We start from the raw sequence: 115,343 nt of genomic DNA, 5'->3' as shown, positions 1-115,343 counted from the left end.
ACAATCAAGTTTACATAATCTCGACTCCGTAAACAATGATCGGCAATAGAGAGTAAGCAATTGGCATCTGGTGGAAGATAGATGCGGGCTACACTTCCTTTCTTCGAGAGGACTGTATCAATAAGTCCAGGCCCCTGATGGCTAAAGCCATTATGGTCATTGCGCCAGCAAGTCGAAGTCAAAAGAAGGTTCAATGAAGAGACAGGCACACGCCATGGCAACTTAATCCCTTCCTGAAGCCACTTTGCATGTTGTACTGTCATCGAATCAGAAACCATCGCAAAGGCTTCATAGGTTGCAAAGAGACCATGGCGTCCTGTAAGGAGGAAACCTTCTAGCCAACCCTGGCAAAGATGTTCGCTTAGTACTTCCATGACGCGACCATCAGGAGAAACATGATCATCAATAGGAAGAATCTTCTCAACTAAACAGCGGTTTTCAACCTCAAAGACATCGCCCAGACGATTTGAGTTTGTTTCATCAGGGCAAAAAAGTCGAAAATTGTGCTCCTTCGAGTTGAGAGCATAGATGTCACGCAACATCTTACCGAGAGGGCGGGTAGATTCCTGACTCTGGGTAGCTGGTTTTTTAACTTCATATGCGTAATTATTATAAGAAGGTATATTCAGATCAACGCGTAGCTTTCCACCGTTAGCGTGTGGATTCGCACCCATGCGGCGGTCACCCCGAGGGGCTAACGCTGCCAATTCTTCGACTAAACGACCTGTACTATCAAAGCACTCCTCAGGTTTATAACTACGCATCCAATTTTCAAGAATTTGAAGGTGAGATGGATTGTTCTTCACATCAGCAACGGGAACCTGGTGAGATCGAAACGTACCTTCGACAGGAACGCCATCCACTTCCTTTGGGCCGGTCCAGCCTTTAGGTGTACGTAAAACGATGGCAGGCCAGGCGGGACGTTGAGCGAAACCATTTTTTCGAGCATCCGACTGAAATGCTCGGATTTTTGCATAGCAGGTATCTAACGTATCGGCAAAGGCTTGATGGATGCTCATTGGTTCACTACCTTCAACGAAGAATACCTCATAGCCATGGCCAAGAAGAAGTTTTTGAATTTCTGTATTCTCATCTCTGCCCAGCACCGTTGGCCCGGATATCTTATAGCCATTAAGGTGTAGAATTGGAAGGACTGCGCCATCACGTGCAGGATTTAAAAATTTGACACCTTTCCATGCGCCTTCTAGTGGAGCTGTTTCTGCTTCACCATCACCAACGACGGCAGCAACGATCAAATCAGGGTTATCAAAGGCAGCTCCGAAAGCGTGCGAAAGTACATAGCCTAACTCACCGCCTTCATGAATGGAACCTGGAGTTGTAACGCTCACATGGCTAGGAACGCCACCAGGTGAAGAGAACTGACGAAAGAGATGTTCCATACCAAAAATATCTTGAGTGATCTCTGGATATATTTCAGTATAAGTACCCTCAAGGTATACTTGAGCAATTATCGCAGGTCCGCCATGTCCAGGTCCGGTCAGATAAATCATATCAACATCATTATCTTGAATGAGCCGATTCAGGTGCGTATAGATAAAGCTCAATCCTGGCGAAGTTCCCCAATGACCAAGGAGCCGTGGTTTAATGTGTTCAGGTTTCAGTGGCTCTTTAAGAAGAGGATTTGCCTGTAAATAAATCTGGCCAATGGTAAGATAATTAGCGGCATTCCAGTATCTATGCATCTTCATTAAGCGATCTTGATCAATGCCTGGCTTATTTATTACACGATTCTGAGCAACTTTTGGCATGATATCCTCCGCTAGTAGGGATATAAAGCAGCGATGTACGTAAGATCTGATAAAACGTACTAATTACAGCAATTGTTGGAGGTAACGCAGCGAATAAATCTTTTTTTACAGTAGTAGCATAGCGGAGGAATAGAGCGTATAGTGTCCCCCAAATGGTGGATTGTAAAGATTGATTAAGACGGCAAGATATTTATGTTTTGCCAAGTCCACGGAGTGTAAATGTGAAAAATAAATGAGCCTTTTTCTTGCGAGAGATATGCTAAGGATTGCTGGGAGTGTGTGGGAAGCAAAGGAAGGAGAGAAGGGAGAAGAAGCGTTTGTGGAGGAAGAGGAGCATGTGTTGGGAAGAAGCAGAAAGTGCTCAAAAGAGTGAGAAAAGGATCGTCTCAGAGAAAGATGGAATGGACTGCATCTGCATCCTTGTGTACATGTTTGATCAGTACATGAGATGAAACGGTATTGCTGTTCCGGTTTGAGAGACGCCTCAAAGTGCAAAGCTAACTGTTTGCTAGTGCAAACTGAACTGGACTGAGATAGCCCAGAGCAGAATGCTTGCGTACCCGATGGTAATAGGTCTCGATGGACTCAAAGAGAGCGGTGCGTGCCGTTTCATGGGTAGCAACGTGTGCTCGCGAGGTACATGGACTTCCCCCGTTTTTGTAGAGTCGAGGAAGAAAAGTGTGATAGACTTCGACTCAGGAGGATCCAATGGCCAAAAAGCAGCGTGTGTACACCACAGAGTTCAAACAAGAAGCGGTTCGGCTGATGGAAACCAGTGGGAAAAGCATTGCCCAGCTGGCGCGTGATCTGGGAGTTTCAGATAGTGCACTGCACAGCTGGAGAAAAAGCATTGCTCATCACGGGAATCAAGCATTTCCAGGAAAAGGTCATCAAACAGAGCTGGAAGAAAAACTGCGTCATCTCGAACGAGAGAATGAAATCCTGCGTCAAGAGCGTGACATTCTAAAAAAACAGTGCATATCTTCGCGCAACAGCCATGATGAAGTACCAATGCATGTTTGAACATCATCAGGACTATCCGGTGAAACGGATGTGTGCTGCTTTTTCCGTCTCGGAAAGCGGCTATTATGCCTGGCTCAAACGTGAAAAAAGTCAGCGAGCTAAGGCCAATGAGCAGTTGCTGCACGAGATTGAACAGATTTTTCACGAGCATCGGTCCGTCTATGGAAGTCCACGCATTCACGTTGCTTTACGAGACCAAGGCATGCAGTGTGGAAGAAAGCGTGTGGCTCGCTTGATGCATCTGCATGGAATCAGCGCCAGGCGACGGCGATCCCGCGTGCAAACAACGAACAGCGAGCATCAGCTTCCCATTGCGCCCAATCTTCTCAACAGAAATTTTACTGCTGAGGCACCAGATAGCGTCTGGGTCAGTGATTTTACGTACGTCGGCACACGAGAAGGATGGTTGTATCTTGCCACGGTGCTTGATGTGTATTCGCGCCGCGTGGTAGGCTGGTCCATGAGCCATGAGCGCACTGACGCATTGGTCCCGGCAGCTCTGCAGATGGCCGGGACCTGGCGCAAACCAGCTCCTGGTCTCATTCATCATTCCGATCGCGGATCGCAATATGCCAGTCTCTGCTATCAGTCACAATTGCAGCAGTACGGAATCGTGGCCAGTATGAGTCGCAAAAGGGATTGTTATGATAACGCCTTAGCCGAATCCTTTTTTGCCACGCTCAAAGCCGAGTGTGTCGATCCTCAGTCCTACACCACCCGCCTTGAGGATCGAAAAGACATTTTTCTCTATATTGAACAATTTTACAATAGAAAACGGCTTCATTCAGCGTTAGGCTACGTGAGTCCACTTACCTTTGAAGAAGGAGGCAAACGAGAGAAAAGAGAATAAATTGACAAAGAGATACCTATGCTATCTTTCTCTGTGAAGAGGAAATACCTACGTTACGTATACGTAATATATTTCTCTTTACCATCTACTTCTCTGTATTTCATCTACGTTTTTACGTAATTCCTCACGCCCAGCTCTCATCTTTGGGCACTTTACGAAAGCGGGTCAAGTCCACTGTAGACTGTTGCGGACCGCAGGGTCAGGCTTAGATCAATATGTTGCTCGTTGCTCATTGCTCTTGCAACTCATGTTGCTTCAAGAGAGAGTTGGTAGGCTCTTGCCTATATAACATTGTATGGGAAGATGTTTCTACCTGACATGGTTCTTGACAAAACGTACACCACCCCTCTATATATCCATCCTCTTGCTTTATGTTTGAGAGAAGGTGTGCGCACTTGCAAACATAGCCATGCAAACGGGCGGGATTACCAAAGACAAGGGTATAGGGTGCCACGTCCTTCGTGACCACTGAACCTGCACCAACCAATGCGAAAGCGCCAATGGTTATCCCACATACAATGACAGCACCAGCACCAATAGAAGCTCCATATTTGACGTACGTTGGCGAAATCTTCCAGTCCTTCGCTTCTTTCAATTTGCCCGTAGGAGTAATCGCACGCGGAAATAGATCATTGGTAAAACACACATGGGGCCCGATAAAAACACCATCTTCCACCGTCACACCCTCGAAGAGAGAAACATAGTTTTGAATCTTCACACGTGACCCGATGCGCACATGCGCATCAATATACACTCCTTTTCCCACATTACACTGTTCACCTATAGATGCTTGAGTTCTCACTTGCACTTGTTGCCATATCCGCGTCTCTGCTCCAATCTGTACCCCTGTCTCTACATCAGCTGTTGGATGAATATACCATGATACATCCGTCATCTCTTTCCCTCTTTACTGGCTCAATGCGTCAATCCATCTTTGCTCACGATATCGTGAAGTCACTCCCTATTCGACAAATCGAGGTATGAACCCCATGTCGAGAAGCACTGCTGAACTTTCGTTCTTTCCTTACCCATCCTATACCGCTTACATCACAAAAATGGGAGCTGTAACGCTAACACCCGTTGCTTCATCGATGTACACGATATTGTACCTTCGACCATCAACCGCTATTGCTGGTACCTGGAAGGATGTGGAAATCAGACCCGTGCTCGATGCTGTTAGTGTACTAACTGGTATGCCCACAGAAGATGCACTCGTATCGGGATCTGCGAAAAGTATTTCCACGGTACCATTTGGAGAAAACTGACTGCCCCTTGTGGAAACCCATTGATTGGGACGGGCAAAAGGAGGATCGAGAAAGACAGACGGTTGTACCTGAAATGACGCCGTGGCGACTGCTCCACTGCTCATCCCCACTGCACGCACATCATCCGTAGATGGAGTAAGTGTTGCCCCATTGGGTATCTGCAAAGCAGGGCTCAAGCTGGCAAACCCACTGGCCTGCCTCTCATCCGTAGGGGAAGTCAGGGTTGCTGCATGGGGTACCTGGAAAGCAGTGCTAAATTTGCCAACCCTATTGGTATAAGCCCAGGCTACAAAGATGCCTTGAAACGAGATTCTGACCTCTTCATGTCTTTGGAAGCCGGTTCCCCTGATATGAACTCGGGTGCCGACTGGCCCGGAGGTAGGCCGAATGTGAATTTGAGGGGTCAACCAGATTGGAATTGTCCAAGCCGGTTGGTGCAACGTATCTCTGACGGTTAAACTGGCGTTCCCCTGATAGGGGGTATCCGCCGTACTGAGTGGAAGCGTAAATGTTCCATTGCCATCTGTCGTGAGTTTTCCTGTTTGTATTGCTGTGGCCTCGTTGCGAAATTCAAAGGTGACCGGCTCATTCGTGAGAAAGCCTGTCCCTCGAACAAGGACAGAAGATTGCAGATCCGGATTTGTTTGTTGAGATGCCTTGACCGCCGCATATGTCACAGAGGGTCTGGCAAAATGGAGCGGTGCCCTGGTGGTCGTCGAGTCACTGACAGCATAAACATACGATAGCCCATCTACATAGTGCCGGGGAAGTTGTAACGCAACATTAAAGAACCCTCCCCCAGTGGTTACCGTGCTCACGACACCGTTTGCCCGATTTTGGAAATATACCTCCACTTTTTTCGCGGCTGCGTATTGAAAACCGGTAACCATCACCGTTGTACCCGGACTTGCAGGATTTGGCCCAACAGACAGTGTTGCACCTGGCGCTGAATAGTGACTACGGCTGGCATAACCGAACAAAAGTAGCACCACAACGACTATCACAACGCCGATGAGGCCTACCCAGAGAGATCGATGATGCGTGTTCTTCATCACTTTTATCCTTTCTCCCTTGCTACATGTTCCCTGATTTTATGTGTTATTCCTGCTAATGACAAAAAAATCACTCAAGTATATACTATCTTTTTTGCCATATTTATATTATAACAAGCTACAACGTATTAAATATTCATATCGTTTAACAATATCTTAAGCATGAAATATTTTGCGAAGCATTTATCATATAATTAACACCAAATTCTTGAAAGTTGTAAAAAAAATCAAATTTCAAAATAAGGTGTTTATACATGAAAAAATATGAGTAGATACAATTTTCGTTTTTCCATCACAGGGGAAGAAATCCATGATTCCTATCGCTTTTCCATTACTCGGTAATGAGGAAAAAGATGCCGTTCTTCAGGTACTTGCATCTGGTCACCTTGCGCAAGGTGACCAGGTTGCAAGGTTTGAACACGACTTTGCACAGATGTGTGCTGTTCGGGAGGCTGTTGCTGTCTCTTCAGGTACGGCCGCGCTTCATCTGGCACTACTTGCCCATGGTGTTGGACCCGGCGATGAGGTAATTACAACCGCTTTTAGCTTTTCCGCCACGGCTAATGCGATTCTGCTCGTTGGTGCAACTCCCGTATTCGTCGATATAGAACCGGATACCTACAATATAGATCCTACCCTCGTCGAGAAGGCAATTACGTCCCGTACGAAGGCACTGCTGCCGGTCCACCTGTTTGGTCATCCCTGTGCTATTGATCGCTTATCACAACTTGCTCAAACATACCACCTGACACTTATTGAAGATGCTTGCCAGGCACATGCGGCGACAATACATGGTAAACCGGTCGGTGGATTTGGGACAGGCTGTTTCTCATTTTATGCAACAAAAAATATGACAACCGGTGAAGGAGGAATGGTCACAACCAACGACGCTGACATCGCCAAGCGTTTACGCCTCTTGCGTAACCATGGGCAGAAAGAACGTTATCAGCATATAGATCTAGGATACAATTTGCGTATGACAGATATACAAGCGGCTCTTGGAATCGTCCAACTTCAAAGATTAGAACAGATGACGATGCAACGTATTGCCAACGCGACTTTTTTAACCGAACAAATCGCCGGTGTCGTACAAACACCCACTGTTCGTCCTGGATATCAACATGTATACCATCAGTACACTATTCAAGTTCCACACAATCGTGACCAATGGGTACTTCATCTACGAGAACGCGGCATTGGGACCGCTATTCACTATCCTGTACCCATTCATCAGCAACCATTCTATCTGGCAAAAAAACAGATGTTTCGGTGTGTCCATGCTCATAGTACAACAACAGATAACTGCACACAGACGGATATGCAGTTACCACTCACAGAGCATGCAGCACATCATGTCCTCTCACTTCCTGTGCATCCAGCTCTCAGGAAAGCAGATTTAACGACGATCGCAAAGGAGGTCCTGGTTTTATGTCATTAAAGGTTGGAGTCGTGGGCGCAGGCTCGATGGGGATGAACCATCTGCGCGTGCTCTCCGATTTTAGTGCAGAACAAATCTGTCTTGTTGGTGTTGCGGAAACATCGGATTCCGTTTTACAGCATGCGATGAGCCGTTTTCATGTGGCAGGCTATCACGACTATCGTCAGATGATAGATGATACACATCCTGATCTGGTTGCAGTCGTTGTGCCTACCAATTTACATTTTGAGGTTGCGTCGTATCTGCTAGATCGAGGCATCAATGTGCTTATCGAAAAACCAATGACCAGTACTATTGAGGAGGCATCACTCCTGCTCCAACTGGCGCAAAGGAGCGGCGCTCACATTGCCGTGGGTCACATCGAACGCTTCAATCCTGCGATCATCGCACTGAAACAACATATGATGGCTGGAGACATTGGCAACATCTTCCACCTTCATGCACGCCGAGTGGGTCCGTTTCCGCCTCGCATTCGCGATGTTGGCGTCATTCTTGACCTGGCAACACATGACATTGATATTATGCATTACCTCACCAGATCGGAAGTGGCACATGTTTATGCGGAAACACAACGACGTGTTCATACAACCTGTGAAGACTTACTTCTCGGCGTCATTCGCTTTACGAACGATGTGATTGGTATCCTTGACATCAATTGGCTCACGCCAACCAAGATACGCGAACTTACTGTGACTGGCGAGAAAGGTATGTTCCTTGTGAACTATCTTACGCAAGATATCTATTTTTATGAAAATGACTATACGTCAACGTCGTGGGATGCGTTACGCTCCTTAACAGGTGTGAGCGAAGGAACCATGACGCGCCTCAAAGTACAGAAAGCTGAACCTCTACATTTAGAGTATCAAGATGTCATTCAAGCTTTACAAAATAATACATCCCCAACGGTAACAGGAGAGGAGGGTCTGGCAACGTTAAAGATTGTCCATCAACTTCTTGCGTCAATATCAGAAAAAGCGGCTGCACGAATTCAGGAGGTGGCTTATGCCAGCAAGTATGTCTGATTCCTCAGTGCAGCTATCAACTGTTGCAGTTGTTGGTCTGGGGAAGATCGGCTTACCTCTTGCCGTACAGTATGCCCGAAAGGGATATCAGGTCATCGGCTGTGATGTCAATGAACAGGTGGTCCAGAATCTGAATCAGGGGAAAACGCATATTCAGGAGGAAGGTGAACTCGCACTGGAGATTCCTTGTCTGGTACAACAAGGATATCTCAGTGCCACGACACAGACAACCGATGCAGTGCGCAGAGCAAATGTCGTTGTTGTGATTGTACCGGTGCTCATCGATGCCGCGCATACGGTAGATTTCCAGCACATTGATGCCGCAACAATGGCTATTGGGGCGGGGTTGCAATCTGGTACATTGGTTATTTACGAAACAACGCTACCAGTAGGAACAACGTCTTCTCGCCTGCGCTCGTTGCTTGAACGCACCTCAGGTTTATACGCCGATCAGGACTTTTATCTCGCATACAGTCCTGAACGTGTTTCCTCAGGCACAGTTTTCCGCGACTTATCTCAGTATCCCAAGGTGATCAGCGGCATTGGTCGGTGCAGTACAGCACGTGCTGCTGCCTTTTATCGTTCAGTACTTGAGGCCGAAATCATTACAATGGCCTCAACTGATGAGGCGGAGTTTGTGAAATTGATCGAGACGACGTATCGCGATGTTAATATTGCTCTGGCTAACGAATTTGCACGCTATGCTGATAGCCATGGACTCAATGTCAGGAGCGCGATTGCCGCCGCGAATACACAACCCTATTCTCATATCCATACACCGGGGGTCGGTGTTGGTGGACACTGTATTCCGGTCTATCCCTACTTCCTTTTCGCAAACCCGTTTGATGAGCAGGAGGACATACAAGAGGACGACATGCTCACGTTACCACGCAAAGCGCGGCGCATTAATGATTCTATGGCCGAGTATGCAGTCCAACGCATTGAAAGGGTTGTCGGTTCTTTATCTTGCCAATCTGTACTGATTCTGGGCGTGGCGTATCGAGGTGATGTACGCGAAACAGCTTTTACAAGCGCACGATTACTACAACAGGCACTTTTGCGCCATGGTGCAAGCGTTTATGTCGATGATCCCTATTTTAGTATCGGAGAACTGCAAGCCCAGGGATACACACCACTTCCATCAGGGTACGAGCATATGATCGATGTGATCATTCTCCAATGTAATCATCGCGCATTTCAGAATTTTGATTTTTGTTGCGCCTCGGCTTGCAAGGTAATACTGGATGGCCGTCAAGCGCTGTGCCGTAAGAGCATTGAAGCGTTAGGAATACATTACATTACGATTGGTGATGGCGAGTACAAATGTAGCGGGCGTATCCATGCTTGATACATTTTATCAGCAAAACAGGCGCATGCATCGTGGTGGAGAAGGGAGAAGAAAGAAGTTGCGCTTTGCTTCTATTGTGGGAGCACGACCACAATTTATAAAAATCGCGCCTGTAAGTGCGCTCTTACGACAACATCATGAAGAGGTAGTAATCCACACAGGACAACATTATGATTATATGCTCTCAGCGCACTTCTTCAAGGAGCTGTCAATTCCTGAACCAGACTATTTTCTGGAATGTGGCTCAGGTACTCATGGAGCACAAACGGCTAGAATGCTGGCTGCTATTGAGCAGGTGCTTATGAAAGAGCAGGTTGATTGGGTCCTTGTCTATGGTGACACCAATTCTACATTGGCTGCTGCGCTCGCTGCTACCAAATTACATATTCCAATCGCACATGTGGAGGCAGGTCTGCGTAGTTTTAATCGCACTATGCCTGAGGAGGTCAATCGCATTGTCACCGATCATATCTCGGATCGATTGTTCTGTCCTACAGAGACAGCACACAAGCAACTATTGGCGGAGGGCATTACACAGGGAGTAAGCGTTGTAGGCGATGTGATGTACGATACCCTTTTGCATGTCCAGCCCAGATTGGCTGATCAGGCACATATGCTTTTAGCGACATTGGGCCTTACTCCACACAACTATATCTTAACAACCGTCCATCGTGCTGCCAATACCGATGATGCCGCAACTATGCAGGCCATTGCATATGCACTCAATAAGTTAGAGATGCCTGTGCTTTTCCCAGTGCATCCGCGCACGAAAGCATGCCTGCACCGCTATCATATCCAGTGGGAACCCTTTGTGCAATTGATTGAACCCGTGGGGTACTTAGATATGCTCGCCCTGCAATACGCGGCATATCGCATTCTTACGGATTCTGGCGGTATACAAAAGGAGGCTTTTTTACTGGGTGTACCATGCGTTACGCTGCGTGAAGAAACGGAATGGATTGAAACGGTCCAGAGTGGTTGGAATATACTGGCTGGCTCCAATTGGCAGAATATTCTCAATGCAGTTGCCAGACCAAAACCACAACCACCACAGTCTAATCCGTTTGGACGAGGCGATGCGGCAAGACGCATCGTGCAAAGCTGGCAAAGAAGAGGAGAATAACCATGACACATATCCTCTTTGTCACTCCATATTATCCACCAGAAATAACGCCACCTGCGATACGTATCCGTGAGATGGCGATGCAACTTGTGAAGTTAGAATATCAGGTGACTGTGCTCACGACGTTTCCCAATTTCCCATCCGGCATTGTCTCACCAGACTATCGTGGTCATAGGATCTTACAGGAGCAAAGGGATGGTCTACGTATTATTCGTGTGTGGAGTTATATACGCCCGAACAAAGGTTTCTTGCGCCGCATCCTGTCTCAATTCTCTTTCGGTTGTCTGGCCCCATTCTTTGGTATGAAGGCCGTCGGACAACCAGATGTGATTATTGTTGAGTCTCCACCGTTATTCAATGCAATTGCGGGACGTATTTTAGCCTGGCGCAAGCAGTGTCCTTTCATTTTCACAGTTGCCGATCTCTGGCCTGAGGTTGCGGTGCAAATGGGCATGCTACGTAATCGTTTCTTGATCCGTCTTGCTGAATGGCTGGAATGGTCAACCTATCGACGTGCAGCTCTTGTCTGGGTTGTCACGCAGGGACTGCGTAATATCCTCATTGAACGAGGATTGCCTGCAAACCATATCTTTGTTTTGACAAATGGAGTGGACTGTACAAAGTTTCATCCTCTACCACAAGCACAGGCCCAGACGGAACTCGGTTGGGACGATCGTTTCACAGTGTTATATGCTGGAAGTCACGGACCATCACATGGCCTGAGCGTTGTGCTTGATACTGCAGAGCACTTGCTTGAGCACAAGGATATTCGTTTTGTGCTCGCGGGTAATGGTGCGGAAAAGGAAGAACTGGTAACTGAAGCACAAAGACGAGGGCTCCACAATATTGTGTTTCTCGAGCCTCAACCACATGATCGTATACCACTTCTTTTAGCAGCCTCTGATGCATGTCTGGCACTTGCCCACAAGGCAATTTTATTTCAAGGTGTGCTTCCCGCGAAGATGTATGAAGCCATGGCCTGTGCCCGCCCCATTGTTCTTGCCGTTGACGGCGAAGCATGCAAGATCGCTGTACACGACGCGGGTTCCGCTATTTATGCGAAACCAGAGAATCCTGTTTCTTTTGCCTCAGCCATTCTCTTCCTACGTGACCATCCGGAGGAGGCTGCACGCTTAGGAGAGCAGGGACGCACATTTGTCGAAAAACGTTTTGATCATAGACTCCTGGCAGCAACTCTTGATCACTATATCAAGGCTCTGCTGCATAAAGATAAGACAAACGCAATACCATCCGTTCCAGATAAGGACGATGATACGCCTGTAACTCTGGAAGAGAGCCCGCAACCATTGGCAGACAAGAAAAATTTGTAGCAAGGAGAACTCTACACTATGAAGCCCAGGATGCAACAGATTGTATCAGTAGACGATCCTGTAGACGTTGGAAATGCCCGGTATGAAACGCCAGAGATGCATCAATGCGAGAAAACTTTTTTTTCTTCTTGCTATCCATGTTGGTCCCTTGCCCTGAACTTGACCTTTGGATTCTCTGTTTCGATCATACTCCTCCTGGTTTTGCCTGTCCTGGCCTTGTTGATCTTTCTCGATTCCCGAGGCCCCATTTTTTATACGCAGGAACGATTGGGATATCGGGGATCGACGTTCCATATGTATAAGTTCCGTACAATGCATATTGAGACAGGACAGACAAAACAGCTTACATGGACCACACCAAATGACCCAAGAATTACACGTGTCGGACGATTGCTACGCGCAACTCACCTGGATGAGTTACCCCAGGCATTCAATATTCTCCTGGGCAATATGAGTCTGATAGGACCGCGACCCGAGGTACCAGCATTCGCAACGAAGCTTGAGCAAACGCTCCCAGAGTATCGTTCTCGCTTAAATGTGAAACCCGGGCTCACCGGATGGGCACAGATCATGTATCACTACGGTGATACACTCCAGGATGAGCAGATCAAGTTGCACTATGATCTTTACTATATCGCCCATCAATCATGCCGACTAGATGTTCAAATTCTTTTCAAAACGGTAGGAGAGGTGTTATCTGGACATGGAAGATAAAAACGTTTTACAAACACTTCTGGGCCGCAAGCGTAAAACCTTCCTTCCGTTCGCTGTCCCCCACATCACTCAAGCAGAAATCGATGAGGTTGTGGATACCTTGCATTCAGGATGGTTAACAACTGGAGCCAAAACCAAGCGTTTTGAAAGTGAGTTTGCCCGCTTCGTGAACGCTCCCTACGCAGTTGCGGTAAACTCTGCTACAGCTGCCATGCACCTGGCCCTCGATGCATTGGGAGTGGGTGAACATGATGAAGTTATCGTCCCGGTCTATACCTTTACTGCAACGGCTGAAGTGGTCGTGTATTGTCGCGCACGGCCAGTCTTTGTAGATGTTGATCCTGTTACTTGTAACCTTGATCCAGCTCAACTTGAACAACATATTACACCACGAACCCGGGCGATTATCGTCGTCCATATTGCGGGACTACCCGCTGAGATGGATGAAATTCTTACCATTGCACAGGCACATGCTTTGCCCGTGATCGAAGATGCAGCACATGCTTTCCCCGCTACTTATCGAGGACAGATGGTTGGCTCGATCAGTGATATGACGGCATTTAGCTTCTATGCAACGAAAACGCTCTCAACAGGAGAAGGAGGTATGCTCACTACAGCCAATTCTGATTATGCACAACGTGCCTCGATGATGGCGCTTCATGGCATTAGCCGTGATGCCTGGAAGCGCTACAAGTCCGAGGGGTCCTGGTACTATGAGGTGTTACAGGCCGGGTATAAATATAATATGACAGACATTGCCGCATCGCTAGGACTGCACCAACTGGCACGCAGCCAATGGCTCCTGCAACGACGACGGGCAATTGCGCAGCGCTATACAGAAGCTTTTTCACAGTGGCCCGAGCTCGAAACACCCCCCAATCCTGCACATGTTGAGCACGCCTGGCATCTCTACATTCTACGACTACAATTAGAACGTCTTGCGATCACACGTGACGCTTTTATTCAGGCACTTACGGAAGCCAGGATCGGCGCCAGTGTCCACTTTATCCCGCTTCATCTCCATCCTTTCTACCGCGATTCCTATCATCTGGCTCCGCATGACTTTCCGGTAGCCTTTCAGACGTATCAACGCGCGATATCCCTACCTTTGTATCCTGGTATGACAGATGAGGATGTCGACGATGTGATCTTTGCAATAGAACAGATTGTTACAACATACAAAAAGTGAGTACGATTGCAATGAAAAACGCTTTTACCTGTGCACATGACGGTACGCTATACGCAGGTCAAGGGCATGCACACATGATTGACCTGGCCGCATTGCTCGATAGGGAGATACATTCCTTCCAAACTCAAACTTCTTTTCCCTTTCTCAAGGATCGCATCATCCTTGTGACAGGTGCCGCAGGGTCAATTGGCTCCGAATTATGCCGCCAATTGCTCGATCATCAACCTGCTCTTGTTGTTGGCCTGGACATCAACGAAACAGGGTTATTTGACCTCGCGGAAAGTTTGCATACGCATCCATATGGACACCATTTCCTGCCAAACATAGGCGATATTATGGATAAACCGAGTATGGAGCACCTCTTCTCAAGTATACATCCTCAAATTGTGTTTCATGTCGCGGCTTATAAACATGTCCCCCTTCTCGAACAACATCCCAAACAGGCGATTCGTACTAATGCACTTGGAACATACTATCTATGCCTCCTGGCTCAGAAATATAAAATCGTCAATTTTATTTTTGTCTCAACGGATAAAGCTGTCAGGCCCGCCTGCGTTATGGGCGCGTCTAAACGTTTCGGAGAACTGGTTATCCGTTCATCAGCAGATCTGGAAGTGTCCGAGACCTGTTTCTGCTCAGTACGCTTTGGCAATGTCCTTGGCACTCGCGGGAGTGTTGTCCCGACGTTTATCCGACAGATTGCACAGGGAGGTCCTGTTACCATAACAGATCCCCAGGCAACCCGCTACTTTATGACCTGTACCGAGGCCTGTGGCATGGTTATCCTTACGGCAGCATTGGCCGAACCTGGCAATATCTACCTGCTCGATATGGGAAAACCTATACGCATTGTAGATCTTGCCTGGAAAATGATCCATTCACAAGGATTGAAGGTGGATATGGATATTCCTATCGTCTATACCGGCCTGCGACCCGGCGAACGCCTTCACGAATTGCTGGTTGCTCCCGATGAGGAACTTATAAGTACGCGATACGATAAAATCTTCTGCATTACCTGCAGAGATCCTGCTCCTTCCTTTACAGCGATCGCTCAATGGGTACAGATACTAGAAAAGGGCTTGCTCGATGAAAGCGATGAACAACTACGTCACCATCTCTTCTCATGTATTTATCAGTATAATGAGATAGGAGTGCGCAGATGATTATCTGGCATAATTCATATGATTACTATAAATGATGTGCAATATTTTTTAGGAGAAGGAAAGGTAAAATATGACGCTTGAGCGTTCCTTGGTCATACTGACCAAGCAATGGAAACTTATCATCGCCTGTATGGTGTGTGTAGGACTGGGAGCCTATATCACAAGTCATCTAGCCACACCAATTTATCAATCAAGTGTACTCATACGAGTTGTTATTCAGTCAACAAGCACTTCATCTGATTATAATAATCTGCTTGCCAGTGATCAGCTCGTGCAAACGGAATCTCAGCTCGCAACAAGTGATCCGGTATTGCGCAAGACTGCCTCACACTATCCAGGCCTGAGCGTCGAACAACTCGCTAGAGCAACTACGGCTATACCCAGGCTTAATACACAACTGTTTGATATTACGGTAAAAAATATGAATCCATACAGGGCGGCAGAACTGGCAAATACTATTGCAGAGAGCCTGATAGAACAACAGGTACAAGAGAACCAGCAAGATCATCATCACTCTCAGCAGCAAATTCAAAAAGAAGTTGATACGACCAGTGCAACTATTGACAAGACATCAAGAAAATTGCTACACCTCCAGCAACAACTTGCCACTCTGGGAAACAATTCACCATCTCAAGCAATGAGCTTGCAAATGCAAATTACCAGCTTGCAAGATCAGCTGAACAGGTTACAGGAGCACTATAGTCAATGGCAAACGATGTTATTGCAACTTAATATGAACCAGGCACAAAATAGCGATTTCCTTCGCATTGCTCAACCCGCCCAGCCTGCGAGCCATCCTGTGCAACCTCAGATTCTGCTGAATACACTCGCGGGTATTGCAGCAGGCCTGTCACTCGGACTCTTGTTTGCAGTGCTCATTGAACAGTTTGATACTCGTGTCCGCACGACTGAAGATATCGCGAGCATACTCGAATACCCGGCTCTAGGAACAATCTGGCGCGTCGATACCACAAAGGGTAAACAAGAGTCTGTGGTGAATCCAAAGATAAACAGTGCCAGCGCTGAGGCATATCGCATGCTGCGAACAAATATCGGTTTTTCAGCAGTCAACAAGCCATTACATTCATTGGTCGTAACGAGTGCTATGCCAAATGATGGGAAAAGCACTATTGCCGCCAACCTTGCTATTTTTATGGCCAGGGTGGGAAAGAAAACACTCCTCGTTGACGCAGACTTACATCATCCCACACAACATGATAAGTTTTTAATAGCCGCCAGGACAAAAGGACTCAGTGATGCTATTGTGGCATGCTCTCACTATCAGCTCCCAGCATTACCATCATCTTCCCCATCTGAACATTCCAGCCTCTCATTGGAGACATATGTGTATTCCGTAGATATTCCTAATCTTCACATAATGCCCGCAGGGACACTCCCCCCCAACCCCTCAGAATTACTCGATTCGAAAGCTATGAATCATTTTCTAACGATACTCACTCATAGCGGCTTTGAAATGGTTATCTTTGACACACCACCTCTGTTGGGTCTGGTAGATGCAAATATTCTGACAGCAAAAGTTGACGGTACCCTGATCGTCGCGGATATCACACGCGTTAAAAAGAAATATCTCCAACGCGCAAAAACACAACTTATGCAATCAGGTGCCCGCATCCTTGGTTATGTAGTCAATAAGCAACAGTATAATCACCACGACGCACCCTACGCCTACTACTATAATCACGATGCTGATGAGGATCAGGAGGCAATACAACTTCAAAATGAGCACAGCTCTACCACTTCTGCTTCATCGCCACCCTTAACGCAGATTGGACAAAAAATCACACAAAATAACGCATCTCCAAATGGAAAGTGAAAGAGGGAAGAAGATGGAACAGGCAAAAATGGGAGATGCGCAACCAGTTCAATTGCAACTACCCCCTCGGAATCGCACGCCATTTCGCACAAAAACTCTGCTGCTTGGCTTTCTGCTCTTCGTCATGTGCAGTACTATATTATTAGGTCTGGTATACAGAATAGGTACGACTCGCTATCACTACGATCTGCTTTTAGCAAAAGAAGGTATGCAGCATCTCTTACAGGGTAAAGAACACTTACTCACGTTAGCGCAACACTCTCCGGATGCTCACACTGTGGCCGAGGCCCAACAAGAATTCGCCCAGGCATTGGAAACATTTACCCGGCTAGAAATGGACCTGAAATTTGTACCAGGCGTTATGAGCTATCTGCCGTGGTATGGGCAGCGTCTCCATACCGCTCTCCATCTTGTTCCTCTTGCACTCGCGCTTTCCCAGGCCGGCATGGCAAGCTGTGATATTTTGAATGTGCTCATAGCTCGTTTGCATGATCCCTTTGATGATCAATCACACGGACTCATGGCGACCGATATACCTATTTTTATGCAAAATGCTCATATTATACAGACATCACTTTCAAAAGCTGTCGATGAGGTCGATCAACTGCAATTATCTGATATACAAGATTCACATGTGCAGAACCTGATACATATGGCTCACAGCGATCTTCCAAAGCTCCAAAAATGGCTGAGTGGTTTGTCGAACATAGTGTCGATTTCACCCGTACTCCTTGGTATTGGTACACCAACCAATTATCTTATCGAGGTCCTCGATTCAACAGAATTACGGCCTGGCGGTGGTTTCATCGGCAACTATGGGACTATGACCCTATCGGAAGGACGGCTAGCCTCTGCCTATATTACCGATACTGATTTGCTCGATCGTCCATTTTATACTTCTGGAAGAGGCATACCATTTCCACCGGCTTATCGCTGGTTTGATATAGCACGCGGCAATTGGGGACTCCGCGACTCCAATCTCGATGCCGATTTCCCAACAAATGCTCGGTATGCTGAGTCAATCTATGTGCGTGAAGGCGGTAATGTTCCCCTCCAGGGTGTTATCGCCCTCACTCCTTCGTTCATCCAACGTGCACTTGTTATCACCGGACCAATTACTCTTCCCGAGTACCATGAGAAGGTGAGTGCCCAGAACTTGGTTGAACGTATTCATTATCATCAGCTCGGTCGGGGTGGTGAAGGACCAGACTATATTGCCTCACCAGACGGCTATTCCTCACTGCGCAAACACTTTATTGCGCTGCTGGCAAAACATTTTCTTGCTCGCGTTCACCAGGTAGCAGCATCTCACGCTTTTCAGTTTTTACAACTCCTGGCCGATGCTCTACAGACAAAGGACATGCAGCTCTACTTCAACAATCCAGACGCTGAAATACAACTCCATAACAAGTATCTTGACGCAGCAATTCAAACTCCACCAGGTGATGATCTCTTCGTTGTGGACGCCAATATTGCCTCCAATAAAGCAAATAATGCGATCAAAAGTACGTTAACTGATAACGTGACTATTGATACGGATGGCAATGCTACTCACCATGCTACGCTTCACTACGCCTGGCTGGGATCAAATCAAAATTATGGCTTCCCACTTTATCGAGATTATGTACGTGTATATGTGCCCAAAGAAAGTATCCTTCAGACACTTACTGGTTGGCAACAACGTGGTCATAGTCAAGCCTTTGGGCATGAGGTATGGGCAGGCTTTTTCACACTCGCCAACGACCAGACCCACACGATTACTCTTATCTGGCATGTGCCTCACGCAGCTACACACAATGAACATGGTTGGCAATATCACACCTTGATCCAAAAACAGGCGGGAGTAGTATGGATGACCCATGTACAGGTAAGGCTGCCATCCTGTGCAACGCTGAGGGATGTGTCAGGAGGAAGCAAAACTCCCCATAGACAAACTGTCATTCTCAATCGTCCTCTGACGGAAAATATTTCTTTAGACATAAACTATATATGCTCCTGAAATACAGTCATTATATGAATTTAATACAATTAAGTTCATATATAACAAAATCTACACGGCTACCTATCTATAACATTATTTACACGAAAGGACCACAGAATGCTCAGTAGGAATTCACGAGAGATCATGGACGACAGATATAAAGTAGACAGAAAATGGTTCCCCATCTTCCTCATTATTGTAGGGTCTACGAGTGTCACACTGCTAGGAATACTATTAGGCATATCAGGTTCTTATGCTTCTGCAATTGTCATCGGAATATGCGCAATGGCCATCATCTTTCTACTACGACAAGATGAACTGGCTGCTGTGTACATCCTCGCAATTCACCTGTATGTTGATTGGTACCTGGGCCTGGGAGTTATCGCTCTCCCACTGGCTTGTGCCTTGCTCGTAAGTATCTTCCTGAGGCGGTCTCCAGAACATTGCTGGCAAGCACCACGTCACTTATGGCTCTGGGGACTATTTCTACTGCTTTCCATTTTTCCTGCGCTGCATGGCATATCTCTAGGAGATACACTTTTTTATTATTTCAATATTATTGCGGGCGCTCTTTTAATGTTCTGGTTAGGCATTGTTATCGTCTGGAATACAGCAAACTTGAAACGCGTTATAGATTTCCTGTCAGCTTTAGGCACACTCGTCGCTATCCATGCAATCATTCAAGCAACTACAGGTTACACGCTATTCGCTACAGATCGCTTTGATAGTTATTTTGCGACAATATCAGACTATATAATCGCAGATACCCTTCATCGTACAGGATCTTTTTTGATCAATCCTGATTCGAGTGGCAGTTTTTTCGCTATGATGCTCCTGCTCCCTCTGGGCTTATTTAGTAGAAATGCTTCCATGATGAAAAAAATCTTCTATTCTACGCAAATTGTGATTATAACCATAGCATTACTCTTCAGCTATAGCACAGGTGGGTGGGCCGCTGCGGGCGTAGGTCTCTTTGTCTTCATCGTTTTGATCAAACAGACGCGTTATCGCTTGCACATCATTATGTTCTCCATCATCATTGGACTCATTATCCTCTGTTTATTTCCACAGCAGTTGTCTGTTCAGATTCAACATGCAAGTACTCCAAGTGAATTGTTACTACGTCAAGGAGCCTGGAAAACAGGCATACAAGTAATTCGAGCCTTTCCTCTCACTGGCGTGGGATTGGGCCGCTATGTCTATATAATTCGTGCTGAACCGTATCGCGTAATTGAGCAATATAGGCCATTAACACATCCGCACAACTCCTATCTTGAATTGGCTGCATTGGCTGGTATCCCTTTACTGGTGATATTTGTTGCTCTACTGGTCATTCCTCTATGGTCGGCTCTATACAATTGGATACATACTGATATAAAACAATGTCCCCAACTTAGTGGCGGTATAGCCGCTATTGTCGCATTGAGCTTTAATAGCTTCGTCATAAGTGGTTGGACCCTTGCTCCTCTGGCCGCGATTGGTTGGTTTCTCCTCGGCTGCATTTCATCTCCACTACTCTTGAAGGCTCAATCCCACGAAGCAGCAAACGAACAAACTCAATGGGCACATTCTGAACAAGGAGGCACGACTATTTCAGATACAGAAGAAAACAACTGGAAAAGAATATTCAAGGAAGGCGACAATGGATTTGTTAAAAAGTAAGCTGAATAGAAAAAATAATACGCAATTGCTCACTAAAAAGTTGCACTATGTAGGTGCTTCTATCGATAGGCAGTTTCCCTCTCTCAGCAAACTGATCCAAAATTCAGGCGCCTACGCTCTGTCTTCTATTATAACGCCTTTTATTTCTCTTGCGCTTGCACCATTTTTAACACATAACCTTTCTTCTTCCGAGTATGGCATTCTTACACTTCTGAATACCATCCTTAGCTTAGGAGCGAGTGTCACACAACTAGGTTTAAGTACGGCCTTTTTTCGCGCCTATAACTATGATTACTCACATCATGATGATAAGCGTGATGTTGTTGCAACATTAACTTTACTTCTCTTTATCGTCTCTCTCTTAGCGACGTTAGGAACCCTCAGTACATCTTCCTTCCTGGCTCGCTTCTTACTGGGTCATTCATCACTCAGTGGGCTGATTGCTATAGGTGGTGGTATCATGTTCGTCCAAAACTTGACCGTACCCGGCTTCTCCTGGTTGCGGGCCGAAAACCGCACACTTTTTTACTCTCTCCTCTCGATTGGCAATCTGTTGATCGCATTACTTGCCAATATCATCCTGGTCGGTTTGCTGCACTGGGGAATCGCCGGCTCTCTCATCGCAACGGCTGGAGGCTATCTTAGTGTCGTCATCTGCACAATCCCTCTCATTCTGTTGCGGGTAGGTATAAAGATTCGTATGGATATCGCACGTAATTTGTTGATGTTCGGCGCACCGCTTATCCTCAATGTTGTTTCATATTGGACACTACAGCTATCGGACCGTTATTTGCTGAGCCGGTACAGTTCGCTCGTAGAGACGGCAAAGTACGGTGTATCCTACAACTTGGGTTCGGCCTTAGCTATCGTCGTTATTACTCCCTTCACGCTGGCCTGGCCGTATACGATGTATGCAACCGCAAAAACAAAAAATGCATCTTATACATTTAAAATTATATTTAGATGGTTTAGTATATTTGTGCTACTCGTATCATTCGCATTCTCATTTATTGGCATATTCCTCCTGAACTGCTTGTTCCCTGTCGTTTATCACTCGGTGGCATATGTCATTCCTATTGTGTCCACTTCCATCGTTTTTTTCGGCATATACAACGTTTTTATGATCGGAGTTAATATAAAGAGAAAAACATGGCTGGGAGGCATATTTACTATGATAGCCGCTATTGTGAATTTCCTCCTGAACATGGTTCTGATTCCACACTATGGAGCACTGGGGGCTGCAATATCAACGCTCGTTGCTTATGTTGTACTTGCTCTGGTTGCTTATATTGTTAATCAACGAATATATCCTATTGCATTTGAGGTCGGACGCTTTGTTGTTGCGTTATTGATTGGTTCTGCTCTTTATGTTGGAAGTGGCTTGATTACTCAACATCAAGGAATGTTTATAACATTGGGAGTCTATGTTAGTGCCCTCTTGTTCTATGCAGGCTTGCTTATCGTTCTGGGGAAAAAACAGTATTCTCAGTAGCAGAGTTTCTTCCTCGAGAGAAGATGCGAGCATAAGGAGATAACATGCGTATTCTTTACATTCACAATATCAATCAGGTTGCAAAAACATTTGCACATGAACTTTCACAGCGAGGCCATACCACCGATGTATATGAACCCGATCTGCGGGGAGCTGGTTCATCACTCCCTATAAAACTCTTGTTGTTGCCCCTGCGCATACTCAATATGAGGCATGCTCTTAGCAATCTTCACATGGCACATTTCGACCTTGTGCATATTCATTGGGCTAGTTATGGAGTGTTTGCTTTATTGAGCAAGATTCCAGTAGTGCTACATTGTCACGGCTCTGATGTGCGGAAACGTTTGTGTCATCCCTTCTTTCGCCCACTGCTGACAACAATTCTACGCCAGGCGACAGCGGTGCTCTGTATCACACCGGATCTGCTCCCGATTGTACGTACAGTGCGTCCAGATGCCTATTTCTCACCGGCACCCGTTGATACGGTGCATTTTGCCCCAGACGACAGGCAAACGGAGCCCGAATCTCACGCATGGACAATCCTCCTTTTTGCTCGTCTCGATGCTGAGAAAGGTTCCTTCATTGCTATTGAAGGGATTACCAGATTTACACAGCGCCATGCAGGTATTCGTGTGCTGCTCCTCGACTGGGGCCCCTTGAGGAAAAAATACAAAGAGCTTTATGCACAACAGTTCGAGTTCGTTCCTCTTGTGCCTCCAAATCAGGTACCACAACTTATTTTGTCTGCACACGCCATCGTTGGTCAGTTCGTGCTGGGCTCTTTAGGCTTATCAGAGCTCCAGGCAATGAGCTGTGCAAAACCAGTGATTTGCTCATTCCTCTATAATGAAGCTTATCCCTCTCCCCCACCTCTCTGCCAGGCCAGTACCGCCGAAGCAATCGATGATCATCTCGAACGCCTCTTCCAACATCCAGAAATAGGGACAGAGTTAGGAAAACAGGCGCGCGAATGGGTGATCTCTTATCATAGCAACAAGGTTCTCTCGGATACTCTTGAAACACTTTATTGCTCCATTTTGCAACATGCAGACACAAAGAAAGACTAAAAATCGAGGAGACTGAAAACGAGAAGAAATGAGAAAACAAACAACACTAGCAATAGAGCTTGCGCGACTGGAAGCTGAGTATACTCAACGTGACGCTACCAATCTCTATGCTCAACGCTACAGCTACTTTAATGAGGCAGCACTCCTTCACATTCATAGTTTAGAGCGCAATCTATTAGCATTACTTCGACGATATACATTTACTTGCCTGACCACGAAAAAGATTCTTGATGTGGGATGTGGGAATGGAAATCATCTACGACGCTTTCTGGACTATGGAGCATTGCCGACAAATCTTTCTGGAATAGATCTGATGAAATCTCGAATCGAGCAGGCAAGGCGCCTTCAGCCAGAGATTGATTGGCGTGTGGGCAGCGCTCACCAATTGCCTTATGCTGATAAGACTTTTGATTTGGTCACAGGATTTGTCGTTTTCAGCTCCATTTTAGATGAATCCCTTCGTCAGCAAATAGCTGATGAGATGTGGAGGGTACGTAAGCCAGATGGCATGATCGTTGTCTATGATTTTACGTACGCGAATCCGCATAATGCGGCAGTACAGCAGGTAAGCCGACACACGATTAAACAACTTTTTGATAAGCCTGGAGCTTGCTTCGATTTCTATAGTGTCACACTAGCACCCCCAGTTTCACGTATCCTGGCACCACGCGTGTATTGGCTCGCCACCATACTCGAGCAGTGTAGACTATTGAACACACATGTGTTATGCGCCATTAGTAGCGATGCGTTACGAAAACAGGAAGGTCAGGGAGAGAAAGTTAAAGGTGTTGATGAATATGTCTCTATGGCAAAATAAAAGCGCATCTACACAGAAAAATGGAGAAGATATACCAACTATCGTCGATGATGTGCAAGATGAACAGTTTGCATCGCATCTTGCTGCTCTGTCATCTTTGCTCACACAATACAATACAATGCTTGATAGAAAGAGCCCTCTGTTCGAGGCGCTGGCTTGCTGGAAATACTATTGGGAAACGGGCGACGAACAGCAATGCGAGCTATTCCTTCATCATGCTCACCAGTTGCTGCCCTATGAGGTATGCATTGGCAATGATGCAGGTGGATGGCCCGTAAGCGTACCACATCCAATATTTCACATCACTGGTTCATGGCTATCTGCACTTATACAGGGTGCTAGCCTCCTGGTACTGATGAGGGCTTATCTACTAACACGCAAGGAACATTTTCTTCAGGTTGCAGAGCGGGTTGTACGAACTTTCGAATACGATATTCTTGATGGAGGTGTCAGCGCACCCATCGGAGGAGACGGGGTATGCTTTGAGGAAGTTGCCGTCTATCCAGCCGCTCATATCCTCGGTGGCTTCCTCTGCGGACTCAGTGCCCTTCATGATTATGTGATATTGACAGGGAATTGTCATATTGAGCAACTCGTCCAGCGTGCTCATACGACCTTGCATCGCTTATACAACGAATTTGATACTGGCTACTGGACTCGTGCCAATCTCCTTCAGTATGATCTGGCTTCTATGGAGCAACATATATTACAGGAAAAATTACTACACTGTTTTGCCGCCTGTGTAGAGTGTAAAGAATGTGCGATGCGCGCTGAACGTTGGGCTGGCTATATCTCGCATCCACTGTCCCGCTTGCGGGTCACACTAATGAACCGATGGATGCACGTCCAACGTGCACTTCTGATGTGTGTGCGTACAATGTTGTTCCCTCACCCCATACGTACTCATGGTTTCCGTGTGGGGATACCGATCACCGCATTTCCTCTCTCTGGCGGTATGCGCACAATAATCACTGATGTCGCTCATGTTATGCAGAAAGACTGGCAGATAGAATATGTGACGAACATTGTTGGATCACACACCGGCGAATATGTAATTTATCGTTTTGGTACGCCATGGACTCACCCATGGCAATTCCCTGCTATCTGGCTTTATTGTCTGGCCGGTGGAAAGAAGTTACTTTCGTTATTGCACCATGATGCAGGTTATCAGCTTTTGTTACCGCAAGATGGCGTATTCTCATCTGCCTTCACTGCACTGGTTGGTAAGTTGGCCGGTGTTCGCGTTGTCGCGATGGATCATGGCAATCTAACCTGGTTGGAAAACGAGGTTTTTCGCGCTGAACGCCTTCGGCAACCAGCAAAGAAATCCTGGTTACGTCCTCGACAATGGCTCGCTCATCTACAATTCACATTCTACTGGTTTTCTCTCAGGCTGCTCGCCAGCATTTCCGCTCGCTATGTTGACCACTTTCTGATACCAGGAGTAGATGGGGATGAGGAAACAGATGCGTGTACGCGCCTGAGCATTGAGTCCAGCCGGATTACACGGTATGCTCCAATGATTGAGCTCAGCTATTACCCCGTACTCGATGATAATGAAAAAGCTCAGAAGAGAAAACAATATGGCATAGCGCCAGACGCTATCATCATTGCACAGGTCTGTCGACTCGCTCCCGAAAAGGGCATAGAGGTTGCATTGGAGGCATTTGACTATATGTTTGCAGATCTTACCCCTGACCACAAAGCACGGGTACAGGTCATCCTGGGTGGCGATGGTCCGTTACGCCAGTATCTGGAAACACAGGTACACAAGCGTGGTTTGAGCCAATCTGTAGCGTTTTGGGGTGATCTTTCGCGGCAGAAAGTCATTGATCTACTGAGTTTAAGTGACATTTCTCTGTATAGTAGCTTACGAGGCGTCGGTATGCCTTTATCCATTCTTGAGGCTATGGCTTCCAGTTGTGCGGTTGTAGCAACGCCAGAACCACTGGCCAATGTAACAATGCTCGCTGATGAGCGTGGGATCATTGTCGCTGCTGGGAATGCATTGCAAACTGGCATGGCGTTAACACGGCTTGTTAGTGACCTGGACCTCTGCCAACGTATGGGACAGGCCGCACGAAACTACGTAGCCCAATATAATAATCCCGTCCAGCTCAGCCGCACGCTGGCACGTGTCACTGGCTGGTCATCATTGGATGACAGACGTTGTTAGCGAAAAATGGGACGGTTAAGGGCGATTGTTCTTAACCTGGAACCTGCCGGTAGTCCGAGCAAGGGAGCGCTCCATAGATGTTAACATAAGCGGTGCTGCTTTTCTCGTTCCGCTTCGGTCCAACAAACAGATGAGGCCCCTTTTGTTACATCAGAGCCGTAATTCCGTAGGGGCGGAGCTCGGCTGCGCCCGCGGTCACCTAAAAAAACTGGAGAAACTATAATATGATAGAACATAAAGAGCCCTTTAATCCACAGGCCTACTGGGAAGATCGTCTGCGTGTACATCCAGATATCACTGGTGTTGGCTACCTGGGTCTTTCTCCCCGGTTTGTCGAGATACAGTACTATTCACGCAAGCTCCAGGTTGAACGAGCCTTACAGCGCATTGGCCTTACAGATCTCTCGAATTGCTCAGTGCTTGATGTCGGGTCTGGCACGGGTATCTGGCTGGACTTCTGGCATCAGCATGGAGCACAACACGTTACGGGTCTGGATTTTGCACAACCTAGCATTCATAGACTCAAGCGCGAGTTTCCTGATGATCTGATTATTCAAGCTGATCTAAGCGTAATACCACTGCCTCTGAACGTCACGACACGTTTTGATATTATTTCAGCATTTGATGTGCTGCTCCATATTGTGGATCCAGATCACCTGCGGCGCGCTATTGCGAATTTAGCAACTCACTGCACTCCAGGCGGCTGGCTGATCATTTTCGATCCTATTACCTGTGATCGAGGATATGTGCCTTCAGTTTCCTATGCAATACATAATAAGGTACGCTCACTTGCTGAATACAGCAAAATATTGACGGAACATGGCTTTGCGATCGAGACAATCCAACCTGCAACGGTATTCCTCAATAATCCACTGGAAGCCACGAGTCATTTAGCCTTTCTGGCCTACAAGGCTTGTTGGAAAATAACCAGAGCATGGGGTCGTTCCAATCGATTGTCTCAACTGATAGGACCATATGCGGTCAAATGGGATCAAATTGCTTGCCATCTCTGCTCCGGTGACTCTGCTCCGACGGCAAAAATTCTACTTGCACGCAAGCTTCATTAGCAATTTCTACGTACATACTGTCAAACGACTATTTCGATTGGAGGATGGCTGGTCTTGGAAAGAAAAACTGAGATAAGTGTTCTAGCACAAGAGCAAAAAACTGACATACGTTGTGTAACGACGAAAGTTTGTATGCATGTCCTGGGAACAGCACGCACCGATGTTCGTGTCATGCGCGAGGCGACTGCCCTCCAGCAAGCAGGAATGGATGTTTCGATCATCGATATCGAACGTGACTCCAGGCGACCATGCCAGGAGGACGTGAACGGTATTCATCTCAAACATATTACCATGCCTGGCTGGTTTATTCCAGCATGGTTTAAGCCATGGTTCCTTATCAAGTTGGCATGGTTGGTGATTCAAGGAACACTGAAACTGATAAACACTCCGACAGATATCTATCATGCCCATGACGATACCGCACTTACCGCCTGCTACCTTGCCGCCAGTATACGTGGCAAGCCACTTGTTTTTGACTCCCATGAATTACCCCTGACAGAGCCAGGTGTCACACGGTGGCGTTTGTTATGCTTCTTCTCTCGCTGGTTGCTTGCACGTATGATGTCTCGCTGTACAGGCATCATTACGGTCTCTCGCCCCATTATGTATGAACTGCACCGACGATATGGTGGCCCCATGGCAACGGTGATTCGCAATATTCTCAGCTTTCAAACCCCTGTTCCTACCAATATGCTACGAGACTATCTTCATCTGAATCCCGATACACGTATAGCCTTGTATCAGGGAAATCTGGATAGCCGTGGACTCGATAAGTTGATTCCTGCTGCCAGGTTTATACATCCCGGCAATGTGATCATCATGATGGGACAGGGCGCTATCCAATCTGATATTGAAAGGCTTATTCTTCGTGAAGATGTCAGCGATCGGGTGAAGATCATTCCTCCCGTTCCGTATACTGAGCTACTGACCTGGACCGCGTCTGCTGATATAGGGCTGGTGGTTTATTCTCCAAGCACCACGTCGACCATCACCCCGAATATCCAGATGTGTTTACCGAACAAACTGTTTGAGTATTTGATGGCGGGTTTACCCGTTCTTGCCTCTTCTCTCGATGCGGTAGCAGATATCATCAGGACATATGACGTTGGACTCATTATATCCTCGCTTGAACCCGAAGAAATTGGCCGGGCAATTAACGAAATGTTAGCGGATCACCAGGCATTGGCTCGCATGCGAGCCAATGCGCTGACGGCGACTCGATATGATTTGAACTGGGAGAGTGAAAGCAGACAACTGATCGATTTTTATGATGCCATCATTGCAACATGCAAAAAGAAATACGTTACTCCATGAGTAGTTTTAGCATGCGCCTATCGCCAAAGAGCGTCGCCCGGCCAAAGGTTCTGCACAGAGAAAGGCATCAATTAGCAATACTGGAAGTCTGCTTCCAGTATTGCTTACATGCTCTTATGCCATTCTGGATACCAATCTCTATCTCACGGCTAGTCATCGGTGATTGTGATAAAGCACCAATTTCAGAGTCGCTCCAGGCATAAAATGCCAGGCCAATGGCACCATGTGCGCAAAAACTCTTACTTTGCATTTCTATATAACTTGAAGTTGGCGCTAATCGGTATCTATTGCTATTGGCTATAAATCCCCCAAAGGCCTGCCCTATACCGATAAATGGCTCTTTGGCTATGTTCCATCCTCTTTGTTGTAAGCTCCTGAATATAACAGGGAGGATGGATGACATTGACCAGTCATACGTTTCGGGGGAGGGAATTTGAGACGCTGCAGATATGGATGTCGCGTAGATATAGAGGCCAACTTCATCACATCCATCGGGAGAAAAGTTATCTGCCAGCCAATCCGCCCAACCAAATGTATGGTTCGCGGTTAGCGTTCCACCAAAGCCACAAATAGCCGGACGATCAGGTGTGAATTGCTGGATCAGGGTGTGGATCTTAATAAGAAGTTGTTTGGCACTTCCTTTGTCCCATGGTACCCAATCGTCAAGTACCCAATACCCTATAATAAGGTGGTTATTTGCGACGTGTTTTAAATGTGCTGCAATAGCTGCAAGAAATGTTTCTTCGCTGCTAAATGTCGAATAGGTATCTTGACTACAATATATGCTTAATGTAGCGGGTGGTGACGTCATTGACCTTGAACGCTGGCACTCGTAGTCATGGAGGTAACTGGCAATAAACCCATCTACGACTTTCATATGCAATGAGTGAAGTTTTTGACCAAGCTCACTATCCTCAGCAGGAGGATCGCCATACTGAAACTCTACTTGAATACCTGTGGCGGCTGCCTTTATTACTTTTTCAGGAGTAATAGCACTAAAGCCACCAATTATATGCGCCTTGTGAAATTTTTTCTCAGGGTATGGCATTGGCCACGGTGACTTTATCCAATGAAACAAGGAGAAGATCAAAAGAATTACGATCAAGATGATGATACCAACCAGGAGAATTCTATAGCGTCGTTGTATAGAGTAGTGATGCTTGTTATTCGTCATCCTGCGATTTCCTCCTCGATGATCCGTAAATCGTCCACATTCTACTTATATTAGTATAAACAAGCGATGCTACTATCTTTTCTGGACTACATATGTATGCCGTTGTCAGCTTGTTGATCCTTCTTTTTTTGCGCTTCACGACAAATCTGAGCAACAACGCATGTTCATCTATATCGCTCTTACCGCAAAAAAGGAATAATTATCTTTTGGTATCATGAGCGATATTTATAATTTTAGCATTTTATCAGTTAATAGTATACTAATATAAAAACAAATATGAGGAGGAGTAAATGTTTATAAAACGAGGCAGGGGAGGTTCAAGGAAATTTACCATCTTTGCACCACCTCAATCACAATCACGGTCAATACGGACGCTGTTGCGTCATCCCAGAAGCCTGGCTTTCATCCTCTTTACCATCATTGTCATGCTTGTGGGCAGTACGAAATTCCTGCCATTCAGTACCACACACTGGTCATGGTTTACAGACTCGAATCCTGTGACAATATCTTCCACTCCCACAAGGCCGAAGCTCTCTGATATTCAACAGAAGAGATATCAACAAATTGCAACGCGCTATGTTTCGCATATGACCATCAATGAAAAATTGGGGCAGCTCTTTATGGTAAGTTACCAGACGCCATCCTATTCTGCCGATCTCGATCATATGCTTGCCCAATTACATGCAGGAGGGGTGATTTTATACCAGCCACAGATCAATACCCGAGAACAAATACAGCAAGACATAACAAAGATGCAACAACGAGCCACACTACCACTGCTTATTGCTACCGATGAAGAAGGAGGATACGTTGACCGCTTAACACATATCTATCCCCCTCGCCTTTCTGCTCTAGCAATCTATCGTACAGGTGACCCCTCAGTAGCCCAACACATGGGACATCAAACGGCGCATGACCTGCTTGCTCTCGGTATTAATACAAACCTCGCACCGGACAGTGATGTTGCATTGGTCAATGGACCAGATCAGATAACACGTACCTTTGGCTTTACAACTCAATCAGTAATTACCTTTGCAGGAGCCTACATGCGAGCACTACAGCAAGACAATGTGATTGCTTGCGTGAAGCATTTTCCTGGACTTGGAGCGGCCACAACTGATGCACACTTTGAATTACCCGTCGTTCACCGCACAAAAGCACAAATCTATGCGACTGAATTAGCTCCATTCCAGACTTTTGTTCAATCCCCTAACGTAAGAGAACGTCCCGGGATGGTAATGTCTACTGATGTCCTCATGCCTGCTATCGATCCACAGTTTCCGGCAGAACTTTCACATATATTTATTACCGATATTCTCCGTCAACAATTTGGTTACAATGGTGTTGTTATTACCGATGCATTATCAATGAACGGCATTTCCAACCACTGGGATATGCTTCAGGCATCTATCCAGGCACTCAAGGCCGGGAATGACATGATCATCGGCATCAATAATCCCATACAAATGGCTCTCACCATTGCAGGCCTCAAATCCGCTCTTCAACAGGAGAGACTCTCACTTACTCAAGTAGATACATCGGTAATACGCATCCTTACACTCAAACTTCAGTATCATCTGTTGCCTCTCGAACTGGAGTGAACCCAAGTGACCAGACCGTAGGTAAAGGAAAAATGTGGTAGGCTTACGAAAGAGTCTGGCAAGGAGAAAACTGATGAACGGAAGGGTTCACACCAGAGAATGTAAACTGGCGATTGCTCGTCAGCTAGCGAACGGAGAAAAGCGACCGGCACAGATTTGTCGAGAGCACAATTTGGCTTCCAGCGTGGTTTCACGCTGGCGCAACGAGTATGAGCAACGTGGAGAAGAGGCGTTTTCGCCTCCATCCAGTTCGGGACCAGCATCCGTTGAAGCCAGAATAGCTGAGTTAGAGCGCTTCTGTGGACAACTGGCTCTGGAGAACGCGCTGTTAAAAAAAGCATTGGGTAAGCTCCCCTAGAGCAGCGGCATGCGGTCATTGAGCAGGCATGCCAGGAGAGACAGCCCATTTCCGTCCGGCGCCTCTGTGAACTGCTCGAAGTCAATCGCGCCTGGTACTATGCCAAAGAGCACCACAGTGGTGATGCCTCCAAGCAGGAAGAAGCGGTGGCCTTGCGCGATGCCATTGAGCGCATCATTTTGGAGTTTGCAGGCTATGGGTATCGACGGCTGACCCGCGCCTTGCAGCGAACCGGATGGAAGGTGCATCATAAGAGAGTGCATCGGATCACGTGTGAGGAGTCGTTGTTATGCCATCTGAAACGACATTTCGTGCACACGACGGACTCACATCATCCCTATCCGATCTATCCGAATCTGGTCAATGGTTGCACGCCCGATGCTCCTGATGTGAGTCTTCGTGGCTGATCCGACCTCTATTCGCTTACGAAGTGAATTTGTTTACCTGGCAACGATCCTGGATGCCTATTCGCGTCGCTGTGTGGGATTGGAATCTTTCCACGCGTATTGACACGAATCTGGCGTTAGGTGCCTTGGAAGAGGCATTGGCAACCCGCGATGTGAAACCGGGACTCATTCATCACTTGGATCGGGGCGTGCAATATGCCAGTTCTGCTTACACTGAGCGATTGATGAGCATGGGTATCCAAATCAACATGTCAGCCAAAGGCAATGCCTACGACAATGCCAAAGCGGAAAGTTTCTTCAAAACCTTGAAACAGGAAGAGGTCTATCTTAAGCAGTACCAAACGTTTGAAGAGGCGTCGGCCAACATGGGACAATTTATTGATGAAGTTTACAATGCCAAACGTTTGCATTCCAGCCTTGGCTATGTGTCTCCCATCGAATTTGAAGCCGCGTATTATCAAGGGTTAGGGTGTTGACTTCGGTTGTGGTCTGGTGGCAAGGGATCACTCCACTCTGCATCTGCTCCGTTTCCGCGTGGAAATGACGAAGGAGAGTATGTCTATCTGGAGAAGGGATGTCGAGAAGGTATGTCAAGCAACACGCAACACGAACGCTTGGCTGCACTGCACCAGTGCGGGAGTGGATGCAGCAACGTGAGATGATGGAGCCAGGAGATGAAGCCAGGAAAGGAATACTGAACAGCCATGGGAAAGCAGCAGGGGGACAGAAAGGAGATCTAGAGGGGGAATCTAGAGGAGTAACTCCTCTAGAACACACCCCAAAATTCAAGGTGTGGAGCGGCTTTACTACGAATCTGTGTAGACGAAATGAGTGCATCTGGTTTTGCACAACTATGGCCCTACTGGCATCATTGTCAGCAAGATGAAAGGCTCTTTTTTCTATCCAGAAAAGGGCCAGTTGGCCTACGGCTGTCGAGAACTCCGTGCGCCGTCTCGGGGTCCTGAACGGTTTCCTTTGGTCCTTGAGGTACATATATATGTTCCTTCTTGACAATACGAGAGTAACATATTATACTATGACAAGGCAGAAGTTGCTGTGCTTTTGGTGGACTGGGCTCGTCGGGGCTCGTCGAAGGCAAAGGCAAACGTGAAGGCACACGGAAGCATCACAGAGAAGGAAGGCCACGATGGTGAAGACATTAGGATGGGTGCAACGGCGCTGGCAGGAGGTCTTGGAACCGGTGGTGCGCCGGGCCACGATCGCGCAAGAGGCTGAATTACAAGCGTTGTGGGAGCGTGAACTGGACTGGTGGAAGACGCAGCGGGGGATCTCGGGGGATTCCTTGCGCAAGCCGATCACGCAGGTGCGACACCTGATCAAGGGAGTGTCGGTGACCGAAGAGAATAGCTGGGAGAATCCACGCACCGAGGAACGGGAGCACATTGGGCTCAAAGTGTTCAACCTGTCCGAGGGCGAATGGGTGGCGATGAACGCGCGGAATCAGGGCGTCACACAGGAACGGCTCAGTCAGCAGGTGTTTCTGAAAGATCCGGACGGCCTGGTCGAACGTGCCGTATCGTTATTGTTCTCCCCAGCGTGGGCCGATCTGGTGGTCGGTATTGCGGTGTGTACGGGCAGACGGTTGGCCGAGATTATGAAGACGGGGACCTTCACCGTGAAGGAACCGTATACGGTGTGGTTTGACGGGCAGGTGAAAGGGCGAGGGCGCGAGCAGAAACGCTATGAGATCCCGACGCTGGTGCGGGCCTTTCTGGTGGTCGAGGCCGTTGCGCGTCTGAGAGCGTTGGTGGACACGACGGACCTGGAGATCGAGCAAGTGAGTCAGAAGTACGGCAAGGCGGTCAACGAAGCGGCAGCGCGGTCCTACGGTGATCTGGAGGAGTTGGTGCGCGCCACGCGCGAGAAGGTGAGCGTGCACAACTTCCGAGGCATGTATGCGCGGATTGCGACGTTCTGGTACGGCCCACCCTCGGTTGCCGACATCACCTACATGGCGCAGATCCAGGGCCATCGCTTTGTGCTGGAGCCACGCGTCGAAGCAGGCACCTCGGCGGAGGAGGTGGAGCAGATTCGGCATCACTATGCCAGCCATGCCAACTATGCCGATTATAAGATCGCTGATAAGGATGGCAACATCGATGGCCGACAGGGGGTACGCTTGGGGCAGCCCGGAGTCACCGTGCTCGCTGTGTTCTGTCGTGAGTATGAGCAGTGGCGGGAGAAGACGCATCCGGAGCAGGAGCAACCCGTTGCGGCACCGAAGCAACGCGCTCGTAAGAAAGCGGCGAAAGAGAACAAGACGGGCTATTCAACGTTCAAACCGACGATTCAGACGCGTGCCTGGGGTGACGATCTGCGCGAAGGAATGCGCCGCGAGCTGGGCCATGAGATCAAGGATGACGAATTGTTACGTCGGGTCTTTGCCGTCTATGAGCAGCAGGAGCATCACGGGGGCCAGGTGCAGGGGAGTGTCGTCCGCCAGGATGGCACGTTCGCCCTCTCTCTGGAGCAGCTGGATCTGCCAGCGGAGACGCACACGCTCTTACAGGAAGGGATGGCGCTCACGGGTGCTGCGGATCTGCTCGCGTATCTGCTGGGCGCTGGAGAGCGGGAGGCGCGCAATGTACGCAGCCAGGCGCGGCGACATGACCGTGAACGCTATGCCGCCATGCTGACCTCGAAACTGGCGGGGATGAAGGTGCCAGAGGCAGGCACAGAACGGTATCGGCGCGCGGTGTATACACTCATACAATGGAATGAGGCCCATCGTCCGTTAGAGCAGTGGTACATTACCACGCTGTCGATCCAGAAGCTGGTTGGTGGCCGCAAGGAGGCCATTAACGCCTATCTGGATGCCCATCGTGACGAGATCGAGGAGCATCATCGGAAATGGGAGATCAAACCGTCGTATAATCGCAAGGCCGAACCGATTGGCCAGATGGTCGCGATTGCCGAGGACCCGACGGCGTTTCCCTGGGGGATGACAGTTGAAGGGTGAGAACGGAAGAGGATAGATGGAACCGATGGCACCTGGTCGAAGGCAGAAAAAAAGAGAGACCCACGCGGGTCTCTCAACAAGGGAACGTTGGTGTTGTTCTCCCATTTCCGTCAGGGCTTTTTGAAAGTCAGAAGCCCTGAAAAAGAAGGCGTGCAGCCTCCCAAGGATGAGCGTCATAAAAGCGGCGTTGAGAAGCCACATTGGTGACTTCCAGGAAATCCAGAGACGCCAACATGGTGTTGTGAAGCACAGCAAGCATAGCTGGGGCCTGCTGGGTTCGGATCTGGGAGGCATCTTCCTTGAAAGTGACATCTCGGCGCCGATGCAGCCGATTTTCAATGGTACAATCACAAATGACAAATTTTGCTTGAGTCGGCTGAGATATCTTCCCAAAAGGTCAGCACGAAAAGGCTTCCCACATGAGAGACAATACGCTTCAGAGACCATCAAGATCATAGATTGCCCGAAGGTAGAAGTCTATGAACAAACGACAATGGAGCATCCATCATTCCACGATTGAGGCTCCTGGTGCTGAGCGTCGATGGGATCAAGCCTATCAGCTGCTTCTCCAATGGAGCAGGCCATCTTCGCCTTCCACCTTCCAGGAGTCAGGACACCGGGAGGATGACAATGAACATCGCAGTCTACGTCCGCGTTTCAACGCAACGACAAACACAGACACAAACGATCGAACAACAACTCGACAGTTTGCACAACTATCATGAAGCACAAGGCTGGCCGTGGCAAGAGGAACACATCTTTCGTGATGATGGCTACAGCGGGGCCAAACTGCGTCGTCCGGGGCTAGATCGGTTACGAGAGCAAATCGGACGGGCCATCTTTGATCGCGTAGTGATCACGGCCCCTGATCGACTGGCTCGTAACTACGTGCATCAGATGCTGCTCATTGAAGAATTTGAACAAGGTGGATGTCAGGTGGAGTTTGTGGATCGTCCCATGAGCCATGATCCCCACGATCAACTTCTGCTCCAAATTCGCGGAGCCGTTTCCGAGTACGAACGCAGTTTGATTGCCGAGCGTATGAGGCGGGGACGACGTCAGAAGTACCTGGCAGGTGGGTTGCTTCCTTGGACCCGCGCACCCTATGGATATCGGGTTGATCCTGCCCATCCCCGTGATCCGGCAGGGGTCCGTCTTGACCTGGCAGAAGCCGCGGTCGTGGCAGAACTGTTCTCAAGCTACCTGCAAGAAGGCAAGAGCTTAAAGGCGGAAATCCAACGCTTAACAAACCTGGGTGTGGCCAGTCCTGCCGGGAAAACCCGATGGAATCAGGCCACCCTCCGAGGCATTCTTACCAACCCTGTCTACACGGGAACTGTCTACATTGGACGCAGTCGTCCTACTGAGGCTCGTGGACGACACTCAGCCCTGGTCCCTATTGGCCGAGGTCGAGGAGGACATGTCCAGACGAACCAGGAGGAATGGACTGCCATCACTCAAGTTCCAGCAGTGATCAACCAGGAGCAATTTGATTTGGTGCAACAAAAACTGGTACACAATCAGCAATTTGCCCGTCGCAACAATACCGCCTATCCCTACCTGCTACGTGCCATGGTCAGTTGTGGGACATGTCGGCTTGGCTGTATTGGTCGCAGTAGCCGCGGAGGCTATGCGTACTATGTCTGTGTGGGCAAAAGCCATGGAACTATCTCGCACCGAGATGAAAAATGTCCAGCACGTTCGATTCCTGTTGAGCAACTCGATGAACTGGTCTGGCAAGATGTCTGTGAGATACTCACGCATCCCAACGCCATTACCACTGCGCTCGCTCGTGCTCAAGGTGGGCTGTGGCTTCCTCAAGAACTGCAAGCTCGTCGGGAGAATCTGCGCAAGGCGAGAGTTAGTTTGGAACAGCAGATGGAACGGCTAACGGATGCCTATCTGGCGAATGTGCTTCAACTCGAAGAGTACAAGAGACGCAAGATTGAATTGGAACAGCGCCTGTCTGTTATTGCCGAACAAAAGCGGCAATTGGAAGCTACTGTGGGATGCCATGATCAGCTTGCTGGAATGGTGCAATCGATTGAAATATTCTGCCAGCGCGTTCAGCAAGGGCTCAGTGCCGCCACCTTTGAACAGAAGCGGCAGCTCATCGAATTGCTTGTTGATCGTGTCATCGTCACGAACGAAGAGGTTGAGATCCGCTATGTGATCCCAACCTCTTCCAAGGGCGAAACGACTCGTTTTTGTCATTTGCGATTAGACTATTTCGATCGCCCAGTGCGCTCGATGTAACGCCCCAATGCGTTGGGCATCGGCCTGCCGAGGAGTCAGGCTGGTGATTCCATAGTGAACCTCAACGCTCGTCGGCTTCCCTTGCTGGATACACGTCCGTTCGATACAAAACACCTGCTCAATGCCACACCACTGCCGGGCTAAATAGTCGCGCAGATCAGGACTGGTGGTCGTGATCCGAACATCCATGCGACCATGCCCACTGCTGACATCACGATGGATGTGCCACCGCACATCAGCAGCGTGATCGTCAAAAAACAGCTTGAGCTCTTCCCGTAAGGTGGGTTGATTGTCCTTGATGGTGAGCAGATAGGCTCCTCCACCATGGGTGACCTGCTGACAAAAGAAGCGTTGGGTGTGCATCGCATCCGCACTGAGAATGCGTCCTTTGATCAGACCTGGAGTCAGCATCTCTTTGAGCGCGCTAATCTCATTCTCTTTCTCCTTCACATCTCGTTGCGCCAGCACTATGCCGGTCTGGACCTCGTAAAACGCACACAAATGCACGCTCGGTTGCTTGGGATCATGATGTCCATAGGTTCCTCGCAAGGCTTTGCCATCAAAGGCAATGTGCTTGTGGCTGTGCTCATCTGGTCGCCTCTTGCATAATGAGGGGTCCGGCTGCCCATGATGCTCGGCTTGCAGACGCAGCAAGGCAGAGGACAGCAAAAAACTCGCCACCTGGGGATCGAGTTTCCCAAGGGCATAGACGTAGGTGGAAAAACACAGCCAGCGGTGATAGGAAGTGCCAAAGAGCGCATTGAGCCAGCTCGATTGATGCCGAACCCATTCCACCACGCCATTCATGTTATCCATGCCTGCCAGCTTGGCCAGCACAATCAAGCTTAAGAGCAAAGCAAGGGGATACCGAATTCCTCGTTTGCATCTTCCATCGTGGATCTGTTGAAAGCTCGCATACAGGCTGTGAGCATTGACGTCTTTGAGGTGCGGCTGACATTCCACCTGAGCCATGAGTGTGGTAGAGTCCATGTGATTGTTCCTGCTTTCTGGCTGTTGTATGGTTTTAAACTCAACCAGTATAGCAAGGATCGATCTTTTTTTTTACCTCCTTCGACTTTCAAAAAGCCCTGAATGACATTGGCCTAACATCGACGCCCTGTACCATTGGTGATACAATGATCAGGCCCAAACGTTGAGGTTGGAGAGGGCGAAAGACAATTTTCCGAGAGATGTCTTGCCATATGGTCTCATTGGCAACCCCGAGACCATTGTCTCCTTTTTTGCAAATGACCTTATATTGATATGTATTTTTTTTGCATATATTTGAGAAGGGAAAAATGAACGAGACTATTTTGCTAGATCCTCGACGCTGGTGGGCGTTGGTTGTGGTGCTGGCTGCAACCTTAATGTCAATAATCGACTCATCTATTGTCAATGTAGCTATTCCATCGATTCAACTCGAACTGCATACGAATACTGCACAGATCCAACTGGTCGTGGTTGGTTATATTCTAGCGTACGCGGTCGGCCTGGTGACCGGTGGTCGTCTGGGGGATATGTTTGGTCGCAAGCGCATGTTTCAGCTAGGTATGCTGGTATTTGTGCTTGCCTCTTTATTTTGTGGATTAGCCCCTGGCCCTGTCATCTTAATTTTCTCTCGTGTGATCCAGGGTTTTGGCTCTGCGCTGATGGTGCCACAAGTGATTTCGATCATTCAGGTAAGTTTTTCGCCAAGAGAGAAACCTGTGGCTTTCAGTCTGTATGGAGCCGTCGTGGGTTTTGCCAGTGTCTTCGGGCAAATTCTAGGTGGAATACTCATTGGCGGTAATTTCCTGGATTTTGGCTGGCGCAATGTGTTTCTTGTCAATGTGCCGATCGGTGTGCTTGCCCTGGTTGCGAGCGTGCCATTGGTGCGCGAGTCTCGTGTTGAAGGAACAAAGAAACTTGACCTGATTGGTGTTGGTCTGCTCACACTCAGCCTGGTTTTGCTGACCTATCCTCTGTCCACTGGAGAAGATGCTGGCTGGCCTTTGTGGTCATTTATCTGCCTGGCTCTTGCTATTCCTCTCTTTGTGGCGTTTGTTCGCTATGAGCAACGCTTGACACTGCGTTCTGGTGACCCTTTGTTGCCGATATCGTTATTTATCGATCGTCGTTTTACACTGGGCTTGATTACTGCATTGACTTTTTATGGAGCGAATGCCGCGTTTTTTTTTCATAATGACTATTTTTATACAGGATGGGCATAATTTTACTCCCTTATTGTCTGGTCTGGCATTTGCTCCACTTGGCATAGGCTTTTTGTTAAGCTCCCTGGTTGCGCCACACATGATTAAGAGGATGGGGTTACGTGTGCTCTATTATGGTGTTGCGCTGATCCTGATTGGTGATATCGGTATGATATTCACTGTACAGGCATTGGGAATACATTTGCATAATCCGTTGCCGCTGGTACCATTCGTCCTTTTGATGGGAGTGGGACAGGGCTTTATCGGAACGCCGTTGATTAACGTGGTCGTGACCAATATTGCTCCTCATCATGCGGGTGCAGCTTCCGGTACGATAACGACTGCAAATCAGGTGTCGCAGGCCCTTGGCGTGGCCTCGATTGGTGTCGTTTTCTTTAGTGTTCTGGGCGTTCCTGGCAAGTCTATCGCGCAGTTGTCAATGCATTATAATCAGGCGTTTGTTATCTCTCTCATTGCTTTGATGGGGATGTCAATGCTTACGCTGGTGTGTTTAGTTTTGCTTGCCCGTGCTCCTGAAAAGCCACAAGAAGTGTTTGTCGTCATCGGAGACGAAATTGTTGAAGAGATATCGCTGCCACCGGCTGGCATGCATTAGTTTTTCTCGGTTTCAGCACTAAAAAACGCTGAACGGAAAACATTACTCGAGCAGTTGAGCTTCCAGTGCCGCCAAGTAAGCGGCAGGATCTTTGCGAAAGCGGAACTGCTGCCTGCGGGCTTCCTCACACTGCTGCAAGTGTACACGTAGGTCACGCCAGCGCTAATAATCCTGGTAGTGTTGCAAAAAATTTTAAGCTCATCAAAATAAGAGCTCGATTTGCGGTAGAAGAAACCTTTTTGATAAAATATGTGCACCTTTTGCATTTTTTACATCGATACGATTTTCGAATGCGCATCATTTTGATGAGCTTAAAATTTTTTGCAACACTACCTTGGGATTTACACACATGGATCAGAGAAGTTCATGAAGCTTTTTTTCATGGAAGTTGAAGGTCAGTATGGCTCAGCTAAAAAGTGCAACTGTAGTGTCTCAACCAGAATCCGCGCGAGAAGCAGGCTGTTGCACGCACTTGTTGTACATTCGTAGGAGAGCGACTTCCGTCAGCACCCATGCTAGGCTTTCGTCAAGAGAGGATCAGGCGCGTCGGCTGATCTTTCCCAGGCAAGAGCCGGGCCGAGGATTTGAGCAAGATCCAAGAAGTTTTTTTCACGTCGAAGCCAGTAGAATAGAGGCATGTCATTAATACCAGATGTTGGAGGAACTCGGTCATGAGAAAAGTAATTGTACTCAACTTCGTCTCCCTTGATGGTGTCATCCAATCCCCAGGCGGGCCAGAGGAAGATACCAGTGGTGGCTTCGCGTATGGCGGGTGGACAGGTCCCTATGCCGACGATGTTGGAGGAACAGTCATAAATAGGCAGATGAACATGCCGTTTGATCTGTTGGTAGGGCGCAAAACCTTTGAAATTTGGGCATCATACTGGCCGCAACATGCGGACGCATGGCCGGGCGTCAATGCAGCGACCAAGTACGTCGCCTCGAACACCATGACTTCTCACGAATGGCAGCCCTCCGTGTTTTTAGGCGGAGACATTGCGGAAAAAGTCATCAACATCAAGCAACAGCAAGGGCCGGATTTGCACGTGTACGGAAGTGGAAATCTCGTTCAGACGCTCATCAAGCATGATTTGGTCGATGCGTTCTGGCTAAAGATATTTCCGCTGACGTTGGGCGGTGGAAAACGGTTGTTTGCCGATGGCACCATCCCGGCGGCGTTCAAGGTGACGGAGAGCACAGTCTCCTCAACTGGCGTCATTATCGTGAATTACGAGCGTGCAGGCGCGATTCCAACCAGCACGGTGTCAGGAAGCAGACATCCCTGAGGTCGCGAGGAGCATTCCCAAACCCACACGTGCTTCGACCGCAATCACGTGCGAACGGGGAAAATCAGCGGATTGGTGAACAGCAATTCGAGGATGCGCGCCTGTGCCGATTTTCCACGTCGTTTTTTCGAGCCGTGAGATGCTGGTCAAGCGTCAGATACTCTTTTTGCTGATTGCCCGAATTACCAGAAATGGCGTACCGTCACCCGCTCCTGGAGCCCTTTTATGGAGGTTTGCGAGGGCGATTCCAATGTTGGCGATTCCAATGTTGGCGATTCCAATGTTTCGCGCCGATTTTCCACCTTTCGCGCTGGAAACGGTCGAACATTCACGCCATTTACCAATAACCTCGCTCTGCTGGCTCGCCAGATGGAACAGATCGCTACCGTTTTAGAACAAAATGAGTCTAACTAAGGAGTCTACTCATGGGACAGATAACCCCTATCAATAAAACGTTTAAGGCCACCATTGAAGACCGCGATGGCTGGGCATGTGTGGTGTGGCCTGAATCGGTTACATTTTTTGGTTCTACCAAGTCCGTCAAGGTCAAAGGCACCATGGACGGCGTTGCCTTCCAGACGGCCTTTATGCCGTGGGGCGAGGGCACACAATTCTTACCCGTAAGCAAAAAAATACTCTAGGCCATGCAGGCGCAACCAGGCGATGTTATTGAAGTGTCCTTGGAGGAACGACTATGAACGACCCGTTCTTTATTGGGCTAGACAGTAAGGATCCGGCGAAAGTTGTACTCGGCGCGGCGTTTAAGTCCTACACTGTACAGTTACGTGATGCGTCAGTACATTATGTATCGGGCGGTAGCGGTCCGTCGATTATTTTTCTGCACGGATTTTCGGAAGACTGGTACGAGTTCAGCAAGGTTATGTGCTTGCTTGCTAACAGGTACACAGTTATCGCAGTTGACTTACGGGGCATCGGAAAGTCCAAAGCTACGCGAGCCGACTATGATGCGGAGACACAGGCTAATGATATTCACGAGCTGACCAGTCAGCTTGCTATTAAAGATCCCTACATTGTTGGCCATGATATGGGCGGCATGATCGCGTATGCGTATGCTCGCCTTTACCCGTCCGAAACGCGAGGTGTAGCTATATTGGACGGCCCGCTACCCGGTACAGCCAGCACCGACCTCATGGTCAAGATGCCATTCCTCTGGCACTTCACCTTTCACCGTCTACCCAAACTTCCCGAACAGCTTATTGGTGGTCGTGAGTACACCTACTTTAAAAGGGCATTCTTCCTTCGCTTCGCAAAGGACAAGCAGGCAATGACAGACGCAGACATGCGTCACTACGCAAGCGCCTATAAAATGCCCGAACAGCTGCGAGCTGGGCTTGGCTTGTATCGAACATATCAAAAGAACCGGGTATTCATGAGATCTCACCGCGACGAGCTGGATGTGCCTATATTCCTCATCGAGGGTGACTATGGCTCCGGTAAGCCGGGGCCAACGGCCAATGAGCTAACCAAAAAGTTTAGTTGTCGCAATGTGATTGCACAGGTAGCGGCAGGCTGTGGGCATTTTATGGCCAGTGAACAGCCACATGTTATTGCCGATCTCCTCCAAAACCAAGCGTAGTAATTTTGCAAGGATAAGCTTGCCGCGACCTTACGGTCAGGTATCGTGTGTCCGGGATAAATTACATGCAGTTATTGTTTGTCGAAATACTTTTCTTTAATCGGACCATAACTTTTCGCTGCATCAGGACGCTACACCGGCAAAACCGGCGCACTCTGCCAGATAATTTTTCCAGCGCTGGCCCTACATCCTTAGCCAGTGCCAGAAAAACAAGGAAGTGTTGGTGAAAACGCAGCGAGGAATTTTTATGCGAGAAAATCCTGCTTGTTTTGCTCCTTTTACAAGTATCACAGTGAAATTATTTGTGAGAAAGGCGAATTTTTCTCTGAGAATCGTCACAAGCAGCGGGAGTTCCGGATTGATGTAGAGCATATGGCGCATTCCACCCCAATATATGCTATGAGCATATATTGGGGTGGAATGCGCCAAGTTGGTAGCGCTTCAATTCCTCTGCCTGGACCCGCTATTGACTCAGCAAGGAAGGAGTCATATCAATCGGGCTATGCCCATTGAGCGTGAGGGGAAAACAGGCTGGTTGGCTTGTTTGCATCAGCTTCAACTGATTAACATCTATGCTCCTCAGCATCAGATCATCATAGGTGCGATAGTACAAAATGCGATGAGTGAGATCCCATATACATGCGAACTGTGTATATTCAACTTTCATCTGAGAAGAACGCGGAGAAGAAGGTGTCACAATATCCCCTTTAGGAATATCTACCGTGTTGAGCAGATGCTCTGCCAAAGTGATAACCGATCTGGCATCAGGCACTGGTTGCACGTAGTGACACATATTCGCCACACGAACGAAACGTGATGGAGGTGTCCAGTCATCAGGCATGCCCAGGAAGCCGCCCCCAACACCGGGAGGGTTCAGTTCTATGGTGGCGAAGGTCTTTGGTGAGGGCGTGCTCGCTTGCAAATTGAGGTAATTACTGAGGTTCATCTGGTGCCACTCAAATGGCGGTGCGTTCGTCAGGACACCGATAGGATTTTCATACGTCTTACCTGTCGTCTGTTGACACCGGAATCTCCTGACTCTGAGGATCAATAAGCCAACAATGCCACCGCCACTGTATCGAGAAAGAATTATCCTTGTTCCTCTCTTGCCTTTTCTATATCGATTTGATATACTGCTAGCAGTATATCAAATCGATATAGAAAAGGCAGACAGAGCATTGACAGAAAAGCAGAAGCTACCAGAGAAAAAGGACGTTGGACGAGTCAGCGGTGGGCGTAGTCCTCACCCCGCTTATGAATTGTTTGTGGTGGGCGAACTCATGAATGGGCCTCAACATGGCTATAAACTCCACGCGATCATACAGCGCATTTTGGGTCCATTTCAGCGGCTTAGCTGGGGGACACTCTATCCCCTTATTCGTCGACTTGAACAACAAGGTCTGATTATGTCCGAGCGTGAACAAGACGATACTACAGCTTCTCACGAGGGGCAGAGACAGACACGCAAACTCTATCATCTCACTGATGCTGGTCGGGACCGTTTCTTTACCCTCATGCGTGACCCGGGCGAATATAATTCGGACTATCCAGACCTGTTTGCGGTCAAGCTCTCCAAGTTTAGCCTGGTGGACGCTTCCCTACAACTTGCTGTGTTACAGCAGTATCGCGAGTACCTCCACGTTTTGCGCGAACATTACGCGCGTGGAAGCAGTATGGTGGTGTCCAACCCTGGAATTCAGGACCAGGAGCGTCCTTTCATCCTGCAGTTGGCTGACTACCACATTCACTCGTGTGATGCTACGTTAGCCTGGCTCGAGACAAAGATTACCGATCTGATGGAACAGCAGAAGAAACCTGAGAGTGAGAAATAAGATAGTATGAAAAAACAGCGAGAAACAGAACAACAGGAAAGCGTCATCGCACCCCGGGTAGGGGAGCCGGTAGCGAAAAAGCAGACGCGAAAGAAATTAGTGAAGCGCATTCTTCTGGGTGTACTTTGTTTTCTGCTCATAGCCGGTGGCGGTATTGGATGGGGCATGTGGTCTTCTCGCTATCCCGAGAGGATCAATATGGGGACTTCCTGTAATATGGAAGATATGAATATGAGCGATATGGGAAGCATGTGCCAAGCTGGGAACTCTGGTTCCGGTACGCCCATAGACACGCTACAAGCGCCCCAGACAGCCGCTCATATCGATACATTCACTCTGACGGCTCAACCTGCTCACCTTTCCTTTGGTTCGGGCAATGCCAGCGATGCCTGGACCTTCAATGGCACCTCGCCCGGACCTACACTCCATGTGCGACAGGGGGATCTAGTGATTGTACATCTTGTCAACCACCTCTCCTTTGGTGTCACTATCCATTGGCATGGCATTACTGTTCCCAACAGTGCAGATGGGGTCGCAGGCGTCACCCAAGACGCCGTCAAACCAGGACAGACCTATACCTATCGGTTTCTGGCGAAAGATGCCGGGACGTACTGGTATCACTCGCATCAGGAAAGCTTCGAGCAAACAGGCCATGGCCTTTATGGTATGGTTATCGTTGATCCCGTCATTTCTACAGTACATGATGATGTCGATACAGCGCTTGCTCTCCATACCTGGAATAGCAACCCAATCCTCAATGGGGCCATGGGTACGGTGCATATCTCGGCGCAATCTGGTCAGTGGGTTCGCCTGCGCCTTGTCAATACCGATAATTATCCCTATCACTTGACGCTGGTTGGAACGCCTTTCCTGGTTGCTGCGCTCGATGGGCACGATATCAACGGGCCAACGCCGTTGACAGCGGTTCCCCTCTCAATTGATGGAGGGCAGCGCTATGATCTGCGCTTCCGTATGCCTGAGAATGGTCCAGTCGCGCTGCTCATTGCTAAAGATGGTGACCAACAGTATGCAAAGACGCCTGCGGTGCTTGTTGGGCAGGGACAATATGTTTCCAGTGCACTTCCCTCTCTCAACCAAAACGAATTTAACTTTGCAACCTATGGGCAGCCGCGAACAGACCCCATTACCCTCCAGAGCCACTTTGATGCGACCTATACAATCTCCCTTGGCTTCACCATTGGTTTTTCCAATGGTCGGCCTGGGCCGGTCTTTACCTTGAATGGCAAATCCTTCCCGAATAGTCCTGAAATTGTGGTCAAGCCGGGACAGCTCATTCGACTCCATTTCGAGAATAATGCGGATAGCGGTATCCATCCGATGCATCTGCATGGGCATACCCTCACGGTACTGACAAAGAATGGTCGGGCGCTGGCCGGCAGTCCTGTACACCTCGATACCATCAGTGTGCGACCTCATGAGAGCTATGATGTAGCTTTTTACGCGGATAATCCTGGGTTATGGATGCTCCATTGCCATAATTTGTATCATGCCAATCACGGCATGGATATGATGATCGTGTATCCCAACATCTCTACCCCCTATGCGATTGGCAATGCATCGGGAAATTTCCCCGATTAACGTAGGGAAAATGACCAAACTGATGCAGTTCCCATATATCTCGCTGGGCTGCATCAGTCCCTTTCTATCTTACCTTGTTGGAAAACAAAGCATGTGTTCCTCAAACATAACCGTCACCTGGTTCCGGCTTGCCTCGTCCACCACAAACACATCCCGCAGACAATGATCCACAAGCACATACTGCAACGACCACTCTGCTTTATGCACAAATGTATCAAATACCTGGTCAGGGCTTCACTCCAGTAGATACCCTGCGCATCTATAAGTAGTAGATAGCTCAAGCAAGATGTTTACTTGTAGATGCGCAGCAACAAGTTGTGGCGTGAGACCCTGATCAGCCCACACAAAAAATGTGCTCAATGTTCGAGGGAGGTTTCGATCGGTTCATCATGCTCGTTCTTGCTACCTCCTTCTAACAAAAGAGTGAAAGCGACCGACCATCAGGCCCGTGAATTTACAGATGTTGGAGATTGTGAACCGCTCCTGGAGCGAGTTCTGTCACAACCTATGGGTGAGCACTGGTGTGAATGCCCTTGGACAAGTCGCTCCTCACCTCGTTTCATCTGCCACTCTCCTGTAAATTGGCAACTTTTGAGAGGCTAAAACGTTCTCAACTCTTGCGTTATGTAAGGAAAGTACCGTATTCTGGCGCAGACCGAAAGATGCCGGAGAAAAGCGATGAAAAATGCCCACCACACGTCTTTAGAAGATGTAAATTATAGAAAGAAGCTGTTGATTTTTCGCAATTGTTTCTGTTGAAAGCACCTCTCCTTCGTCTGCAAAAGGCAAGATTCGAGAAGTTTTTTCTACTTACTAGGAGTATGCTGTTTCTACTTGCACAATGCGAGGATGATCATGTACATAGATCGAAGGAAAGTGTCCTGGAAGTAACAAGGAGAGAGATATGCTTCAACTAAAAACGGCATTTAGCGGGTTTTCAGTGGATGACCTGGCAAAAGCCAAGGCATTTTATACTCAGACTCTGGGGCTACATGTGGTCGAAGAGGGAGGTGGGCTCCAGCTTCGTTTGCCTGGTGGCGGCACTGCATTTGCCTATCCAAAAGACAATCACCAGCCAGCGACGTTCACGATGCTGGATTTTGTCGTTGATGATATTGATGCTGCGGTCGATGAACTCAAAAGTCGAGGCGTCAGCTTTGAGCGCTATGAAGGGATGGCGCAAGATGAGAAAGGCATTATGCGCGGCATCTCTCAAAAGATGGGGCCTGATATAGCCTGGTTTAAAGACCCGGCTGGGAACATATTAGCCGTGTTACAGGCGCAATAAACGCATATTGGTATGGCCTCATCGCACTTCTCTCTAGTTCAGTCATGAGTTGTAAATTATGGAAAGAAGCTGTTGATTTCTTGCCCATTCTGCTGGTGGTTCTTGCTTCACGTTCTCGCAGGATGAGGCTCGCGAGCATGACTTCACAGGTTGACGTCTGCGATGCGCGAACGTAATTTACAACTCACACAAGAAGTACGCCAGATGAGAAGCGGTTTTGTCTAGGAAAGTTTGTACCAGTGCTTAACATTCGGGGCAAATGCTTATGTTTGAAGGCAAAACCGGGTCATCCCACGGGATGCGCAACGAGCTGTAAGCAAGCGAGTAATGAAATCAGAAAGAGGTTGCAGGAAACAGACAGAAACTCTTAACCCTCATGATCAGCTCAGAGGGAAGATAACTCGTTAGAGAAAAATGTCGTTGTGTTTGCTTGTTCCTCCTTCGTTCGTTCATAGCGAGAGTCGTAGGAACGCCTGCGACAGTGACACGCAGTTGGGGTGGTCCCCACCAAGCATTGCGTGCGAGCCGATCAGGCCAACTCCAGCGATGGTGCTCTCCGGTTGCCCATCTCTCACCAGGATACCGCAAAACCTGGTCAGGCAGAGTACCTGGTAAGAGCGCTGGTCACTCGTCCAGGCCGAAACGATGAACCTCTTCCCCAAATGCTCTCAACGTGCGGTCGCGTTGGGAGTAGTCTCTGTCTGCCCCTTCCTAGAGGAAAGGGCAGCAGAACAAAACAGACGAGAGAGAAACGTTGACGCAGTTTCTGGTGGTGCAAGTCACTCCTCGCTCGCCTCCCAGAGGGGTTGTGTGGTGCGATATTCACGCACAGAACTGATTTTGCCCTTCTTGTAGCGAACAAGGGAAGCTCCTTCAAAGAACCGTTGTCCCTCGAATGCCCATTCAAGAAAACAGAGCTCATTGGCAACAACGAGCGTGGTAATGTCCCAACGGCTGAACTTCCAGGGGCTGTACTCGCCTGCAATGCGCTTTTCCACCTCGCGGATGAGCTGGTGGGCTCCGCGAAAGATCTGCCCCTGGGACCCGATGAAGACGCAGTCCGGATCGAGTGTACTCAGGATTTTGGTGGGATTATATTCCTTCCACCCTTCCACATAGGTGCGAATAAGCTGTTCTGCAAGAAATTGATCCAATTTTCAACTTCCATAACAGGCTCTCAGTTTTCTGACACCCGGGTTTGGAGTTGGGCCAGACTATCCTGTGCCGCCGCGATGGCGAATGCTATATTTGTTTTTTGGGCCAACTGGTAAGCCGCTTCAAAACTGGTTCTGGCCTCCGCAAATGCCCCCTGCTGCAGTTGAATCTGCCCCATCGTGAGCAGCCCGTTGAGCATAGCACTGCGAATGCCCATCTCTTCCGCCAGTTGTTGCCCCTGCCGGCACTGTTCAAGGGCCGCATCTAGCTCGTTGCGCAACGCATAGATATCGCTGACCAGGAAGTGGGCCAAGGGAAGCGCACGCTTGAAGCCAATCTCGGAGCGCAGGCGTAACGATTCCAACGCATAGCGCAGGGCCAGGTCCGTATCTTGCTGCATCATCAGGCCTGCCAGATGCCTGGTCGCCTCAGAGATAATCCATTTGTGGCTATGCTCGCGTGCTATTTTCAGTGCCTGCTGATAGTGGGACTCTGCACGCTGTTTGTCGTCTTCCCGCTCATATGTCAGGCCTACGTAGAAAAGCGTCTGTGCTATGCCCTCAGTGTCTCTCAGATCTGAATAGAGTTTATTGGCCTGCTGCAGCCTGGTTCTGGCTTCCGTATAATCCTGAATGCCTTTATGCATGTTCTGGTAGTACTTCATCTGGCCAATCAGATAGTGTGCCGTAGCCTGCTGCAGTTGATCCTGACTCTTGCGGGCTGCTGCTTGCGCCCGGTCGATAGTGGTGAGCGCCAGGTCCTCATTCTGATTGGTGAGTAAGTAGTTGGCGATCAGGAACTCGGCGTATTTGAGCAGGAATTGGGCCTGATCTAAATCAGTTATCTCTGGAAAGTCCAGCAGGTGTGATCCCCTCTCAAAGAGCTGCATGGCACCATCAAGTTGACCTTGATAGTAGTAACTCCAGGCTATCTCACCAAGTGAGTGCAGCGAGCTGGTATAGTGTGTCGTGATTTCTTTTGCTGATAGAGCCATCATTTTTCCTTCTTTCATTATCTGCCAACTGGCGTTGTTGTGTATGATGGCAATAAAGTAACATCAGCAGGGGGGAAAAACATCACCCAAAAGCGTGAAAGCGCTAGAGCAGGTGCAGACTTCTCGCCGTGGCCAGCGCCTGGGTTCGGCTGTGGGCATCGAGCTTACCGTAGATATTTTTCAGGTGGGTCTTGACCGTATTCTGCCCGATAATCAAGCTATCAGCAATGGCTTGATTTGAAAGCCCTGCGGCGAGCAGATGAAGGATATCCAGTTCACGCCTACTGAGTGTTTCATTGAGGGAGGCATATCGAGTATTTTTATGCTTATAGCCGTGAAAGCGCGCACAACTATTGAATACTTTCGCCAGGTAGCCTGCTGTATAGCCGTGGTGGGTCTGTGGATCGGTGGATAGATGTTCTAATAGTGGGAGTAGTCTGGGACCCGCATCAATAAAGGTGCGTTGATAGCCTGCTGGCTCGGCCAGTTTCAGGCTAGCGCCCAGGGTCTCCAGGGCCTGGCTGGTTTCTCCTGCGGATGCGTAGGCCACGGCGCTAGTGATCAGCAGGCTGAGCTGGATACCCCGTGACCGTGAGGTTTCGGCCTGGTGGCGCAGGCGCTGGATAATCGCCTGTGACGCTGCAGGTCGATGTTGTAGCAACAGGGTCTGGGCCAGGAGCTGATAATCTTCCGCATACAGGGTATCGATCTCGTCCACATCAAGGGACAGGCCGCAGCTGGCGGACCACTCTTGCATAAAAGCTGTGTCCTGTTGCAGATAGTGGAGCCGCACCCGCAGCTGCTCCAGCAGGAGCTGTCCACGTGGGAAGCCGCTCTGCTCGACGAGTTTTTCGGCCTCGGCAAACAGCGACCAGACCTGTGAATCTTCGCCCAGCGCCAGCAGCGTTGGCATTAATCCCGCATAGCCCAGCAGCCATATTTTGATATCGCCGCCTCGCTGTCCAAGTTCAATGCCTTGCCGCAGATACTCGCGAGCTCTGGATATATCGTTCCACTCATAGCAGAGCTCGCCGAGCCCCACATACATAAATCCCAGAGGAGGTAGCTCTGCCAGTGATTTGTCATTGGATATGCGCAGACCTTCATGGTAGATCTGCCATGCCTGTGGCAGTTTTCCCAGCTCGACATAGAGGTTCGCCAGCGTCCGGATCGCCAGCAGTGTGGTGCGCAGGTTATGGCAGCTAGAGCTAAGTCGTATGGACTCGCGCAAGCTGGCCTCGGCTTTGTCTGTAAATCCCTGTGAGGCGTATGTGCTGCCCAGGCTCAGCGCAACCTCGCCACGCTGGTAGAGGTTATCCCTTGCCAGATCTGTGTGGGCCTGCTGCAGTAGCTCCAGGCTGCGCATGTTATCGCCCTGGTACATTGCGATGCGAGCGCGTATGGCGACGATCTCGCTTTGTAGCTCTGGATAGAGATCAGCCTGCGTTTTCAGGGTTGTCTCTGCCTGTACCAGGGTGCGTTCAATTTCATCCCACCTGGGCGCCAGGTGAAGCTGGACCCAGGCCGAGATAAGACAGAGCTGGGGACGTTCAGTAAAGATTGAGTCGGGTAGCTGCACGAGCCAGATCTGCAAGACTGCCATGGCTTGCTGCATCAGCAAGTGACGTCCGTGTGTTTCAATCAATTGCGCCGCCAGCGTAAATTGCCCGGCGGCGCAGGCATGGGAGATAGCTTCGTTGGGTATCTGCTGCTGCACATACCAGGTGGCTGCCCGCTGGTGGAGGGGGACGATGAGCTCAGGATGGTGCTGTTCAAGCTGCTGGCGTAAGAAGGACGAGAAGAGCGGGTGATAGTGAAACCACTGCTGCGCTCCGTCCAATGGTTCGAGGAAGATCTGCTCACGCTGTAGCTGCATCAGTATGTGGCGGGTGTTCTGCTGCTGAGTGATTGCATTGCAGAGCTCGCTATTGAAGCGTTCCAGTATCGCCGTCTGCATCAGAAAATCCTGCATCTGTTGTGGCTGTGACGCCAGGACCTCACTGGCCAGATAGTCAAAGATGTACTCATGATCGTCCTGTCCATGCGTGAGCTGATCTGGCGCTTGTGACTGCGCCAGCAGCGCCAGGCGTAGCAGCGCGATCCACCCTTGTGTCCTGGTGTGCAGCAGTGCGATCTGTTCTGCCGTTAGCGGTTGATTTTCTATCCCTGACAACCACTGCTTGATTTCGCCTGGCGTAAAGCAGAGCTCCGCGAAAGTGAGCTCCGCCACTTTGCCCTGGGCGCGTAGACGAGCGATAGCTACAGCCGGCTCCTGGCGACTGACTATGACCAGGCGTAGCTGTCGCGGCAGATATTCGAGCACGTAGTCGAGGTTGTCGTGAATAGCCTGATTGTTGATGTGGTGATAATCGTCCAGTACTAGCGTCGTATTGGCGGGCAAACATGCCAGCGCATTAATAAAGGATGGGAGTGTCGTGGCAACGGGAGCTGTGTTCAGAGCTGAGCGTTGTGTAATTGTATGAAGCGCTAATCCTGGCTGGACGACCTGGAGCGATGAGACCAGGTAATGCCAGAAGTGCGCTGGCTCATTATCCGCTTTATCCAGTGTCAGCCATGTGTAGGGGTGTCCACCAGTCGCCAGCCAGCTATTTACCAGTGTACTCTTTCCCGAGCCAGCCGGCCCTGTGATGAAGAAGATCTGCCGCTGCATGGCATACTCGCGTAGCATAGTTGTCAGGCGCGGGCGTTCAAGCACTCCAGTGTGCATCAGCGGCGGCGTAACCTTTGCCGTTAGCAAGGTGGGCGATTGCATATTTGTCGATGCAGGTCTATGCGCAGATGCGATGCCCGAGAGCATCGTGGCGCTGTTGGCCAGATGGTTGGCGGTCAGCTCCTCCGTTTTGCCCAAATAGAGATTGTGGAGCCGGCCCTGCTGGCGGCGATAGGCATACCAGTACCATCGGCCCGCACGTTGCTCTTTGCGCGCGGTAAAGCTGCCGCCGCGAGAGACAAAGCGAAAGGCGCGATGATCCTCCAGCCAGCGGAACCATGCTACTGAGTCCAGTTCCACTGCTGCATCCTCAGCGTCAATCAGCTGACCTTCTTTGACAATAGGTGTTATGCGAGCCATCTTTTTTACCCACCCGTGCAGTTCAACAAAGTTACACAAAATCAATGCCCTTGCTCCCTACTCTTCTTTCGGTTGTGTTGCAAGAATGATAAAGGGAAAAAACTAGGTATAAAGAGTGGCTCACTTTGATCAGTTTAGGCAGCCAGCTCAAATAGATTGGCAACCAGTGTCACCAGACCAGCCACATCACCTCTTTCCATCCCTTGTCCTTGCCCTTTGCGTAACATGTTCATGATCTCGTATCCTTGTAAGGTTCGCCATGCTGACTCGAACGAGAAGAAGCCCATTCCTGGCTTCGTCAGCCGTTTGATGAAGTGGTGGTCTTGTTCGATCCGATTATTGAGATACTTGCATTGCCGTAACTCACATCCTTTGGGAATGAGCCCTTCCGCATGCAATTCAGCAAACGCCTTTGGATAAGCGGCATTTTTGTCCACGTTAATCACACGAGGCTCCATCGTATGAGATGCGGCAAGAGCACCGAGCAAGAACTGCTTGGCAGCTTTCGTATCTCTTGTCGAACTGAGGAAGAATTCGAGCGTGTTTCCGTGGGCATCAACAGCTCGATAGAGGTACACCCACTCTTTTTTCACTTTTACATAGGTCTCATCGACGCGCCAAGAGTCGGACGTGGTTTTGAGATAGGGGCGGCAACGTCGCTCCAATTCTGGTGCATAGCGTTGTACCCAACGATAGATGGTGGTGTGATCAACATCTAGACCTCGTTCCCGCATCATCTCTTCGAGATCTCTGTAACTTAACGAATAGCGCAGATACCAGCGTACACAGAGTAAAATGATGCTGGCTTCAAAATGACGCCATTTGAATGGATGCTGCTGATTCATGAAAGAAACTCCTCTTCCTTGTGCTAATAGATGCAGAGCTTATCACATTCACCAGCATTTTTGCAACACAACCGGAAAACGCCCTTCGCGCTGAAAGAATTTGAGCAACACCGCAAATCCCAGACGGGTCGCTCCGGTCTTGTTGCCCAGTTGGGCTAGGTCCCACGGACCAAGCATCCAGTGCTCGATTAACTCTTCATTCTCCCATTGTCGTTTCATCGATGTACTTCATAAGAACTCCTTTCATCTACATAGGCGTGCCAGTTCCTCAAATAAGGATTATCTACAGTTATGAAGCCTGAAGTGGCTTTAGATGCGGTGGAGAACGTCATTGATATGTCAAAAAAAGAAGTCTGGGAAGTTGTGCTAAATTTGCTCGTAGAGTTTCCCCAGCGCCATTTTCAGCTCTTCTTTCAGCCGCTGGTTTTCTTGCTCTAACTCTTTGATCCGGCGATCTTTGGCAGCGAGAAGCACTTCACGACTTCCCTCGGTTCGTCCTGAGAGTGTTCGCTGGGGAGCCAGGTTGTTTCTTTGAGATGCCCGTAGTGCTTCGATACGATCACGAAGCTCAGGATGGCTGTACAGGTATGCTTTGGTTACTCCTGCGCTCGTCGCAACAGTGTTGAAGTTGACTGGCCTGCTCAAGCCAGCTCAACGCAATGTTAACATAAAGGCACTTACTGATCTGGAGCGCTACCCCGATTCCTAAAAATGCCAGTCAAGCAACAGTGGTGACAGGTGACAAGCCAGCAATCACGACGCTCAAGACGCGCTGGGTCATCTCTTCTGCTGAAACCGTTTGATCTCCCCAACTCCATTGCGTGGCGGGACCCAAGATCGCCCAACTGATGACCTGCGCCGTGGTTTCTCCGACCTCTTCTTGCAAAGGAACCTCTGATGGAACCTGCTTGAGCCATCTCAAGAGGAGGATGTACAGTTCTTGTTGAAGCACATTCTCGAAGAGCGGCTCGTACTGCCTATCGGCTGGTTTGAGATAGGAACGAAAGAGCGCAAGCACCTCGAACACCGATCGAATCAGTTGACGCAAGGTACTCAATTGCAAGGTGGAGGAGGCAGGAAATTGGCTGGTGAGTCTCTGGTGGTACTTCTGGTGCATCCAGCACTGTAACAATGCATATTTGTCTTCAAAGTGGGCATAAAAGGTCGTTCGGTTGACCGTGGCACGTTCCGCAACCTCTTGCACCGAAATCGAGTGAAGATTGTGCCGTTCTTCCACTAAGGCGATGAACGCTTGCAGCAACAGCTGACGGGTCCGTTTGACCCGTGGATCACGCGGATTAACAGATGTTGTCATAGTGATTTCCTCCCTCAGTATGCTCTCATATTCCCTACGTGTAAGCAACAGTTTCACCTATGTGTTGTTTACACGACGCGCCTGCCTGTTTGCTGATTGTTTTGCACTCAGACGCATGGTACTCTTCCTACAGTGTAGTATACACGACACTGTTGTTGGAAGAACAGTCGTAGCGAAGCAAGATGGTTCTCTTCTTTGGAAAGAGGGCTGTTTGCGAAGCTCCATGTTTCATGAACTTCGTACGATTGATAGGAGAAGAAAACATGAGTACCAATCACGAAGAGTTGGCTCGGCTAGCCAAGACGCTCAATCAGCAGATCACTGACGAGTTTCACGCACATGGAGGCAAGGTGAGAAATTTTCCAGGCCCAGAATTTCTCTTGCTTCACACACACGGTGCCAGGACCAATCAACCACGTACCACTCCATTGCGCTACATCAAAGATGGCGACACGTACGTTCTTGTTGCAGCAAATGGTGGTGCCCCCCGCAATCCCGATTGGTACTATAATATTCTCGCTCACCCAAATGATGTCACGATTGAAGTTGGGACCAGCAATTGAACGTCCATGCGACCGTTGCGCCACCAGCCGAACGTGACCGTCTCTTCGCAGAAGTCGTAAGACAAGCACCCGACTTCGCTAAGGCTCAAAAAGGAACATCTCGTATTATGCCAATGGTGCTCTTAGAATGTGTCACTGAGAAGGACTAGAAGACTTGTAATAGATGCACATGGTTTCCATAAGAAATGGAACAAAGCCTAGAGATACACACGGGAGGGTATCATGATCATTGTGACAGGAGCCAATGGCAAGCTCGGTCGAACCATTGTCAAGCACCTGCTCGAACTCGTTCCCGCCGAAGGGATTGGTGTGAGTGTCCAGAACCCCGAGAAGGCACGCGACCTCGAGCAACGAGGGGTTCGCGTCCGTCGGGGGGACTTCGACGATGCAGCGAGCCTCGTTCATGCCTTTGAGGGGGCATCACAAGTGCTTATTGTATCAGCCCCGCGCCTCGGGGAACAGGCTCTCCGTCAACATCAGACGGCGATTGACACGGCCAAAGCGGTCGGTGCTCAAAGGATTCTCTACACGAGCCAGATGGCAGCAAATCCGGCATCACCCTTTGCTCCTGCGCCCGATCACGCAGCTACAGAGGAAACACTGCGAGCGTTGAGAGTGGCTTTCACATCACTACGCAATGGCTACTACGCATCGTCTGCCGTCCCACTGCTTGGTGACGCCATTGAGACAGGTGAGGTAGTAGCACCAGAGGACGGGCCAGTTGCCTGGACAGCCCATGATGACCTGGCAAGGGCGGCGGCGATCACACTGACAAAGGGCGGTCTTGATAGCATCACACCCGCTCTCACTGGCTCTGAGGCACTCGACTTAGCCGGAGTTGCAGAGATCGTCTCTGAAGTGACAGGCCGACCCATCCGCCGGGTCGTGGTATCAGACGAGGAGTTTCGTTCTCACCTGCTCGCTCATGGTAGTCCTGAGCCGATGGTGAACATGTACCTCGGGTACTTTGCCGCCAGCAGGCAAGGCGAGTTTGCCACCGTTGACCCGACACTTGCTCGCCTCATTGGCCGCCCACCACTGACGCTACGAGATGTTGTGAAGGCAACACTTCAAATGGAGAAGTAGCCCTTCGTGTCCCCCGATGTGCAAAACATGCATGTCGGGGAACGTGGGTTGCTACCCCTGCGACTCGTGCCTTTGCGCTCATCGAAGTTGCGGGTGCTCGTTCGTTACACTGACGCGCAGGCGTGAGGTAGCACTTACTGTCTCACGCCTGCGCGCGTTTAAAGGTGATTTGAATACTCTGGCATGTGCTCTTAGTTCCGACACTATCTAAATCAAAAGCGAGCAATAAGCAATTATACATTTTATACATATAGTAACCGCTACCCTGCCCTTCATGACAGCTTATGTAGCGCCAGGCCTATTACGAGGAGTAAAAAGCTTTGTGCGAAGATCCCACCAACGTCGAAGGTCGACAAGTGCCCAAATCCCTTCTACGACGCCAAAGGGCCATGTTCCCGAAAGCCATCCGTAGAGAGATGATGCTGCACATGCCAATGCAAATACCAGCACCCAGATATGTGAGCGAGATTCAAGTGCATAGGAGAGGAGCATCACACTCACTGCTCCTGCACCAAAGAGGGTTCAGAGGATCATCGTCAGTCCTTTTCATCCAGAGGTACCAGGAAAGAGCTTTCATCCTCGTCTGCCTCCAGGCACTCTTCCAAGCGGAGACATCCACATTGCAACAATTTTTGAAGCACCTGTTTCTTCTGTTGGGCATGAGCAATGACTTCATCGACTTCCATCATCTTTTTTTGTGCCAGTTGTTTCCAACGTTCGCTTGCTGGGGGTGTCAGGGGAGAAGCCTGCCACGAGCAGGCGCATATCAGCAATACTCCATCCTGCTCGCTGTGCCATCTGTAAGACCTTGAGTCGCTTCAGCACACTGGGATCATACCGGCGATGCCCTCCTGAGATTCGTTGAGGAGCAGAGAGCAACCCCATACTTTCGTAGTAGCGCAGAGTAGAGGTTCTCACCCCTGCCCGTCGTGCCACTTCACTTCCCCGATAGAAAGTTCTTCCATGTGTTTGCCTTTCTTTTCCACTTGCCTGCAAGTTCACTTGCAATTGTATGCTCAGGACAGGAACGTTTACAAGACAAGTGGAGAATTTTCAATGTCATTTCAACCAGCCGGACCAGTTCTGGCTTGCAGTCTCTCTGCTATCCCACCAGAACGTCGTCAGTTGTATCACGCGACGACTCAACGGATCTTGACGAGTGTTCAAGAAGTGCGAGAGGTGACGACAGGGTATGCTTGGCGGCTTCCCTCGGCTCTGCCAACCTTCGAGGCTCTGCACATTCTCCTGGCGCATCAAGCGCGCTGGCTTACCCCTCGCGGGAAGAATTCGCCCACGGGGAGAAGCAGGCCTGCAAGTGAGAGGACGATAAACACGATCTGGTGGATATGCTCTTGGCCGGGAGGCAATCCGCCCAGAAGGTGCGCTATCCAGAAGATGGGATAGTACCAGAGAGTAAACCAGGCCCAGCGTTCACGGCGTCTGTACGCGATCACGGTTATCACGACACCGAATAAACCCATCCCAATCAAGGCCACGCCGATCGCTCGGAGGGACAATGGGTCACTCGAAGCGGGCCACGCAGTGACGATCAGTCCGAAGACGAGGATGGCGACTCCGGTGATTGCGAGCGAGACCCATGCGATCTTGAAGAGGACGCGCTCTCTCTTTATCATGGCAAACTCTCCTTCTCAATAAGGAGCTGGAGTGGTGTGTGGAGAGTGCAACGAGAGATACCCACAAACAAGGCTCTTGGCCCACAAACGTATGAGGGTTTGCGTTGCACTCATCTGATAGCATAGCAGGCAAATGATGTGGTGTCAAGGTGCTGTTCAATTCCGGGTGCGACTCAGGTTTTTGCAAACCGGCTGGGAGCGCAAGTGAGATGGCGAGATAGATTGCGCCTGGCGAGTTGCGAGGGTGGAGAAAAATATCCTTGGGAAAGGTGCTACCTGTTATGGGTCAATGGTTCCAGCAGCTGCTCGCGAATGCGAAGTATGGTTCGGTCAACGATGCCACTATTCAGGGCTATTTGCGCGCGGCCAGCCAGATTGAGAGTGTCTGGCAGCAGATTGACGACAAAGCAGACGAACTTATTTTGCAGGGTTTGCCCCCTGGGAGGCGTATACCAGGATGGCCTATGCTCTGGCGTTTATCCGCGCCTGCCGTATGAATGTTGTCTTTGTGCAGGAGCTACTCAACGCCGAAACAGCCACTGGTAGCGCGAATGCGGGCTATTTGCCCAAAATCACCTACGACCAGGCTTTGGCGCCCTGCGAACATATTGAACCTGCTATCGAGGAAGCTATCAAAGCTGCCACGAATCCGCGCTATGTCCTGCCGCCCTCAGCTCTGCCGCTCGCATTTGGACCGCATATTGCAAGCATCTCAGCCAGCCTGCCTTTGTCTCATTTGCAGGGCTTTATTCGTGCGGGCCAGGAGATGAAGGACTGGACTGCCGGGCTGCTGGCAAAGTATGAACTGGCGCTGCACGTGGCGCAACAACCGCTACCGCCGGATGTAACAGCGCACCTGGAGCAAATGAAAAGCGAGCTTGAACTGGGCGATTTCCACCTGCGCACTGGCATGGATATGGTGGGTCAGATCAGCCAGGGCAAAGTAGCGGAAGCGCTTCACCAGAAGACCGAGGGCTTTCTCTGGGAGGAGATGGAGAGCTTTTACCGTGTGAGCCAGTTGCTCGCCCTGGTCATCACTGATGGAGAGGCCGACGACACAGCATCCTTCAGAGATGTCGTCAATCGCGCTGCCGGGAATATGTACGTCGTACTGGCCATTATCGGTCATGGAGCCGAGCACGACATGGCGCTGCGGGCCTATCAACAAGTCGAGGCACAGAACGCGCACGTCAAAGTCCTGCCTTTCGCTGGCGAGACAGACCCCAGCGTCATTTCCAATGCCTTGTTCCGCATGATCGAATAGACGGTACAAAAAAGTTCCCTCAGTGGTAGCCATATGAGTCATCCCTGAGGGAACTTTTTTTGGGTTTTTGGTTTTCTATGAGGTAGAAAGGTACAATCGCTAAACGTATGATGATCTTTTGATAGGAAATTCTATGGATGATGATGTCTTCGCGCTAGCGAAATTGTTGGCGACCAATCTTGATCGCTATTTCCCAGAGCTTGTGCATACTTACCAGCATACCCTGTACACCTTTGCCTTGCGTCTGAGCGAGCGCTCCCAGGATGCCGAGGATATTGTGCAGGAAGCGCTCTTGCGGAGCTATATCGCGCTTTCGCACTATCCAGCAGAGCATATTCGCGATTTACAACTCCGCCCCTGGCTTTACAAGCTGACGTTAAATGTTTTTCGGAATAGCCGGCGTGGCCTACATCGGGCGACTTTCTCGCTCGAAAGTACCGAGGAAAGCGTGGTGCTGGAGGTACCAGATAGCGAGAGTGTCCAGCCTGAAATCTGGTATGACCTGCTGGAACGCCAGCAGGAACTCGCAAACGCACTCTATCTGCTGGCTGATCACCATCGAGAAATTATCGTCTGTGTTTATTTTGAACAGCTCTCCTACCAGGAAGCAGCCACGCTGCTGGATATAGCGCCTGGGACTGTTCGATCTCGCTTGAACCGTGGGATAAAAGCCTTGCGGATCATTCTCTCTACAGAAAGGGAAAAAAACTATGAAACCGCGCGAAATATTACCTCAAGCAACTTTCCAGGCGCCTGAAACGCTGTCAGTGGGCTTACAGGCCCGGCTTGAAGCATATCAACAGGCTCGCGCAAACCTTGCCATGTCCGAAGAACTTGAGAAGGCCTTGAGCGATCCGCGCTGGGAAGTCCGCTGCGCGGTGGCCGAGCGCCTGAGCGCTCAATCGCCTCGCCGGCACATCGAGAGCGCTCTCAACGACAAGGATCACTGTGTGCGCCAGGCAGCCGTGCGTGCTCTGGGGTGCGCGGGGTCTGACGCGCCGCTGGACCTGTTGCAGGAGCGGCTGCGTGATGAACACTGGCAGGTGCGCGAGGTTACTCTGCTCACAGCGGGCGAATTTCATCTTCTGCTGCCCATATCCATGATCGAGGATCTCCTGCACGATGAAAGCGAGCCCGTGCGCCAGGCCGCGCGCTATGCCCTGGAGCGCCTGCAAGATGAGAAAGATCGGGTAGCCTCGCTGCCAATACATCTTTTAGAAAGGACAAAACCATCTTTATTTGCGCGATCGACGCCCAAACTCTCTGTTCCAGCGTCGAACTCTCCAACTCGGCGACGCAGGTTCTCGCCGCTCAAAGCCGGTCTCCTGGCGGCGGCTCTGCTGGTAGTGTTCGCGGCATTGAGCGCGGCTGGCTTCGGCCTGGGCTGGTGGTCCCCTCTGCTGGGAAATCCTGATCAATATACCACCCTCAACCAGGAAAAAACTATTGACGGAGTGACCGTGCGGCTCCTCAAGGTCTATCTCGACCAGGGGCGCACCGCGATCGTTTATGACACATTCAGCCCCGCGACAAAAGATCCTTTCCGGCAAGATGGTTCAACGCTTACCAGCGCTTATCCGCAAACGCAGGGTGCCGTAACCGGTGGCGGCTATGTGCAGATCGATAAACAAGATCCACAACTCAGGCACATTTATACCGTCTATAAGGCTTTTGTGGTCCCCGCCAGCGTGGATTCGCTCACTGTCACCTGGACCGTGACCATGGTTTCAGGCGAACCTAAACTGGGGACAGGTCACAGCCTGGCGTTCACATTTTCATTCAGCGCGCCTTTCCACCATGTGAACGATCCTCATGTCACCGATCCCTATAAATCTGGGGCCGGAGCCTGAGGAATACCAGACGATAGCATGAATTGTGCGTCTGGCCCGCTTCTAGCAATGAAGCTCATCAGTGGGCTGGCTTGGAAATCTTCGCTCACTTCAGAAGCGCTTCCCGGAGACCCCTTCATAGATCCGCAATGATCGAATTACCAGAAGGGGGCCAGACTCGAATTATGAGAAAGAAAAAGGAGTTAAACTATGCAACAATTGGAAAAGCCAGATGTTGTACCGCATCGCAAACGTCTCTTCTCTGGAAAACGCTGGTTCGCGTTTTTGCTGGTGATGGGGAGTTTGCTGGGCGCGAGCTTGCTGGCTTTGTCTGGGTTTCAGCATAACGTATCACGCGCCGCGCAGGCGAGCCTGCCGGGGTCCAGCGGCACAACACCGACTCAGACGAGCCAGCAGGCCAATTCTTTGATCCTCTTTGAGACATATGAGTCCACAATTATTCATATCACTGCTCGCTCTACACGCGATGGGAAGGTTGCCTGGACGAGCAGTCATCAGTATGAGCACGCTGATTATATTGCGCGTGGGAATGGGATCAGCTATGCGCAGGCTGGCGACGAGATTTTCTTTATTTCAAAATGCCAGCTCAACGCGGTCAATGCAACCAGCGGCACAGTGATCTGGCAAAAAGATCTGCTGCAAGCGGGCCAGACCTTTTGCGAGTATACGAAAGTGTTGTTTGATGCTGAATTTGATAGAATCTATGTTGTTGGAGCGGTCAGCACGGAAACACTGACAGAGTACCCGGTCAATCCGGGAGAGCAGCCCCTCGTCCAGCTTCCGTCGACCTCGCAACCGCGCCTCTTAGCCTTCCAGGGCAGCACAGGCCGCCAGCTCTGGCAGAATACGAGCATCGGGGTTGTCATCGATGGTTTTCTGTTCACGGCCGACTTTGCGGTTGATCGAGGGATCATTTATACCACAAAATCGCCCATCGTCAAAACTGCCGATGATCGCAGGTTGATTGCTCTGGATGGGCAGAACGGCCAGCTGCTCTGGCAAGATCAGCGCCCTGGCGAAGAAAGCATGTCGCTGATAGCCGGGGATGGAATTGTCTATACGCTGAGCGCGCTGTTCAGTGCGGATCGCCAGAGCATCGAGGGGTTTACCCTGGCGGGTTTGCAGGGCACGAGCGGAACGCCTCTCTGGTCTCATCCATTGAAAACGGACGCGAGTAGTCCACTGATCATCACACAGCATACGCTGGTGGTCCAATCCTTTACCCAGACCGCTGTGCAAGGCACCTATCACATACAGCTTCATGGTTATGACCTGGAGACAGGGAGCCAGACCCTGTTCAGCAACATCGGTCTGGTGCAGAATCACGTTCCTGTTGCTCCAACCATCGCCGCCGATAGCTCAAATGTGTATCTGGCGCTGGGCGGAACCGAGGTCGAGGCCATCCAGCTCAGTGACGGCAAAATGCTCTGGAAAACAGGCACCTTCGGGAGCATTGGAGGCCCATTCCAGGTCGCGGATGGTCATGTCACCTTCCTCAATCGGGATGCAGCCAGGGCCGTCTTTCTGGTAGCGCTTGAGGCCAGAGACGGTAGCGTGGCCTGGCAGCAGCAGATTGGTTAGAAACGCATAAATAAATTCACCTTTCAATGGAGTCAAACCCTTCCATGAGAAGAGCGAGATGGGACCATGGCGCCCATCTCGCTCTTCTCATGGAAGGGGCATAAGTGATTCTGCTTATGGGGTGGAAAAATGTCGGTTGTGTTGCAAAAATGCTGGTGAATGTGGTAATGCTCTGTCAATCATGCTTTGCAACGTTGCCTGTTGGAGAGGGTGACTTCTTTTTCTCAAGGGATGGGTAAAGCCGTTTGAGCTTGATACGGGCATCAGCGGTGGTAAAACGCCAATTGACCGTGATGGCCTCCTCATTGCGCTTCTGTTGCCAGGCATGAACCTCACGCTCCAGTTCCTCCTGGGTTCCAATGCGACGAGAGAGACACTGGCGCGCCAGGGCGGAGAGCTCAATCTCAGCCATGTTGAGCCAACTTCCATGCACAGGAGTATCATGGATTTCCAACGTGCGGAGGATGCGACGTGCCTCAGTCGGAGGAAAGGTCTGATACAAAGCAGAGGGCGTGTGGGTACTCAGATTATCCATCACGAGCACGATCTTCTCGGCATCGGGATACTCAACATCCACCAGTTCACGGATGAAATGGGCCCAGTCCTCGCTCGTCCGACGCTCTGTCACGTTGACAAAGCGTTTGCCAGCCAGCGGTTCACACGCCAGGAAGATTTTGCGCATGCCGGCAGCTTCAAAGGTGTAATCAACGCGTTCTGGTTGCCCCGGTTGCATCGGCAGGGGCTCGCGTTTGTCCTGCAGGAGTTGTTTGGCGCTTTCATCCATGCACACCTGGGGAAAACGAGGATCATAGAGACGCGTGTAGACTTCCAGCACATCTTCCATGCGCCAGACAAAGGCGGCGCTGGCTTCGGGAGGAATACACCAGCATTGTTTTAGCCAGGGCTTGAGTTCATTTTTTTGAGCGTTTTGCGCACAGTTTCGTGGCTCACCTGCTCGACATAGCCCAATTCCACGAGCCGATTGGCCAGCAAACGCAAGCTCCAACGGGCTTGTCCAGTCGGGCAGGGACTGCAGGAGAGCGCAATGAGATGGGCTTCTTGCTCCCCATCCAGGGCTTGCGCTCGCCTTTGCGTGTGAAGACGGTGGTTGAGGGCATCGTCCAGGCCATGATTGACGAAGCGCTCGCGAATACGGATCACGGTGTAGCGGCTCATCTCGAAGGCCTCCGCCACTTGCTCATCGGTCCAACGGGGACCAGGAGCATTGCGATCGATTTTCAAAAGAATACGAGCATGCGCTTGTTGTCTCACAGGAGCTTTGCCGCCAGCCAGCAATTGCTGTAAAAGGAACCGCTGTTCTTCACTCAACGCGACTTCATACTTGTGTGGACGCTCTCTCATCTGTCTCTCCTAGAAAAATAGAATGGAGTTTCCAGGATAACAGAAAAACTCTCCTGTTGCAAACCATCCTTGACAGAGCAGTAATGCTATGTCAATCATTCTTTGCAACAGTCTTCTTTGAAGTGGAAGACTTCTTTTTCTCAAGAGAGGGGTACAGGCGTTTGAGTTTGATGCGTGCATCAGCGGTGGTAAAACGCCAATTGACGGTGATGGCCTCCTCATTGCGCTTCTGTTGCCAGGTCAAGACCTCTCGCTCCAGTTCCTTCTGTGTCCCAATGCGACGGGAAAGACATTGGCGTGCCAGAGCAGAGAGCTCAATTTCGGCCATATTCAGCCAGCTCCCATGGACGGGCGTGTAGTGGATTTCCAATTTCTTGAGGAGGCGAAGGGCTTCCGACGGAGCAAAGGTGGAATACAAGGAAGATGGTGTGTGAGTGTTGAGATTGTCCATCACCAGCACAATTTTCTCTGCCTTCGGATAATGGACATCGATGCGTTCACGAATGAAATGAGCCCAATCCTCGCTTGTCCGGCGCTCTGTCACGTTGACGAATCGCTTGCCCGCCAGCGGCTCGCCCGCCAGAAAAAGCTTGCGCATCCCTCCTGATTCAAAGGTGGAATCCACACGCTTGGGCTGCCCCGGTTGCCCAGGAAGACTTTCTCGCTTGTCCAGCAGCAGTTGTTTGGCGCTTTCATCCATACACACCTGGGGAAAATGAGAGTCGTGGGGACGCGTGTAGACTTCCAGTACATCTTCCATGCGCCAGACAAAGGCTGCGTTGGCTTCGGGAGGAATGCGCCAACACTGCTTCAACCAGGGTTTGAGTTCGTTTTTTTCAGTGTCTGGCGCACCGTTTCATGGCTGACTTGCTCCACATAGCCCAGTTCCACCATCCGATTGGCGAGCAGGCGGAGTGTCCAGCGGGCCTGACCTTGCGGACACGGGCTGCACGAAAGGGCAATAAGATGAGCTTCTTGTTCTCCATCAAGGGTGCGGGCTCGTGTTTGGGTATTGTCAACTTGACTGGGAGCCTTCTTGAAAGCTGGGCAATATGATATAATACGCCTTATGAAAAAGAACAGCTCAGCTTCTCCTTACAGGGGATGCCGCTTCTCACCCGCTGTTATCAGTCATTGCGTGTGGCTCTCTTTCCGTTTTTCCCTCAGTTTCCGTGATGTTGAAGAGCTCATGGCAGAGCGTGGGGTCGTGCTCAGCTACGAAACCATCCGCCAGTGGTGTCTCACATTCGGCCAAACGTACGCCAATGAGTTGAAGCATCGACGCTCGAGGTCGGGAGACAAGTGGCATCTGGATGAGGTGTTTGTGACGATCAATGGCAAGCGAAGCTATTTGTGGCGCGCGGTGGATCAGCATGGCAACGTGCTCGATATTTTGGTGCAGCCTCGACGCGATACAAAGGCCGCCAAAAAGTTCTTCCGCAAGCTTCTCAAAGGGCTGGGGTACGTGCCTCGCGTGATCATTACTGACAAGCTTGTGAGTTACGCCGCTGCCAAGAGGGAAATTCTGTCCAGTGTCGAACACCGACAGCACAAAGGCCTGAACAATCGAGCGGAAAACTCCCACCAACCCACTCGACAACGAGAGCGGACGATGCGACGGTTCACATCTCCTGGCCATGCGCAACGATTTCTCTCGGCCTTTGGACCAATCTCTGACCATTTTCGACCAAGAAGACATCGCCTCTGTGCTTCAGATTATCGTACCCTTATGCAGGAGCGCTTTGAGGCCTGGAACGATATCACCGCAAGAGACAGGGTCGCATAGCAAGCCCATTTCTCTAGTTTCTTCCTTGTCACTGTTCTCCCAACAAGCTTTTCCTCAGAACGACGCTCTTTCCCATACAATAACTTGACAACACCAATAATAGTCCCACATGTGGCATTGCTGATCTTGAAAGGGAAAATTCATTATGAGTAAAATGTTAATTTGCATAATTTGGACATTGGCCGTTCAAATTGATGGTTAATATTTCACAATAAAAACTCATCAATAAAATCTCTATACCTATAAATAGGAGTTTTTGACTACACTATGCAACATATTTGTACCAATGCATTGAGCATCCTATCAACATGTACTACGCTTGCAGTATAAATTACTACTAAATAATTACACTTGACTGAAGGGAGAATACTGTGACCCAATATCCACCACCACCCCCATCTGGAGGCTATTCAGCTCCCCAGACGCCAGGAGGTTATGCACCACCCCCCATGCCAGGAGGTTATGCACCACCCCCCATGCCAGGAGGTTATCCGTCACAGATGGCGGGCGGCTATCCAGCTCCTCAACAGGCGGAAGGTTATGCGTCTCTCCAGGCACAAGGACGTTATACACCCCTACCGGTGCCTCCAGAGATCGCTCAACAAGTTGCAACCTTTCAACTGGGCACCCTTACACAGGTCTATAAAGCGAATTCCATCAAACTATTATTCGCTGGTGCCGTACTGCTGCTCACTCTTATAGATATTCTTCTCTCACTGGGCGGTAATCCCAACATTATCGGGCTTCTTGCCCTGTTGGCCTTAAGTGCATACTCCATATATTATCTTGTAGTAAACTTTAACTTAAAAGCCTATGTCTTTTCTGAGGGGCTTGTACGAGCCAAAGGTAGCCATGTAGATGTGATGTGCTGGGAACATGTCGAAGCCGTATGGGAAAGAATCGTCAAACACCGTTATCGTGGCATTATAACCATCTATACTTCATATAATTACACCGTGCGCCGCAATGATGGTGCTCAATTCAAATTTCCTAGCGCTTTAAAAAGTAACAAACTACTGGGCGAGGCTATTCAACAGGAAGTTACGCGCCGCCAACTGCCCAAAGCCATTGCCGCCTATGACAGTGGTAGCCCGGTGAACTTTGGCACTCTCACTGTCAGCATGCAGGGCATAAGCAAAGCAGGAGTATTAATACCCTGGAACCAGTTCGGACAGGCGAACTTCAGACGCGGATGGCTGCTTATTCGCAAACAAGGCGACTTGCTAGCCTCCATCAGAACCAGAGCCTCCACCATCCCCAACCTGCAAGTGTTCTTGCAACTCGTTGAACACGGTCGCAGGAGAGCGATCGGAGGCTATTAACTGCATCTCTTAGCAATCAATACATGGGTTGCGAAACGGGTTGGGGGGCACTGCGCGCCCAACCCGTTTCGCAACTGTGATTTGACAGTCTCTTTGTCCGAACTCTTGACGGATATCCTGTCCAGCACTTGGCTCTACAGGCCAGTTGAGATCTATGCCTAAAATTGTTATTGTTTAGCTTTTGACGCATAAACAGGAACTCCGTCAACTTTGATGAATACTGCCTGTCTGCTAGAAGGGCATCATCCTGATATACTCATCACCAAGGGATTTGTACATGTAATTTCTTGATCAAGGATGAGGTGTCAGATGGAAGGGTCTCTCTCGCTCCCTTTGAGTGATGGCTTGGTAATCGATCAAGTAAGCCGGAAGGAACATGTAGGATATCATCAAATGTGTCTGTAATCCCCGACAAAACGTGCTTCATTCCCACAAAAAGTATCGTTGATCTTCGAGCATGCTTGCACGAGGCCTCGTCTCTCCCACAAATACTGTCGCGTGCCGACAAGTGTTTTTGTATCTTTTTCCTCTTTCTTCATTTTTTCTTGCTTTCTGTGTTCTTGTTCTGGGAGAAGCCATGCGCAGGGAATGCGCAGATCGTCATTGTTGCAGGATAAGGACAGGAATGATGAGAAGGAGACAGGATTGGTGGTATCCTACGTGGCGGGCATGTTTTTTGTCCTTTTTGAAGGATAGCGGGAGTGGTGTCTGTGGGTGTGCGTCCAGGGCTGCATGTTTCCCACCATTGGTGTCTTTTTAGCTGGTGAAGATGTCTGTGTATGGGTGATGAAGGCCTCTCTCCCTGACACTTTTCTAGAGGAGAGAAAAATAGACCAGCAAAGCAGTCAATATGGGGGAAAGGAGAGAAAAAAAACCCATGAGATCGTCAGTTCAAGCAGAACAAACTCACCAATGCTTGGAGGACGATCTCAATGGATGCGTCGGTCCTATTATGGAAACAATGGCATAAGCAAGTCAAGGACCTTTTTGGTCCAATGCATGGACCCCAAAAGAAAACATTGGCCTTCTTCGTGATCGGCATCGTGCTTTCTGGGACAGCCGTGTTGCAACGCATGGCAGAACGATTGAGTGAACATGGCATCAGCACGGCGAACATGCCGAGCATTGAACGACGGCTCGCGCGCTTTATTGCGAACGATCGCATCGAAGTGCACGAAACATGGAAGCAGTTTGTGGCACACATCTTGCCATTCTGGAGCGAGAAAAAGCTACGTTTTGTGCTGGATATGACGCCTTTCAATGATGATGCCACCATTGTCTATGTGGGATTGCTCGTGCATTCCCGTTTGCTGCCGGTGGCTTGGTCTACGATGCCAGCCAAGACGAAATGGCAAGAAGGCCAATGGAGCATTGTCGAGCGTTTGCTTGATGTAATCATCCCACATCTGGGCAAGGCAGAGTGTACTTTAATCAGGGCTATTTAATTCTGTCTCAGAGAGAAGAAAGAACAAACAAAAAGGATCACTGACTGCTACAATGAGTTTACCAAAAAATGCTCAGAAAGCAGGAATGATCCTCAATGACGCCTATTATACCGCAAGAAACTATGCCATTGGCTGGATGGAAGACGCAGAAAGAGATTCTTTCGATGTATGCTGCGATGCAACAACTCACCGATGGACGCCGCAAGCAAGGAACGCGCTATCCGCTCGCGCTGGTGCTGAGCTATGTGCTCCTGGCCAAAGCGGCTGGAGCCACATCCTTGCAAGCGATCAGTGAGTGGATCCGCTTGCGGGCGCATTGGTTGCAAGAGATGCTTCCAGGAGTGGGGGAGAGCTTTCCGTGTGCCGCCACCTCCAGCAAAGTGTTGCGAGCCGTCGACGCTGAGCAGGTCAATGCAGTCTTGATGAGTCTGCTGACGCGTGTGCAGGCTGCAGAACGAGAAGCGGGTCAACAGCAACATATCGCGGTCGATGGCAAAACGTTGCGGGGAACCCAGCATCATGTGGCAGAGGATCAGAAGAAGGTGCATCAGATCACGATGTATGAAGTCCATACGGGCGTGATCCTCAAGGAGCAAGTCGTGCAAGAGAAAGAAGGAGAGCAACGTCGGATAGGCGAGTTGCTGCAACCGCAGTGGGTCAAAGGGCGCATTGTCAGCGCCGATGCCTTACACACGCATGCCTCGGTGTGCTCCCGTATTGTGGCCTCAGCCGGAGACTATGTGCTCTTCGCCAAGGGCAATCAACCGACCTTACAAGAAGATTTGCAGCTCTTTTTCAGCGAGCCATCGACGGACTGTCGAGATTGGCGGGAAGGGGAAACGCTGGACAAAGGACATGGACGAAAAGAAGTGCGAACGCTGGTCGCCAGCACCGAGCTCAACGACTTTCTGGGGGAGAGTGGCCAGGGGTGGCCCAGGTCTTTCGCCTCAGATGCCGAGTCACCAAAGCGCTGTATTGCACGCAGGAGTGGGTGTATGGGATAACCAGCCTGACCCCGTCCCAAGCCAATCCGCAGCGGTTGCTCCAACTGATCAGGGATCACTGGGCCATTGAAAATCGGCTCCATTGGAGGCGTGACATGACGCTGCGAGAGGATCTCTCTCAACTCCGCAAAGGCACGGCCCCTCGAACCATGGCCATTCTCAATAGCTTTCTGCTGGCCTTGTTTGACTGGCTAGGCGTGACCAATGTCGCAAGCCAGATGCGCATCTTCGATGCCCAGCCGATTTTGGCCCTGCGTCTCTTTTTTCTCTCTTTGCAGAGAATTAAATAGCCCTGATTTCATCCGACGTGAAGTATACCAGGTTGATGTGTCCTCGTGCTTTATTGTGAAGTGCCGTCCCTGCGCATGTCCCTCCTCTTCGGTCAAACCCACCCTCGCCAGGGGAGGCGTGGTAAAGACAATACTTGGAATTCCTGTAATAAGCACATCAACATTTACGGACACTTTTTCCCCTCTCCGCTCATCCCAATCAGAAATATGTTAGCTGGCTGGGATGGAACCTACAAACGTTATGGCTATTGTTTCATCACAGTCCATAACGAAGCGGCGGTAATAGTCGCTCTATCTCTGAACGCTGAGCTTCGAGCCAGGGTGGAAGTTGGAGTCGTGTTCCTAACTGCTCGACTGGCTCATTCACGGTAAAGCCCGGAGGATCGGTTGCAATCTCAAAGAGCACGCCACCGGGTTCAGGAAAGTAGATTGAGTGAAAATACTCGCGATCCAGCACTGGCGTGACGTTGAAATCGCGGGCGTCAAGGAGCTCCCGCCACCTCTGTTGCACTTCATCTGTTGCAACGCGCCACGCAACATGATGCACTGTGCCTGTAGCAACCGCTCCACGCCAGAAACCATGGGTACTGCGCACATCAACTCTGGTTCCAGATCCCCCTGTGCCAAGCTCATAGCGGAACGTGTTCTGTTCCTCAGAGACCAGGCGGAAGCCCAATGTGTCGGTCAGGAAATGAGCCGTCTGTTCATAGTCATCTTCCCAGAGCGTAACGTTAGAAATGCCACGAATGGCGTGCTCGGCAGGGATGGCTCCATTCTCCCATCCGGGTGGTTCTTGTTCTCCAAGATGCGCAACAATTTCGATGACCAGTCCATCTGGATCTCGCAGTGAGAGGACCTGTTCACCAAAACGTGCCATTGGTCCCTCATACTTAATCCCACGTTCAAGCAGATAACTAATCCAATAACCAAGAGAACCCTCAGGTACGGAAAAGGCCGTTGCGTTAATCTGCCCCGTTCCTTGTCGTCCTCGAGGAGCTCCTGGCCAGGCAAAGAATGTCAGAATCGTGCCTGGATGTCCTTCCTTATCACCATAGTACAGGTGATAAGAACTGGGGTCATCAAAATTGACGGTCACTTTGACCAGTCGTAGCCCCAGCACACCGGTGTAGAAGTCGATATTGCGTTGTGGGTCACTTGTAATTGCGGTGACATGGTGGATACCAAGTAGACTGTGCTGCATAAACTTTTCTCCTTTCTCTCAGTATATTATTTCGCGTTTTGTTTCTCTACATTTATCCCTGGCTCGCTGCTTCGAGTGCTGCAAGCAATGCGTCCTGCTGCCAGGAACCGAGATACAAGCTCCCATTGATGAAAAACGTGGGTGTTCCTTGCACTCCGCTCTGTTCGCCCCCTCCCTATCTTTCTCAACGCGATCCAGATTGCGCAGTGCCACCATATCACGTTCATATTGCTGTAGATCAAGACCAATCTCTGCTGCCAAACGGGCCAGGTCCTCATCTTGAAGGGTATGCTGATGGTGGAAGATGGTATCATGCATCAGCCAGAACTTTCCCTGCGTTGCTGCGTTCTCGGCTGCTAAAGCTGCGCTCAGCGCGTGAGGATGGATTTCGATGAGCGGGAAATTGCGAAAAACAAAACGCAACTGGTCCCCTAATTGTTGCTGAATCGCTCTCACGACAACTGTCGATCGGCGTGTATAGGGGCACTCATAGTCGCCATATTGGACCAGTGTGACAGGGGCCGTTATAGATCCCTGGCTATGATCCAGTTCGTTTACTGGTATCGTAAGACGCGTTTGTCCTGTCATTATTTTGTTTGTAACCTCCACATTTTTTCATTCAGTTGCCATTGCTCTCCATTGCTACGTCGTTTCTCCATCCAAACCGCACACCGGCTTTCCTGTGAGCGAGGCTCTCACCCGTTTATCGTTTCTTCTCTTCTGAGTTCACTACTGCTGAAAGGAACCAACGGCGTTTCTCCTTCTCGTCCAGGAGGTTCTTCAGAACGCTGGTAGCGGCGATATCATGGCATTCCTCGCTGACAGTATGCGCCTCACGCAGCAGCTGAGTCAGGATTTTGGTGTCCAGCAACAAGCGCTAAACCATGTCCACAGCCGGAACATCGGTCTCGTCGTCATCCTCGACCCGTTGCAGGCGGCCGATCTGCCCAATACTGTGGATCGTGGACCCACCCATACTACGCACACAATACTACGCACACGTTCGGCCAGGATGTCAATGGAGGTGAAAAGAGCCTCAGCCTGGCTATATCGAAGAGCAGGTGGTAGTCATGAAAGTGGCAGATGTCTGTTACGATGGTTTGGTCGTCATCGTTTCTTTTCTCCTTCTAAGGGTATTCTCAGTGAATTCCAGCCTCGCTACTTTTTGCTCGCCTGGTACCATCTTTCCCTTTCCAACTCTTCTCGATCCCATTGCCCCAGCGTTGCGCCAGCTTCATAGGTACTCTGGAAAAACGCCAGAAGCGCTTGCTCTGGGGCGTCTGTATTCCTCACATCGTCATAGCGCAGAAGAAACTCGCCCATCGTTGGATGATAGAAAGCTGAGGCTGGTCGCACGATGGCTTCTTTCAGCCCTGGCGGTTCCGGGGCGCTGTAGGCGTAGAATGCTGGCTCCGGAATGGTGCCGTCACCGAGTAGGAGAGTTGGTCGTTTGTGGTGAGCTGGATCTGTTGCTGGGCTATCGTCACCAACCAGGAATTATGCGTTGCAACGACGATCGTACTCTCAGGCAGGCAGGAACGAAGATTGGCAAGCATTTGTCTGGCCGTTGCGCTGTCTATACCAGCTGTGGGTTCGTCAAGAAGAAGGATATGTGGCGATGTGAGCAGTGCGCGTGCCATGCTCAACCGGCTGCGTTCGCCTCCTGAAAGCAAGTCGCCGTTTTCACCAAGCTGGGTGTCCAGGCCCTGGTCGAGCTGTTCAACCAGCGTCGTCAGGCAGACCACGCCCAGAACGTGCCGGAGTTCCTGCTCGCTCGCATCCGGTTTGGCCATGAGCAAATTCTCTCGCAGTGTGGTATGGAAAATATGGCTCTCCTGGGCAACAAACATGATCGATTTCTCGCAATCCATCGGCGAATGACCCAACGTTATCTCTTTCGCATCCGACCATTCTATGGAGATTGTTCCCTGTGTCGGTGCTAGTTCACCTACCAGGAGCCGTAGCAGAGTTGATTTCCCAGATCCACTGGGGCCGGTAACCGCCACAAACGAGCCCGGGGGAATGGTGCACGTGAGTTCATGAAGCACCTCTCCTCGCATCCGATCATAGTGGAAACAGACATGTTGTAAGCTGATCGTTGGACTGGTGGGAACGGTCGGCACTGCACTTAATGGAGTTGACTCCTGCTGTCCGGTACGGTTGAATGCCTGGAGCGTCTCTAATGGCTCGGTGTGTCTGGCTTGTAGTAGCGCATTCACTCGTTGGGCCGCGCGACACGTCTGACCCAGGAATTGATAGGCGAGAGGCAGCCCCTCGATACTCTCGAAGAGACCGAGCACGATCAGGCAGATCATGACGACGACAGGCGCGCTCATGCTTCCCTGTTCCAAGAACCAGAGACCGAGCAGGAGCACGCCCAAAGTGGTCGCCGATGCGAGCGATGCGGTCAGACCTGCTCCAAGCGCGCTCAACTGCCGCTGGGAGCGTTGTGCTCGGTCTGCCCCGGCCAGGTAGCGTGTTATCTGCTGCTTCGCGCGCTCCTCGGCATGATACGAGGCGATTTCCTCTCGCCCTTGCAGCGCTTCGACGCAATGCATGCGTGCTCCCGCGCGTGCTTCGATCAAGCTGGCTCCCGATTGCTGACCGAGCCAGGTCATCAGGATGGGAAGCCCGATCCCTGTTACGCCGAGCATGATGGCGACCAGCACGCTTACCGGTCCAGACTGGAACGCCAGGAACACGAGTGTGCCGGTCACGACGATGAGGGTGGAGGCGGTGGGCACAAGAACACGCAGAAGCACCTGGTCGAGCGTGTCGATGTCGGCCATCACACGGTTGAGCAGATCGCCGCTGCGAAAGGAGGAGAACGTGCGCACAGGTAGGCGTAGTGCTCCGTTGAAACACACGGTGCGGAGTCTGGACAGAAACAGAAATGTGGCCTGGTGATTGATGGTTCGTTCTCCATAGCGTCCCAGCGTGCGTAACAATGCAAACGCTCTCACTCCTGCACTGGGAAACAGATACGAAAAACCGGCCATAGCCTGTCCCCCCGCCAGCGTTCCCACCAGTCCGACGAGAGCGGCCATGCTAATGAACCAGCCAGACAACCCTAGCAGACCTATCGCGGCGAGACTTGCCACACAGGCGAGGAAGAACCCGAGCAGCAGTGTCCTCAACAGAGAACCACGGATCAGTTTGAGAGAAGGAACGAGTTCACGCATAGGAGACAACCTTTCCTGATTCTCTCTCCTGGAGAGAGTGCAAGGTGCCATCTTTTAGGACGAGCACCAGGTCACACTGGGCAATGAGTAATGGACTATGGGTGGCGAGGATGACCGTCTTATCATGGGCGAGCTCAGCAATCGTTTTCACGAGGGCAGCCTCAGTCACTGCATCCAGGTGCGCTGTTGGTTCATCCAGGAGCAGCAGGGGCGCATTTTTGAGAAAGGCGCGAGCCAGAGCCACGCGCTGCGCCTGTCCGCCAGAGAGACCCAGGCCGCGCTCTCCGACCTGCGTGTTCAGACCATCAGGAAGCGCTGCAGCGAACTCTGTCACACGTGCGTGTGCAGCTGCCTCTTCAATTTCCTGGTTCGAGGCGTCTTTCCGCCCAATGGCGATATTCTCCGCCAGCGTTCCAGGAAAGAGGTAGGGGTGCTGGCCAACCCAGCTCGCGCGTATCCCTCCTGCTTCGGTAGACGTGAGTTGATCAAAGAGCACCTCTCCCCGCGTGACTGCTGTGAACCCGGCGATGACCCTTAGCAGGGATGATTTTCCAGCACCCGAGGGACCGGTAATAGCCACCTTTTGTCCAGCATTGACGCGCAGGGAAATATTTGAGAGGGCCGGGCGTCCGCGACCAGCGTAGTGAACGGTCACGTTGCTCAGTTCGATGCGCTGGACCTGTTCCAGTTCGTGTCGCTGCCCAGGCGGCACAGCATGTGACAGCAACCTGGTGAGATGCGCACTTGCGGCCCATGCATCTGCCCGGTCGTGATAGGCTGCAGCAAACGCACGCAAGGGCTGGAAGTAGGCCGGCGCGAGGAGGAGGAGGAGAAAGAGTCCTGTTTGCAGGGACATGCCAGCGGAGCCACCAATGTTGATGTATTTCAGCAGGCTCAGTCCGATGTAGGTGGCAACAATCGCCACTGCGAAGGCACTGAAGAACTCTATTACCGCCGAGGAAAGGAATGCGACGCGTTGCACCGCCATAGTACGCTTCCCCAACTCCTGCGAAGCTTCAGCAATGGTGCGCCTTGCCCACGTTGTTGCTCCCAACGCTTTGATCGTCTGTATCCCCTGGAGATAATCCAGGAAGGTTGCCGAGAGTCGGTGTACCGTCTCCATCTGTCTTCGACTGATCGCCTCGGCACCCATACCTATCAGCGCCATATAAAAGGGGATCACCGGCGTTGCCAGCAACAGCAGCAGCCCGACAATCCAGTTAGTGGGAAAAACTACCAGGAGCAGGAGCAGCGGGCTGATGATGGTCAGCGCAGCCTGCGGGATGTAGCGAGCATAGTAGGGTTCGAGCTTATCGACCTGCTCCAACAGAGTGTGAACGGTTTCTGCAGTCTGTTGGTCTGCAGCGTTGATCCATTCGCCTGGGAGGATGCCCGGAGCAAAGAGGACATCGAGGATGTTCTTGCGCACGTGCTGCTGGATACGTAAGGCCCCCTGAGCACTCCAGTACTGTATCAGAGAGGTACAGATTCCTCTGAGGATGATAGCCGCGCTGAACACCAGCACCCAGGAGGCGACCTGCGTAAGCACTGCTCGTTCGATCCCCACCAGGAAGACCAGGCGGGAGAGGGCGAAAGACTGGAGGATGAGTGCCAGCGTATTGCATCCGCCTGCCATAATGGCAAAAGCAAGCGAGCGTCGCGCAGGCCCCAGGTTCGTCCGTAGAAAGTGCTTGCTTGTATTCTGCTGCAAAGCGCCTGTGCCGCTCATGAGGCTTTCTCCGGAGGTTGCCGATCTCGCCGCTCAGTCGCAAACCAGATAATCGCGCTGGTCACGATCAGCGTGGGAACGCCAATGAATGCCACGGTATTGCCGAAAACGTCGATACATAGGAAGTAGATCACGATCCATGCTACGATCCAGATCAGATTGATCAACCAGCGTCGTACGGTGCGCGTGGGTGTAGCAGTAGTTGTTGGAGTCTTCATCATCGATCATACCTTTTTTTGCTCAGGGAGGGAAAACTTACCGCGAAAGACCACGTAGGCGAAGGCATTATAGCCCAGAGTAACCGGAATGCAGAATCCAACCGCAATCAAGAGAAAGTCTACTGTGTTCCTGGGAGATGCCGCCTGCCAGAACGTCATGCTCGGCGGGACCAGATACGGATAGTTGATGACCAGCAGGCTCATTAACGCCAGTGTGAGCGCGCCTGCCGCGAAGATAAACGGTGCCACGTTGTTCAGGCGCTTGAGGCTGTACCAGGTGATCCCTAAGGAAATCAGGGCCAGGATCGTCGCTCCAAGCACGAAGAGCGACTTCGTGCTGAATGCGCCGCCGAAGACCGGACTGGCGAGTGGTGCCAGAATCATCGTCACAATGAGCAGGATGGCAACTACTAGCGTGAGAAAACGACCTTTTTGCTTTGCACTCGCCGCGAGCGTCCCGTCTGTTTTGTCGTTGAGCCAGCTTGCTCCTGTCAGGCAGTAGAAGCAGACAAAGAGTCCCCCGGTGAGCAGACTCAAACCGTGCAGAAAACTAAAGGGTGTCCCGGCAAAATGCCCATCTTTGACTGGGATGCCACTGATCAGAGAACCGAAGATTGCTCCCTGACAGAATGAGGCGATTAGCGAGCCGACAGCAAAAGCCAGACCCCAGCTACGTGAAGCCTGCGATCGAAATTCAAAGGACACTCCACGAAAGATCAGTGAGAGGAGCATCAGGATAACGGGAATGTAGAGCGCGGGCAAGAGTGTGCCATACGCTTGCGGGAAACCAGCAAACAGCCCGATCATCACCAGCAGTAACCAGGACTCGTTTCCATCCCAGCTGGTCGCGATGATCTCGATCATTTCCTTGCGATGCTGCTCCTGGCGCTCAAACAGAACCAGAATCCCGACGCCAAGGTCATAGCCATCAAGCACAACGTAAAGAAGCAAGCCGAAGAAAACAACCATCAGCCAGAACAATGGCCCAACAGATGGGAGAGACGATGTCATAAGGATGGGTCCTTTCTTTCCTCGTTCAGCAGATTAGCTGGCGTCAACGGCACTGACGATCGTAGGCCTGTCCTGTGTGATCCGTGCCGGAGACAGCAATGGAGTATCTCCCGGCCCGCGACGAATGGCGCGCACCAGGTATGCAATGTAGAGGGTGAGAAGCGCGAGATAGACAACAATAAATGCAGAGAGAGAAGCAACGACGACACCGGGAGCAAGCGGCGAGACCGCAGCTGTTGTGGTGAGTTTGCCATACACGACATAGGGCTGCCTGCCCGTTTCCGCGGTAATCCATCCGCCAATAACTGCCAGAATGCCCACAGGAAACAGGATCAGCATGAAGCGGTGAAACCAGCGCGCAGTATAGAGCCTGCCGCGCAGGCGCAGCAAGAGGCTGGAGGCCACCGCGAAGAAGATCAGGATGGAGATATAGAACATCAGACGGAAGCCATAGAACACCAGCACCATAGGTGGTTGAAGCGCGGGTGGGACCTGTTTGAGGCCAGGTACCGGCTTGCTACAGGTGAAGTCGCGGTTGAGGATGATACTGCCCAGGCAGGGAATACTCACCTGGACGATATTGCGCTGCTCATCCTGATTGGGAATGATGAACACATTGTACCCTGTGTTCGTCGAGTCCCAATTCCCCTCAAGCGCAAGGAGCTTTGGTGCCTGAAATTGTCCCATCTCGCTGGCGACGGTATCGCCCATGTAGAGTTGTAAAGGGATCAGGAGGCTCATTACTCCCAGACCCAGCGAGATGGTCAGACGGGCAAACTCCAGGTGCTGGCGCTTGAGCAGGTACCAGGCGGCGGTCCCCGTCATGACAAAAGACGCGGAGAGGAGCACGCCCAGCAGAACATGCGGAAAACGGTACGCAAAAGAAGGATTGAAGATGGCAACAATCCAGTCGGTGGGACGAAACTGTCCGTTGACGAGGGTATAGCCAGCTGGCGTTTGCATCCACGAGTTGGCTGAAAGAATCCAGGTGGTGGAAAGCAGTGTACCCAAAGCGACCATGCAGTTAGCAAGGAACATCACGGGTTTGCTTACACGTCCCTCACCGTAGAGCAGAACACCCATAACCCCTGCCTCCAGGAAGAAGGCAGTGACCACCTCCATACTAATAATCACCCCAACAATGGGACCGACGGCATTGGCATAGGCAGCCCAGTTGAGGCCGAACTCGAATGTCATGACGATGCCGGCCACCACTCCAATGCCGAAGCCAACGGCAAAAATATTGCGCCAGAAGTGGTAGGTGGTGAGATAGATCTCTTTGTTGGTTCTGAGATAGGCACCGTAGAGAAAAACGAGAAACAGGCTCAACCCAACGGTAATAGCCGGAAAGATCATGTGGAAGGCTGCGGTAATGGCAAATTGTAATCGCGATACGGCAAGTAACTGTACATCCATAGCATTTCCCTTGTTGGCCGTTCTTAACGAACGGAGGACAGAAAAGTAAACAGGAAGCGTTGAGGTAGCCATTTCAAGCAAGGCTTGCTGGAGATCCAGGAACTGGTCCTTTGTCTTCTCTGTCGCCAGTATAGGCAAAGGGCGTTATGAAAACGTGAGATGCAGCGTTATAATCTTTTCACAGCGGAAAGAAACCTATTTGAGGAATATCGAAGCAAAAGGCACCTGTGTGGGTCACTCTTCCTCGGGAAGCGTGCGATCGGCAAGGCGTTGTGCGCGCTGGAGGACAGGATGAATCTGTGGCTCGGCCAGAAAACACGCGCGCAGAAACTTCATCCTGGATGCGCTCGGCCAGCCTCTGGATGATCCTCACCGCCTCTGCAAACGCCGTGGACGCTTGCTCTCCCAACGCGGCCTGGAGTGGAAAGATGAGGTGAAAGGGTGGTGCACCTCGAGTATAGAATAGTATGTAGTATGTAGGATGCTTATGCTGGGGGCAGATATTTGTTGTCTGAATGAACTTGGCATTGGCGGTGTAGTAAATGACCTCAAGAGTCACGAAAATATGACCTGAAGGATGGAAGTGTGACCCGATCGAAGAGATCAGACAGCCAAAACGAAACACTTATGCGGCGTCCCTACTGGTCAACCTGCTGCCGTTGTCGGCTCGCCTATAAAGCCGGAGCGTGTAGGACTACTATGAATAGTTTGCGTAGCCTCAGGAGAAGCCATGACTGACTACATCAACAAACGCGCAGTCGCAAACGGAGTGAACCTGCACTACATCGTGGCTGGTGAAGGACCTGTGGTGCTTGGCATGCACGGTTGGCCTCAGAACCACCGTGAATACTTGCCACTGATCGAAAAACTCGCAGGCCAATACCGCTTCATCGTCCCCGATCTCAGGGGTTTCGCGGACAGCGACAAGCCCTTCTCGGGTTATGAGCCCAAGACAATCGCTCAGGATATGCTAGAGCTTCTCACGGTCGAAGGCGTCGATCAGTTTCATATCGTCAGTCATGATCTCGGCGGCCCGCCATCGGTCGCGCTGGCCTACATGGCAGGCGATCGGGCTCTGTCGCTGTCGACGATCGAGACGCCCTTCTTTGGGCTCGATTTCCCCGGCTATGTCGACCCACGTGTGCCGTACTGGCATCTGGGCATGCACATGAACATGGACATCACGACCTTCCTCATTGAGGGGCGTGAGGATCGGTATCTGCGTCACTTCTTCCGCGATTTTGCTTACAATCCCAACGCGATCCCGGAGGAAGAGGCTGAGCGCTACGTCGTTCAGATGCGCCAGCCGGGCAATCTGCGCGCCAGCCTCAACTATTATGGCTACATCCCGCGGATGGCGGAGCAGACGGCCGAGTTGACGCGAGAGAAGCTGAAGGTCCCGATGCTCGCCTGGGCTGGCGTGCGCTCTTTCGGGTCGCACTGCATCGACTGTGCCAAGGCGATCTCCGTCAGCGCTCAAGGTGGCGTAATCGAAGCATGCGGCCACTGGGTCTTCGAGGAAAAGACCGACTTCATTTGCCAGCAACTCGAGACCTTCTGGCAGCGCAATAGGGGCGCGAAATGACTATGCCCAACCCGATTCGAGATTGCCTGTCGCGATTTCTCGTGTCGATCATACCAGCATAACCGTTTCCTCGGTGGAGATACCTCATCCACAGAATAAGCAGCAAGATTTCGACAGCGTAATTTCCAAATTTACAAGGTGGATTGTGACTCACACCATAATTTGGCCGCCTCGGCAAGAATATGGTTTTTCGGTCATACTTCCGATCAAGATCTCTTCATAGTGGACAGCTTTCTCCTCCAGATACGTACCTCGTGCATTAAACACAGCTTCATTGATATCAAATGATATCCTCATTGTCCTCCTTCCTTCGTTTCATCTTCTGTTTCAACGTCTCCTTCTGCTTTTTCCGTTCCCATAGTTGCTCGACCTTTTTGTACCTCCTTCTCACGCAAGGTGAGACACACTACTATCCAGTGAGGATGGCTACACGAGAAGGCTCTTTCTCGGCCACATGAAGCACGCGTGCTCGCAGCAACCGGCTGATATTTTTTGCTATCGCTAGCCATCGTTCATGCGTCGTTTTGCAATCTGGTTCGCAAGAAAGCCAAACTCGGTATTCCGCAGAACGATAGCGGAGGCACGAGTACGCTTGAATTGAGCATGAAACAATGGCAAAAGTATCCACAATATGTCAATCAAAGGAGATAAACGTATTCTGGCTCTTCTTGCTTCTCGATGTAAGATGGCAGCGCTCTTCTGCTCATAACGCTATTCTTTACGTTTTCATAACGCTCCTTATGTATGCTATGAGCCTGACATGCGCTCATTCGAACCAGCCCCTGGAAATATGCAGATGGCCATGAATTGAAAAGCAGCAAATTACAAAAGGAGAAAATGCTATGCAAACGATAGTTCAACAGGCAGATCTGCTCCTGGTGAACGGAAAGATCGCGACGCTCAATGCTCAGCGACCTTTTGTGTCGAGCCTGGCCATCAAGGATGGCCGTTTTCTAGTCGTGGGCAATGAGCGCGAGACGCTGGAATACAAGGGAAATCAGACACAGGTGATCGATCTTCAAGGTCGCACCGTCATTCCAGGACTGAACGACTCGCACATTCATGTGATTCGAGGAGGCCTGAACTACACCATGGAGCTGCGCTGGGATGGCGTTCCTTCACTGGCTGATGCATTACGGATGCTTAAAGAGCAGGCCCAGCGGACTCCTCCTCCACAATGGGTACGCGTTATTGGCGGCTGGAACCAGTTTTCAGTTCGCGGAACGGCGGATGCCGACGCTGGAGGAAATCAACGCGGCCGCTCCTGAAACTCCCGTGTTTCTCCTCAATCTGTATGCCAGCGCGCTTTTGAATAAGGCGGCGCTTCACGCGGTTGGATACACCAGGGACACGCCCAGTCCTGCGCGAGGGGAGATTCAGAAAGATGCCTGGGGCAATCCTACCGGACTGTTGCTGGCCCAACCGGATGCAGCTTTGCTCTATGCCACACTGGCCCATGGGCCGCGCCTGGGATATGAGGATCAGCTCAATTCCACACGGCATTTCCTGCGTGAACTCAATCGCCTGGGCCTGACAAGCGTGGTGGACGCTGGTGGAGGCCTCCAACGCTATCCAGAGGATTACCAGGTTATTGAAGCACTGAACAAGGCCGATCAATTAACGCTGCGGATTGCCTATAATCTGTTTACTCAGCAGCCAGGAAAAGAAATCGAAGACTTTCGACGCTGGTTTCAGCTGACCAGGCCAGGTCAGGGCAATGAGTACCTGCGTATGAACGGCATTGGGGAAAAAATTACCGATGCCGCCTATGATTTTGAGAACTTCCAACAACCTCGTCCAGAGATCAGTTCAGATGTCGATGCTGCTTTTAAAGAGGCTATTTCTTTGATTGTTGAGCATCGCTGGCCATTTCGGCTGCATGCGACCTACGATGAATCGATCAACCACTATCTAGATCTATTTGAGGACATTAACCGCAGGATTCCTTTTGATGGGCTACGCTGGTTCTTTGATCACGCAGAGACCATTAGCCCACGCAATATCGAACGGGTAAAAGCACTTGGCGGAGGAATTGCCATCCAGGATCGCCTGGCCTTTCAGGGAGAATACTTCGTCTATCGCTACGGAAAACAGGCAGTCGCGGCGGCGCCTCCTTTCAGGCGGATGCTCGACATCGGCGTTCCCGTCGGCGCGGGGACGGATGCCACGCGAGTGGCAAGCTATAATCCCTGGGTTGCGCTGTGCTGGTTGATCACAGGCAGGACCGTTGGTGGCATGGAATTATACCCACCCGAGAACCGTTTGAGTCGTGAGGAAGCGCTCCTCTGGTATACCAGTGGCAGTGCCTGGTTTTCTGGCGAAGAGGAGAAGAAGGGACGGATCGCGCCAGATCAACTGGCCGACCTCGCAGTCCTTTCAGATGATTACTTCATCATTGCCGAGGAAGACATTCCGCGTATCTCTTCGGTGTTGACGCTAGTTGGAGGAAAGATTGTGTATGCCGCAAGGGAGTTTGCTCCACTTGATCCGCCATTGCCTCCAGTGAGCCCTTCATGGTCACCCGTCGCAGTCTATGGTGGAGCCAGAACCCCCGAGGTGAAAAGGACGACCTCTGGTGGAAACCATCTCCACCTTCCTCATATGGGAGCACACGACTGGAGAGAAAACGATCCGGGATGTGATTGCTTTGTGTTTTAGGAAAGGATAGCGCCAGTATTGCTCCGGCAGATTATTCTTCCTTTTCAAGAGTAACTAGGAGGTATAGTAAGTGATAGAGATTTTTGTTACCGAAATCCGTCAAATGTTGATTCCCGGTTATGACGCCCGGCATGGTCCCCTGCCGGTGTTGCTGGTCGTCATGACTCTGGTGACCGGCCTGATCGACGCGTTTAGCTATTTGGTTCTCAATCATGTGTTTGTGGCTAATATGACTGGGAACGTTGTCTTCCTGGCCTTTGCCTTTGCGGGTTCCTCTAGCTTTTCGATCGGTGCCTCGTTACTGGCGTTGGGAGGCTTTGTGCTTGGCTCGCTGGGTGGTGGGCTGCTTGGATCTCGTCTGGGACATCACCGTGGACGCTTGCTTGGCCTCTCTGCACTCATCCAGACGCTTTTACTGGGAGCCGCGACTATTCTGGTAGCGTTCACAGCCTATCCCTTTCTCATCGGAGAGAGTGCCGCGTTGATTCTTGTGCTGAGTATGGCGATGGGACTTCAGAATGCTACGGCCAGGAAGCTGGCGGTGCCTGACCTGACGACCACCGTGCTGACCCTGACGATCGTCGGGCTCGCCGCAGATGCGCGGTTTGTCGGCGGCAGTGGAGCAAAGGCAGGGCGCCGGCTGATCTCGGTGGCTGCTATGTTACTGGGGGCGTTAGGGGGAAGTATACTCATTTTTCACGTGTCCATTATTGCTCCGCTGGCGATCGCTTTTGTGCTCACATTTTTGATTGCCATAATGATACACTGGTTCCCGCGGGAGAAGCAAGACTGGATTCATCCTGATTAAGCCCGTGCCCCGCGCTCAAGGGAAGTGGGCCTCACATTTTATTAGGCAAACCGATCAAAGCATCTCTCGGCAGCGCTTTTATTCCTGAAGAAGTCGCTCCTGTTCAGCTGCCGGAAGCAGGGGCAGATACTCCTGGTGTCGTCGAATGTAGGAGGCGACAAAGGGACAGCGAGGGATAACTCTAGCCATTGGACATGACCACTGTTTGATTTAACCTTATCAACGTGACCAATCGGCTCCCGATAGAGCACTGTCTGACCGATCAGGCTTGATTCGTTGACACCAATGGGCTATCGCCTCAATCAACCGACGAATGTCTTCGCGTGTCTTCTCATCGCGCAAATTAACGTGTTCATCAAATAATCTGGAGGCGTGCGGTACCAGCACCTGTGGATCAGGAACGATAACTGCCCCAATGCGCTTGAGCGCGCCGCGCAGGGCGGTTTGCGCATGGATTGAGCCAGATTTTCCCAGCACTGCACCCATCACTGCAACGGGTTTATTACGCAACACGCTCTGACCAGTGGGCCGTGATGCCCAGTCAATCGCGTTGCCAAGCACTCCTGGCACCATCCCGTTATATTCAGGCGTGGCGATCAGGACAGCGTCCGCGTGTGCGATGGCATCTTTAAACTGATGGACCACCGTGGGGTCGTCGGTAGCTTCGAGATCTTCGTTGAAGAAAGGCAGTGTGCCAAGATCGAAGAACGATACCTCAACCCAGTTCGGGGCGAGTTCCCTGGCGGCCCGTAATAATCCCTGATTGTAGGAGCCCTGCCGCAGGCTCCCTGCCAGAGCTAGAATGCGAAACGGTTTGTTGTCCACTAAAGATCTTCTCCTGTTCTTGATAAGAAATGTACGTGTTAGCACCACTCACGCCACACAATGACAGGAACATTCCACCTGGAGACCAGTCCTCGCCTCTTGTGTTGGGTGATCGTAGTCAGGCAGGTCACGGTGGATCGACACTGTCACCTGGCCAGAGGAAAATCAGGTCATGAGATCGATTGGGTAGCGCTTCCTGGAAGCTCCAGCCCAGCAAACGTTGAAACTGTTCCCGCAGCCAGTACTCAAACGGACGTGTTGAGTTTGTCAGCTCGCGCAGGGCATATGGAAGATCGCGGGTATGCAATGTCACGAGCAAGAATTCGCTGCGCAGCAGCTGTACAACCTGAATCTGCACCTGGGTCATTCCTACGTGCTGGCAGAACGCTTCAAATTGTTCCCGACGAGATCCGGCGACTTCCTGAATCAATCGTCGCCATCGTTCCTGGGTTCCCGATCGCAGGAAGCAAAGGATTTGAAGATGGGCCACGGAATCTCATTCCTGTTCTGTTTCGCCATATCTCAATTTGTCCAGCTTTTCAAAACCGCCTGCTTTGTCCGCCTTGTAGCAAGTATACGTGGGCAGCGTTATGAAAACGTAATGTACACTGTTATACAGTGCATTAGATGCACCATTGGAACAACATGCACAGTTTGCATTGCTTCTGAGAGAGTTTGTTCCTGCTGGCCGGTATCATTCCATGCCTGAGGCATTTCTGATCATTCACTGGAGGTGGCTCGCAAGAGAACATTGATGCGTTGTGCCGCGGCATGTCTGTCCCAGAAATTGATACGCAAGAGGCAATCCTTCGATACTCTCGAAGAGGCAGAGTACAATCAAACAAATCATGACAACAACCGGCGCGCTCCTGGTTCCCTGCGCTACTGAGAGGGTAGCAACTTCTTTGTTACCAGTGTAGGCAGGAAACGTGAGAAAAACGTGAGGTGCAGCGTTATGATTTTTTCTCGGATGAAGAATGAGGCAAAACGCCCGGCGGTTACGCGTCCTCAGAATGGATATATGCAGCAAGGTCTTGTGCGCGTTGGAGGACAGGATGAATCTGTGGCCCGCACAAAAAGCGCGCGCGCACCTCGTCATCCTGAATGTCTCTGGCTAGCTCCTGAATAAGGTTTGTTGCCTCTGTATACGCCATGGAGGCGTGTTCGTGCGCGCCCTTTGCCTCGTACAGTTTTCCCAGTGCGGCCTGGATCTGCCATTGTTCTCCTGGTAAGTTGATCTCGGCTGCCAGCGTTGCTGCCTCACGCAAAAGACCGATAGCTTGTCCATGCTTATTTTCCCATGCGGCCAGGATGGCCCATGATTGAAGATAGGAAACACGAAAACGACGTGGAAGGACCAGGTGCTCTCCGAGCCGCTGAAGCTCTTCTCGAGCTAATCGCTCCTCTCCTGCGCGCAATAAGGCCTCTATATCATAGGGAGAGAAATCCAGCATAAGCAGCCCTCTCTCGTCTTTCCTTCGCTCAGTGACGGCTATTCTTGCACATGCGCCGGATTTTTCCCACGCTCCTGTTACAGCATAGTTCATACACAACTGTGACAGGGCGGGTGCACGCACTCGTCCCAGATTTAACCGCTCGGCTACTGTATCAGCTTCCACGAGTATGCTGCGCGCTTCTTCCCATTGTTGTAGCGCGTGATAGGTTCTCTCCAGAGCGATCAGAAAACGTTGGTAAACAATTCCTGGGGGAAGCGTCCGCGCTGGTGCGACCAGGTTCTGCATGAGCCCGTGAGCTTCTTCATAGCTCCCCGCATCCAGTAAGGCATGTACCAGAGAATAGGTACTGGTAAAACACACCCAGACGTTTCTGGTTGCTTGTGCTAGTTCGAGCGCTTTGCGTCCACTGTGGATACTCTCCGCTTGCTGCCCACTATGTATTTGAACGAGGCCCAGGAATGCCCAACACATAATTTCTGACGCACGATAGGTCAAGGATTGGTTCAGTGGAGCACCGCTCATAAAGTGAGCCAATGAAAGCCCCTGCGTTGCTTTTTGTTCAGGTCGCAGATGCGCGTAGAGTTGCAGCGATTTCTCAAAATAGCGGGTTGCCTGCTCGAGCTCTTCTGTTCGCAAAGCGATCCATCCCAATAAGAGAAGACTTCTCGCTTCCAGTTCCTGGTTGTGTATAGCTCGTGCCAGGGAGAACGCCTGTTGTCCGTGTGGTAAAGCGCTTATCGGATCTTGCCACGCAGCTGTCATAATCTGAGCCAGATTCCACTTCGTCTCAGCCAGCATCCGCTGATCGTGATGCGTTTCGACTATCTGCAAGGCTTGTTCAAGAAGAGCGCGGGCTGTTGGCTGGTCGTTCGCCTGTTGGATAGCCAGGATGGCGAGACGGTTGAGGGCCATGCTTACCAGGGAAAACTGTTGTTTGTGCCGTGCATACATGAGAAGTTCTTCATAGATCTGCTGAACTCTACTATACGCCTCCTGGAAGGCATAAGCTTGCCCCAGGTGGACATAGAGCCGTTCCACCTCAGAAATCGACACTGCGTCCTGGAATTGCGGTGACTCTTGCAGTAAGGCACGGGCCTGTTCGTAGTACCCGATAGCGTCGGCAACTGCGAACACGGCCACCGCCTCCATCCCGGCCTGCACACTGAAACGGTAGGCAGTTTCGGTCTCTCCGGCCAGCCGCGCATGATACGCCAGTTCGGCAGCATTGGCCCCTTCACTGCGCAGCACCATGCTGGCCCGCTGATGCAAGTTCTGCCGCCGTGCCTCTCCCAATTCCGTGTAGACTATATCGCGGATCAAGTCATGGGCAAAGGAATAGCTACTCAGATGCCCTCTCCCTGCCTCCTCGCGCAGCAGACCACGCTTCATGGCCTCCTCCAACGCCTCGATCCCCGCGTGTGCGCCTGGGCCTGGAGATGGACTCTCCACCTCAGCAATCTGCCAGAGATGGCGCGCCGTCGCTTGCGTCCCCAGCACCGCGCTGGCCATCACCAGATGACGGGCAGGCGCGGTGAGCCGGGCCAGCCGGGCCTGCACCAGCGCTCGTACTGAAGGTGGAAACAGGTCGAGCCGCGACCCCTCTTGCGCAATCGCCTCCACTATGTTCCCTATCGGTTCTAGTCTCCACGCGCCATCGGTTCCCAGATAGGGCACGAGCAGTTCCCGCTCCCGCAACAGTTTGAGTGTCTCTCCCAGGTACAGCGGCTGTCCTCCTGTGTGCGTAAACAGGAAGTCGGCCAGCACCGCGCGCTGCGACTCCTGCCCGTGCGAAGGCGCTCGCTCTCCAACCAGCGCCTCGACGAGTTGAAACGTCTCTTTGCGGGTGAGCGGTTGCAACGGCACCCGCGTCACCGGCAGTTCCCGCTCCAGATTGCCCAACTGAGCAGCAAGCTCTGGCTGGAGCGCCACTTCCTCCTCGCGCAACGTTCCCAGCACCAGCACCCGGCTCCCCTGCTCCTTCCAGGCATGCCCCAGGTAACGCAGCAGATCCAGGGAAGCCTCATCCGTCCATTGCAAATCATCAAGAAACAACATCAGCGGCGCACGGCGCGCCAGGGCATCCAGCAACCGCACGCACGATTCAAAGAGCCGGACTTTGGCGGCTAACTCGTCCTCGGTCGGCGCTGGCAGGTCGGGATAGCGCACTCGCAGTTCAGGCAGCAAACGCGCAAGCTCCGCCAACCACACATCCTCCAGCAAATCCTCCGGCGCGTTCTCCGCCTCCAAACGCTCACGCAGCGCCTGAACCAGGGGTTGGTAGGGCAGTCGTCCACCCATCTCAAAGGCGTGCCCACGCACCACTTCAGCCCCCTGCGCGCGAGCCCAAGTCACAAACTCGTGGGCCAGGCGCGTTTTGCCGATGCCCGCCTCACCCACAACCAACACTATCTGTGGCCGTCCCTGCCGTGCTTGTTGAAAACACTTTACCAGCTGGCGGAACGCCCCTGTTCGTCCGAGGAACGGGGCAACCAGATTGGCTGGGGGAACGCTACGCGCTCGGGTTGGGAACATAGCAGCATAGCCGCCACGCCTGGTGAGTGCGCGACTCTGCTCTGCCAGGGCAACGGTTTCCGGAGTGGGCGTCATCTGGAACTCGTCGGCCAAACGCGCCTGGAGCATGGTGTAAACCTGCATGGCAGCCCCGGGATCGCCAAGCGCCAGGGACACGCGCATCAAGCGACGGGAGGTCTCTTCCGCCAGGGGATCGAGCGCCAGCCAGCGCGTGAGCGTCTCCCTGGCAGCCTCAAACGCCCCGGCAGCCTCGTACCAGGAGGAGAGCCGGTCAAGGAGCAGGAGTAGGCGCACCTGCCACTGGCGCTGCTGCTGCTCGCGCCACTCGTCAAAGGGAGAATCCTCTCCCAACCAGAAGCCATCCAGGAAGGGGCCGCGCACCAAGGCCAGAGCGTGTTGTACCTCGGCAAGCAGAACAGCGTGCCGCTCCTCTGAGGCGGATGGAGTAGCCCGCTGCACCTGTTGGTAAGCTTGCTGGACCACGTCCAGGTCCATCTCCAGAGGTGCCTGCGGATTCAGACCAAGCTGATCGCGAGAACTGTGGAGATGCCTGGGCTGGGAAGCAGCTATCTGGGGAGCATCGAGGAGACTGCGCAGCGGTACCAGCGCGTTGCGCAGAGCAATGCGGCCCGCTTGGGGCTGGCTGTCAGGCCACAGGAAAGCGGCCAACTTGCTGCGGGAGTGCATCCCTCCTTCAACGGCCAGGTACAGCAACAATGCCTGGGCTTTGCGCAGTGGAAAAGTCAGGCGAGTGGTGTCATGAAAGACTTCCGGTGGGCCAAGGACGGCCAGTCGCAACAAACTCATGGTCTGGTCTCTTCGGGTCGGGGAACGGATGACTGCACGGACGAATCATACTTGATCAAGGCATCCTCGACACATACCGGCTGTCTCCCTGGCAGGTAAAATAGACAAAACGGGAATATATCCGTTATTCTTATCACGATGAATCGATACAAAAAACGCCTTAAAATCACTTGTCGTAAGGGTTGAACAAGTGAAAAAAATATTGGTTCCCCTGAAATGATATGTTCCATCGAGGTTATTCTATCATGCGAACTTGATGCTGGTCAATGTTGTTTGGCTTAATTCATTTCGTTTTTCCAACGCATAAATTTCTCGCTTGCTTGCTTTTGGTAGGCTTGTAGAACTGACAAAGGTCATGTATCGATTCGATAATCCTGCTACGTAAATTTTCTAGGTAGCATATGACCATTTTTCTTGAATTGATCCGTGACCGAGCAAAAGAAAACATACAGTTTTCTATGGAAAAGCACCCTCATGCTCATAACGGTAGGCTTTACGTTTTCATAACGCTCCTTGAGTATGCTACCAGCATGCATATGAGCGCGGCCAGATGGTTGACCTTTTTCAGCACCCAACACAAAAAGCAGGTATGACAGGTCATCCTTTCTCATGCTCTGAAAAATAGGAGTGTTCAATTGATGAAGATCTTTTTCAACTCTGATGGATTGGGTACCAGAATTGACCGCGAAGTATCACGTCAGGCTGCTAGAGCATGCGACGGGTCGATAAGGAATGCAGTCTATGCCTTTACGTCTTGATTCCTGGACAGATTATACCTGCCCATTTTGTTTTCTCGCCACATGCAGGCTGGGGAAACTCCAGGAACATGAACCTATGATGATTCACTGGCGTGCCTTTATGCTGCGTCCTCCTGGCTCTCCTCCTCAATCTACCCAGATACGGGCAATGGTGGAGCAGGAACATGCATACATGAAAAAGCAGATACAAGCCGAATTTGGCTTTGACCTTCATCCCGGCCCAATTGGCATTTCAACCTATGCTGCACACCTGGCGACGAAATACGCGGAAGCCCAAGGGAAAGGCGATGCCTTCCATACCACCGTAATGAATGCATACTGGCGAGAAGGTCAATCTGTTGATGGCAAGGAACTTCTGAAGCACATTGCAACTCAGGTTGGTTTGAAGAGTAAAGATCTCGCTACTGCCTTGGAGACGACGACCTGGGCAGAAGCTGTTCAGGCAGATATTGCATTGGCGGACAAGAATGCAATTACTGGTGTTCCTGCACTTGTCTTTAGCGAGAAATATCTTGTGCTGGGTGCCCAACCAGAGCAGGTGCTCAAACGCGTTATTGCAGCCATACGAAAAGAAGCACAGAATGGAAAGGAGCGTGAAGAGATTTGATGTCGTCTATGGTATATCACTGGAGAAACAAACGATTTCCAGGTCGTCAATTTGTTGTCGACGACCTGAGAACTTCAGTTGTATTCTCTGGTTTCTTCACGAGTAGATTGAGCACCAGTTCATTGATGTCCTCCTCAATATTGTGCTTTGTCGAGAATGTGCAAGAATGTGTAAGAACCGATCGTAAACGCTATTTGGCTCAATTTGTCGTTTGCCCATTTCTCAGGAGTGACCTATGGTGAACCAACCAATGCTGGCTCAAGACGAAACCGTTGGAATGATTGAGCTGGTGGCGACATTTGACGGACCCATGCCAACGGGGGTCAGCGTCTCTCATACAGGGCGCATATTTGTGAACTTCCCCAACTGGGAAGATCCTCTTCCATTTACTATGGCTGAACTTCAAGATGGACACCCTGTTGCCTACCCCAATGCGGAGATGAATCATTTTGACGAGTCCAGCCTGTCCACCGTGCTGATTTCGGTTCAGAGCATTGTTGTAGATCCCAAAGATCGTTTATGGATTCTTGATACAGGGGCTCCCCACCATAAGATCATTGCTTATGGTGGACCGAAACTGGTGGGAATCGATCTCAAGCAGAACCGCGTGATCAAAACGATCTTGTTTCTGGCTGACGTGGCTGTGTCTACCACCTATCTCAACGACATCCGTTTTGATTTACGCCGTGGATCTGAAGGGATGGCCTTTATTACCGATTCATCCCCCCTCTCGAGTGCGCTTATTATCGTCGATCTGGCTTCAGGTCAGAGTTGGCGGCGTTTACACAATCATAGCACGACACTTCCTGAAGAAGGGTTTCTGCCGATGGTGGAGGGACAACCATTGATGTTGCGACCGCCTGATGGACCACCGACACCCTATCACTCGGGGGGTGATGGCATTGCGATTGCTGCGGATGGCTCCCGTTTATTCTACTCAGCACTCATGAGTCGTAGGCTCTACAGTGTCAGCGTCGATGCGCTCGTAGAGAGGGCCAGGAGCGAAGAAGATGTGATAGCAACGATCGTAAACGAGGGAGACAAAGGTGGTGCTGGGGATGGAATGGAAACTGATGCGAAAAATCGACTATACATGAGCAACTACGAGCAGAATGCAATTGTGCGCCGCCGTACTGATGGTCTTTACGAGACACTGGTTCATGATGCCCGGCTACTCTGGCCAGATACACTTTCGCTCGCTCACGATGGTTACCTCTATTTTACTGTCAACCAGCTCCATCGCAGTCCACGCTTTCATGAAGGGAAAGACTTGCGTCAGAAACCGTATTGTCTGTTCCGCTGTCGCGTTGATGCACAACCGGTGCTTCTTGGGGAAGGCGTATATATATAACGGAAGATCGGGAGCAAGTCGCCCACTTCCTGGCAACTTCTCAGGCCTTCGGAGCGGGAGTAACGCTAGCACAGATATTGGCATCTCCGTATGCGTTGATAGGCACAGTAGACCAGATCTGCGAGCAGGTGTTGGCCCTGCGCGAACGGTATGGAATCTCGTATCTGAATGAAAGGAAAACAGTATGACACCAACCAGTGAGCGTCGTACCATGCAACTTGATCCCCATATCCTGGACTTCCTCCAGGGACTTGAGGCTCAGGGTGAGACACCGATCTACACCCTTTCGCCAGCGGACGCGCGCAATGTCCTCCTTAGTATTCAGCGATCTGTCGATGTGACCACGTTGCCAGTCGACAGTGAGAATCGTATCATTCGTGGCGGCCCAACCAGCGAGATTTCGCTGCGTATTGTCCGGCCACAAAGTGCCAGGGGACTGCTTCCAGGGGTTATGTACTTCCACGGTGGTGGATGGATTCTGGGCGATAAAGAAACGCACGATCGTCTCGTGCGTGAGATTGCCAATGGCGCACAGGCAACCGTGGTGTTTGTGGACTATGCGCGCTCGCCTGAGGTCAAATATCCGGTTGCCATCGAGCAGGTTTACGCTGCGACGAAGTGGGTGGCTGAACATGGAGCTTCGGTGGGTGTTGATCCATCACACCTTGCAGTGGCAGGCGATAGTGTCGGAGGGAATATGGTCGCCGTGACGACCTTACTTGCCAAGGAACGCGGTGGTCCCCAGATCGATTTCCAGATTCTCTTGTATCCGGTGACGGATGCCAACCTCGAGAATCAGTCGTATCGGGAATTTGGAGAGAATGGATACTGGCTCACTCGTGAGGCGATGAGGTGGTTCTGGGATAGCTACGCACCAGCAGCAGAGCGTGACAATCCGACAGTCTCACCACTGCAGGCATCACTCGATCAACTCGGAGGACTCCCTCCAGCACTGCTTCTGACGAACGAGAATGATGTTTTGCGCGATGAGGGAGAAGCCTATGCCCACAAACTGATGGCAGCAGGTGTACCAGTAACAGCAACCCGGCTCCTTGGGGCGATCCACGACGTAGCGTTGATTAATCCAATTACAGAGACGTCTCCTGCGCGAACTGCTATTGCCCAGGTCAATGGCACTCTGCGTAAGGTATTTGCTCAGTAAGGTCCATGAGCGTTAGTAACAGAAGAGAGAAGGATATGGTAGGCTGGAAGAACCAATGCTCGATGAACATGAGGAATACCCAACGGTGACAATCAGCCTTCATTGTCTCCACTCAAGATCGGGTTTTGACCCCCGAGGGGATTGTGTTGGACATCAATGCGGCCCCTTTAGACGATGCGCAGGTCCGACGCGAGGAGGTGATTGGCAAACCGCTCGCCGAAGCCCCTGGTGGTCCTGTTCTCCTGCCAGTCAAGAACAGCCGCGTAACTTGAGGAAACACGTAAACAATCCAGCAGAAAAGAGGAAAAAGATGATTTGTATGACCATGATCTTTAGAATCATTCCAGGCAATGAGGACGAAGCCATGAAATTGATGGACCAGCTCGTTCGCCATACACGAACTGATCCAAACATCTTGCTTGCCGATGTCTATCGCTCACAAAACGAGTCACGCAAATTCTTCGCCTATCTCCAGTTTACCGATCAAGCGGCACTTGATTCCCATAGAGGCAGTGCATATTATGGAGAATATGTACTGACGAGTTTGTACGGGATGCTAGAGACTAGCAGCCTGACCGTTGAGACATACAAACCACTATTCCACCATGAGTACCACCTAAAATAGTGTATTTCCTTCGTCCGTTTGCATCCGATGAAATTGGTAAGTAAGCTGACAAGTGAGCAGGGTTTAAGGTAACGAGTGGTTCTGGCTCAATCTGGTGATAGACTCTTCAATAGTGTGGCAGACACGCTGAATCTGAGCTTGAAAAACGGGAGAAGCCGGAAAGATAAGCTCATCCTTCACCAAGATTGGGCCAGATCCTCATCCGCCTTGGATGCAGACAGGTGAAAGCACAATAAAAAGTCAGCTCTTCTCACCGAAGAGAGCCCCGCTGAGATCGACCTCACTTAGATCAGCATCTGTCAGATTGACCTTGTTGAGATTGGCTCCAAAGAAATTGGCACGGCTCAGCTTAGCCCGACTGAGATTGGCCTCGTTCAGATGGACTCCTCTCAGCGTTGCACCGAAGAGACGAACGAGCCCCAAATCAGCTCCACTCAGATCAGCCCCCCTCAAATCAGCATGGTTCAAATCAGCCCCGTTGAGGGTTGCCCCCCGGAGATTGGCTCCACAGAGATTGGCCTCACTCAAATTGGCCTCGTTCAAGTCGGCCGCACTCAGGTTCGCTCCGCTCAGAATGGCCTGATGCAGATTCGCTTGACTGAAGATGGTCCCAGCCAGGGTCGCCCCGCTCAGATTCGCCCCGGCCAGGTCCGCTCCAGTGAAGTCCGTTTCGCTCAAATCAGCCCCCTCAGATCAGCTCTGCCGAGGAGGGCCCCTTCCAAGTCGAGATAGGCTAGATCGATGCCTTTTAGATTGAGGTTATGTCCACCATCCAGCTTTTCAAGTCTTCCTTCTCTGGCTAGGAGTCGATCGATATCCGCCCGTGTCAAAGGAGAAGACGATCCTCCAGTTGTATTTGATCTCTCAGTCTCCATTCTCATGCTCCCAGATCTTGACTGTAAAATGCCTCACCCACCCAGACAAATTAGAGGAGGTATGGACCTCAAGGACTAATCATCCCGAGTCGTTCCATCTGCTTGCGGACGAGGTCATTCAATTCATCCTCTTCAACTCTAGGCCCATTAAAGACGTATTGGGTGTTGCATGTGTTCTCCAAGTGTTGCTCCACCTGCTTGTCTCTCTGCTCCATTGCGGAGCATCTCGCGAGCGTCATGCTATTCGGCTAGCTGCTTGAAGTGCAGCCAGCAAGGCATTGTGTTCCCAGGAACCGCGATACAAGATGCCATTGATGAAGAAGGTGGGGGGTGCCTTGCACGCCACTGCGTTCGCCCCCTTACACATCCTCCTCAATGCGGTCGAACCCACGTTGTCTGCTCATGTCCCGTGCATACGGCAGCCTCTCCAGATCAACCGCTTCGGCAAACCGGGCCACATCGGCATCCGTAAGGGTATGCTGGTGGTGGAAGATGTAATCGTGCATCTCCCAAATTTGCCCTGTGCAGTGGCGGCCTCGGCCGCTAGAGCCGCGTGCAGTTTATCTTCTTCAGACGCATCAATGATCCTTATGTATGCGAGTAGTATACCCAAGGAGCGTTATGAAAACGTAAACGCTACCGTTATGAGCACGAGGACGGTTCCATCAGGCTTGCTGTTTGTTGCGGAAAGCTAGTTGTAAAAACGGAAAACAGTGGGCGACTTGCTCTGGCCTGAGCAATCCACCTGAAAGGCAAGAACTATGACAACGCAGCGGACACCATCGAAGAAAGATGAGTGCAAGCCTAGAGTTATCTATCACAGTTCCCTGATTAGGACTTTATGCATCAGATCGAGTGACTGTGATAATAAAACTTTAGGGCTGGTTATTCTGCAATAACCCTTGCTTTGTGCGTATCTGCACGGTAGACTGATCCCATACCTCCCTGTCCAATGGCCTGGCGAATGTGGTAACGCCCCTTTAAAAGTATTCCAGCTAGAGGCTCATCCGCCGTACTGAAATGAGAGCTGCGGTGACAATTGGTACATGGATGAGGTCTTCCTCACGATTCGTGGCAAGCAACATTACCTGTGCTCACTAGACGATAAATCGGCGCGCCATACACCCCCAAAGGGGGCGCGGCGTGGCACCTCTGTGATTGCTTCCCCCTGCTTACCTGGCGCCGCTGCCGCGGACGAAGTGGCCGGGGGTCGCGCCGGTGTGCTGGCTTTCGCGGATGACGCGTGTGCCGTTAACCCAGACGTCGCGTACGCCAATGGAGAGCTGGTGCGCGTCCTCGAAGGTGGCGCGGTCGGCGATGGTCTGGGGATCGAAGAGGACCACATCGGCGTAGTAGCCGGGGAGGAGCAGGCCGCGCTCGCGTAGGCCCAGCCGCGCGGCGACGGCCCCGCTCATCTTGCGAATGGCCTCTTCCAGGGTCAACTGCTGCTCCTCACGCACGTACTTTGCCAGGACACGGGGGTAGGTGCCGTAGGCGCGTGGGTGCGTGGAACCATGCGGCTTCGCCCAGGCGGGATCGACGCCGCCCGCGTCGGTGGAGATCTTCACCCAGGGCTGGCGCAGGCCAAGCGCCACATTGGCCTCATCCATACTAAAGTAGATGGTGAAGATGCGTTGCTGCTCTGAGATCAGCAGATCGAACACTGCATCAATCCAACACTGGCCGCGCATCTCCGCGATCTCCGAGAGGCGCTTCCCCACATATTGCTGGTTCTCGGGTCGCTCGAAGCCGATGGGCATCACGCCCTCGGGACCGATGCCATGTGCCATGGCCTCCCACTCGCCCGAGGGGTCAAGCACCTCGGCGCGCACCTTTTCGCGTATGGTGGGATCGCTGAGCCGCTGGTACAGCATGCCGCCTTCTGCCAGCCAGGGAGGAAGAACGGAGCTCAGACCTGTTCCCGAGCCGGCATAGGGATACATATCCGCGGCCACATCGACGCCCGTGTCGCGTGCGCGCTGAATGCGCTCAATGGCGAGTTGCATCTTCTGCCAGTAGTGACTGCCACTGGCCTTGAGGTGATAGATCTCGACGGGCACATGTGCCTCGCGTCCGATGCTGATGGCCTCCTCGATAGCCTCTAGCAGTTGCTCGCCCTCTGAGCGCAGGTGCGTGATATAGATACCGCCATAGCGCCCGGCGACTTTTGCGATCTCGATTAGCTCCTCAGTAGAGGTGTACGTATCGGGGGGATAGATCAGTGCGTAGGAGACGCCGAAGGCCCCATCCTCCATGGCCTCGGCCATGACGCGGCGCATAAGCTCAAGCTCGTCATGCGTGGGATCACCCATGCGCAAACCCATGGCATACTCGCGCAGCGTGCCACCACCCAGAAATGAGCCCACGTTGGGGGAGACACCGCGCTCGACCATGGCCTCAAGCCCGTGGCGAAAGCGTGTCCAGCCCTTCGCTGGTTCGATCCAGTCACGCACCAGCTCGCGCTCCTTAGGCGAGAGGTCGGCGAAGCTATCCATAATTTGGCCTCCCACGGGGGCAGGCGACCAGCCTTCGCCCATTACCTCTGCCGTCACTCCCTGGGTGATCTTGGAGAGGTCGCGTGGATCGTGCAGCAATGGCACATGCGAGTGGCTGAGAATGTCGATAAAGCCAGGGCAGACGACCAACCCCTCCGCGTTGACGACCTCGCGAGCCTTCGCGGACGAAATATGGCCGGGAGGCGCGATCTCGCAGATGCGCTCCCCGGCGATTGCTACATCCCCGTAGAACCATGGGTTTCCCGTGCCATCAACAATTCGTGCCCCGCGAATCAAGATATCAATGCTGCCAGTATTCATGTGTGCCTTCCTCGCTTTTGTAAATCCCACAGCTTTGCGGTTCATGCGCACTTTGTGTGGGAAGACACATCGCGATGAAAAACCCGCAGACGGAGCAAATCAAAATTTGCTCTTCCATACATTTGTCGTTTGATCAGCTTGAGCCGATTCACCTGACCCTCAACCATCCCGTTGCTCCAGGGCAGGATCAAGCCTGCCTCAACCGCCTCGATGTCGGATCTGATGCCTCTGGCAAACGTATGAAGATCTGACAGAGGTGTCGAGAGAACCGCATCGAGCCAGGCATCGAGCTGGCCTCCTTTGCGGGTACGCAGCATCTCGGCACATTGCTGGACGAGTTGGTAGGCCAGAGCGACTTCTTCATGGATCTGACACCGTTGTTCAAGAGCGTGTTGCTCTTTTGCTGTCAGCTTCTCAGGCCGACGAAGAAAAAGCCACATGGCCTCTCGTGGGGAGAGAGCCAAATGAGGCTGCTCATCTTTCCTGGAGGGAATACGTTGCCATTTCTGTTCTTGTGGGAACACACGCAAAAGCATATGCCTCATCGCCTCATATGACCCCTGATACCCTCTTTCCCGAAGTTCTTGATGAAGCTGGACCATATTGTACCATCCTTGAGCCCTTCTTTGCTGGATAGAAGGAAGAAAACGATCAAGTTTGCTCGACTGTTGACGGGATGTGCGTTTGGGAAAGTGTCCTGCCGCCAACCAACTCTGAACGGTGCTGGAGCCCATGCCAAGACGATCTGCTATGGCTTGATGAGACCATCCTTGCTCTCGCAGCGTGATGACCTGTTCATAGCGAGCCAACCGTTCCTCTTCTCTCACCCCTCGAATAGCTGCGAGTTCAGGGGTGACCTTGAGAGGCTGTTTGATGGGAGGCCCAGCTTTCTGCTTTTGGCTCCCTTCTTGTGAAGCTTTAGCGGCAGGCTTTCGGCGAAAAGCAAGCAGATGACGGGTGAGCAGGCCCTGGACAGCATCACCCAGATTTTTGTGGGATGGGAAGCCGACGAGGTATCACAACGAAGTGACCCTTTTTCGACCTCCTTCCCCCAAACCCGGCGTGCCAATTTCTCGGCACCGGGCTTTCCAGCGTCATCTTTTACGCGAATTTGACATAGGCTTTCGTCTCATCTGTCTTCCATAGGTTACATCCTGGTGGCAGGTTGCGCACAGCACCAGCGTTTTGCGTTTTCGTGCCGCCATGATTTTGACCCATGCCGGTTTTTCTCGTCCGTCATAGGTCGCCAGGTCTTTGAGCGCTCGAATATGATGCACCTCGATTCGCTCTACGTCTCCTGTGGTTCCACAGTACTCGCAGGTGTCGGCAAGGAGCCGTTTTTCTAACTCTGATCGGCCTGGACCCAGGAACATCTGATGGTCTGTGAGCGGTGCCTTGATATCCCAGTGAAGCGAAATTCCACCCCATTGTGCGATTAGTGGTTTCTTGTCCTCTCGTTCAATTGTGATTTGAAGGACCTTAAAGGATTTCTTTTCCACACGGACCGTCGCCTGATATTTTCGGTAGACTTTTGGCACTGACACCTTGTGCTTTGTTGCCAGGGTTTTCGTCAGCGACTTCTCCATGACTCCTTCCAGCGTCGTAAAACGATGGAGATTGTACGCTAATCGGTAGTACTCGACCAGTCCACGGTGTTCTGCCTGATACAGGGCAATGATGCTAAAGTCGCTGTCATTGATGAGTTCCGTGCGGTGGAGGACTTTCTGATTGTGGGATCGGTAGCGTTGACATTTGGCCTTGATGACCTCTTCAGGGACTCGTAATCCAATACCTCCATTCAGCGTTCTTCGATCTCGTCGATCTCGGTAGGTATCCTCTTGAAGGGTATGGATTTCGTAGTTGAGAAACCGTGCTGTTTCCGTCCTTGCATGGCTGATGAGCGTTTTAGCTTCTGAGAGTTCAAGCTTGAGTTCTTCTTCCAAAAAGACGCTCAATCGCTGTTTGATCTCTTCTGCCTCTCCTTTCGTCCCTACGAATCCTAAGAGAAAATCATCCGCGTACCTACAATACCGTAATCGCCGGTAATCGGGGTCTTGAGGATCAATTGAGGAGAGCTTCTGCCCCTGTTTCCTCACACGGTGGGCTTCTTCTTTTCGTCCTTTTCGAGCGAGGTAAGAAGCTCGATGCATGAGTTTTTCGTAGGCTTTGTTGGCTTTCCTCTTGGTCCCTTTCGTGTACTGAGGGATGAGCACGTTTTCCACGAATTTGTCTAACTTGTCCAGGTACAGATTGGTCAGAATCGGGCTGACAATGGACCCCTGGGGGGTACCGCTGTATGTCTGATTCCATCGCCAATCTTCGAGGTATCCTGCTTTGAGGAGGCCGCTGATGAGGCGAAGAAACCGTTCATCTTTGATGGTTTCTCGCAAGATAGAGAGCAACAGGTCATGAGAGAGCGCGTCAAAGCACTTCGATATGTCGCCCTCGATGAACCAGACACTCCCCACCCAGTTGTGGTAGATTTCCCGTAGTGCGGTATGGCATCCTCGTTCTGGCCGGAACCCGTGAGAATGGGGGCTAAATTGAGGCTCTAGATAAGCATCTAGGAGGAGACGAATCACCTCTTGCACCAATTTATCTGACCAGGATTGCACACCCAATGGGCGCTTGGTGCCATTCTTTTTCGGGATGTAGACCCGTTTGGCTGGACTCCATCGATAGCGTTCATGCCGAAGATCATCGATGATCTTAGTGATTTTATCCATGCCCATGCCGTCGGCGGTTTCCTCTGTCGTTCCTTTGGTTAAGGCTCCATCATTACGATAGATGCGACCGTATGCCGTCAGGAACAAATCAGGATTGTACAACAGTCGGTAAACGCGCTCCAAAGGCAACCGTTTCTTGCCCCGTTCGCGTAAGAGTTGCAGGATGGTTTGGGTTTCGCGCATCACGCGCCCCTTTCCCCGCTCAACTCGATGACACCTACCCTGGATACCTTTGTCAAGGGTATCCTCTGACTTGATTTCTCAAGCTGCCCCTTCCCCAAGTACGTAGCTTTCCTACGCTCAGAGTACTACGGGGGTTCCGAACGCATAGGTCTCGCGACCCGTAGCGTTTCCCGCATTCTCGCTTGTCCGACGTGCTAGCACGTTGTAGGTGCCCTTTCGCCTCCTTAAATGAGATCATTTCCCATCGCTTCCCGAAGAGAGCGTTCCACTGGTCTGTACAACCCCAGTGTATTGCACACCCCTGATGAACTGATGTGTATTTCGGGAACGTTGCAACAGGCGCTATGTACAACAACGAGCGTTCCTTACCGCCGCTGGTAGGCTAGGTTCGGCAATTCAGCTTCACCATGACGCGCAAGACACACAGACCGTGCCGTAAACGCCTTCGGGCACGTCTGCCTTTGTCGCATGCTACGGTCCTCTTTGGGTTTCCCCGCCAAGTAAGCGACCGTCTTAGGGGTCTTCGCTCTCAACCCCTCCTTTCTCTGAAAGGTATCGAAACAAGCGCCTATGCGGCGCACCAGCAGATGGAAACGGTCGGCCACCTGAATGGCTCCCGGTGCGCCGAGGCTTCGCCCTTCTGCATACTTGCTCCCACGATCACGGCTGGCAATTTGTACCCCAGGGTGCTCGCGCAGCCAGTTTGCCAGGGTCTCCGCTTCCCGATCCGGCAACAGATCCACTGGCTGATGGAGCTGGAGATCGATGAGGATGGTTCCATAGGTATGCCCTCGTCTCCACGACCAGTCATCAATGCCAAGAACCTGAGGAACAGGAGCTGGAGGCAAAGGAGATCGTCGAAGCAAACGTAATAAGGTATCACGGCTTACTTGACAGGCAAGTGTCGCTGTCTGGTAGGCTCCCGGCTTGCCTCCAAGGCTGAAAGCCAGTTCTCGCAACACATGGGTTTGGCGAAGCGTTCGTCGTGGCTTATGCACGACGAGCCCTGCAAAGGGCTCTGCAAACGTTTTGCGCTCACACTGGGTATTTGGGCACAAGAAACGGCGAACACGGAGGTGTAAACGAACAGCGTATGTCAGGCAAGGCAAGTCCGCAGGCTTGCGCACATAAGAACCATGCACCTTGGTTGATGAAAAGCCACACACAGGGCACGCTCCGCATAATCGGGTTGATCGGAGAGAAACGATCAATACATTGTCCTCAATGGTCACTTCTTCGATGATCACATCGGGGTTATCAGGAAACAAGACGCTTGTGAGAAGATTCATTGGTACTTTCATGAAGAGGAAGACAACAGCGAGAAAACCTCCTCTATTTTATCACCTTTGCGCTCCCACACAAAGTGCGCATGAACCGCTTAATCTCAAAATTTACAGCTGTGCCAGTACCTCGTCTTATATGGCAATATTTGTCGCGATCAGGGGTATTCTGATACAGCCATTACCTTTTACAGCCATTACCTTTTTCTTGAAAAAGCCATCGTATTAGCCAGTGAAAGGGGTTATACCGAACTTGGCGCCAAGGCCTATTACTTAAAAGGATATGCCGAGTTTGATAAATGGGGCATCCAGCCCAATCGCATGGAAGATCGCGCCCATTTGTATCGCGCACAAACCTCGTTTCAAGCTGCCCTCTCGCTTGCGAAAGAAAGTCAAAACAAGAACGGATTTCATGGTCCGTTCTTGAGTGCTGTTCTGGCCGAATCGGGATTGGTGCATGCCTATGCGGATCAAACATCTATGGAGAAAAAGCAGGCCTTACAGACGATGGATGATGCGAGCTCTTGCATTGGCAGGCCCGATTTTCAGCGGGATTGGCAGTTCATGAACGTGAATGCCGAATGGTACCATATCGATAAAGCGGAAGCATATGTGGCGGTCGAGTGGGGGAAAGAAGCGCTCCGAGAAATCCACCATGTTGATCGCAGTGATGTCCAGAAGAGACGTCGCTATGTCTACACCGATATTGTTGAGGCTGATGCGTACCTGGCGCAGGACCAGGTAGAAATGTGCGTCGCTTGCGCGGAGAACGCATTGAGCCTGCTGGAAGATATCCAATCGTTTGTATTTATTACACGGATCGCTAATATTCATACGGCTTTAATACATGACCATTGATACGCAAATAGCCTCGATGTCGCTCGCCTGGGTGCTAAGCTATTGAAAGAGCATGTATGAGAGCTTCACTGCTGTTGCAGGACCGGAAAGAGGCGTTTGATGATGTCGATTGATCATGCACCTGAAAAGCGATAAGAGAAAGGGGTCTGTACTGTGCCTCAGGACGTGCTTCGTCGGCGCATGAATTTGTGCCTGTGGCGCAAACTGCATGATGGGATATCTGCGTGATCATCGCTCCCAAGCTATGGTGTTGACGTGTTTTATGAACCTGGATGTTACCCTCCCAGGAACCATATTGCTCTGTCAATCATGCTTTGCAACGTTGCCTGTTGGAGAGGGTGACTTCTTTTTCTCAAGGGATGGGTAAAGCCGTTTGAGCTTGATACGGGCATCAGCGGTGGTAAAACGCCAATTGACCGTGATGGCCTCCTCATTGCGCTTCTGTTGCCAGGCATGAACCTCACGCTCCAGTTCCTCCTGGGTTCCAATGCGACGAGAGAGACACTGGCGCGCCAGGGCGGAGAGCTCAATCTCAGCCATGTTGAGCCAACTTCCATGCACAGGAGTATCATGGATTTCCAACGTGCGGAGGATGCGACGTGCCTCAGTCGGAGGAAAGGTCTGATACAAAGCAGAGGGCGTGTGGGTACTCAGATTATCCATCACGAGCACGATCTTCTCGGCATCGGGATACTCAACATCCACCAGTTCACGGATGAAATGGGCCCAGTCCTCGCTCGTCCGACGCTCTGTCACGTTGACAAAGCGTTTGCCAGCCAGCGGTTCACACGCCAGGAAGATTTTGCGCATGCCGGCAGCTTCAAAGGTGTAATCAACGCGTTCTGGTTGCCCCGGTTGCATCGGCAGGGGCTCGCGTTTGTCCTGCAGGAGTTGTTTGGCGCTTTCATCCATGCACACCTGGGGAAAACGAGGATCATAGAGACGCGTGTAGACTTCCAGCACATCTTCCATGCGCCAGACAAAGGCGGCGCTGGCTTCGGGAGGAATACACCAGCATTGTTTTAGCCAGGGCTTGAGTTCATTTTTTTGAGCGTTTTGCGCACAGTTTCGTGGCTCACCTGCTCGACATAGCCCAATTCCACGAGCCGATTGGCCAGCAAACGCAAGCTCCAACGGGCTTGTCCAGTCGGGCAGGGACTGCAGGAGAGCGCAATGAGATGGGCTTCTTGCTCCCCATCCAGGGCTTGCGCTCGCCTTTGCGTGTGAAGACGGTGGTTGAGGGCATCGTCCAGGCCATGATTGACGAAGCGCTCGCGAATACGGATTACGGTGTAGCGGCTCATCTCGAAGGCCTCCGCCACTTGCTCATCGGTCCAACGGGGACCAGGAGCATTGCGATCGATTTTCAAAAGAATACGAGCATGCGCTTGTTGTCTCACAGGAGCTTTGCCTCCAGCCAGCAATTGCTGCAACAAAAACCGCTGTTCTTCGCTCAACGCGACTTCATACTTGTGTGGACGCTCTCTCATCTGTCTCTCCTAGAAAAATAGAATGGAGTTTCCAGGATAACAGAAAAACTCTCCTGTTGCAAACCATCCTTGACAGAGCATTAGCAGATCCGCTTACTTCTTGCAACACAACCCTTCTGGCAAACATTGCTCTACATGGAATGGAAGAAGCTCTTGAAGTGAAATACAATAGCAAAGGAGAAATCACCGGGAAACGGGCCATTGTGAGATATGCAGATGATTTTGTCTGTTTCTGTGAAACGAAGGAAGATGCCGAAATAGTACGAGAACTCCTTTCAAAATGGCTGACACAACGAGGTCTCTCCCTCTCAGAGGAAAAAACCCACATAGTTCACCTCACTGAAGGACTCAATTTCCTAAGTTTTAACATCAGACACTACCCAGCGCCTCAAACAGCAAAAACGGGATGGAAACTTTTAATCAAACCCAGCAAAGAAGCGGTGCAGGAATTACGGCAGAAACTATATGACCAATGGAAAATGGCACAGGGAACCAATGTACAATCGGTTCTGACCAAGCTCAATCCAATCATCCGTGGATGGGCCAATTACTATCGAACTGCTGTAGCAAAAGAGATCTTTGGCCAACTAGATCAATGGATGCAACACAAAGCAATCCACTACACCAAACGGCTACACCCCAATAAATCCGCAAAATGGAGGCACCGCAAGTATTGGGGCCAACTTCATCTAGATCGGTTTGGACTCCTGGGTGTTTGGCGACAAGCAAAGTGGAGGCTATCTGCTCAAGTTTAGCTGGTTCCCCATTGAGCGACACACACTGGTCAAAGGCAGGTCATCACCCGATGACCCGTTTCTCAAAGACTACTGGATGAAACGACAGGCAGCAAAAGCTGGCGATCTGACGTTTTCCAAACAGAAGTTAGCCAAGAGACAGAAAGGCCGATGTCTAGAATGTGGAGAATCGCTCTTCAATGACGAAGAGCTTCAAGTTCACCATCGCCTCGCAAAATCCCATGGGGAAAAGATAGCTACAGCAACCTGGCACTGGTTCACTTGCTCTGCCATCAGCACATTCATGCCGTGACCGAACGAGCGATGCGCGACTGCCAGAAGTACAACGATCGGGAACTTCTGAAAGACGAAAGCGCAACCACTCAACGGGTAAAGCAAAAAGAGAAGAAGGAGCCGTGTGGTTCGTGATGTGCTCAAGTTGGGTGCGCTGAGAGGTACCCGCCCAGTTTCTAGGGGAGGGAGTCGTAGCAATACGACTTCCTTACCCGACTGTAAATTGTGTCTTTCTCTCATCAAGCTGATGGTGATGGTTTTGCTCGTACAGGAGGGACGCCATTAGGCTCGCCAGCTACAGAAGGCATTGATCTCTTCAAAATCGCGAACCGCTCCATTTCGGAGTGGGTTCCCAGCTTCAAGCTGAGCAGCGCGGCGGCACCGGTCAAGCGCCCATTCTGTAGCCAGCTCGAAGAACAATTACTTTTGTGGCTTGAGTACCATCCTCTAGTGGTCAGCTATGCACGTGGCGATATTGGCCCGCAGTTTGCCGCAGCCTATCGACTGCCGATCCCCAAGCACGCGCCGTTCGCCATTGGCTATGCGTTCGAGGGGAAACCACACGAGTATCTGCCTGATGTGGTAGGCCGTCTTTCGGACGGAACGCCATTCATTGCCGAGGCGGGCATGGAAGACGATAAACGCAGTGATCGCAACCTTGCCAAAGCCGAGGCTGCTCGCCGTTTGTCACCGGTCGTCCCTCTTTTAAATAAAGGAAACGTATGAACTGTCGTGTAGATAAGGAGAGTCACCATAATGCCAGACGCTGTATTTGCCGAGCCTAAACTTGCCGAACTCTATGACCTCTTCGAGGGATTGGATCGACCAGACCTTGCTCCATATCTAGCCATGGCAGATGAGTTCCACGCTCATTCTGTTATTGACTTGGGATGCGGAACTGGGAATCTTGCCTGTCGCCTTGCGGCACTTGGAAAAGAGGTCGTTGGCATCGATCCGGCTGCCGCCTCGTTGAGCGTTGCGAAGCGGAAAGCGTATGCCGACCGAGTTCGTTGGATCACGGGTACTGCAAAGCAGCTTCAAGGATTGAGTGCTGACCTCATCACGATGACTGGCAATGTGGCACAAGTATTCGTTACGGACGAGGAATGGATGGCGACTCTTCGCGCGTGTCGCGATGCACTTCGCCCGCATGGGAGGCTTGTCTTTGAGACGCGGAATCCAGATAAGGAAGTATGGAAGGGCTTGAACCGAGAGCAGACCTACACGACGATTGAAGCGCCTGAAATCGGCACGGTCGAGTCCTGGGTGGATTGGGTGAACGTGCAGCTACCGCTCGTCTCTTTTCGCAGCATATACGTATTTCATAAGGACGGGAGCACAATGACATCCGAGTCAACGTTACGGTTCCGCACTCAATCAGAAGTTACAGAGACACTTTCCCGTGCTCAATTAACGGTGGAAGCGGTTCGAGATGCCCCCGACCGCCCCGGCCAAGAGTTCGTCTTTATTGCTCATCAATGAGACGAGCAAGCTTACGAGGTCCAGTACTACGTAAGCTGCTACGTTACTCTTGTTGACTTCTGCTTGAGTAAGGGGTGGAGATCCCATCGTTATTTCCACTCTTCTCTCCTCATACCCCAGGTGTGAAGCGGTTTGCTCAAGACAATATGTCTCAGTGCTCACATGGGAAAGCAAGTGTTTCCAATGGTGTAAATATTGGAGGGCCAACCTTGCTTACTTGGCAGGCATTTACCAACTGCGTACTTGAGCGAGCTGGAACGCCGTGCTGCGCTCGTACCTTAGTTCTTCATTTACAAGATACCGAGGGCAGAAGCTAGATAGGAAGCGCTTTTTCAAACGGCAATGATTATGTTGATCACTCTTCGCGCTAATTGATCACTCGTGGCCTCAAAACTTGACCACTCTTGGGGTCTTACACACTCCTGGTGAAGCTCGCTTGCTACTGATATGACAGTAGATCGTTCTACATCAATAACACTTGTAGAAGGATTGTCGTATGAAGAAGAAGGAAACGCCTGCCCCGCTTGCCTTGCCAGAGGAACTGAAAGTAACAGAGATTGCAATGATCGATGAGGTTTTCACCATTACCGCCCATTCTACGCGGAGTGCTCCCTGCTGCCCTCTCTGTGGCATTCCAGCACAACGATTCCATAGCCATTACTTCCGCCGGATCACGGATCTCCCGTCCGGTGGAAAGCGTGTCTGTTTGCGCGTTCTGGTCCGCAAATGTTTTTGTGACGTGAGCACGTGTGCACGCAAAATCTTTGCCGAGCGTTTGACTCCTTTTGTGGCACCGCTGGCACGAGTGACAGCCCGCCTGTTTCAAGTCGTTCAAGCACTTGGTCTGGCGACGGGCGGGATGCCGGGAGCACGTTTAGCTCAGCGTTTAGGGATCAAAACCTCCTGGATGACGGTTCTTCGTCGGATTATGGCTCTTCCAACAGGGCCAATTCAACAGGTAATCGAGCTTGGGATAGATGATTTCGCGTTCCGGCGTGGGCGAAAATATGGCACAATCCTGGTAGACATGCGAAGTCACAGGGTCATTGATATTCTGCCTGATAGATCGGCTGAAACCGCTGCTGCCTGGATAGCGGCTCATCCAGAAATTGAGCTGGTGAGTCGAGATCGGGGAGGGGACTATGCCTCAGCAGCGAAAACTGCCGCTCCCCAGGCAGTGCAGTGCGCGGATAGGTTTCACGTGCTCGTGCGCCGCATAGGCGCGTATTCGATTCTTTTCGGAGAAAGGGGAGGTTGAGAGCAAATGACCTCTGGGGCGGTGGCTTACCTGGCGGGAAACCTCAAGGGGACAATAGCATGCCACAAAGCCGGGCTTGCCTGAAGGCGTTTACGGCAAGGCCCGATTGCCCCGCGCATCATGGTGAAGCTGAATTGCCGAACCTAGCCTACCAGCGGCGGTAAGGAACGCTCGTTGTTGGAGATAGCGCCTGTTGCAACGTTCCCGAAATACACACCAGTTGAGCAGGGGTGTGAAATACACTGGGATGGATGAGACCAGTGGAACGCTCTCTTCGGGAAGCGATGGGAAATGATCCCATTTAAGGAGGCGAAAGGGCACCTAAAATGCGCTAGAACGTCGAATACGTGAGAATGCGGGATACTCCTCCCTGTGCAAGCAGAAGGAGTACAGAGCCATCGTAGTACTCGTGGAAGTTACGCCCCACCAAGGAGCGCCAGAAAGTGGCGTACAGGGGAAAGGGTGGCAGGGAGTACAGAAGAAGAGGGGATGTTGACGCGTGATGCGCCGATAAACAGTCCTCAGAGACTTCTGGAAACTGGAGAGCCCGTTGCATCGAAAGGTGCCCGGCGGGTTCGGGAAGGGGCCATCGGAAAAGGGCCGCGTTTAGCGGTACCTCGCTGGTGGCCTACTTCATAAGAATCTTGGAGAAGCTCTGGAGGGGCTGCTGGCCCGCCATCTGACTGCTCATCGCCGAGGTCAGGCCGAGAAGTCCCTGGCCCCTCCTCTTGCTGAAGCACAAGCGAAACAGCCACCCAGACTTCATCGGAAGGCCGCTGAGCTGAGTCAGGCGAAGCGGGAGGAGCGGCTTGCGAAATACGAGCAAGTCGTGGCATTACGCAAACAGGGCTTCTCGCAGACGGCTATTGGCGAACAAGTGGGCATTGGTCATATGACGGTCTCGCGCTGGTTAGCTCATGGCGCGTTTCCCGAATACCAATCGCCTCTGCGCAAGACGGGTGTTGATGTCCATCTCCCCTACCTGCGCGAACGGTGGGAAGCTGGTTGCCATAATATGGCGCAGTTGTATCGGGAATTGCGGGAGCGCGGCTACAAGCAATCGTATCAGTCAATGCATGACCAGTTGCTTCGCTTGCTTCCAGAAGGGAAGAAGAACGCGGCAAAAGTATGCAACCTCTCTCCAACGCCTCTCTCCTCAAAGTCTGCGGCTTTCCTTTTTCTTCGTCGGTCTGAAGACCTGAAGCCCGATGAACAAGAGGCGCTCATCACCCTCCGACACCTTGACCCAGAGATTGAGCTGGCCTACAACCTGGTTGAGCAGTTTGCCCAGATGCTGCGCACACGCACCGGAGAACGGCTGGAGGCTTGGCTTGAGCAGATCAGAGCGAGCCAGATTCGTGAATTGCAAGGGTTTGCTACCAGTGTTGAGCGAGACAAGGCCGCAGTGGTGGCAGGGTTGACCCTTCCCCAAAACAATGGATTGGTTGAGGGCCACGTCAACAAGCTGAAGCTGATCAAAAGGATGGGGTATGGACGAGCCGGGATCTCTCTGCTCCGCCAGCGCCTTCTTCATGCTTTCTAGAAGGGGAGAAGATTTCGCCGTGAAACATCAGGCCATATTGGAGAGCAAGCGAGCTTCACCAGGAGTGTGTAAGACCCACTCTTGGCCTTATTTACCATCCAGCCTGGGGTACGTCCCCCCTCTAGAGTTCGAGATGACCTATTTCCAGCAGGCACTTTTGTGACTTGGACCGTGGTCTCCCCTCAAGGGTGCAGTCCACTCTGAGACTGACGTCATCTCACGTGAGACGGACAACAACGCACGGTGAGAACCGACATGTGAGGATGATCAAGCACTTTGCTTGTTTGGACAAGTGCCTGCTGAAATCGTTCGACTGGACCAGACAAAAGAGTCGTCGTTTTCCTCCAAGAACATTCGCTCTTTTTGGCTGGAGCAAGGCATCCGCAGGCAGTGACATCCTGGTGTTTTGAGGTCTGAATCTATGAAGCAGCCAACTGAAGAAATGATAGGGAAAGTTTTGTGGCACGTCACCATGTCGTTGGACGGCTTTATCGCCGGGCCAGACGATGGGATGGACTGGGTAGCCCGATTTGCTGGTCCGAACCCAGTCGTAAACCAGGTCATCCGGACGACAGGTGCCGTGCTGAGTGGCAGACGAAGCTACAATGTGGGCCGGAAACCGGGACTACCACCAGAGTATCGGAAGGTCTTCGGAGGAGCCTGGATCGGACCTGTGTTCGTCCTGACGCATCACGCACCTGACGACGAAGAAGATGAGACGATCACGTTCCTCTCGGATGACATTCGATCCGCAGGTGCGACAGGCTTGCGAGCCACAGAGGGGAAGAATCTGCTGATCATCGGTGCCAGCCTTGCCCGTCAGTGTCTCGAGGCAGGGCTGATTAACGAGATCCTCGTGCATGTAGCGCCCATCTTGCTCGGTGATGGTGTCCGCTTCTTTGCCCGAAAGGCGGGCGAACAGGTTGCCTGAGAGACGATAGCCGCCTCACAAGCAGAACAACTGACCACCCTTCGTTTCCGCGTGAGAAAGGCATGCACAGAAGCAACAGATGGGGGATGAACGCACCTCTCCGGCCAAGGGCACGCTCGCCAGAGAGAGACCAGTTCCAAAACCTGGCAGAGCAAAATGGCTCCGTACTTTCCCTATAAAATGGCCCTTGTAGCAAGACCATTATCATTCTATACTGTTGCCAGGTACAGCACTTCGGAGCTCCATGCAGGTACATATCCATGCAGAAGCTCCCCTTTCGCTCAAGACTTCTCAGCGCCTGCGGCACTTCGTGCGTCATGTGTCGGTCCTGCTGGCGAGATCAGCCTGGGAATGCGCTGGAAGCATGAGGAAGAACAAGGAGACAGGTAAGAGATGAAAGCTATTCACCTCTATAGTCAGAGCGGACCCGATCAATTTGTGTTTGAAGATGCACCGAAACCTCAGCCAGGAGTGGGAGAAGTCCTGATTCGGGTCCATGCGACCAGTGTGATGTGGCAGGAACCTACCTGGCCGGAAACCTGGAAAACACCGGCTGGTATCGAACGTCAGCATCCCATACCAGGTCATGATGTTTCTGGCGAGGTCGTTGAAGTGGGGTCCGGCGTCACTGGTATCGCCGTAGGAGAGGCTATCTATGCGCTCACCGAATTTTGGCGGGATGGCGCGGCTGCGGAGTACACTGTCGCACGCGCGACTGATGTGGCGCCCAAGCCACGAACCCTTGGGCACCTACAGGCAGCCGGAGTCCCCCTGGTTGGACTGACCGCCTGGCAAGCGCTTTTTGAGCACGCAGGGCTTACCAGTGGGCAATCGCTTCTCATTCATGGTGCCGCTGGTGGCGTGGGAAGCATGGCGGTTCAAATGGCAAAGTGGGCTGGTGCCACTGTGATCGCGACAGCCTCTGCACGCAATCATGCATTCCTACGCACGTTGGGAGCCGATGAGATCATTGATTATACCACCACGCGTTTCGAGGATGTGGTGCGTGATGTTGATATGGTGCTTGATACCATCGGCGGTGAGACAGTAGCTCGCTCCTGGTGCGTCGTAAGGAAGGGCGGACTGCTCCTGAGTGTGTTTAGCCCCCCATCCCAAGAGCAGGCTGCCGCCTTTGGTGTGCGTGCGTTCTTTTTTGTCGTCAAGCCCAATCGAGAACAGCTCATACACATCGGGAACCTGATAGATACAGGCCAGCTCCGACCAATCACCGAGCGGGTCTTCCCGCTCTCAGAGGCATCCCAGGCGTTTGAGCAGGCCCTCCAAGGGCACACGCGCGGAAAAATCATTTTGCGCGTAGAGGACAACGCGTAGAGGACGAGGAAAAGAGGAGATGACCATGATGCTTGTGACAGGCACATGACAGGCACAACGAGTGCTGTACGGATGACCTGCGTGACAGCCAGCAACATGATCTGCTTTATCGTCCTGGCTCCCCCGCGGGTCAAGGAGGAGGCATCCAAGGTGCTTCCCGATTGAGCCACCACCGGCGCCCAACCAACGTATGCGTTGAGGGCCAAAGCCAAGGGGAAGTGGTGGATCGAGCCGATAGCCGCTCTGATCGTCGCCGCCGTGATTGGCCCAAAGCCTGGAAACGACAGCAGAATCTGCCCTTCGCGCGTCTGTTCAACCATCGCGATGCTTTCGCTCTCCAATTGGTCAATAGGCTCGCGCAAGAGTCGAAGCGCTTTGATCAATTGGCCTTCCTTGTTCCAGAACCAGCCCGCGTTGGCGAATCAGGTCTTTCACGCCGATCCTCTCAGCGGCCAGACGCTGCAATGCCAGCAGCTTGAGATCCGAGAGGGAACGGGCCCCGCCTCGAATCGGTTGCAACACGGTGAGGCTGGCAGTGGCCAGCGCGTGCGTTGATAGTACTCCAATGCCCAAGGTGTGGAGCGTGTGGATTGCCAAGCAAACTGCTGCGGAGCATTGCGCAATGGTTTGATGCAGGCAGAGCGGCGATGTGCTGTGGAATACGTGCCACGCTGATGGCCGACATCATCGATAACCACAGTGTAGGGCTTTTCGTCAGCCCAGTCGATGCCTGCGTCCCACCTGGGAGGTTCCTCCTCGAGCAACAAACGTTCCGGTCGCCTTTCGGATCCGACAGTTCCTATGCGCAAGCATACCTTTGCTCAAGCCCTCTCGACAGAAGGGCTTGAAAGGAGTTGAACGGAGAAGGAGGTTCCGCGTCTTCTCACATTTCTCAATGCTGTTTCGAGAATATCAGAGCAGGGAAGCATCTTCCTTCCAGGGATGGGACCACATGAAAGGGATAGCTACTGCATGATGTTCAATCCACAAAGCAGCGTCTCAAGATGCTCACATCGCGTGAAACGCTCCTCAGCGCGCTTGAGACGCTTCCTGATGCGTTGATTGTCGTCGATGACGCCACAACGATTGTGTATGCCAATGCGAGCGCGCAGACCATGCTCGGCACCACACAAGAGGCGCTTGTTGGAAACAGCTTCTGGTGCCTCGCTCCTCACCTGGTGAGCACAACGCTCTACCAGGCGGTGCTCAAGGCCAGACAGACGCGGAAACTGACCGACGTGGAATATCGTTCCCCGGTAACCCAGACCTGGTTCCATGCACAGATCTCGCCCACCGGAGTGGGCCTCGCGGTCTTTTTCCAGGAAAACACGGAACCAACGCAGTGCCAGGACGCCCTTCGCCAAAGTGAACAGCGGTATCGGGATCTCCTGGAGCACAGTGCTGAGCGGGTCGCGATGTTGACACCGGAGGGACTGATCCTGGAGATCAGTCAGCGTCCCTTGACGGACGCGCAGGTCCAGCTCGAGGAGGTGATTGGCAAACCGCTCACCGCTGTTTCCTGGTGGTCGTCTGTCCCGCATGCCCAAAGGCAATTAGGTGCGGCGATCGAACAGGCCAGACAGGGAGTGACGGTACGCTTTGAAGCCCGCATATACCCACACCCAGGAAGGTATCTCGACCTTGCCGTGACGCTGACGCCCCAATGTGCGGCGAATCAGCAGGTCGAGTATCTGATCTGTACGGGATTCGATATTACCCAGTACAAGCGCGTGGAAGAGGAACTTCGTACTGTGCTCGATACCGTGCCCCAATTTGTCTGGATCAGGCGGCCTGATGGTTCCATCGCCTACTGTAATCGACGCTCGCACGACTATGCCCATATGATGTCCGAGCAATGCACAGAGGATGAATGGCTCCAGCAACTGCCTCCCGCTGACCGGCAGTGCATCCAGGGTATGTGGCACACAGCCCCCCGAACAGATATCACGCATGATGAAGCGGTCTCACTTCAGTTTGTACATCCTGAGGATCGAGAGCGGGTCTTGGCTCTTCAGCGCCAGGCATTAGAGACAGGGGAACCCTATGAGTTTGAATATCGCCTCAGGGAGAGACAGCCGGGCACCTATCGCTGGTTTTTATCACGGGGTGTGCCTCTGCGGAACGAGGAGAGGCAGGTCGTCCAATGGTTTGGTACCTGCACCGATATTCATAGGCAGAAACAAACCGAGGACGCCTTGCGCCAGAGCCAGGAACGCGTGAACCATCTCATGAGTTCCAGCGTGATCGGGATCTTTTTCGCCGAAGGCGACGTGGTGGTGGAAGGGAACAACACCTTCCTGAGGATGACGGGCTATAACCGAGACGAGCTGTGCCGGCGGTGTATCAACTGGGGCAGTTTCACCCTGCCAACCTCGAAGCCCTCGCTGTTCCAGCAAGTGCACCAGGAACTGGTCGTGCAGCAAGATACCACGCCCTTTGAAGCCGAACTCGTGTGTAAGGATGGTAGCCGCCTGGACGTGCTAATGGGAGGAGTGGCCTTTCATGGTGAGGTGCTCCAGGGCATCGGCTTTCTGCTGGACAACTCAGCCCGCAAGGAGCTGGAGCAGCGCAAAGATCACTTTCTAGGGATGGTCAGCCATGAACTCAAGACACCGCTCACGTCCTTGAAGCTGCAAACGCAACTATTACGAAAGCAACTGGGAAAGCAAGGCATCTACAACGCGGATACCGTTCTTTCCCGGATGGAGGCACAACTCAACATGGTTACCCGATTGGTCGGAGAGTTGCTCGACCTCTCCAAAATTCAGGCTGGCACCCTGGAGTATGCCCAAGAAACGGTGAATCTGGACGACGTGCTCCAGGAGGTCGTTGATATCGTGCAACAGATGCAGACGACCCATACCATCGTCGTGCATCGTGCCGCGTACCCCCCTCTTCTGGTCGGGGATAAGGACCGGCTCGAGCAAATGTTGCTGAACCTGATCAGCAACGCGATCAAATATTCCCCAGGAGCCAACACGATAGAGGTGTATATCAAGGCATCCGAAGAGGCCGTGACGCTCAGCGTGCATGATCAGGGTATCGGCATTCCACAAGAGCAGCGCGAGAAAATCTTTGAGCGCTTCTATCGGGCGGTTGCTCCACATCAGCGCGCCTTTCCAGGCCTCGGAATGGGCTTGTA

Annotated in this window: 104 protein-coding genes and 6 pseudogenes (2 of these 110 running past the window's edge); 64 read left to right on the top strand and 46 right to left on the bottom strand. The window is 51.3% G+C overall.

Annotation, left to right across the window (positions count from 1 at the left end; genetic code table 11):
* Nucleotides 1-1,769, bottom strand: partial view of a phosphoketolase family protein gene (locus JMI88_RS03785; protein ID WP_201360401.1) — the 5' portion only. 622 nt of this gene lie to the left of the window's left edge; 1,769 of the gene's 2,391 nt are visible here — the first part of the coding sequence; it begins with the start codon at nucleotides 1,767-1,769; its stop codon lies beyond the left edge, outside the window.
* Nucleotides 1,770-2,266: 497 nt separating this feature from the next.
* Nucleotides 2,267-2,389: pseudogene (locus JMI88_RS41125) on the bottom strand (IS3 family transposase); the annotation flags it as partial.
* 88 nt (nucleotides 2,390-2,477) lie between these two features.
* On the opposite strand from JMI88_RS41125, the gene JMI88_RS03780 reads away from it, so the two are divergent.
* Nucleotides 2,478-3,642 (top strand): IS3 family transposase gene (locus tag JMI88_RS03780; protein ID WP_201360400.1). Its coding sequence is split into 2 segments (ribosomal slippage): nucleotides 2,478-2,746 and nucleotides 2,745-3,642, totalling 1,167 coding nucleotides; the frame shifts between segments, so codons are not numbered across the junction.
* A gap of 229 nt (nucleotides 3,643-3,871) precedes the next feature.
* Here JMI88_RS03780 and JMI88_RS40355 read toward each other — a convergent pair.
* The gene (locus JMI88_RS40355) at nucleotides 3,872-4,537 is read right to left on the bottom strand and encodes an acyltransferase (RefSeq protein WP_201360399.1); all 666 of its coding nucleotides are present in this window, start codon (nucleotides 4,535-4,537) and stop codon (nucleotides 3,872-3,874) included.
* Nucleotides 4,538-4,684: 147 nt separating this feature from the next.
* Nucleotides 4,685-5,959, bottom strand: a complete 1,275-nt coding sequence (locus tag JMI88_RS03770; protein WP_201360398.1) for a hypothetical protein — start codon at nucleotides 5,957-5,959, stop codon at nucleotides 4,685-4,687.
* A 310-nt stretch (nucleotides 5,960-6,269) separates the two neighbouring features.
* On the opposite strand from JMI88_RS03770, the gene JMI88_RS03765 reads away from it, so the two are divergent.
* The 17 genes from JMI88_RS03765 to JMI88_RS03685 all read left to right on the top strand — a co-directional run bounded on the left by JMI88_RS03765 (nucleotide 6,270) and on the right by JMI88_RS03685 (nucleotide 28,697).
* On the top strand, nucleotides 6,270-7,397 hold the full coding sequence (locus tag JMI88_RS03765; RefSeq protein ID WP_201360397.1) for a DegT/DnrJ/EryC1/StrS family aminotransferase: 1,128 nt from the start codon (nucleotides 6,270-6,272) through the stop codon (nucleotides 7,395-7,397).
* Complete coding sequence (locus JMI88_RS03760) at nucleotides 7,388-8,419, top strand: Gfo/Idh/MocA family protein (protein ID WP_201360396.1); 1,032 nt, start codon at nucleotides 7,388-7,390, stop codon at nucleotides 8,417-8,419. Before JMI88_RS03765 ends, JMI88_RS03760 begins: the two co-directional genes overlap by 10 nt.
* Nucleotides 8,400-9,767 (top strand): nucleotide sugar dehydrogenase, encoded by a 1,368-nt coding sequence (locus JMI88_RS03755; protein ID WP_201360395.1) that lies wholly within the window; start codon nucleotides 8,400-8,402, stop codon nucleotides 9,765-9,767. Before JMI88_RS03760 ends, JMI88_RS03755 begins: the two co-directional genes overlap by 20 nt.
* Nucleotides 9,768-9,825: 58 nt before the next feature.
* The gene (gene wecB / locus JMI88_RS03750) at nucleotides 9,826-10,890 is read left to right on the top strand and encodes a non-hydrolyzing UDP-N-acetylglucosamine 2-epimerase (RefSeq protein ID WP_373323759.1); all 1,065 of its coding nucleotides are present in this window, start codon (nucleotides 9,826-9,828) and stop codon (nucleotides 10,888-10,890) included.
* A gap of 2 nt (nucleotides 10,891-10,892) precedes the next feature.
* On the top strand, nucleotides 10,893-12,221 hold the full coding sequence (locus JMI88_RS03745) for a glycosyltransferase family 4 protein (RefSeq protein ID WP_201360394.1): 1,329 nt from the start codon (nucleotides 10,893-10,895) through the stop codon (nucleotides 12,219-12,221).
* Nucleotides 12,222-12,239: 18 nt separating this feature from the next.
* Nucleotides 12,240-12,935, top strand: a complete 696-nt coding sequence (locus JMI88_RS03740) for a sugar transferase (protein WP_201360393.1) — start codon at nucleotides 12,240-12,242, stop codon at nucleotides 12,933-12,935.
* A complete protein-coding gene (locus tag JMI88_RS03735; protein WP_201360392.1) occupies nucleotides 12,925-14,124 on the top strand; it encodes a DegT/DnrJ/EryC1/StrS family aminotransferase in 1,200 nt (399 codons plus the stop codon). The genes JMI88_RS03740 and JMI88_RS03735 overlap by 11 nt, the downstream gene beginning before the upstream one ends.
* Before the next feature lie 164 nt (nucleotides 14,125-14,288).
* Complete coding sequence (locus JMI88_RS03730; RefSeq protein ID WP_201360391.1) at nucleotides 14,289-15,287, top strand: polysaccharide biosynthesis protein; 999 nt, start codon at nucleotides 14,289-14,291, stop codon at nucleotides 15,285-15,287.
* Between the two features lie 70 nt (nucleotides 15,288-15,357).
* Nucleotides 15,358-17,121, top strand: a complete 1,764-nt coding sequence (locus JMI88_RS03725) for a tyrosine-protein kinase domain-containing protein (protein ID WP_201360390.1) — start codon at nucleotides 15,358-15,360, stop codon at nucleotides 17,119-17,121.
* 13 nt (nucleotides 17,122-17,134) lie between these two features.
* A complete protein-coding gene (locus tag JMI88_RS03720; RefSeq protein ID WP_201360389.1) occupies nucleotides 17,135-19,120 on the top strand; it encodes a DUF4012 domain-containing protein in 1,986 nt (661 codons plus the stop codon).
* A gap of 126 nt (nucleotides 19,121-19,246) precedes the next feature.
* Nucleotides 19,247-20,764, top strand: a complete 1,518-nt coding sequence (locus JMI88_RS03715) for an O-antigen ligase family protein (RefSeq protein ID WP_201360388.1) — start codon at nucleotides 19,247-19,249, stop codon at nucleotides 20,762-20,764.
* Nucleotides 20,745-22,256: a lipopolysaccharide biosynthesis protein gene (locus tag JMI88_RS03710; protein WP_201360387.1), complete on the top strand. Its 1,512-nt coding sequence runs from the start codon at nucleotides 20,745-20,747 to the stop codon at nucleotides 22,254-22,256. The genes JMI88_RS03715 and JMI88_RS03710 overlap by 20 nt, the downstream gene beginning before the upstream one ends.
* A 44-nt stretch (nucleotides 22,257-22,300) precedes the next feature.
* A complete protein-coding gene (locus JMI88_RS03705) occupies nucleotides 22,301-23,323 on the top strand; it encodes a glycosyltransferase (protein WP_201360386.1) in 1,023 nt (340 codons plus the stop codon).
* Nucleotides 23,324-23,351: 28 nt separating this feature from the next.
* Nucleotides 23,352-24,140, top strand: coding sequence for a class I SAM-dependent methyltransferase (locus tag JMI88_RS03700; protein WP_201360385.1), 789 nt, complete (start codon nucleotides 23,352-23,354; stop codon nucleotides 24,138-24,140).
* A complete protein-coding gene (locus JMI88_RS03695; protein WP_201360384.1) occupies nucleotides 24,121-26,316 on the top strand; it encodes a glycosyltransferase in 2,196 nt (731 codons plus the stop codon). Before JMI88_RS03700 ends, JMI88_RS03695 begins: the two co-directional genes overlap by 20 nt.
* 224 nt (nucleotides 26,317-26,540) lie before the next feature.
* Nucleotides 26,541-27,383, top strand: a complete 843-nt coding sequence (locus JMI88_RS03690; protein WP_201360383.1) for a class I SAM-dependent methyltransferase — start codon at nucleotides 26,541-26,543, stop codon at nucleotides 27,381-27,383.
* Nucleotides 27,384-27,515: 132 nt separating this feature from the next.
* Nucleotides 27,516-28,697, top strand: coding sequence for a glycosyltransferase (locus JMI88_RS03685; RefSeq protein WP_201360382.1), 1,182 nt, complete (start codon nucleotides 27,516-27,518; stop codon nucleotides 28,695-28,697).
* Nucleotides 28,698-28,764: 67 nt separating this feature from the next.
* Here JMI88_RS03685 and JMI88_RS03680 read toward each other — a convergent pair whose 3' ends face one another.
* Complete coding sequence (locus tag JMI88_RS03680) at nucleotides 28,765-29,871, bottom strand: hypothetical protein (RefSeq protein ID WP_201360381.1); 1,107 nt, start codon at nucleotides 29,869-29,871, stop codon at nucleotides 28,765-28,767.
* A gap of 497 nt (nucleotides 29,872-30,368) precedes the next feature.
* Here JMI88_RS03680 and JMI88_RS03675 point away from each other — a divergent pair, with 497 nt between their 5' ends.
* Together JMI88_RS03675 and JMI88_RS03670 are read left to right on the top strand one after the other, a co-directional pair.
* Nucleotides 30,369-31,472: a glycoside hydrolase family 3 N-terminal domain-containing protein gene (locus tag JMI88_RS03675; protein WP_201360380.1), complete on the top strand. Its 1,104-nt coding sequence runs from the start codon at nucleotides 30,369-30,371 to the stop codon at nucleotides 31,470-31,472.
* A 73-nt stretch (nucleotides 31,473-31,545) separates the two neighbouring features.
* On the top strand, nucleotides 31,546-31,830 hold the full coding sequence (locus tag JMI88_RS03670) for a transposase (RefSeq protein WP_201360379.1): 285 nt from the start codon (nucleotides 31,546-31,548) through the stop codon (nucleotides 31,828-31,830).
* Here JMI88_RS03670 and JMI88_RS03665 read toward each other — a convergent pair.
* The gene (locus JMI88_RS03665; RefSeq protein WP_201360681.1) at nucleotides 31,827-32,081 is read right to left on the bottom strand and encodes a hypothetical protein; all 255 of its coding nucleotides are present in this window, start codon (nucleotides 32,079-32,081) and stop codon (nucleotides 31,827-31,829) included. The two genes, JMI88_RS03670 and JMI88_RS03665, sit on opposite strands and share 4 nt — an antisense overlap.
* Here JMI88_RS03665 and JMI88_RS40560 point away from each other — a divergent pair.
* The 4 genes from JMI88_RS40560 to JMI88_RS03645 all read left to right on the top strand — a co-directional run bounded on the left by JMI88_RS40560 (nucleotide 31,977) and on the right by JMI88_RS03645 (nucleotide 37,473).
* Nucleotides 31,977-32,237 (top strand): IS3 family transposase, encoded by a 261-nt coding sequence (locus JMI88_RS40560; RefSeq protein WP_201360378.1) that lies wholly within the window; start codon nucleotides 31,977-31,979, stop codon nucleotides 32,235-32,237. The two genes, JMI88_RS03665 and JMI88_RS40560, sit on opposite strands and share 105 nt — an antisense overlap.
* 53 nt (nucleotides 32,238-32,290) lie before the next feature.
* On the top strand, nucleotides 32,291-32,713 hold the full coding sequence (locus JMI88_RS03655) for an integrase core domain-containing protein (RefSeq protein ID WP_201360377.1): 423 nt from the start codon (nucleotides 32,291-32,293) through the stop codon (nucleotides 32,711-32,713).
* A gap of 671 nt (nucleotides 32,714-33,384) precedes the next feature.
* On the top strand, nucleotides 33,385-35,217 hold the full coding sequence (locus JMI88_RS03650) for a protelomerase family protein (RefSeq protein ID WP_201360376.1): 1,833 nt from the start codon (nucleotides 33,385-33,387) through the stop codon (nucleotides 35,215-35,217).
* Nucleotides 35,218-35,841: 624 nt separating this feature from the next.
* Entirely contained in the window at nucleotides 35,842-37,473 is a 1,632-nt protein-coding gene (locus tag JMI88_RS03645) for a recombinase family protein (RefSeq protein ID WP_236022805.1), read from the top strand.
* Here JMI88_RS03645 and JMI88_RS03640 read toward each other — a convergent pair.
* Nucleotides 37,438-38,463 (bottom strand): ISAs1 family transposase, encoded by a 1,026-nt coding sequence (locus JMI88_RS03640; RefSeq protein WP_201360375.1) that lies wholly within the window; start codon nucleotides 38,461-38,463, stop codon nucleotides 37,438-37,440. The genes JMI88_RS03645 and JMI88_RS03640 overlap by 36 nt on opposite strands.
* A 308-nt stretch (nucleotides 38,464-38,771) precedes the next feature.
* Here JMI88_RS03640 and JMI88_RS03635 point away from each other — a divergent pair, with 308 nt between their 5' ends.
* From JMI88_RS03635 to JMI88_RS03625, 3 genes are all read left to right on the top strand, one after another.
* Nucleotides 38,772-39,683, top strand: coding sequence for an MFS transporter (locus JMI88_RS03635; RefSeq protein WP_201360374.1), 912 nt, complete (start codon nucleotides 38,772-38,774; stop codon nucleotides 39,681-39,683).
* Nucleotides 39,625-40,278, top strand: coding sequence for an MFS transporter (locus JMI88_RS03630; protein ID WP_308438775.1), 654 nt, complete (start codon nucleotides 39,625-39,627; stop codon nucleotides 40,276-40,278). Before JMI88_RS03635 ends, JMI88_RS03630 begins: the two co-directional genes overlap by 59 nt.
* A gap of 65 nt (nucleotides 40,279-40,343) precedes the next feature.
* Nucleotides 40,344-40,670 carry a hypothetical protein gene (locus tag JMI88_RS03625; protein ID WP_201360372.1) on the top strand — a complete coding sequence of 109 codons (327 nt, stop codon included), beginning with the start codon at nucleotides 40,344-40,346 and terminating at the stop codon, nucleotides 40,668-40,670.
* Between the two features lie 134 nt (nucleotides 40,671-40,804).
* Here JMI88_RS03625 and JMI88_RS03620 read toward each other — a convergent pair whose 3' ends face one another.
* Nucleotides 40,805-40,972, bottom strand: coding sequence for a hypothetical protein (locus tag JMI88_RS03620; RefSeq protein ID WP_201360371.1), 168 nt, complete (start codon nucleotides 40,970-40,972; stop codon nucleotides 40,805-40,807).
* Between JMI88_RS03620 and JMI88_RS03615 the strand changes: the two genes are divergently transcribed.
* From JMI88_RS03615 to JMI88_RS03600, 4 genes are all read left to right on the top strand, one after another.
* Complete coding sequence (locus JMI88_RS03615) at nucleotides 40,950-41,564, top strand: dihydrofolate reductase family protein (RefSeq protein ID WP_201360370.1); 615 nt, start codon at nucleotides 40,950-40,952, stop codon at nucleotides 41,562-41,564. The genes JMI88_RS03620 and JMI88_RS03615 overlap by 23 nt on opposite strands.
* 225 nt (nucleotides 41,565-41,789) lie before the next feature.
* Nucleotides 41,790-41,978, top strand: coding sequence for a hypothetical protein (locus tag JMI88_RS03610; protein WP_201360369.1), 189 nt, complete (start codon nucleotides 41,790-41,792; stop codon nucleotides 41,976-41,978).
* Between the two features lie 11 nt (nucleotides 41,979-41,989).
* Nucleotides 41,990-42,205: a DUF1905 domain-containing protein gene (locus JMI88_RS03605; RefSeq protein WP_201360368.1), complete on the top strand. Its 216-nt coding sequence runs from the start codon at nucleotides 41,990-41,992 to the stop codon at nucleotides 42,203-42,205.
* Nucleotides 42,206-42,258: 53 nt separating this feature from the next.
* Entirely contained in the window at nucleotides 42,259-43,161 is a 903-nt protein-coding gene (locus JMI88_RS03600; protein ID WP_201360367.1) for an alpha/beta fold hydrolase, read from the top strand.
* A 463-nt stretch (nucleotides 43,162-43,624) separates the two neighbouring features.
* Here JMI88_RS03600 and JMI88_RS03595 read toward each other — a convergent pair whose 3' ends face one another.
* Nucleotides 43,625-44,212, bottom strand: coding sequence for a linear amide C-N hydrolase (locus JMI88_RS03595; RefSeq protein WP_201360366.1), 588 nt, complete (start codon nucleotides 44,210-44,212; stop codon nucleotides 43,625-43,627).
* A gap of 127 nt (nucleotides 44,213-44,339) precedes the next feature.
* Here JMI88_RS03595 and JMI88_RS03590 point away from each other — a divergent pair, with 127 nt between their 5' ends.
* From JMI88_RS03590 to JMI88_RS03580, 3 genes are all read left to right on the top strand, one after another.
* Nucleotides 44,340-44,993 (top strand): PadR family transcriptional regulator, encoded by a 654-nt coding sequence (locus tag JMI88_RS03590; protein ID WP_201360365.1) that lies wholly within the window; start codon nucleotides 44,340-44,342, stop codon nucleotides 44,991-44,993.
* A 6-nt stretch (nucleotides 44,994-44,999) separates the two neighbouring features.
* Entirely contained in the window at nucleotides 45,000-46,592 is a 1,593-nt protein-coding gene (locus JMI88_RS03585) for a multicopper oxidase family protein (protein WP_201360364.1), read from the top strand.
* 904 nt (nucleotides 46,593-47,496) lie between these two features.
* Complete coding sequence (locus JMI88_RS03580; protein ID WP_201360363.1) at nucleotides 47,497-47,880, top strand: VOC family protein; 384 nt, start codon at nucleotides 47,497-47,499, stop codon at nucleotides 47,878-47,880.
* Between the two features lie 449 nt (nucleotides 47,881-48,329).
* On the opposite strand, the gene JMI88_RS03575 is transcribed toward JMI88_RS03580, so the two are convergent.
* The 8 genes and pseudogenes from JMI88_RS03575 to JMI88_RS03540 form a co-directional block, all read right to left on the bottom strand.
* A complete protein-coding gene (locus JMI88_RS03575; protein WP_201360362.1) occupies nucleotides 48,330-48,542 on the bottom strand; it encodes a hypothetical protein in 213 nt (70 codons plus the stop codon).
* A 117-nt stretch (nucleotides 48,543-48,659) separates the two neighbouring features.
* Nucleotides 48,660-49,034 (bottom strand): nuclear transport factor 2 family protein, encoded by a 375-nt coding sequence (locus tag JMI88_RS03570; protein ID WP_201360361.1) that lies wholly within the window; start codon nucleotides 49,032-49,034, stop codon nucleotides 48,660-48,662.
* Between the two features lie 23 nt (nucleotides 49,035-49,057).
* On the bottom strand, nucleotides 49,058-50,032 hold the full coding sequence (locus JMI88_RS03565) for a tetratricopeptide repeat protein (RefSeq protein WP_201360360.1): 975 nt from the start codon (nucleotides 50,030-50,032) through the stop codon (nucleotides 49,058-49,060).
* Nucleotides 50,033-50,132: 100 nt separating this feature from the next.
* A complete protein-coding gene (locus JMI88_RS03560; protein ID WP_201360359.1) occupies nucleotides 50,133-53,120 on the bottom strand; it encodes a winged helix-turn-helix domain-containing protein in 2,988 nt (995 codons plus the stop codon).
* 134 nt (nucleotides 53,121-53,254) lie between these two features.
* Entirely contained in the window at nucleotides 53,255-53,965 is a 711-nt protein-coding gene (locus JMI88_RS03555) for an IS6 family transposase (RefSeq protein WP_201360358.1), read from the bottom strand.
* 72 nt (nucleotides 53,966-54,037) lie between these two features.
* Nucleotides 54,038-54,184 (bottom strand): annotated as a pseudogene (locus JMI88_RS03550) (DUF4158 domain-containing protein); the annotation flags it as partial.
* A 147-nt stretch (nucleotides 54,185-54,331) separates the two neighbouring features.
* Nucleotides 54,332-54,610: a DUF6262 family protein gene (locus JMI88_RS03545; protein ID WP_201360356.1), complete on the bottom strand. Its 279-nt coding sequence runs from the start codon at nucleotides 54,608-54,610 to the stop codon at nucleotides 54,332-54,334.
* Nucleotides 54,611-54,683: 73 nt separating this feature from the next.
* Nucleotides 54,684-55,280: a TetR/AcrR family transcriptional regulator gene (locus tag JMI88_RS03540; protein ID WP_201360355.1), complete on the bottom strand. Its 597-nt coding sequence runs from the start codon at nucleotides 55,278-55,280 to the stop codon at nucleotides 54,684-54,686.
* Nucleotides 55,281-55,543: 263 nt separating this feature from the next.
* Between JMI88_RS03540 and JMI88_RS40020 the strand changes: the two genes are divergently transcribed.
* The 3 genes from JMI88_RS40020 to JMI88_RS03525 all read left to right on the top strand — a co-directional run bounded on the left by JMI88_RS40020 (nucleotide 55,544) and on the right by JMI88_RS03525 (nucleotide 56,929).
* Complete coding sequence (locus JMI88_RS40020; RefSeq protein WP_201360354.1) at nucleotides 55,544-55,843, top strand: nitroreductase/quinone reductase family protein; 300 nt, start codon at nucleotides 55,544-55,546, stop codon at nucleotides 55,841-55,843.
* Nucleotides 55,840-55,992: a nitroreductase/quinone reductase family protein gene (locus JMI88_RS40555; protein ID WP_201360353.1), complete on the top strand. Its 153-nt coding sequence runs from the start codon at nucleotides 55,840-55,842 to the stop codon at nucleotides 55,990-55,992. Before JMI88_RS40020 ends, JMI88_RS40555 begins: the two co-directional genes overlap by 4 nt.
* Before the next feature lie 73 nt (nucleotides 55,993-56,065).
* The gene (locus JMI88_RS03525) at nucleotides 56,066-56,929 is read left to right on the top strand and encodes an SDR family oxidoreductase (protein WP_201360352.1); all 864 of its coding nucleotides are present in this window, start codon (nucleotides 56,066-56,068) and stop codon (nucleotides 56,927-56,929) included.
* A gap of 672 nt (nucleotides 56,930-57,601) precedes the next feature.
* Here JMI88_RS03525 and JMI88_RS03520 read toward each other — a convergent pair.
* From JMI88_RS03520 to JMI88_RS03510, 3 genes are read right to left on the bottom strand one after another with little or no spacing between them, the layout of a single operon-like run.
* Nucleotides 57,602-57,931, bottom strand: coding sequence for a MerR family transcriptional regulator (locus JMI88_RS03520; RefSeq protein WP_268905963.1), 330 nt, complete (start codon nucleotides 57,929-57,931; stop codon nucleotides 57,602-57,604).
* 57 nt (nucleotides 57,932-57,988) lie between these two features.
* Nucleotides 57,989-58,168, bottom strand: a complete 180-nt coding sequence (locus JMI88_RS03515) for a hypothetical protein (RefSeq protein ID WP_201360350.1) — start codon at nucleotides 58,166-58,168, stop codon at nucleotides 57,989-57,991.
* A 14-nt stretch (nucleotides 58,169-58,182) separates the two neighbouring features.
* On the bottom strand, nucleotides 58,183-58,563 hold the full coding sequence (locus tag JMI88_RS03510; RefSeq protein ID WP_201360349.1) for a hypothetical protein: 381 nt from the start codon (nucleotides 58,561-58,563) through the stop codon (nucleotides 58,183-58,185).
* A 281-nt stretch (nucleotides 58,564-58,844) separates the two neighbouring features.
* On the opposite strand from JMI88_RS03510, the gene JMI88_RS03505 reads away from it, so the two are divergent.
* The 5 genes from JMI88_RS03505 to JMI88_RS03485 all read left to right on the top strand — a co-directional run bounded on the left by JMI88_RS03505 (nucleotide 58,845) and on the right by JMI88_RS03485 (nucleotide 63,258).
* Entirely contained in the window at nucleotides 58,845-59,060 is a 216-nt protein-coding gene (locus tag JMI88_RS03505; RefSeq protein ID WP_201360348.1) for a hypothetical protein, read from the top strand.
* On the top strand, nucleotides 59,021-59,827 hold the full coding sequence (locus JMI88_RS03500) for a hypothetical protein (RefSeq protein ID WP_201360347.1): 807 nt from the start codon (nucleotides 59,021-59,023) through the stop codon (nucleotides 59,825-59,827). The genes JMI88_RS03505 and JMI88_RS03500 overlap by 40 nt, the downstream gene beginning before the upstream one ends.
* A gap of 133 nt (nucleotides 59,828-59,960) precedes the next feature.
* Nucleotides 59,961-60,584, top strand: coding sequence for an RNA polymerase sigma factor (locus JMI88_RS03495; protein ID WP_201360346.1), 624 nt, complete (start codon nucleotides 59,961-59,963; stop codon nucleotides 60,582-60,584).
* Nucleotides 60,538-61,677: a HEAT repeat domain-containing protein gene (locus JMI88_RS03490; RefSeq protein ID WP_201360345.1), complete on the top strand. Its 1,140-nt coding sequence runs from the start codon at nucleotides 60,538-60,540 to the stop codon at nucleotides 61,675-61,677. Before JMI88_RS03495 ends, JMI88_RS03490 begins: the two co-directional genes overlap by 47 nt.
* A gap of 189 nt (nucleotides 61,678-61,866) precedes the next feature.
* Nucleotides 61,867-63,258 (top strand): outer membrane protein assembly factor BamB family protein, encoded by a 1,392-nt coding sequence (locus JMI88_RS03485; RefSeq protein WP_201360344.1) that lies wholly within the window; start codon nucleotides 61,867-61,869, stop codon nucleotides 63,256-63,258.
* Between the two features lie 175 nt (nucleotides 63,259-63,433).
* Here the strand turns inward: JMI88_RS03485 and JMI88_RS03480 are convergent.
* The 3 genes and pseudogenes from JMI88_RS03480 to JMI88_RS40550 form a co-directional block, all read right to left on the bottom strand.
* Nucleotides 63,434-64,620 (bottom strand): IS630 family transposase gene (locus JMI88_RS03480; RefSeq protein WP_201360310.1). Its coding sequence is split into 2 segments (ribosomal slippage): nucleotides 63,434-64,179 and nucleotides 64,179-64,620, totalling 1,188 coding nucleotides; the frame shifts between segments, so codons are not numbered across the junction.
* Between the two features lie 91 nt (nucleotides 64,621-64,711).
* Nucleotides 64,712-65,443, bottom strand: a pseudogene (locus JMI88_RS03475) (IS630 family transposase); the annotation flags it as partial.
* Complete coding sequence (locus tag JMI88_RS40550) at nucleotides 65,431-65,679, bottom strand: helix-turn-helix domain-containing protein (protein ID WP_373323758.1); 249 nt, start codon at nucleotides 65,677-65,679, stop codon at nucleotides 65,431-65,433. The pseudogene JMI88_RS03475 and the gene JMI88_RS40550, both read right to left, overlap by 13 nt.
* 10 nt (nucleotides 65,680-65,689) lie before the next feature.
* Between JMI88_RS40550 and JMI88_RS03465 the strand changes: the two genes are divergently transcribed.
* The 5 genes from JMI88_RS03465 to JMI88_RS03445 all read left to right on the top strand — a co-directional run bounded on the left by JMI88_RS03465 (nucleotide 65,690) and on the right by JMI88_RS03445 (nucleotide 70,467).
* Nucleotides 65,690-66,406: an IS6 family transposase gene (locus JMI88_RS03465; protein WP_201360342.1), complete on the top strand. Its 717-nt coding sequence runs from the start codon at nucleotides 65,690-65,692 to the stop codon at nucleotides 66,404-66,406.
* A 371-nt stretch (nucleotides 66,407-66,777) separates the two neighbouring features.
* A complete protein-coding gene (locus JMI88_RS03460; protein WP_201360341.1) occupies nucleotides 66,778-67,728 on the top strand; it encodes a DUF6585 family protein in 951 nt (316 codons plus the stop codon).
* Between the two features lie 932 nt (nucleotides 67,729-68,660).
* A complete protein-coding gene (locus JMI88_RS03455) occupies nucleotides 68,661-69,173 on the top strand; it encodes a hypothetical protein (protein ID WP_201360340.1) in 513 nt (170 codons plus the stop codon).
* Between the two features lie 95 nt (nucleotides 69,174-69,268).
* On the top strand, nucleotides 69,269-70,177 hold the full coding sequence (locus tag JMI88_RS03450; protein WP_201360339.1) for an ISAs1 family transposase: 909 nt from the start codon (nucleotides 69,269-69,271) through the stop codon (nucleotides 70,175-70,177).
* A complete protein-coding gene (locus tag JMI88_RS03445; RefSeq protein ID WP_201360338.1) occupies nucleotides 70,165-70,467 on the top strand; it encodes a transposase in 303 nt (100 codons plus the stop codon). The genes JMI88_RS03450 and JMI88_RS03445 overlap by 13 nt, the downstream gene beginning before the upstream one ends.
* Nucleotides 70,468-70,723: 256 nt before the next feature.
* Here JMI88_RS03445 and JMI88_RS03440 read toward each other — a convergent pair whose 3' ends face one another.
* The 9 genes from JMI88_RS03440 to JMI88_RS03400 form a co-directional block, all read right to left on the bottom strand.
* Nucleotides 70,724-71,668, bottom strand: a complete 945-nt coding sequence (locus JMI88_RS03440) for a ring-cleaving dioxygenase (RefSeq protein ID WP_201360337.1) — start codon at nucleotides 71,666-71,668, stop codon at nucleotides 70,724-70,726.
* A gap of 18 nt (nucleotides 71,669-71,686) precedes the next feature.
* Complete coding sequence (locus tag JMI88_RS03435; RefSeq protein WP_236022803.1) at nucleotides 71,687-72,256, bottom strand: DsbA family protein; 570 nt, start codon at nucleotides 72,254-72,256, stop codon at nucleotides 71,687-71,689.
* Nucleotides 72,257-72,371: 115 nt separating this feature from the next.
* Nucleotides 72,372-72,539, bottom strand: a complete 168-nt coding sequence (locus JMI88_RS03430; RefSeq protein ID WP_201360336.1) for a ferritin family protein — start codon at nucleotides 72,537-72,539, stop codon at nucleotides 72,372-72,374.
* A 287-nt stretch (nucleotides 72,540-72,826) separates the two neighbouring features.
* Complete coding sequence (locus JMI88_RS03425; RefSeq protein WP_236022821.1) at nucleotides 72,827-73,087, bottom strand: DUF5996 family protein; 261 nt, start codon at nucleotides 73,085-73,087, stop codon at nucleotides 72,827-72,829.
* Nucleotides 73,036-74,850 carry a thiol reductant ABC exporter subunit CydC gene (cydC, locus tag JMI88_RS03420; protein ID WP_201360334.1) on the bottom strand — a complete coding sequence of 605 codons (1,815 nt, stop codon included), beginning with the start codon at nucleotides 74,848-74,850 and terminating at the stop codon, nucleotides 73,036-73,038. Before cydC ends, JMI88_RS03425 begins: the two co-directional genes overlap by 52 nt.
* Entirely contained in the window at nucleotides 74,843-76,579 is a 1,737-nt protein-coding gene (gene cydD / locus JMI88_RS03415; RefSeq protein WP_201360333.1) for a thiol reductant ABC exporter subunit CydD, read from the bottom strand. Before cydD ends, cydC begins: the two co-directional genes overlap by 8 nt.
* A complete protein-coding gene (locus JMI88_RS03410; protein ID WP_201360332.1) occupies nucleotides 76,576-76,800 on the bottom strand; it encodes a hypothetical protein in 225 nt (74 codons plus the stop codon). The genes cydD and JMI88_RS03410 overlap by 4 nt, the downstream gene beginning before the upstream one ends.
* Nucleotides 76,801-76,803: 3 nt before the next feature.
* Nucleotides 76,804-77,808 (bottom strand): cytochrome d ubiquinol oxidase subunit II, encoded by a 1,005-nt coding sequence (gene cydB / locus JMI88_RS03405; protein ID WP_201360331.1) that lies wholly within the window; start codon nucleotides 77,806-77,808, stop codon nucleotides 76,804-76,806.
* 33 nt (nucleotides 77,809-77,841) lie between these two features.
* Complete coding sequence (locus JMI88_RS03400) at nucleotides 77,842-79,224, bottom strand: cytochrome ubiquinol oxidase subunit I (RefSeq protein WP_201360330.1); 1,383 nt, start codon at nucleotides 79,222-79,224, stop codon at nucleotides 77,842-77,844.
* Between the two features lie 730 nt (nucleotides 79,225-79,954).
* Here JMI88_RS03400 and JMI88_RS03395 point away from each other — a divergent pair.
* Nucleotides 79,955-80,809, top strand: a complete 855-nt coding sequence (locus tag JMI88_RS03395; protein WP_201360329.1) for an alpha/beta fold hydrolase — start codon at nucleotides 79,955-79,957, stop codon at nucleotides 80,807-80,809.
* Nucleotides 80,810-80,959: 150 nt separating this feature from the next.
* Here the strand turns inward: JMI88_RS03395 and JMI88_RS03390 are convergent, their stop codons facing one another.
* Nucleotides 80,960-81,106, bottom strand: a complete 147-nt coding sequence (locus tag JMI88_RS03390; protein WP_201360328.1) for a hypothetical protein — start codon at nucleotides 81,104-81,106, stop codon at nucleotides 80,960-80,962.
* Nucleotides 81,107-81,729: 623 nt separating this feature from the next.
* Here JMI88_RS03390 and JMI88_RS03380 point away from each other — a divergent pair.
* Both JMI88_RS03380 and JMI88_RS03375 read left to right on the top strand, forming a co-directional pair.
* A pseudogene (locus tag JMI88_RS03380) lies at nucleotides 81,730-83,467 on the top strand (amidohydrolase).
* Nucleotides 83,468-83,537: 70 nt separating this feature from the next.
* Nucleotides 83,538-84,275 carry a YoaK family protein gene (locus tag JMI88_RS03375; protein ID WP_201360325.1) on the top strand — a complete coding sequence of 246 codons (738 nt, stop codon included), beginning with the start codon at nucleotides 83,538-83,540 and terminating at the stop codon, nucleotides 84,273-84,275.
* A 219-nt stretch (nucleotides 84,276-84,494) separates the two neighbouring features.
* Here the strand turns inward: JMI88_RS03375 and JMI88_RS03370 are convergent, their stop codons facing one another.
* From JMI88_RS03370 to JMI88_RS03360, 3 genes are all read right to left on the bottom strand, one after another.
* Entirely contained in the window at nucleotides 84,495-85,100 is a 606-nt protein-coding gene (locus JMI88_RS03370; RefSeq protein ID WP_201360324.1) for an NADPH-dependent FMN reductase, read from the bottom strand.
* Nucleotides 85,101-85,227: 127 nt separating this feature from the next.
* Complete coding sequence (locus JMI88_RS03365; protein WP_201360323.1) at nucleotides 85,228-85,590, bottom strand: hypothetical protein; 363 nt, start codon at nucleotides 85,588-85,590, stop codon at nucleotides 85,228-85,230.
* A gap of 508 nt (nucleotides 85,591-86,098) precedes the next feature.
* Entirely contained in the window at nucleotides 86,099-89,896 is a 3,798-nt protein-coding gene (locus JMI88_RS03360; RefSeq protein WP_201360322.1) for an ATP-binding protein, read from the bottom strand.
* Nucleotides 89,897-90,628: 732 nt separating this feature from the next.
* On the opposite strand from JMI88_RS03360, the gene JMI88_RS03355 reads away from it, so the two are divergent.
* The 5 genes from JMI88_RS03355 (at nucleotide 90,629) to JMI88_RS03340 (ending at nucleotide 94,399) form a co-directional block, all read left to right on the top strand.
* A complete protein-coding gene (locus JMI88_RS03355) occupies nucleotides 90,629-91,261 on the top strand; it encodes a DsbA family oxidoreductase (RefSeq protein WP_308438774.1) in 633 nt (210 codons plus the stop codon).
* Between the two features lie 235 nt (nucleotides 91,262-91,496).
* Nucleotides 91,497-92,612 carry an L-dopachrome tautomerase-related protein gene (locus JMI88_RS03350; protein ID WP_201360320.1) on the top strand — a complete coding sequence of 372 codons (1,116 nt, stop codon included), beginning with the start codon at nucleotides 91,497-91,499 and terminating at the stop codon, nucleotides 92,610-92,612.
* Between the two features lie 184 nt (nucleotides 92,613-92,796).
* On the top strand, nucleotides 92,797-93,774 hold the full coding sequence (locus JMI88_RS03345; protein WP_201360319.1) for an alpha/beta hydrolase: 978 nt from the start codon (nucleotides 92,797-92,799) through the stop codon (nucleotides 93,772-93,774).
* A gap of 143 nt (nucleotides 93,775-93,917) precedes the next feature.
* Entirely contained in the window at nucleotides 93,918-94,046 is a 129-nt protein-coding gene (locus tag JMI88_RS40015) for a hypothetical protein (RefSeq protein ID WP_268905962.1), read from the top strand.
* Nucleotides 94,047-94,093: 47 nt separating this feature from the next.
* Nucleotides 94,094-94,399 (top strand): putative quinol monooxygenase, encoded by a 306-nt coding sequence (locus tag JMI88_RS03340; RefSeq protein ID WP_201360318.1) that lies wholly within the window; start codon nucleotides 94,094-94,096, stop codon nucleotides 94,397-94,399.
* Nucleotides 94,400-94,639: 240 nt separating this feature from the next.
* Here JMI88_RS03340 and JMI88_RS03335 read toward each other — a convergent pair whose 3' ends face one another.
* From JMI88_RS03335 to JMI88_RS03310, 6 genes are all read right to left on the bottom strand, one after another.
* On the bottom strand, nucleotides 94,640-95,077 hold the full coding sequence (locus JMI88_RS03335; RefSeq protein ID WP_201360317.1) for a pentapeptide repeat-containing protein: 438 nt from the start codon (nucleotides 95,075-95,077) through the stop codon (nucleotides 94,640-94,642).
* A gap of 556 nt (nucleotides 95,078-95,633) precedes the next feature.
* Nucleotides 95,634-95,780, bottom strand: coding sequence for a hypothetical protein (locus JMI88_RS03330; RefSeq protein ID WP_201360316.1), 147 nt, complete (start codon nucleotides 95,778-95,780; stop codon nucleotides 95,634-95,636).
* Between the two features lie 666 nt (nucleotides 95,781-96,446).
* Nucleotides 96,447-98,090, bottom strand: coding sequence for an N-acyl-D-amino-acid deacylase family protein (locus JMI88_RS03325; RefSeq protein WP_201360315.1), 1,644 nt, complete (start codon nucleotides 98,088-98,090; stop codon nucleotides 96,447-96,449).
* A gap of 41 nt (nucleotides 98,091-98,131) precedes the next feature.
* Nucleotides 98,132-98,899 (bottom strand): transposase, encoded by a 768-nt coding sequence (locus tag JMI88_RS03320; RefSeq protein WP_201360314.1) that lies wholly within the window; start codon nucleotides 98,897-98,899, stop codon nucleotides 98,132-98,134.
* 285 nt (nucleotides 98,900-99,184) lie between these two features.
* Nucleotides 99,185-100,999, bottom strand: coding sequence for a reverse transcriptase domain-containing protein (locus JMI88_RS03315; protein ID WP_201360313.1), 1,815 nt, complete (start codon nucleotides 100,997-100,999; stop codon nucleotides 99,185-99,187).
* A 365-nt stretch (nucleotides 101,000-101,364) separates the two neighbouring features.
* Nucleotides 101,365-102,288 carry an ISL3 family transposase gene (locus JMI88_RS03310; protein ID WP_201360312.1) on the bottom strand — a complete coding sequence of 308 codons (924 nt, stop codon included), beginning with the start codon at nucleotides 102,286-102,288 and terminating at the stop codon, nucleotides 101,365-101,367.
* Between the two features lie 330 nt (nucleotides 102,289-102,618).
* On the opposite strand from JMI88_RS03310, the gene JMI88_RS03305 reads away from it, so the two are divergent.
* The gene (locus tag JMI88_RS03305) at nucleotides 102,619-103,137 is read left to right on the top strand and encodes a hypothetical protein (protein WP_201360311.1); all 519 of its coding nucleotides are present in this window, start codon (nucleotides 102,619-102,621) and stop codon (nucleotides 103,135-103,137) included.
* A gap of 303 nt (nucleotides 103,138-103,440) precedes the next feature.
* Here the strand turns inward: JMI88_RS03305 and JMI88_RS03300 are convergent.
* Nucleotides 103,441-104,627, bottom strand: a protein-coding gene (locus JMI88_RS03300) for an IS630 family transposase (protein ID WP_201360310.1) whose coding sequence is annotated in 2 segments (ribosomal slippage) — nucleotides 103,441-104,186 and nucleotides 104,186-104,627 — 1,188 coding nt in all. Because the reading frame shifts where the segments join, the coding sequence is not laid out codon by codon here.
* Nucleotides 104,628-104,683: 56 nt separating this feature from the next.
* On the opposite strand from JMI88_RS03300, the gene JMI88_RS03295 reads away from it, so the two are divergent.
* From JMI88_RS03295 to JMI88_RS03280, 4 genes and pseudogenes are all read left to right on the top strand, one after another.
* Nucleotides 104,684-105,382 carry a group II intron maturase-specific domain-containing protein gene (locus JMI88_RS03295; protein WP_201360309.1) on the top strand — a complete coding sequence of 233 codons (699 nt, stop codon included), beginning with the start codon at nucleotides 104,684-104,686 and terminating at the stop codon, nucleotides 105,380-105,382.
* Between the two features lie 498 nt (nucleotides 105,383-105,880).
* Nucleotides 105,881-106,381 carry a hypothetical protein gene (locus JMI88_RS03290; RefSeq protein ID WP_201360308.1) on the top strand — a complete coding sequence of 167 codons (501 nt, stop codon included), beginning with the start codon at nucleotides 105,881-105,883 and terminating at the stop codon, nucleotides 106,379-106,381.
* 30 nt (nucleotides 106,382-106,411) lie between these two features.
* On the top strand, nucleotides 106,412-107,137 hold the full coding sequence (locus JMI88_RS03285) for a class I SAM-dependent methyltransferase (protein ID WP_201360307.1): 726 nt from the start codon (nucleotides 106,412-106,414) through the stop codon (nucleotides 107,135-107,137).
* A 496-nt stretch (nucleotides 107,138-107,633) separates the two neighbouring features.
* Nucleotides 107,634-108,344 (top strand): annotated as a pseudogene (locus tag JMI88_RS03280) (ISL3 family transposase); the annotation flags it as partial.
* 572 nt (nucleotides 108,345-108,916) lie between these two features.
* Here JMI88_RS03280 and JMI88_RS03275 read toward each other — a convergent pair.
* Complete coding sequence (locus JMI88_RS03275) at nucleotides 108,917-109,231, bottom strand: hypothetical protein (protein ID WP_201360306.1); 315 nt, start codon at nucleotides 109,229-109,231, stop codon at nucleotides 108,917-108,919.
* Here JMI88_RS03275 and JMI88_RS03270 point away from each other — a divergent pair.
* The 3 genes from JMI88_RS03270 to JMI88_RS03260 all read left to right on the top strand — a co-directional run bounded on the left by JMI88_RS03270 (nucleotide 109,225) and on the right by JMI88_RS03260 (nucleotide 112,201).
* Entirely contained in the window at nucleotides 109,225-109,938 is a 714-nt protein-coding gene (locus tag JMI88_RS03270) for a transposase (RefSeq protein ID WP_201360305.1), read from the top strand. The two genes, JMI88_RS03275 and JMI88_RS03270, sit on opposite strands and share 7 nt — an antisense overlap.
* A 421-nt stretch (nucleotides 109,939-110,359) precedes the next feature.
* A complete protein-coding gene (locus JMI88_RS03265) occupies nucleotides 110,360-110,869 on the top strand; it encodes a dihydrofolate reductase family protein (RefSeq protein ID WP_201360304.1) in 510 nt (169 codons plus the stop codon).
* A gap of 393 nt (nucleotides 110,870-111,262) precedes the next feature.
* On the top strand, nucleotides 111,263-112,201 hold the full coding sequence (locus tag JMI88_RS03260; protein WP_201360303.1) for an NADP-dependent oxidoreductase: 939 nt from the start codon (nucleotides 111,263-111,265) through the stop codon (nucleotides 112,199-112,201).
* A 77-nt stretch (nucleotides 112,202-112,278) separates the two neighbouring features.
* Here JMI88_RS03260 and JMI88_RS40545 read toward each other — a convergent pair.
* Nucleotides 112,279-112,521, bottom strand: a pseudogene (locus tag JMI88_RS40545) (transposase); the annotation flags it as partial.
* 25 nt (nucleotides 112,522-112,546) lie between these two features.
* A complete protein-coding gene (locus tag JMI88_RS03250) occupies nucleotides 112,547-112,798 on the bottom strand; it encodes a hypothetical protein (RefSeq protein WP_201360302.1) in 252 nt (83 codons plus the stop codon).
* A 407-nt stretch (nucleotides 112,799-113,205) separates the two neighbouring features.
* On the opposite strand from JMI88_RS03250, the gene JMI88_RS03245 reads away from it, so the two are divergent.
* On the top strand, nucleotides 113,206-115,343 hold the 5' portion of the coding sequence (locus JMI88_RS03245) for a PAS domain S-box protein (RefSeq protein ID WP_201360301.1). It continues 106 nt past the right edge of the window; 2,138 of the gene's 2,244 nt are visible here — the first part of the coding sequence; its start codon is at nucleotides 113,206-113,208; the stop codon falls past the right edge of the window.

Source organism: Dictyobacter formicarum (assembly GCF_016587435.1).
The sequence above is the reverse complement of the archived record's forward strand: the minus strand, read 5'-3'. Positions and strand labels throughout refer to the sequence as shown.

Excerpts from the sequence above, each read along its gene's own strand:
- JMI88_RS03705 (WP_201360386.1), top strand. The coding sequence starts at position 22,301 with ATGCGTATTCTTTACATTCACAATATCAATCAGGTTGCAAAAACATTT.
- JMI88_RS03745 (WP_201360394.1), top strand. The coding sequence starts at position 10,893 with ATGACACATATCCTCTTTGTCACTCCATATTATCCACCAGAAATAACG.
- JMI88_RS03665 (WP_201360681.1), bottom strand. The coding sequence starts at position 32,081 with ATGATGCACCTTCCATCCGGTTCGCTGCAAGGCGCGGGTCAGCCGTCG.
- JMI88_RS03350 (WP_201360320.1), top strand. The coding sequence starts at position 91,497 with ATGGTGAACCAACCAATGCTGGCTCAAGACGAAACCGTTGGAATGATT.
- JMI88_RS03275 (WP_201360306.1), bottom strand. The coding sequence starts at position 109,231 with ATGCCACGACTTGCTCGTATTTCGCAAGCCGCTCCTCCCGCTTCGCCT.
- JMI88_RS03285 (WP_201360307.1), top strand. The coding sequence starts at position 106,412 with ATGCCAGACGCTGTATTTGCCGAGCCTAAACTTGCCGAACTCTATGAC.
- JMI88_RS03690 (WP_201360383.1), top strand. The coding sequence starts at position 26,541 with ATGATAGAACATAAAGAGCCCTTTAATCCACAGGCCTACTGGGAAGAT.
- JMI88_RS03360 (WP_201360322.1), bottom strand. The coding sequence starts at position 89,896 with ATGAGTTTGTTGCGACTGGCCGTCCTTGGCCCACCGGAAGTCTTTCAT.
- JMI88_RS03500 (WP_201360347.1), top strand. The coding sequence starts at position 59,021 with ATGGCCTATGCTCTGGCGTTTATCCGCGCCTGCCGTATGAATGTTGTC.
- JMI88_RS03680 (WP_201360381.1), bottom strand. The coding sequence starts at position 29,871 with ATGACGAATAACAAGCATCACTACTCTATACAACGACGCTATAGAATT.
- JMI88_RS03650 (WP_201360376.1), top strand. The coding sequence starts at position 33,385 with ATGGTGAAGACATTAGGATGGGTGCAACGGCGCTGGCAGGAGGTCTTG.
- JMI88_RS03735 (WP_201360392.1), top strand. The coding sequence starts at position 12,925 with ATGGAAGATAAAAACGTTTTACAAACACTTCTGGGCCGCAAGCGTAAA.
- JMI88_RS03720 (WP_201360389.1), top strand. The coding sequence starts at position 17,135 with ATGGAACAGGCAAAAATGGGAGATGCGCAACCAGTTCAATTGCAACTA.
- JMI88_RS03485 (WP_201360344.1), top strand. The coding sequence starts at position 61,867 with ATGCAACAATTGGAAAAGCCAGATGTTGTACCGCATCGCAAACGTCTC.
- JMI88_RS03740 (WP_201360393.1), top strand. The coding sequence starts at position 12,240 with ATGAAGCCCAGGATGCAACAGATTGTATCAGTAGACGATCCTGTAGAC.
- JMI88_RS03715 (WP_201360388.1), top strand. The coding sequence starts at position 19,247 with ATGGACGACAGATATAAAGTAGACAGAAAATGGTTCCCCATCTTCCTC.
- JMI88_RS03505 (WP_201360348.1), top strand. The coding sequence starts at position 58,845 with ATGGGTCAATGGTTCCAGCAGCTGCTCGCGAATGCGAAGTATGGTTCG.
- JMI88_RS03560 (WP_201360359.1), bottom strand. The coding sequence starts at position 53,120 with ATGGCTCGCATAACACCTATTGTCAAAGAAGGTCAGCTGATTGACGCT.
- cydB (WP_201360331.1), bottom strand. The coding sequence starts at position 77,808 with ATGACATCGTCTCTCCCATCTGTTGGGCCATTGTTCTGGCTGATGGTT.
- JMI88_RS03670 (WP_201360379.1), top strand. The coding sequence starts at position 31,546 with ATGAACGGAAGGGTTCACACCAGAGAATGTAAACTGGCGATTGCTCGT.
- JMI88_RS03760 (WP_201360396.1), top strand. The coding sequence starts at position 7,388 with ATGTCATTAAAGGTTGGAGTCGTGGGCGCAGGCTCGATGGGGATGAAC.
- JMI88_RS03770 (WP_201360398.1), bottom strand. The coding sequence starts at position 5,959 with ATGAAGAACACGCATCATCGATCTCTCTGGGTAGGCCTCATCGGCGTT.
- JMI88_RS03525 (WP_201360352.1), top strand. The coding sequence starts at position 56,066 with ATGATCATTGTGACAGGAGCCAATGGCAAGCTCGGTCGAACCATTGTC.
- JMI88_RS40020 (WP_201360354.1), top strand. The coding sequence starts at position 55,544 with ATGAGTACCAATCACGAAGAGTTGGCTCGGCTAGCCAAGACGCTCAAT.
- JMI88_RS03510 (WP_201360349.1), bottom strand. The coding sequence starts at position 58,563 with ATGATAAAGAGAGAGCGCGTCCTCTTCAAGATCGCATGGGTCTCGCTC.
- JMI88_RS03330 (WP_201360316.1), bottom strand. The coding sequence starts at position 95,780 with ATGCACGATTACATCTTCCACCACCAGCATACCCTTACGGATGCCGAT.
- JMI88_RS03465 (WP_201360342.1), top strand. The coding sequence starts at position 65,690 with ATGAAAAAGAACAGCTCAGCTTCTCCTTACAGGGGATGCCGCTTCTCA.
- JMI88_RS03630 (WP_308438775.1), top strand. The coding sequence starts at position 39,625 with ATGGAGCGAATGCCGCGTTTTTTTTTCATAATGACTATTTTTATACAG.
- JMI88_RS03580 (WP_201360363.1), top strand. The coding sequence starts at position 47,497 with ATGCTTCAACTAAAAACGGCATTTAGCGGGTTTTCAGTGGATGACCTG.
- JMI88_RS03610 (WP_201360369.1), top strand. The coding sequence starts at position 41,790 with ATGGAGGTTTGCGAGGGCGATTCCAATGTTGGCGATTCCAATGTTGGC.
- JMI88_RS03700 (WP_201360385.1), top strand. The coding sequence starts at position 23,352 with ATGAGAAAACAAACAACACTAGCAATAGAGCTTGCGCGACTGGAAGCT.
- JMI88_RS03355 (WP_308438774.1), top strand. The coding sequence starts at position 90,629 with ATGCAGTCTATGCCTTTACGTCTTGATTCCTGGACAGATTATACCTGC.
- JMI88_RS03340 (WP_201360318.1), top strand. The coding sequence starts at position 94,094 with ATGACCATGATCTTTAGAATCATTCCAGGCAATGAGGACGAAGCCATG.
- JMI88_RS03325 (WP_201360315.1), bottom strand. The coding sequence starts at position 98,090 with ATGAATACTGGCAGCATTGATATCTTGATTCGCGGGGCACGAATTGTT.
- JMI88_RS03725 (WP_201360390.1), top strand. The coding sequence starts at position 15,358 with ATGACGCTTGAGCGTTCCTTGGTCATACTGACCAAGCAATGGAAACTT.
- JMI88_RS03655 (WP_201360377.1), top strand. The coding sequence starts at position 32,291 with ATGCCTATTCGCGTCGCTGTGTGGGATTGGAATCTTTCCACGCGTATT.
- JMI88_RS03455 (WP_201360340.1), top strand. The coding sequence starts at position 68,661 with ATGGATGCGTCGGTCCTATTATGGAAACAATGGCATAAGCAAGTCAAG.
- JMI88_RS03635 (WP_201360374.1), top strand. The coding sequence starts at position 38,772 with ATGAACGAGACTATTTTGCTAGATCCTCGACGCTGGTGGGCGTTGGTT.
- JMI88_RS03600 (WP_201360367.1), top strand. The coding sequence starts at position 42,259 with ATGAACGACCCGTTCTTTATTGGGCTAGACAGTAAGGATCCGGCGAAA.
- JMI88_RS03265 (WP_201360304.1), top strand. The coding sequence starts at position 110,360 with ATGAAGCAGCCAACTGAAGAAATGATAGGGAAAGTTTTGTGGCACGTC.
- JMI88_RS03490 (WP_201360345.1), top strand. The coding sequence starts at position 60,538 with ATGAAACCGCGCGAAATATTACCTCAAGCAACTTTCCAGGCGCCTGAA.
- JMI88_RS03645 (WP_236022805.1), top strand. The coding sequence starts at position 35,842 with ATGACAATGAACATCGCAGTCTACGTCCGCGTTTCAACGCAACGACAA.
- JMI88_RS03260 (WP_201360303.1), top strand. The coding sequence starts at position 111,263 with ATGAAAGCTATTCACCTCTATAGTCAGAGCGGACCCGATCAATTTGTG.
- JMI88_RS03585 (WP_201360364.1), top strand. The coding sequence starts at position 45,000 with ATGAAAAAACAGCGAGAAACAGAACAACAGGAAAGCGTCATCGCACCC.
- JMI88_RS03315 (WP_201360313.1), bottom strand. The coding sequence starts at position 100,999 with ATGCGCGAAACCCAAACCATCCTGCAACTCTTACGCGAACGGGGCAAG.
- JMI88_RS03695 (WP_201360384.1), top strand. The coding sequence starts at position 24,121 with ATGTCTCTATGGCAAAATAAAAGCGCATCTACACAGAAAAATGGAGAA.
- JMI88_RS03395 (WP_201360329.1), top strand. The coding sequence starts at position 79,955 with ATGACTGACTACATCAACAAACGCGCAGTCGCAAACGGAGTGAACCTG.
- JMI88_RS03450 (WP_201360339.1), top strand. The coding sequence starts at position 69,269 with ATGACGCCTATTATACCGCAAGAAACTATGCCATTGGCTGGATGGAAG.
- JMI88_RS03495 (WP_201360346.1), top strand. The coding sequence starts at position 59,961 with ATGGATGATGATGTCTTCGCGCTAGCGAAATTGTTGGCGACCAATCTT.
- JMI88_RS03345 (WP_201360319.1), top strand. The coding sequence starts at position 92,797 with ATGACACCAACCAGTGAGCGTCGTACCATGCAACTTGATCCCCATATC.
- JMI88_RS03710 (WP_201360387.1), top strand. The coding sequence starts at position 20,745 with ATGGATTTGTTAAAAAGTAAGCTGAATAGAAAAAATAATACGCAATTG.
- JMI88_RS03555 (WP_201360358.1), bottom strand. The coding sequence starts at position 53,965 with ATGAATCAGCAGCATCCATTCAAATGGCGTCATTTTGAAGCCAGCATC.
- JMI88_RS40355 (WP_201360399.1), bottom strand. The coding sequence starts at position 4,537 with ATGACGGATGTATCATGGTATATTCATCCAACAGCTGATGTAGAGACA.
- cydD (WP_201360333.1), bottom strand. The coding sequence starts at position 76,579 with ATGAGCGGCACAGGCGCTTTGCAGCAGAATACAAGCAAGCACTTTCTA.
- JMI88_RS03615 (WP_201360370.1), top strand. The coding sequence starts at position 40,950 with ATGAGAAAAGTAATTGTACTCAACTTCGTCTCCCTTGATGGTGTCATC.
- JMI88_RS03685 (WP_201360382.1), top strand. The coding sequence starts at position 27,516 with ATGCATGTCCTGGGAACAGCACGCACCGATGTTCGTGTCATGCGCGAG.
- JMI88_RS03400 (WP_201360330.1), bottom strand. The coding sequence starts at position 79,224 with ATGGATGTACAGTTACTTGCCGTATCGCGATTACAATTTGCCATTACC.
- JMI88_RS03310 (WP_201360312.1), bottom strand. The coding sequence starts at position 102,288 with ATGAATCTTCTCACAAGCGTCTTGTTTCCTGATAACCCCGATGTGATC.
- JMI88_RS03390 (WP_201360328.1), bottom strand. The coding sequence starts at position 81,106 with ATGAGGATATCATTTGATATCAATGAAGCTGTGTTTAATGCACGAGGT.
- JMI88_RS03410 (WP_201360332.1), bottom strand. The coding sequence starts at position 76,800 with ATGATGAAGACTCCAACAACTACTGCTACACCCACGCGCACCGTACGA.
- JMI88_RS03565 (WP_201360360.1), bottom strand. The coding sequence starts at position 50,032 with ATGATGGCTCTATCAGCAAAAGAAATCACGACACACTATACCAGCTCG.
- JMI88_RS03540 (WP_201360355.1), bottom strand. The coding sequence starts at position 55,280 with ATGACAACATCTGTTAATCCGCGTGATCCACGGGTCAAACGGACCCGT.
- JMI88_RS03435 (WP_236022803.1), bottom strand. The coding sequence starts at position 72,256 with ATGACAGGACAAACGCGTCTTACGATACCAGTAAACGAACTGGATCAT.
- JMI88_RS03605 (WP_201360368.1), top strand. The coding sequence starts at position 41,990 with ATGGGACAGATAACCCCTATCAATAAAACGTTTAAGGCCACCATTGAA.
- JMI88_RS03440 (WP_201360337.1), bottom strand. The coding sequence starts at position 71,668 with ATGCAGCACAGTCTACTTGGTATCCACCATGTCACCGCAATTACAAGT.
- cydC (WP_201360334.1), bottom strand. The coding sequence starts at position 74,850 with ATGCGTGAACTCGTTCCTTCTCTCAAACTGATCCGTGGTTCTCTGTTG.
- JMI88_RS03765 (WP_201360397.1), top strand. The coding sequence starts at position 6,270 with ATGATTCCTATCGCTTTTCCATTACTCGGTAATGAGGAAAAAGATGCC.
- JMI88_RS03640 (WP_201360375.1), bottom strand. The coding sequence starts at position 38,463 with ATGGACTCTACCACACTCATGGCTCAGGTGGAATGTCAGCCGCACCTC.
- JMI88_RS03755 (WP_201360395.1), top strand. The coding sequence starts at position 8,400 with ATGCCAGCAAGTATGTCTGATTCCTCAGTGCAGCTATCAACTGTTGCA.